Source organism: Paracoccus zhejiangensis, assembly GCF_002847445.1.
Lineage (GTDB): Bacteria > Pseudomonadota > Alphaproteobacteria > Rhodobacterales > Rhodobacteraceae > Paracoccus > Paracoccus zhejiangensis.
In genome coordinates this window covers 1,230,243-1,343,018 of sequence record NZ_CP025430.1, presented here as the reverse complement: position 1 = coordinate 1,343,018, position 112,776 = coordinate 1,230,243, and the positions used below count along the sequence as shown (strand labels likewise).

At 66.8% G+C, this 112,776-nt stretch carries 105 protein-coding genes, 1 tRNA gene and 1 pseudogene (2 of these 107 running past the window's edge); 57 read left to right on the top strand and 50 right to left on the bottom strand.

The features are described 5' to 3' along the window. Positions 1–43 carry the 3' end of a LysR family transcriptional regulator gene (locus tag CX676_RS06595; protein ID WP_101751909.1) on the top strand. The gene continues 890 nt to the left of window position 1, outside the view, so 43 of the gene's 933 nt are visible here — the last part of the coding sequence; its start codon lies beyond the left edge, outside the window; it ends in the stop codon at positions 41–43. A gap of 6 nt (positions 44–49) precedes the next feature. Here the strand turns inward: CX676_RS06595 and CX676_RS06590 are convergent, their stop codons facing one another. Next, a complete protein-coding gene (locus tag CX676_RS06590; RefSeq protein WP_198590298.1) occupies positions 50–754 on the bottom strand; it encodes a GntR family transcriptional regulator in 705 nt (234 codons plus the stop codon). Then, positions 751–2,115 (bottom strand): formimidoylglutamate deiminase, encoded by a 1,365-nt coding sequence (locus tag CX676_RS06585; protein WP_101751908.1) that lies wholly within the window; start codon positions 2,113–2,115, stop codon positions 751–753. The genes CX676_RS06590 and CX676_RS06585 overlap by 4 nt, the downstream gene beginning before the upstream one ends. Positions 2,116–2,211: 96 nt before the next feature. On the opposite strand from CX676_RS06585, the gene hutI reads away from it, so the two are divergent. The 8 genes from hutI to CX676_RS06545 are packed head-to-tail and all read left to right on the top strand — an operon-like array spanning position 2,212 to position 10,407. Next, positions 2,212–3,414 carry an imidazolonepropionase gene (gene hutI, locus CX676_RS06580; protein WP_101751907.1) on the top strand — a complete coding sequence of 401 codons (1,203 nt, stop codon included), beginning with the start codon at positions 2,212–2,214 and terminating at the stop codon, positions 3,412–3,414. Then, on the top strand, positions 3,383–4,948 hold the full coding sequence (hutH, locus tag CX676_RS06575) for a histidine ammonia-lyase (protein WP_198590297.1): 1,566 nt from the start codon (positions 3,383–3,385) through the stop codon (positions 4,946–4,948). Before hutI ends, hutH begins: the two co-directional genes overlap by 32 nt. Then, positions 4,945–5,736, top strand: coding sequence for an N-formylglutamate deformylase (hutG, locus tag CX676_RS06570; RefSeq protein WP_101751905.1), 792 nt, complete (start codon positions 4,945–4,947; stop codon positions 5,734–5,736). Before hutH ends, hutG begins: the two co-directional genes overlap by 4 nt. Before the next feature lie 4 nt (positions 5,737–5,740). Next, complete coding sequence (gene hutU / locus CX676_RS06565; protein ID WP_101751904.1) at positions 5,741–7,417, top strand: urocanate hydratase; 1,677 nt, start codon at positions 5,741–5,743, stop codon at positions 7,415–7,417. A 38-nt stretch (positions 7,418–7,455) separates the two neighbouring features. Next, positions 7,456–8,271, top strand: coding sequence for a transporter substrate-binding domain-containing protein (locus CX676_RS06560; protein WP_101754183.1), 816 nt, complete (start codon positions 7,456–7,458; stop codon positions 8,269–8,271). Between the two features lie 51 nt (positions 8,272–8,322). Then, on the top strand, positions 8,323–8,970 hold the full coding sequence (locus CX676_RS06555; protein ID WP_101751903.1) for an amino acid ABC transporter permease: 648 nt from the start codon (positions 8,323–8,325) through the stop codon (positions 8,968–8,970). Continuing rightward, the gene (locus CX676_RS06550) at positions 8,970–9,632 is read left to right on the top strand and encodes an amino acid ABC transporter permease (protein ID WP_101751902.1); all 663 of its coding nucleotides are present in this window, start codon (positions 8,970–8,972) and stop codon (positions 9,630–9,632) included. Before CX676_RS06555 ends, CX676_RS06550 begins: the two co-directional genes overlap by 1 nt. A gap of 1 nt (position 9,633) precedes the next feature. After that, complete coding sequence (locus CX676_RS06545; RefSeq protein WP_101751901.1) at positions 9,634–10,407, top strand: amino acid ABC transporter ATP-binding protein; 774 nt, start codon at positions 9,634–9,636, stop codon at positions 10,405–10,407. A gap of 22 nt (positions 10,408–10,429) precedes the next feature. Here CX676_RS06545 and CX676_RS06540 read toward each other — a convergent pair whose 3' ends face one another. After that, a complete protein-coding gene (locus CX676_RS06540; RefSeq protein WP_101751900.1) occupies positions 10,430–10,882 on the bottom strand; it encodes an Lrp/AsnC family transcriptional regulator in 453 nt (150 codons plus the stop codon). Between the two features lie 93 nt (positions 10,883–10,975). On the opposite strand from CX676_RS06540, the gene CX676_RS06535 reads away from it, so the two are divergent. Continuing rightward, positions 10,976–11,563, top strand: a complete 588-nt coding sequence (locus CX676_RS06535) for a LysE family translocator (RefSeq protein ID WP_101751899.1) — start codon at positions 10,976–10,978, stop codon at positions 11,561–11,563. Positions 11,564–11,575: 12 nt separating this feature from the next. On the opposite strand, the gene CX676_RS06530 is transcribed toward CX676_RS06535, so the two are convergent. Together CX676_RS06530 and hemE are read right to left on the bottom strand one after the other, a co-directional pair. Further along, positions 11,576–12,451: a DMT family transporter gene (locus tag CX676_RS06530; protein WP_101751898.1), complete on the bottom strand. Its 876-nt coding sequence runs from the start codon at positions 12,449–12,451 to the stop codon at positions 11,576–11,578. A gap of 1 nt (position 12,452) precedes the next feature. Beyond that, positions 12,453–13,481 (bottom strand): uroporphyrinogen decarboxylase, encoded by a 1,029-nt coding sequence (hemE, locus tag CX676_RS06525; RefSeq protein ID WP_408634480.1) that lies wholly within the window; start codon positions 13,479–13,481, stop codon positions 12,453–12,455. 76 nt (positions 13,482–13,557) lie between these two features. On the opposite strand from hemE, the gene hemC reads away from it, so the two are divergent. Continuing rightward, a complete protein-coding gene (hemC, locus tag CX676_RS06520; RefSeq protein WP_101751896.1) occupies positions 13,558–14,493 on the top strand; it encodes a hydroxymethylbilane synthase in 936 nt (311 codons plus the stop codon). Between the two features lie 39 nt (positions 14,494–14,532). On the opposite strand, the gene lexA is transcribed toward hemC, so the two are convergent. The 7 genes from lexA to CX676_RS06485 form a co-directional block, all read right to left on the bottom strand. Next, positions 14,533–15,258 (bottom strand): transcriptional repressor LexA, encoded by a 726-nt coding sequence (lexA, locus tag CX676_RS06515; protein WP_101751895.1) that lies wholly within the window; start codon positions 15,256–15,258, stop codon positions 14,533–14,535. Between the two features lie 112 nt (positions 15,259–15,370). Then, entirely contained in the window at positions 15,371–16,549 is a 1,179-nt protein-coding gene (locus CX676_RS06510) for a molybdopterin molybdotransferase MoeA (RefSeq protein WP_101751894.1), read from the bottom strand. After that, positions 16,546–17,019: a cyclic pyranopterin monophosphate synthase MoaC gene (gene moaC / locus CX676_RS06505; RefSeq protein ID WP_101751893.1), complete on the bottom strand. Its 474-nt coding sequence runs from the start codon at positions 17,017–17,019 to the stop codon at positions 16,546–16,548. Before moaC ends, CX676_RS06510 begins: the two co-directional genes overlap by 4 nt. Further along, positions 17,016–17,807 carry an indole-3-glycerol phosphate synthase TrpC gene (trpC, locus tag CX676_RS06500; RefSeq protein ID WP_101751892.1) on the bottom strand — a complete coding sequence of 264 codons (792 nt, stop codon included), beginning with the start codon at positions 17,805–17,807 and terminating at the stop codon, positions 17,016–17,018. The genes moaC and trpC overlap by 4 nt, the downstream gene beginning before the upstream one ends. Positions 17,808–17,902: 95 nt before the next feature. Continuing rightward, positions 17,903–18,541, bottom strand: coding sequence for a uracil-DNA glycosylase (locus CX676_RS06495; RefSeq protein WP_101751891.1), 639 nt, complete (start codon positions 18,539–18,541; stop codon positions 17,903–17,905). Further along, positions 18,538–19,563 (bottom strand): anthranilate phosphoribosyltransferase, encoded by a 1,026-nt coding sequence (trpD, locus tag CX676_RS06490; protein ID WP_101751890.1) that lies wholly within the window; start codon positions 19,561–19,563, stop codon positions 18,538–18,540. The genes CX676_RS06495 and trpD overlap by 4 nt, the downstream gene beginning before the upstream one ends. Beyond that, the gene (locus CX676_RS06485) at positions 19,560–20,162 is read right to left on the bottom strand and encodes an anthranilate synthase component II (RefSeq protein ID WP_101751889.1); all 603 of its coding nucleotides are present in this window, start codon (positions 20,160–20,162) and stop codon (positions 19,560–19,562) included. Before CX676_RS06485 ends, trpD begins: the two co-directional genes overlap by 4 nt. Before the next feature lie 113 nt (positions 20,163–20,275). Between CX676_RS06485 and CX676_RS06480 the strand changes: the two genes are divergently transcribed. The 4 genes from CX676_RS06480 to trpE all read left to right on the top strand — a co-directional run bounded on the left by CX676_RS06480 (position 20,276) and on the right by trpE (position 25,912). Next, the gene (locus tag CX676_RS06480; protein ID WP_101751888.1) at positions 20,276–21,187 is read left to right on the top strand and encodes a hypothetical protein; all 912 of its coding nucleotides are present in this window, start codon (positions 20,276–20,278) and stop codon (positions 21,185–21,187) included. A 1-nt stretch (position 21,188) separates the two neighbouring features. Then, positions 21,189–22,367, top strand: coding sequence for an aminotransferase (locus CX676_RS06475; RefSeq protein WP_101751887.1), 1,179 nt, complete (start codon positions 21,189–21,191; stop codon positions 22,365–22,367). 108 nt (positions 22,368–22,475) lie between these two features. Next, entirely contained in the window at positions 22,476–24,410 is a 1,935-nt protein-coding gene (locus CX676_RS06470) for a peptidylprolyl isomerase (RefSeq protein ID WP_232816603.1), read from the top strand. Then, positions 24,410–25,912, top strand: coding sequence for an anthranilate synthase component I (gene trpE, locus CX676_RS06465; protein ID WP_101751886.1), 1,503 nt, complete (start codon positions 24,410–24,412; stop codon positions 25,910–25,912). Before CX676_RS06470 ends, trpE begins: the two co-directional genes overlap by 1 nt. On the opposite strand, the gene CX676_RS06460 is transcribed toward trpE, so the two are convergent. From CX676_RS06460 to fabI, 4 genes are read right to left on the bottom strand one after another with little or no spacing between them, the layout of a single operon-like run. Next, positions 25,909–26,388 (bottom strand): DUF2127 domain-containing protein, encoded by a 480-nt coding sequence (locus tag CX676_RS06460; protein WP_157935862.1) that lies wholly within the window; start codon positions 26,386–26,388, stop codon positions 25,909–25,911. The two genes, trpE and CX676_RS06460, sit on opposite strands and share 4 nt — an antisense overlap. Then, the gene (gene gpt, locus CX676_RS06455) at positions 26,385–26,885 is read right to left on the bottom strand and encodes a xanthine phosphoribosyltransferase (protein WP_101754181.1); all 501 of its coding nucleotides are present in this window, start codon (positions 26,883–26,885) and stop codon (positions 26,385–26,387) included. Before gpt ends, CX676_RS06460 begins: the two co-directional genes overlap by 4 nt. An 11-nt stretch (positions 26,886–26,896) precedes the next feature. Beyond that, positions 26,897–27,508, bottom strand: coding sequence for a LysE family translocator (locus CX676_RS06450; protein WP_101751884.1), 612 nt, complete (start codon positions 27,506–27,508; stop codon positions 26,897–26,899). A gap of 52 nt (positions 27,509–27,560) precedes the next feature. After that, positions 27,561–28,391 carry an enoyl-ACP reductase FabI gene (gene fabI / locus CX676_RS06445; RefSeq protein WP_101751883.1) on the bottom strand — a complete coding sequence of 277 codons (831 nt, stop codon included), beginning with the start codon at positions 28,389–28,391 and terminating at the stop codon, positions 27,561–27,563. An 82-nt stretch (positions 28,392–28,473) separates the two neighbouring features. Here fabI and pdxH point away from each other — a divergent pair, with 82 nt between their 5' ends. From pdxH to CX676_RS06425, 4 genes are all read left to right on the top strand, one after another. Continuing rightward, positions 28,474–29,079 carry a pyridoxamine 5'-phosphate oxidase gene (pdxH, locus tag CX676_RS06440; protein WP_101751882.1) on the top strand — a complete coding sequence of 202 codons (606 nt, stop codon included), beginning with the start codon at positions 28,474–28,476 and terminating at the stop codon, positions 29,077–29,079. A gap of 176 nt (positions 29,080–29,255) precedes the next feature. Further along, complete coding sequence (locus tag CX676_RS06435; protein ID WP_101751881.1) at positions 29,256–29,885, top strand: cold-shock protein; 630 nt, start codon at positions 29,256–29,258, stop codon at positions 29,883–29,885. A gap of 15 nt (positions 29,886–29,900) precedes the next feature. After that, positions 29,901–30,434, top strand: coding sequence for a DUF192 domain-containing protein (locus tag CX676_RS06430; RefSeq protein ID WP_101751880.1), 534 nt, complete (start codon positions 29,901–29,903; stop codon positions 30,432–30,434). A 42-nt stretch (positions 30,435–30,476) separates the two neighbouring features. Then, positions 30,477–30,553, top strand: a tRNA-Pro gene (locus CX676_RS06425). A 58-nt stretch (positions 30,554–30,611) separates the two neighbouring features. On the opposite strand, the gene CX676_RS06420 is transcribed toward CX676_RS06425, so the two are convergent. From CX676_RS06420 to CX676_RS06405, 4 genes are all read right to left on the bottom strand, one after another. Then, a complete protein-coding gene (locus tag CX676_RS06420; protein WP_232816602.1) occupies positions 30,612–31,058 on the bottom strand; it encodes a DMT family transporter in 447 nt (148 codons plus the stop codon). After that, positions 31,058–31,585 (bottom strand): GNAT family N-acetyltransferase, encoded by a 528-nt coding sequence (locus CX676_RS06415; RefSeq protein WP_101751878.1) that lies wholly within the window; start codon positions 31,583–31,585, stop codon positions 31,058–31,060. The genes CX676_RS06420 and CX676_RS06415 overlap by 1 nt, the downstream gene beginning before the upstream one ends. A 72-nt stretch (positions 31,586–31,657) precedes the next feature. Next, complete coding sequence (locus CX676_RS06410) at positions 31,658–32,221, bottom strand: helix-turn-helix domain-containing protein (RefSeq protein ID WP_101751877.1); 564 nt, start codon at positions 32,219–32,221, stop codon at positions 31,658–31,660. A 54-nt stretch (positions 32,222–32,275) separates the two neighbouring features. Further along, complete coding sequence (locus tag CX676_RS06405; RefSeq protein WP_101751876.1) at positions 32,276–33,034, bottom strand: WecB/TagA/CpsF family glycosyltransferase; 759 nt, start codon at positions 33,032–33,034, stop codon at positions 32,276–32,278. A 180-nt stretch (positions 33,035–33,214) separates the two neighbouring features. Here CX676_RS06405 and CX676_RS06400 point away from each other — a divergent pair, with 180 nt between their 5' ends. From CX676_RS06400 to CX676_RS06375, 6 genes are all read left to right on the top strand, one after another. Beyond that, entirely contained in the window at positions 33,215–34,585 is a 1,371-nt protein-coding gene (locus CX676_RS06400; RefSeq protein WP_157935861.1) for a hypothetical protein, read from the top strand. Positions 34,586–34,674: 89 nt separating this feature from the next. Continuing rightward, on the top strand, positions 34,675–41,058 hold the full coding sequence (locus CX676_RS06395) for a type I polyketide synthase (RefSeq protein ID WP_101751874.1): 6,384 nt from the start codon (positions 34,675–34,677) through the stop codon (positions 41,056–41,058). Position 41,059: 1 nt separating this feature from the next. Then, positions 41,060–42,025, top strand: a complete 966-nt coding sequence (locus tag CX676_RS06390) for a glycosyltransferase family 2 protein (protein WP_101751873.1) — start codon at positions 41,060–41,062, stop codon at positions 42,023–42,025. Continuing rightward, entirely contained in the window at positions 42,022–46,611 is a 4,590-nt protein-coding gene (locus CX676_RS06385) for a MupA/Atu3671 family FMN-dependent luciferase-like monooxygenase (protein WP_101751872.1), read from the top strand. Before CX676_RS06390 ends, CX676_RS06385 begins: the two co-directional genes overlap by 4 nt. Further along, a complete protein-coding gene (locus tag CX676_RS06380) occupies positions 46,608–47,249 on the top strand; it encodes a 4'-phosphopantetheinyl transferase family protein (protein ID WP_101751871.1) in 642 nt (213 codons plus the stop codon). The genes CX676_RS06385 and CX676_RS06380 overlap by 4 nt, the downstream gene beginning before the upstream one ends. 429 nt (positions 47,250–47,678) lie before the next feature. Continuing rightward, entirely contained in the window at positions 47,679–47,888 is a 210-nt protein-coding gene (locus tag CX676_RS06375) for a hypothetical protein (RefSeq protein ID WP_101751870.1), read from the top strand. A 66-nt stretch (positions 47,889–47,954) separates the two neighbouring features. Here the strand turns inward: CX676_RS06375 and CX676_RS06370 are convergent, their stop codons facing one another. The 3 genes from CX676_RS06370 to CX676_RS06360 all read right to left on the bottom strand — a co-directional run bounded on the left by CX676_RS06370 (position 47,955) and on the right by CX676_RS06360 (position 51,179). Then, complete coding sequence (locus tag CX676_RS06370; RefSeq protein WP_232816601.1) at positions 47,955–48,602, bottom strand: sugar transferase; 648 nt, start codon at positions 48,600–48,602, stop codon at positions 47,955–47,957. 355 nt (positions 48,603–48,957) lie between these two features. Beyond that, complete coding sequence (locus CX676_RS06365; protein ID WP_101751869.1) at positions 48,958–49,785, bottom strand: glycosyltransferase family 2 protein; 828 nt, start codon at positions 49,783–49,785, stop codon at positions 48,958–48,960. Next, positions 49,782–51,179: a glycosyltransferase gene (locus CX676_RS06360; RefSeq protein WP_332872950.1), complete on the bottom strand. Its 1,398-nt coding sequence runs from the start codon at positions 51,177–51,179 to the stop codon at positions 49,782–49,784. The genes CX676_RS06365 and CX676_RS06360 overlap by 4 nt, the downstream gene beginning before the upstream one ends. Between CX676_RS06360 and CX676_RS06355 the strand changes: the two genes are divergently transcribed. Both CX676_RS06355 and CX676_RS06350 read left to right on the top strand, forming a co-directional pair. Continuing rightward, positions 51,153–51,596 (top strand): P-loop NTPase family protein, encoded by a 444-nt coding sequence (locus tag CX676_RS06355; protein ID WP_232816600.1) that lies wholly within the window; start codon positions 51,153–51,155, stop codon positions 51,594–51,596. The two genes, CX676_RS06360 and CX676_RS06355, sit on opposite strands and share 27 nt — an antisense overlap. Before the next feature lie 4 nt (positions 51,597–51,600). Next, positions 51,601–53,103 carry a GumC family protein gene (locus CX676_RS06350; RefSeq protein WP_101751866.1) on the top strand — a complete coding sequence of 501 codons (1,503 nt, stop codon included), beginning with the start codon at positions 51,601–51,603 and terminating at the stop codon, positions 53,101–53,103. A gap of 53 nt (positions 53,104–53,156) precedes the next feature. Here CX676_RS06350 and CX676_RS06345 read toward each other — a convergent pair whose 3' ends face one another. The 4 genes from CX676_RS06345 to CX676_RS06330 form a co-directional block, all read right to left on the bottom strand. Further along, positions 53,157–54,524, bottom strand: coding sequence for an oligosaccharide flippase family protein (locus CX676_RS06345; protein WP_101751865.1), 1,368 nt, complete (start codon positions 54,522–54,524; stop codon positions 53,157–53,159). A 161-nt stretch (positions 54,525–54,685) separates the two neighbouring features. After that, on the bottom strand, positions 54,686–55,438 hold the full coding sequence (tpiA, locus tag CX676_RS06340; protein ID WP_101751864.1) for a triose-phosphate isomerase: 753 nt from the start codon (positions 55,436–55,438) through the stop codon (positions 54,686–54,688). Between the two features lie 79 nt (positions 55,439–55,517). Then, entirely contained in the window at positions 55,518–55,892 is a 375-nt protein-coding gene (locus CX676_RS06335; RefSeq protein ID WP_101751863.1) for a HesB/IscA family protein, read from the bottom strand. Between the two features lie 74 nt (positions 55,893–55,966). Further along, positions 55,967–56,326, bottom strand: coding sequence for an SUF system Fe-S cluster assembly protein (locus CX676_RS06330; protein ID WP_101751862.1), 360 nt, complete (start codon positions 56,324–56,326; stop codon positions 55,967–55,969). A 155-nt stretch (positions 56,327–56,481) separates the two neighbouring features. Between CX676_RS06330 and tgt the strand changes: the two genes are divergently transcribed. From tgt to CX676_RS06315, 3 genes are all read left to right on the top strand, one after another. Beyond that, positions 56,482–57,612, top strand: a complete 1,131-nt coding sequence (gene tgt / locus CX676_RS06325; RefSeq protein ID WP_101754179.1) for a tRNA guanosine(34) transglycosylase Tgt — start codon at positions 56,482–56,484, stop codon at positions 57,610–57,612. A 114-nt stretch (positions 57,613–57,726) separates the two neighbouring features. Then, positions 57,727–58,896, top strand: coding sequence for a ribonuclease D (rnd, locus tag CX676_RS06320; protein ID WP_101754178.1), 1,170 nt, complete (start codon positions 57,727–57,729; stop codon positions 58,894–58,896). A 3-nt stretch (positions 58,897–58,899) separates the two neighbouring features. Beyond that, entirely contained in the window at positions 58,900–59,883 is a 984-nt protein-coding gene (locus CX676_RS06315; protein ID WP_101751861.1) for a GNAT family N-acetyltransferase, read from the top strand. A gap of 6 nt (positions 59,884–59,889) precedes the next feature. Here the strand turns inward: CX676_RS06315 and CX676_RS06310 are convergent, their stop codons facing one another. Beyond that, positions 59,890–60,669, bottom strand: coding sequence for a PAS domain-containing protein (locus CX676_RS06310; protein WP_232816599.1), 780 nt, complete (start codon positions 60,667–60,669; stop codon positions 59,890–59,892). 205 nt (positions 60,670–60,874) lie between these two features. Here CX676_RS06310 and gmk point away from each other — a divergent pair, with 205 nt between their 5' ends. The 5 genes from gmk (at position 60,875) to gorA (ending at position 65,382) form a co-directional block, all read left to right on the top strand. Continuing rightward, positions 60,875–61,504 carry a guanylate kinase gene (gene gmk / locus CX676_RS06305; RefSeq protein WP_101751859.1) on the top strand — a complete coding sequence of 210 codons (630 nt, stop codon included), beginning with the start codon at positions 60,875–60,877 and terminating at the stop codon, positions 61,502–61,504. Further along, complete coding sequence (locus CX676_RS06300; RefSeq protein WP_101751858.1) at positions 61,501–62,022, top strand: gamma carbonic anhydrase family protein; 522 nt, start codon at positions 61,501–61,503, stop codon at positions 62,020–62,022. Before gmk ends, CX676_RS06300 begins: the two co-directional genes overlap by 4 nt. Beyond that, positions 62,022–63,137: a sensor histidine kinase gene (locus CX676_RS06295; RefSeq protein WP_101751857.1), complete on the top strand. Its 1,116-nt coding sequence runs from the start codon at positions 62,022–62,024 to the stop codon at positions 63,135–63,137. The genes CX676_RS06300 and CX676_RS06295 overlap by 1 nt, the downstream gene beginning before the upstream one ends. Before the next feature lie 86 nt (positions 63,138–63,223). Continuing rightward, the gene (rpiA, locus tag CX676_RS06290) at positions 63,224–63,997 is read left to right on the top strand and encodes a ribose-5-phosphate isomerase RpiA (RefSeq protein WP_101751856.1); all 774 of its coding nucleotides are present in this window, start codon (positions 63,224–63,226) and stop codon (positions 63,995–63,997) included. After that, entirely contained in the window at positions 63,994–65,382 is a 1,389-nt protein-coding gene (gene gorA, locus CX676_RS06285) for a glutathione-disulfide reductase (RefSeq protein ID WP_101751855.1), read from the top strand. Before rpiA ends, gorA begins: the two co-directional genes overlap by 4 nt. A 21-nt stretch (positions 65,383–65,403) precedes the next feature. Here the strand turns inward: gorA and CX676_RS06280 are convergent, their stop codons facing one another. Beyond that, positions 65,404–66,033, bottom strand: a complete 630-nt coding sequence (locus CX676_RS06280) for a histidine phosphotransferase family protein (RefSeq protein WP_101751854.1) — start codon at positions 66,031–66,033, stop codon at positions 65,404–65,406. Positions 66,034–66,069: 36 nt separating this feature from the next. Here CX676_RS06280 and CX676_RS06275 point away from each other — a divergent pair, with 36 nt between their 5' ends. From CX676_RS06275 to CX676_RS06260, 4 genes are all read left to right on the top strand, one after another. Then, positions 66,070–66,249: a DUF3553 domain-containing protein gene (locus CX676_RS06275; RefSeq protein ID WP_101751853.1), complete on the top strand. Its 180-nt coding sequence runs from the start codon at positions 66,070–66,072 to the stop codon at positions 66,247–66,249. A 181-nt stretch (positions 66,250–66,430) separates the two neighbouring features. Continuing rightward, positions 66,431–67,216 (top strand): GNAT family N-acetyltransferase, encoded by a 786-nt coding sequence (locus tag CX676_RS06270; RefSeq protein WP_101751852.1) that lies wholly within the window; start codon positions 66,431–66,433, stop codon positions 67,214–67,216. Further along, positions 67,213–68,064 (top strand): lysophospholipid acyltransferase family protein, encoded by an 852-nt coding sequence (locus CX676_RS06265; protein WP_101751851.1) that lies wholly within the window; start codon positions 67,213–67,215, stop codon positions 68,062–68,064. Before CX676_RS06270 ends, CX676_RS06265 begins: the two co-directional genes overlap by 4 nt. A gap of 63 nt (positions 68,065–68,127) precedes the next feature. Further along, positions 68,128–70,392: an adenosylcobalamin-dependent ribonucleoside-diphosphate reductase gene (locus CX676_RS06260; protein ID WP_101751850.1), complete on the top strand. Its 2,265-nt coding sequence runs from the start codon at positions 68,128–68,130 to the stop codon at positions 70,390–70,392. Positions 70,393–70,445: 53 nt separating this feature from the next. Here CX676_RS06260 and CX676_RS06255 read toward each other — a convergent pair whose 3' ends face one another. Next, complete coding sequence (locus CX676_RS06255) at positions 70,446–71,243, bottom strand: HalD/BesD family halogenase (protein WP_101751849.1); 798 nt, start codon at positions 71,241–71,243, stop codon at positions 70,446–70,448. Positions 71,244–71,406: 163 nt separating this feature from the next. Here CX676_RS06255 and CX676_RS06250 point away from each other — a divergent pair, with 163 nt between their 5' ends. Beyond that, positions 71,407–72,315 carry a LysR family transcriptional regulator gene (locus tag CX676_RS06250; RefSeq protein ID WP_198590296.1) on the top strand — a complete coding sequence of 303 codons (909 nt, stop codon included), beginning with the start codon at positions 71,407–71,409 and terminating at the stop codon, positions 72,313–72,315. Here CX676_RS06250 and CX676_RS06245 read toward each other — a convergent pair. Beyond that, positions 72,297–74,189, bottom strand: coding sequence for a propionyl-CoA synthetase (locus tag CX676_RS06245; RefSeq protein ID WP_101751847.1), 1,893 nt, complete (start codon positions 74,187–74,189; stop codon positions 72,297–72,299). The genes CX676_RS06250 and CX676_RS06245 overlap by 19 nt on opposite strands. Before the next feature lie 170 nt (positions 74,190–74,359). On the opposite strand from CX676_RS06245, the gene CX676_RS06240 reads away from it, so the two are divergent. Further along, positions 74,360–75,067, top strand: coding sequence for an SDR family oxidoreductase (locus CX676_RS06240; RefSeq protein ID WP_101754177.1), 708 nt, complete (start codon positions 74,360–74,362; stop codon positions 75,065–75,067). Between the two features lie 7 nt (positions 75,068–75,074). On the opposite strand, the gene CX676_RS22745 is transcribed toward CX676_RS06240, so the two are convergent. Together CX676_RS22745 and CX676_RS06230 are read right to left on the bottom strand one after the other, a co-directional pair. Continuing rightward, positions 75,075–75,257 (bottom strand): hypothetical protein, encoded by a 183-nt coding sequence (locus tag CX676_RS22745; RefSeq protein ID WP_198590295.1) that lies wholly within the window; start codon positions 75,255–75,257, stop codon positions 75,075–75,077. 139 nt (positions 75,258–75,396) lie between these two features. Further along, positions 75,397–77,676: an NADP-dependent malic enzyme gene (locus CX676_RS06230; protein WP_101751845.1), complete on the bottom strand. Its 2,280-nt coding sequence runs from the start codon at positions 77,674–77,676 to the stop codon at positions 75,397–75,399. A gap of 172 nt (positions 77,677–77,848) precedes the next feature. On the opposite strand from CX676_RS06230, the gene CX676_RS06225 reads away from it, so the two are divergent. The 6 genes from CX676_RS06225 to CX676_RS06200 all read left to right on the top strand — a co-directional run bounded on the left by CX676_RS06225 (position 77,849) and on the right by CX676_RS06200 (position 83,401). Further along, a complete protein-coding gene (locus tag CX676_RS06225) occupies positions 77,849–78,244 on the top strand; it encodes a cytidine deaminase (RefSeq protein WP_101751844.1) in 396 nt (131 codons plus the stop codon). Beyond that, entirely contained in the window at positions 78,241–79,533 is a 1,293-nt protein-coding gene (locus CX676_RS06220; RefSeq protein WP_101751843.1) for a thymidine phosphorylase, read from the top strand. The genes CX676_RS06225 and CX676_RS06220 overlap by 4 nt, the downstream gene beginning before the upstream one ends. Next, positions 79,526–80,716: a phosphopentomutase gene (locus CX676_RS06215; protein WP_101751842.1), complete on the top strand. Its 1,191-nt coding sequence runs from the start codon at positions 79,526–79,528 to the stop codon at positions 80,714–80,716. The genes CX676_RS06220 and CX676_RS06215 overlap by 8 nt, the downstream gene beginning before the upstream one ends. Next, positions 80,713–81,681 (top strand): adenosine deaminase, encoded by a 969-nt coding sequence (locus tag CX676_RS06210; RefSeq protein ID WP_101751841.1) that lies wholly within the window; start codon positions 80,713–80,715, stop codon positions 81,679–81,681. The genes CX676_RS06215 and CX676_RS06210 overlap by 4 nt, the downstream gene beginning before the upstream one ends. Further along, the gene (gene upp, locus CX676_RS06205) at positions 81,678–82,325 is read left to right on the top strand and encodes a uracil phosphoribosyltransferase (protein WP_101751840.1); all 648 of its coding nucleotides are present in this window, start codon (positions 81,678–81,680) and stop codon (positions 82,323–82,325) included. Before CX676_RS06210 ends, upp begins: the two co-directional genes overlap by 4 nt. A 71-nt stretch (positions 82,326–82,396) precedes the next feature. Then, the gene (locus tag CX676_RS06200; RefSeq protein ID WP_101751839.1) at positions 82,397–83,401 is read left to right on the top strand and encodes an SPOR domain-containing protein; all 1,005 of its coding nucleotides are present in this window, start codon (positions 82,397–82,399) and stop codon (positions 83,399–83,401) included. A gap of 7 nt (positions 83,402–83,408) precedes the next feature. On the opposite strand, the gene CX676_RS06195 is transcribed toward CX676_RS06200, so the two are convergent. From CX676_RS06195 to CX676_RS06185, 3 genes are all read right to left on the bottom strand, one after another. Further along, a complete protein-coding gene (locus CX676_RS06195) occupies positions 83,409–84,431 on the bottom strand; it encodes a hypothetical protein (protein WP_101751838.1) in 1,023 nt (340 codons plus the stop codon). A 148-nt stretch (positions 84,432–84,579) separates the two neighbouring features. Beyond that, complete coding sequence (gene rpoH / locus CX676_RS06190; protein WP_101751837.1) at positions 84,580–85,488, bottom strand: RNA polymerase sigma factor RpoH; 909 nt, start codon at positions 85,486–85,488, stop codon at positions 84,580–84,582. A 186-nt stretch (positions 85,489–85,674) separates the two neighbouring features. Further along, entirely contained in the window at positions 85,675–86,694 is a 1,020-nt protein-coding gene (locus CX676_RS06185; RefSeq protein WP_101751836.1) for an RluA family pseudouridine synthase, read from the bottom strand. Between CX676_RS06185 and CX676_RS06180 the strand changes: the two genes are divergently transcribed. Continuing rightward, complete coding sequence (locus tag CX676_RS06180; RefSeq protein ID WP_232816598.1) at positions 86,693–87,028, top strand: DUF6476 family protein; 336 nt, start codon at positions 86,693–86,695, stop codon at positions 87,026–87,028. The two genes, CX676_RS06185 and CX676_RS06180, sit on opposite strands and share 2 nt — an antisense overlap. Before the next feature lie 2 nt (positions 87,029–87,030). Here the strand turns inward: CX676_RS06180 and CX676_RS06175 are convergent, their stop codons facing one another. Next, the gene (locus CX676_RS06175; RefSeq protein WP_101754176.1) at positions 87,031–87,279 is read right to left on the bottom strand and encodes an accessory factor UbiK family protein; all 249 of its coding nucleotides are present in this window, start codon (positions 87,277–87,279) and stop codon (positions 87,031–87,033) included. Between the two features lie 129 nt (positions 87,280–87,408). Between CX676_RS06175 and lgt the strand changes: the two genes are divergently transcribed. From lgt to pgeF, 3 genes are read left to right on the top strand one after another with little or no spacing between them, the layout of a single operon-like run. Beyond that, positions 87,409–88,257, top strand: a complete 849-nt coding sequence (gene lgt, locus CX676_RS06170; RefSeq protein ID WP_101754175.1) for a prolipoprotein diacylglyceryl transferase — start codon at positions 87,409–87,411, stop codon at positions 88,255–88,257. Next, complete coding sequence (locus CX676_RS06165; RefSeq protein WP_101751834.1) at positions 88,254–89,312, top strand: class I SAM-dependent methyltransferase; 1,059 nt, start codon at positions 88,254–88,256, stop codon at positions 89,310–89,312. Before lgt ends, CX676_RS06165 begins: the two co-directional genes overlap by 4 nt. Further along, positions 89,305–90,060, top strand: a complete 756-nt coding sequence (pgeF, locus tag CX676_RS06160) for a peptidoglycan editing factor PgeF (RefSeq protein WP_101754174.1) — start codon at positions 89,305–89,307, stop codon at positions 90,058–90,060. The genes CX676_RS06165 and pgeF overlap by 8 nt, the downstream gene beginning before the upstream one ends. A gap of 65 nt (positions 90,061–90,125) precedes the next feature. On the opposite strand, the gene CX676_RS06155 is transcribed toward pgeF, so the two are convergent. Both CX676_RS06155 and CX676_RS06150 read right to left on the bottom strand, forming a co-directional pair. Further along, positions 90,126–90,713 (bottom strand): sugar O-acetyltransferase, encoded by a 588-nt coding sequence (locus CX676_RS06155; RefSeq protein ID WP_101751833.1) that lies wholly within the window; start codon positions 90,711–90,713, stop codon positions 90,126–90,128. 11 nt (positions 90,714–90,724) lie between these two features. Further along, a complete protein-coding gene (locus CX676_RS06150) occupies positions 90,725–91,225 on the bottom strand; it encodes an Lrp/AsnC family transcriptional regulator (protein WP_101751832.1) in 501 nt (166 codons plus the stop codon). A 136-nt stretch (positions 91,226–91,361) separates the two neighbouring features. On the opposite strand from CX676_RS06150, the gene trxB reads away from it, so the two are divergent. Continuing rightward, on the top strand, positions 91,362–92,360 hold the full coding sequence (gene trxB, locus CX676_RS06145; RefSeq protein ID WP_101751831.1) for a thioredoxin-disulfide reductase: 999 nt from the start codon (positions 91,362–91,364) through the stop codon (positions 92,358–92,360). 313 nt (positions 92,361–92,673) lie between these two features. Further along, positions 92,674–92,862: a hypothetical protein gene (locus tag CX676_RS22480; protein ID WP_157935859.1), complete on the top strand. Its 189-nt coding sequence runs from the start codon at positions 92,674–92,676 to the stop codon at positions 92,860–92,862. On the opposite strand, the gene CX676_RS06140 is transcribed toward CX676_RS22480, so the two are convergent. Beyond that, a complete protein-coding gene (locus tag CX676_RS06140; RefSeq protein WP_101751830.1) occupies positions 92,853–93,710 on the bottom strand; it encodes an SDR family NAD(P)-dependent oxidoreductase in 858 nt (285 codons plus the stop codon). The two genes, CX676_RS22480 and CX676_RS06140, sit on opposite strands and share 10 nt — an antisense overlap. Before the next feature lie 285 nt (positions 93,711–93,995). Between CX676_RS06140 and CX676_RS06135 the strand changes: the two genes are divergently transcribed. Further along, on the top strand, positions 93,996–95,588 hold the full coding sequence (locus CX676_RS06135) for a solute:sodium symporter family transporter (protein WP_101751829.1): 1,593 nt from the start codon (positions 93,996–93,998) through the stop codon (positions 95,586–95,588). Positions 95,589–95,869: 281 nt separating this feature from the next. Here the strand turns inward: CX676_RS06135 and CX676_RS06130 are convergent, their stop codons facing one another. The 7 genes and pseudogenes from CX676_RS06130 to groES form a co-directional block, all read right to left on the bottom strand. Then, complete coding sequence (locus CX676_RS06130; protein ID WP_101751828.1) at positions 95,870–96,829, bottom strand: cation transporter; 960 nt, start codon at positions 96,827–96,829, stop codon at positions 95,870–95,872. An 84-nt stretch (positions 96,830–96,913) separates the two neighbouring features. Further along, positions 96,914–98,620 (bottom strand): cholesterol oxidase substrate-binding domain-containing protein, encoded by a 1,707-nt coding sequence (locus CX676_RS06125; RefSeq protein WP_198590293.1) that lies wholly within the window; start codon positions 98,618–98,620, stop codon positions 96,914–96,916. A gap of 90 nt (positions 98,621–98,710) precedes the next feature. After that, complete coding sequence (locus tag CX676_RS06120) at positions 98,711–99,010, bottom strand: hypothetical protein (protein WP_157935858.1); 300 nt, start codon at positions 99,008–99,010, stop codon at positions 98,711–98,713. 631 nt (positions 99,011–99,641) lie between these two features. Continuing rightward, positions 99,642–99,851, bottom strand: a pseudogene (gene groEL / locus CX676_RS06115) (chaperonin GroEL); the annotation flags it as partial. Positions 99,852–99,979: 128 nt separating this feature from the next. Beyond that, positions 99,980–101,038, bottom strand: coding sequence for a glycosyltransferase 61 family protein (locus CX676_RS06110; protein WP_101751825.1), 1,059 nt, complete (start codon positions 101,036–101,038; stop codon positions 99,980–99,982). Between the two features lie 197 nt (positions 101,039–101,235). Beyond that, a complete protein-coding gene (gene groL, locus CX676_RS06105; RefSeq protein ID WP_101751824.1) occupies positions 101,236–102,882 on the bottom strand; it encodes a chaperonin GroEL in 1,647 nt (548 codons plus the stop codon). Positions 102,883–102,941: 59 nt separating this feature from the next. Beyond that, entirely contained in the window at positions 102,942–103,229 is a 288-nt protein-coding gene (gene groES / locus CX676_RS06100) for a co-chaperone GroES (RefSeq protein ID WP_101751823.1), read from the bottom strand. Positions 103,230–103,523: 294 nt separating this feature from the next. Between groES and CX676_RS06095 the strand changes: the two genes are divergently transcribed. Then, the gene (locus CX676_RS06095) at positions 103,524–104,543 is read left to right on the top strand and encodes a TraB/GumN family protein (RefSeq protein ID WP_101751822.1); all 1,020 of its coding nucleotides are present in this window, start codon (positions 103,524–103,526) and stop codon (positions 104,541–104,543) included. 8 nt (positions 104,544–104,551) lie between these two features. Then, entirely contained in the window at positions 104,552–105,235 is a 684-nt protein-coding gene (locus tag CX676_RS06090) for a DUF1345 domain-containing protein (protein ID WP_232816597.1), read from the top strand. 12 nt (positions 105,236–105,247) lie between these two features. Here CX676_RS06090 and CX676_RS06085 read toward each other — a convergent pair whose 3' ends face one another. Together CX676_RS06085 and CX676_RS06080 are read right to left on the bottom strand one after the other, a co-directional pair. Continuing rightward, entirely contained in the window at positions 105,248–107,221 is a 1,974-nt protein-coding gene (locus CX676_RS06085; RefSeq protein WP_101751820.1) for a monovalent cation:proton antiporter-2 (CPA2) family protein, read from the bottom strand. Next, positions 107,221–110,310, bottom strand: coding sequence for a hypothetical protein (locus CX676_RS06080; RefSeq protein ID WP_157935857.1), 3,090 nt, complete (start codon positions 110,308–110,310; stop codon positions 107,221–107,223). The genes CX676_RS06085 and CX676_RS06080 overlap by 1 nt, the downstream gene beginning before the upstream one ends. A gap of 176 nt (positions 110,311–110,486) precedes the next feature. Here CX676_RS06080 and CX676_RS06075 point away from each other — a divergent pair, with 176 nt between their 5' ends. Continuing rightward, complete coding sequence (locus tag CX676_RS06075) at positions 110,487–111,485, top strand: SIMPL domain-containing protein (RefSeq protein ID WP_101751818.1); 999 nt, start codon at positions 110,487–110,489, stop codon at positions 111,483–111,485. A 65-nt stretch (positions 111,486–111,550) separates the two neighbouring features. On the opposite strand, the gene CX676_RS06070 is transcribed toward CX676_RS06075, so the two are convergent. Continuing rightward, a protein-coding gene (locus CX676_RS06070; protein WP_101751817.1) for an O-acetylhomoserine aminocarboxypropyltransferase/cysteine synthase family protein crosses the window boundary here: on the bottom strand, positions 111,551–112,776 show its 3' portion. It continues 55 nt past the right edge of the window; 1,226 of the gene's 1,281 nt are visible here — the last part of the coding sequence; its start codon lies off the right edge, out of view; its stop codon occupies positions 111,551–111,553.

The following is a 112,776-nucleotide window of genomic DNA, read 5'->3' as shown; positions in this document are numbered from 1 at the left end:
CGAGGATTTGGCCGGCAGCTACTTCCCACACCTCGCCGGTTAGACCCGATCAGCTGGCCGCGCTCATCACGTAGCCAGGATGGCAGGCCAGCCGGACGGTGGTGATCGGGCCGAGGTCGTTCCATGTCGTGCGGTGCAGGATCAAAAGCGCCTGACCGCGCCGGACCTGCAGCATCCGCGCATCGCGGGCATCGGCATTGGCGGCGGTAAACTCGACATCGGCATGAAGGTAGGGGGCGTTCTGCACCAGCCATTCATTGGCATTCAGCGCGCGGAAATCGGCGCCCGCCACCTGCGGCAGGGCGGCGCGGTTGATCCAGCGATCCTCGAACTGGAAGGGCTTGCCATCGCCGTAATGGACGGCGCGCAGATGGGTCAGGATGCTGCCTTCGGGCAGGCCGGTCCGGGCGGACACGTCCTCGGGGATCGGGCTGTCGCGTTGGGCGATGACCCGGTGGCTATAGACCATGCCCTCGGCCTCGATCTGCTCGCGCACGATGGGGATCGAGAAGGTGGCCTTGCGCACCGGGTTGACGGCGATGCGGGTGCCGGCCCGGCGCTTGCGATCCAGCAGGCCCTCATCGGCCAGCAGTTGCAGCGCCTTGTTCACCGTCGCCCGCGCCGCGCCGAATTCGACTGCCAGATCGGCCTCGTCGGGGATGCGGTCGCCCTGCAGCCATTCGCGCTCGACGATACGGCGGCGCACCTCGGCGGCGATCAGCTGCGCCTTGGGGGCTGTGGGACCCGCTGTCACATCCGCTCCGACAGGCTGGCCATAGTCTGCAGATAGGCCGAGGTGATGGCCTCGCGCCGGATATGACGGCCATCCCGGACCACGTGGCGGCCAGCGGCCCAGACATCGCGGATCAGCCCGTCGCCGCCGGCAAAGATCAGGCTGTCCAGCATCTGATCGCCCGCGCGCCCGGCCATGACCGGGTTCTGCAGCGAGACGGCGCAAAGGTCGGCCCAGAGGCCCGGGCGGATCGCACCGGTCTCGCGCCCCGCCGCCGTCGCCCCGCCGTCCAGCCCGGCCTCGTAAAGCACCCGCCCGGTCGATCGCTCGGGCGTGGCGAGGATCGCGCGTGCCCGGTCGCGCAGGCGCTGGCTGTATTCCAGCGTGCGCAATTCCTCGATCAGCGAGATGCGGATATTGCTGTCCGACCCGAACCCCAGCCGCCCGCCGGCCTCGCGCCAGATGGTGCCGTTGAAGATGCCATCGCCCAGGCTCGATTCGGTCAGCGGACACAGGCCGGCCACCGCGCCGGTCGCGGCAAGACGGCGGGTTTCGTCCTCGGTCATGTGGGTCAGGTGGATCAGCGTCCAGTTTTGGTCGGGGGTGTGGTTGTCCAGCAGCCACTCGACCGGGCGGCGGCCGTATGCGGCCTGAATTTCCTCGATCTCGGGGACCTGCTCGGCCAGGTGCATGTGCAGGGGCCGTCCGGGGCGCAGGGTCGTGCAGAGCGCCAGCGCCTCGGGGCTGACCGCGCGCAGCGAATGCGGCGCGACGCCGATGCCGGTATCGCCGGGCAGGGGGGCAAGAGCCGCCTCGGCGGCGTCCATCAGCCGGGCGAAGCCTTCTGGATCGGTGCCGAAGCGCGACTGACCGGGGCCGAGCGGGCGGCGGTCGACGCCGCCGAACTGGTAATGCACCGGCAGCAGGGTCAGCCCGATGCCGGTCTGATCCGCCGCTGCCGCGATGCGTTCGGACATTTCGCCCAGGTTGTCATAGGCGCCGCCGCCGGGGCGGTGATGCAGATAGTGGAACTCGACATTGGTGGCATAGCCGGCTTCCAGCATCTCCATCTGCACCAGCGCGGCGATCGCCTCGACATCCTCGGGCGTCAGATGGTCGAGAAAGCGGTACATGATCTGCCGCCAGGTCCAGAAGGTGTCGCGCGGCTCGGGCCCGCGCGCTTCGCTGAGACCCGCCATCGCCCGCTGGAAGGCATGGGAATGCAGGTTCGCCATGGCGGGCAGCAGCAGTTCGACCCGCTGGCCCTCGGGCGCCGCGCCGGGCGTGACCGCGCCGATGCGGCCCTCGAGGGTCAGCTCGACCCGCACCGCCTCTGCCCATCCCTCGGGCAAAAGCGCCCGTTCCGCCCATAGCACGACCATTTCGACCTCTATCCGCCATCCGGTGATTGACTGCGATTAAGTTTAGACATAGAACGGCAATAAGTCTAGACATAGAAAGTCATGAAAGGCGGCCCCATGCATCTTCTCAGCAATGTCCGGATTGCCGAACAGGACGCGGATACCGGGCAATATGGCCTCTCCGCCGCCACAGCGATTCTGCTCGAGGATGACCGGATCTCATGGATCGGCGACCCCGCTGAGTTGCCCGAGCGCTATGCCCATGCCGAACGCGAGGATCTGGCGGGGCGCGTAGTCACGCCGGGGCTGATCGATTGCCACACCCATATCGTCTTCGGCGGCGACCGTGCGCGCGAATTCGAAATGCGGCTGGAAGGCGCGAGCTACGAGGAGATCGCGCGGGCCGGAGGCGGCATCCTCTCCAGCGTGAACGCCACCCGTGAGGCCGACGAGGCGGTGCTGCTCAAGCAGGCCTTGCGCCGGGTCGATGCGCTGCTGGCCGAGGGTGTCACCACCATCGAGGTGAAATCCGGCTACGGGCTGGATGTCGAAAGCGAACTGAAGATGCTGCGCGTCGCCCGGCTGATCGAGGCGCGGCGCGAGGTTTCGGTGCGCACCACCTGGCTCGCCGCCCATGCGCTGCCGCCGGAATACAAGGACGACCGCGCCGGCTATCTGCGCGAGGTGGTCATTGCCGGGATGAAGCAGGGCCATGACGAGGACCTGATCGACGCGGTCGACGGGTTCTGCGAGGGCATCGCCTTTTCCCGCGACGAGATGGCAATGGTGTTCGACGCCGCCGCCGAGCTGGGCCTGCCGGTCAAGCTGCATGCCGAGCAGCTGTCGGATCTGGGTGGGGCGGCGATGGCGGCGGAACATGGCGCGATCTCGGCCGATCATCTGGAATATCTCGGTGCCGACGGCATCGCGGCGATGGCGAAATCCGGCACCGTTGCGGTGCTGTTGCCCGGTGCCTTCTATACCCTGCGCGAGACCAAGCTGCCGCCCATCCAGGCGCTGCGCGAGGCCGGCGTGCCGATGGCGCTGGCGACCGACTGCAACCCCGGCACCTCGCCGCTGACCTCGATCCTGCTGACGATGAACATGGGGGCGACGCTGTTTCGCATGACGCCCTCGGAATGCCTGGCGGGCGTCACCACCCATGCGGCCCGCGCGCTTGGTCTGAGCGATCGCGGCACCATCGCCGTCGGCCAGCGCGCCGATCTGGCCATCTGGGACATCAAAGATCTGGCCGAGCTCAGCTATCGCATCGGCTTCAACCCCCTTCATGCCCGCATCGTCGGAGGCGAATTTGTCTGAACTGATCCTTACCCCCGGCGAGACCACGCTGGCGCAGCTTGAACAGGTCTGGCGCGAGGGGCTGGCCGTGCGGCTGGCCGACAGCGCCCGGCCCGGCATCATCGCCGCCGCCGCCCGCATTCAGGCCGCGGTCGAGGGCGATGCCGCCGTCTATGGCGTCAATACCGGCTTTGGCAAGCTGGCCTCGATCAAGATCGCGGTGAAGGATACGGCGACGCTGCAGCGGAACCTGATCCTGTCGCATTGCTGCGGCGTGGGCGAGGCGGTCGAGCCGGAAACCGTGCGACTGATCATGGTGCTGAAACTGCTGTCGCTGGGGCGCGGGGCTTCGGGCGTGCGTCCCGAGGTGATCGCACTCATCGAGGACATGCTGGCCAGGGGCGTGCTGCCGGTCATTCCGGCGCAAGGCTCGGTCGGTGCCTCGGGCGATCTGGCGCCCCTGGCGCATATGGCGGCGACGCTGCTGGGCGAGGGGCGCGCGACCTTTGAGGGCCGCGAGATGGCGTCCTCCGAGGCGCTGGCGGCGGCGGGGCTGACCCCCGTCGTGCTGGCGGCCAAGGAGGGGCTGGCGCTGATCAACGGCACGCAGGTCTCGACCGCCTTCGCGCTGGCCGGGCTTTTCACCGCCTTCGCCTCGGCCCGTGCGGCGCTGGTCGTCTCGGCGCTGTCGACCGATGCGATCATGGGTTCGACCGCGCCCTTTCTCGCCGAGATCCACAGCTTGCGCGGCCATCGCGGCCAGATCGTCGCGGCGCGGGCGATCCGCGACCTGATGGCGGGATCGGAAATCCGCGAAAGCCATCGCGAGGGCGATACGCGGGTGCAGGATCCCTATTGCATCCGCTGCCAGCCGCAGGTGACGGGTGCCTGCATCGACCTCTTGTGGCAGGCGGGCCGGACGCTGGAGATCGAGGCCAATGCCGCGACCGACAATCCGCTGGTCTTGACCGAGGCCGACCAGATCGTCTCGGGCGGCAACTTCCATGCCGAGCCGGTGGCCTTTGCCGCCGACCAGATCGCGCTGGCCATTGCCGAGATCGGCGCCATCGCGCAGCGCCGCATCGCGCTGATGGTCGACCCGACGCTGAGCCATGACCTGCCGCCCTTCCTGACCCCCGATCCGGGTCTGAACAGCGGGCTGATGATCGCGGAAGTCACCAGCGCCGCGCTGATGAGCGAGAACAAGCATCTGGCAACGCCGTGCAGCACCGATTCCACCCCCACCAGCGCCAATCAGGAGGATCATGTCAGCATGGCCGCCCATGGCGCGCGGCGGCTGAAGCGGATGAACGCCAATCTGGGCCAGATCATCGGGATCGAGGCCATGTGCGCGGCGGCGGGCGTGGAATTCCGCGCGCCGCTGGCGACCTCGGCACCGTTGCAGGCGGTGATCGAGCGGCTGCGCGCGACGGTGCCAGCGGTGGTCGAGGATCGCTATCTCGCCCCCGATCTGGTGGAATCGGCCCGGCTGGTGGCCAGCGGGGCGCTGGTCGCCGCCGTGCCTGCCGATGCGCTGGCCGAGGTTCACCCGTGACCCCGGTCGAGGTCCACGAGGGCGACAGCCCGGTCATCCTCGGCCTGCCGCATACCGGCACCTTCCTGCCGGATGCGATCTTCGCCCGGTTGAACGCGCGGGGTCAGGAGCTGGCCGATACCGACTGGCATATCCACCGGCTCTATGACGGGCTTCTGCCCGGCGCGACGACGGTGCGGGCGACCTTTCACCGCTATGTCATCGACGCCAATCGCGGGCCGGACGATGCGAGCCTCTATCCCGGCCAGAACACTACCGGGCTGGTGCCGCTGACCGATTTCGACGGTGCGCCGATCTGGACCGAGGAGCCGGACGCCGAGGAGATTGCCGAACGCAAGGCAGGCTTCCACGCCCCCTATCACGCGGCGCTCGCCGCCCAGATCGAACGGGTGAAGGCGCGGCATGGGGTGGCGATCCTCTATGACTGCCACTCGATCCGAAGCCATATCCCCTTTCTCTTCGAGGGCACCCTGCCGGATTTCAACATCGGCACGAACAATGGCGCGACCTGCGATCCCCGGATCGAGGCGGCGACCTTCGACGCCTGCGCCGCCACCGGCCGGACCCATGTGCTGAACGGCCGCTTCAAGGGCGGCTGGACGACGCGGCATTACGGCCAGCCGGGGCAGGGTGTCCACGCCATCCAGATGGAACTGGCGCAGTCGACACACCTCGCCGCCGAGACCGCCCCCTTCGCCTATGACGAGGCCAAGGCCGCCATGCTGCGCCCCACCCTCGGCAAGATCCTCAACGACCTCGCGGCGCTGGCCGCCGAACTGAAGGCATGAAGCGATGAACAACCCCCGTCACAATACCCGCGACATCTATCCCGCCACCGGCAACACGCTGACCGCGAAAAGCTGGCTGACCGAGGCGCCGATGCGGATGCTGATGAACAACCTGCATCCCGACGTGGCCGAGAACCCGCATGAGCTGGTCGTCTATGGCGGCATCGGCCGGGCGGCGCGGACCTGGAAGGATTTCGACCTGATCGTCAAAAGCCTCACGGATCTCGAGGCCGATGAGACGCTGCTGGTGCAATCCGGCAAACCCGTGGGCGTCTTCAAGACCCACAAGGACGCGCCGCGCGTGCTGATCGCCAACTCGAACCTCGTGCCGCATTGGGCGACCTGGGACCATTTCAACGAATTGGATAAGAAGGGCCTGGCCATGTATGGCCAGATGACCGCCGGGTCGTGGATCTATATCGGCAGCCAGGGGATCGTGCAGGGCACCTACGAAACCTTCGTCGAGGCGGGCCGGCAGCATTTCGGCGGCAACCTCACCGGCAAATGGATCCTGACCGCGGGCCTTGGCGGCATGGGCGGCGCGCAGCCCTTGGCGGCAGTGATGGCCGGGGCCTGCTGCCTCGCCGTCGAATGCGACGAGACCCGCGCCGATTTCCGCCTGCGCACCCGCTATGTCGATGCCAAGACCCATGATCTGGACGAAGCCCTGGCGATGATCGATCAGTGGACCAAGGCGGGCGAGGCGAAATCGGTGGCACTGATCGGGAATGCGGCCGAGGTCTTCCCCGAACTCGTCCGCCGCATGAAGGCCGGCGGCGCGCGCCCCGACATCGTCACCGACCAGACCTCGGCCCATGATCCGGTGCATGGCTATCTGCCGCTTGGCTGGACCGTCGCGGAATGGCGCGCGAAACAGGAAAGCGAACCCAAGGCGGTCGAGGCCGCAGCCCGGGCGAGCATGAAGCAGCATGTGGCCGCCATGGTCGACTTCTGGAATGCCGGGGTGCCGACCCTGGATTACGGCAACAACATCCGTCAGGTGGCGCTGGAGGAGGGGCTGGAAAATGCCTTTGCCTTCCCCGGTTTCGTGCCCGCCTATATCCGCCCGCTCTTCTGCCGGGGCATCGGGCCGTTCCGTTGGGCGGCGCTGTCGGGCGACCCGGAAGACATCTACAAGACCGACCAGAAGGTGAAAGAGCTGATCGACGATCCGCATCTGCACAACTGGCTCGACATGGCGCGTGACCGCATCAGCTTCCAGGGCCTGCCGGCGCGGATCTGCTGGGTCGGGCTTGGCCTGCGTCACAAGCTGGGCCTCGCCTTCAACGAGATGGTGCGGAATGGCGAGCTTTCCGCCCCCATCGTCATCGGCCGCGACCATCTGGACAGCGGCAGCGTAGCCAGCCCCAACCGTGAGACCGAGGCGATGCAGGACGGCAGCGACGCGGTCAGCGACTGGCCGCTGCTGAATGCCCTCCTGAACACCGCCTCGGGCGCCACCTGGGTCAGCCTGCATCACGGCGGCGGGGTCGGCATGGGCTTCTCGCAGCATTCGGGTATGGTCATCTGCTGCGACGGGACGCAGGATGCCGATGCCCGGATCGCGCGGGTGCTGTGGAACGACCCAGCCACGGGCGTCATGCGCCATGCCGATGCCGGTTACGACATGGCGCTGGACTGCGCCCGCGAGCACCAGCTGAACCTGCCCGGCATCCTGTGATGCCGGTAAACCAAAAGACGACCAACAAGGAGAGACCCATGACATTGACCACCCTGAAAGGCGCCCTCCTGGGCATGACCATCCTTGGCCTTGCCACCCCTGCGCTGGCCGACCAGCTGGCCGACATCAAGGCGGCGGGCAAGATCGTCACCGCGACCGACATGCATTACGCGCCCTTCGACATGCTGAACAACGGCACCTACGAGGGCATGACCAAGGACCTGTTCGACGAGGTCTCGAAGGAACTGGGTGTCGAGCCGGTCTATCAGGACATCCCCTGGCCGGCCGAGCTGCCGGGCCTCGAAGTGGGCAAGTTCGACATCATCATCGCCCCGGTGACCGTCACGCCCGAACGGATCGAGCGTTACGCCTTTGGCCTGCCCATCGCCGATGCCACTGTGGGCCTTGTCCGCGCGGTCAGCAGCGATGCGGTGCAGAAGCCCGAGGATATCGCCGGCAAGACCGTCGGCGTCCAGCAGGGCACCGCGCAGTTCAAGCAGCTCGAGGCCTATGGCGCCAGCCTTGGCGAGGTGTCGATCAAGGAATACGGCACCACCGACGAGGCCTATGCCGACCTGGCCGCCGGGCGTCTGGACGCGGTGGCGGGTTCCTCGCCGAACCTCGCCTACCTGGTGAAGAACCGGCCCGAGACCTTCGTGCAGACCGATCCCGCGACCTTTGGCGAGCCGAAGTATTTCGCCTGGGCCATGCAGAAGGACGAGGATTCGGCCAGCCTCGTCGAGGCCGTCAATGCCGCGATCCTGAAGATGCATGACGATGGCCGCATGGCCGCGATCCAGGAGAAATGGCTGGGCGTCGCGCCCGACCTGCCGCGCGAAGTCCCGACCGAGTGATTGCATCGCGGGCGGGGGTGACCCCGTCCGCATCTGCCAGAGAAAGCGGCGATGTTTTCCATTCCGACCTTCCTTGAAAGCTTTGGCCCGCTGGCCATGGCCGCGCGCTTCACGCTGCTGGTGTCGGGCCTTGGCATTGCGCTGGGGCTGGTGATCGGCGCGCTGGTCTGTGCCTGCGCCCTGTCGAAATCGCGCGGGCTGCGCCGCTTTGCCGCCATCTGGGTCAGCTTCCTGCGCGGTGTGCCGCTGTTGGTGCAACTGCTGCTGATGTATTACCTGCTGCCCGTCGTCGGCATCAGCATTCCCGCACTGGCCGCCGCCGTCATCACCGTGGGCATCTGCGCCAGCGCCTATATCAGCGAGATCTGGCGCGGCGCGATCGGTGCGCTGCCCCCCGGTCAGTCCGAGGCGGCCGAGGCGATCGGCATGGCGCCGGGCACCATCTGGACCCGGATCGTGCTGCCGCAGGCCGTGGTCATGTCGCTGCCGGCGCTGGTCAACGAGCTGATCCTGCTGGTCAAGGCTTCGTCGCTGGTCTCGATGGTGGGCATCATGGAGGTGACGCGCGCCAGCCAGGCGCAGGCCGCCACCACCTTCCGCCCGCTCGAGGTCTATCTCGCCGCCGCCTGCATCTACCTGGCCATCAACCTCTGCCTCGCCGGGATCGGCCGCTGGCTGGAACACAAGGCGGCCGTCTGATGGAATGGAGCGTCTTTCAGCAATACGGCCCGATGCTGCTGCGCGGCTTCGGCATCACCATCTTCTGCTGGATCATGGGCACCATCCTCGGCATGGCGCTTGGCCTGATGATCGCGCTGGCGCAACGCTATGGCCCGCGCCCGCTGCGCTGGCTGTTGCAGGCCTATATCGAGGTGATCCGCGGCACGCCCTTCCTCGTGCAGCTCTTCGTTCTCTATTACGGTGGTCCGCTGGTCGGGTTGCGTCTGGACGCGCTGCCCGCCGGGCTTCTGGGCCTGACCATCTATGGCAGTCCCTATTTCGCCGAGATCTTCCGCTCAGGCTTCAACGCGGTGCCCAAGGGCCAGATCGAGGCCGCCCGCGCCATCGGCATGGCCGAAGTGTCGATCATCCGCCGCATCCTTCTGCCGCTGGGGCTGGTCTCGGCGCTCCCGGCGCTGGTCAATTTCTCGATCATCCTGACCAAGGAGACGGTGATCCTGTCGATCATCACCGTGCCGGAGTTGATGTATCAGGTCAGCCGGATGTCCACCGAAACCTTCCGCTTTCTGGAAGCGAATTTCGTGCTGGCGCTGTTCTTCTGGGGGCTGGTCGAGGCGATCTCGCGCCTTGGCCGCCGCTTCGAGACGCGCATCACCCAACATCTGATCGAGAGGGTCTGAGATGGTTCAGGCATCCAGCGTCGAGATCCGCAAGGTCAACAAGTTCTACGGTCCGTTCCAGGCGTTGACCGATATCGACTTGTCGATCCCGCCGGGCAAGGTCACCTGCCTGATCGGGCCGTCGGGCTCGGGCAAGTCAACCCTTCTGCGCTGCATCAACTTCCTCGAGGAATACGACTCGGGCGAGGTGCTGATCGACGGGCAGACCATCGGCTATGACGCGCCGGGCAAGAAGATGTCGGGCCGCAAGCTGCGCGAGATGCGGCGCGGGATCGGCATGGTGTTCCAGCAGTTCAATCTGTGGCCGCACATGACCGCGCAGGAGAACGTGGCCGAGGGGCTGATCCGCGTGCGCGGGTTGCCCAAGGCCGAGGCCGCGAGCCGCGCCGCCGAGGCTTTGCGCAAGGTCGGGCTGGCCGACCGGATGGCGAACCACCCGGCGCGGCTGTCAGGCGGGCAACAGCAGCGCGTCGCCATCGCCCGCGCCATCGCCATGGAACCCAAGCTGATGCTCTTTGACGAACCGACCAGCGCGCTGGACCCGGAACTGGTGGGCGAGGTGCTGACCGTGATGAAGGCGCTGGCCGGCGAGGGCATGACCATGGTGGTCGTCACCCACGAGATGGGCTTTGCCGCCCATGTCGCCGATCAGGTCGCCTTCATGGAGAAGGGCGAACTGGTCGCCGTCGATGCGCCCGCGCGCATCCTGCACCAGCCCGAGGATCCCCGCATCCAGTCCTTCCTGCGCACCTATCACGAGCGCAACGCCTTCTGAACCGCGCGTCCCGAGGGCTGGCTCACGCCCGCTCGTCCTTGGGGCTGCCCATGAGCACATGGGTGGTGATCGTGGCGATATGGGCGAAATCGCCCAGCACGTCAGTGTGGAACTGCTTGTAGGCGGCCAGATCGCGGCATTCCACACGCAGCAGATATTCGACGGAGCCGGTGATGTTATGGCATTCGCGCACCTGCGGCGCGGCGCGGCAAGTGCGCTCGAAGGCCTGCTGCGCCTCGGTCGAATGGCGCGAGAGACCGATCATCACATAGGCCACGAAGCCCACATCCCGCGCCTCGGCGCTGATGACGGCGCGATAGCCGGCGATGATCCCGCGCCGCTCCATCTCCTGCACCCGGCGCAGGCAGGCCGAGGGCGACAGCCCGACCTTGGCGGCCAGATCGATGTTCGAGATGCGGCCATCCGCCTGAAGGGCGCGCAATATCCGCTCGGAAATCTGATCAATATCATTCATGGATTGCAAGAATGGTAGATTGAGGACGCAAAAAGCAAGCCAATTGCGCGCGTGATGGCGCAAATATTGCGCAAGAAATCACAGAGGTCCGCCATGCAGCCCGATATCCTCATTGCCCTGATCGGCTTTGCCTTCATCACCTCGGTCACGCCGGGGCCGAACAACATGATGCTGATGGCTTCGGGCGCGAATTTCGGCCTGCGCCGCACGGTGCCGCATATGCTGGGCGTCTCGCTCGGCTTTGGCGCGATGGTCATGGTGCTGGGGTTGGGCTTCGACCGGTTGATCACCGGCACGCCGGCCTTGGCTGAGGCGCTGAAATGGATCAGCCTTGCCTATATGCTGTGGCTGGCATGGAAGATCGCCAGTTCCTCGCGCCCGTCCGAGGAGAAATCGACGGCGCGGCCGATGACCTTCCTGCAGGCGGCGGCGTTCCAATGGGTGAATCCCAAGGCCTGGGCGATGGCGCTTGGCGCGCTGTCGGCCTATGCGGCGGGCGTCGGCGGGGCGCTGGTGGTGGGGCTGGTCTTTGCGCTGGTGAACCTGCCCTCGGTCTCGCTCTGGGCGGCCATGGGGCAGGGGCTGCGGCGGTTGCTGGCGGCACCTGGGCGGCTGCGGGCCTTCAACTGGACCATGGCGGCGGGGCTGGTGCTGTCGATGCTGCCGGTGCTGTTCCACTGAGGCCGGAAGGCCTCAGATCGCCACCCACAAGAGCCAGCCGACCCCGGCGACGATCAGCCCCATCCCGGCCAGCTGGCGCGCCGAGGCGCGCTGGCGGAAGACCCGGCCCGAGACGAGTTGCGCAAAAGGCACCTCGATCAGCGCCAATGTGCGGACATTGGCGGCCGAGGTCAGGGCAAAGCCGGTGAACCAGAAAAGCGAGGCAAAGGCACCAAGCGCGCCAGCGGCCAGCGATCCGCGCCATTCGCGGATGATGCCCGACAGCGCCTTGCGGTCGAAAAGTGAAAGCCAGACCAGCGCCAGAACGGTCTGCACCGCCAGTGTCAGCGTCAGGATGGTCAGCGCCCGCAGGACAAAGCCGCCCTCCGGCAGCGCGAGGATCGCGCCGCGAAAGCCGATGGCCGAGAGGCCGAACAGCGCCCCGGCCATCACCCCGTCAAAGACGCTGCGCAGCCCGGCGCGGCTCCAGTCGGCGCCCGAAACCAGCAGCACACCCAGCACGGCCGTGGCAATGGCGCCGATGCGACCCCAGCCCAGAGGCTCGGCCAGCAGCATCGCGCCGATCAGCGCCAGCGTCACGGGTTCGGTCTTGCTGAGCGCGGTGGCGATACCGAAGCCCCGCCCCTGCATCGCGAGCAGCAGAAAGCCCGTGGCCAGCATCTGTGCCACCGCGCCCATGACCGCCCAGGCCAGCGAGGCTGTGCCGGGGGCGGGCAGAGTGTTCAGCAGGGCGGCAATCGCCAGCGCCAGCGCCGCGAAGGGCAGGCCGAAGATGAAGCGCACCGCCGTCGCGCCCGCCGTTCCGATGCGCCCGGTCAGGCCCGCCTGCGCGGCGTTCCTGCCGGTCTGGGCCAGCGCCGCGATCAGCGTGGTGGCGATCCACAGCATCTCAGGCGCTGCGCACCGCGTCGATCATCCGCGCCACATTGTCGGGATCGGCATCCGGGGTGATGCCATGGCCAAGATTGAAGACATGCGGCCCGCCGCGGAAGGCGCGGGTGATGCGCTGCGCCTCGGCCACCAGCTCCGGCCCGCCGGTGACCATGTGGCGCGGGTCCATGTTGCCCTGCACGCAACCATCGACCTGCACGTTCGCCGCCGCCCATTCGGCACTGACCGAATTGTCCAGCGCCACGCAATCGGCACCGACAGCCCGGCCAAAGCCGATATAGCGATCCCCCGCCTGACGCGGGAAGGCGATGACCGGCACGCCGGGATGACGCGCCTTCAGTGCGGCGATGATATCCCGCGCGGGGGCGAGGGCGAAATCGTCGAAATCGCGGCCTTTCAGGCTGCCGGCCCAGCTGTCGAAGAGTTTCACCACCTCGGCCCCGGCCTCGATCTGGGCCGAAAGGTAAAGGATCGTCGCCTCGGTGATGCGCTGGATCAGCGCGGTGAAGGCGGCACGGTCGGCGGCGATCATGGCATGGGCCGGACCCTGGTCCGGCGTGCCGCGACCGGCGACCATATAGGTCGCCACCGTCCAGGGCGCGCCGGCAAAACCGATCAGCGCCGTCTCGCGCGGCAATTCGCGGGCAAGGATGCGCACGGTTTCATAGACCGGGGCCAGCGTCTCGTGGATCTCCTCTGCCGGACGCAGCGCCGCCACGCCGGCGGCATCGGTCAGGGTCGAGAGACGCGGCCCCTCGCCGGTCACGAACCACAGATCGGCGCCAAGTGCCTGTGGCACCAGGAGGATATCGGCAAACAGGATCGCCGCGTCGAAGCCGAAACGGCGGATCGGTTGCAGCGTCACCTCGGCGGCCAGTTCGGGATTGTAGCAGAGCGACAGGAAATCGCCGGCCTCGGCGCGCGTGGCGCGGTATTCGGGCAGGTAGCGCCCGGCCTGGCGCATCATCCAGATCGGCGGGGTGGGCAGGGTCTCACCCGCGAGGGCGCGCAGCAGCAGCTTGGTCATGATGCCTCCAGTCCCGCCCCTTCAAGGGGTCCAGCGAGGCGTTGTCAAGCGCGCGACCCGACGCTATGGCAAGGGCATGATGGATATGCCCACTTCCCAATCGCCGCTTCGCATCGGCACCCGTGGCTCGGCACTGGCGCTGGCGCAGGCGCACGAGACCCGCGCCCGGCTGATGGCCGCCCATGACCTGCCCGCCCTGGCCTTCGAGATCGTGGTGATCAAGACCACCGGCGACCGGGTGACCGACCGGCCGCTGAAGGAGATCGGCGGCAAGGGCCTGTTCACCCGCGAGATCGAGGAGGCGCTGACCGAGGGCGCCATCGACATCGCCGTGCATTCGATGAAGGACATGCCGACGCTGCAGCCGGATGGGTTGCTGATCGACTGCTTCCTGCCGCGCGAGGATGTGCGCGACGCCTTTGTCAGCCCGCATTTCGCCTCGATCGCAAACCTGCCCGCCGGGACGGTGGTGGGGTCTTCGAGCCTGAGGCGGCGGGCGCAGCTGGCCCATCGCCGGCCCGATCTGCAACTGGTCGAGTTTCGCGGCAACGTGCAGACCCGTCTGAAAAAGCTCGACGAGGGCGTGGCCGCCGCGACCTTCCTCGCCATGGCGGGCCTGCGCCGGTTGGACATGGCGCATGTCGCCCGCAGCGCCATCGATCCCGAGGAGATGCTGCCCGCCGTGGCGCAGGGGGCCATCGGGGTCGAGCGGCGCGCGGCCGATGACCGCGCCGCCGCGCTGCTGCACCGCATCAATGATGTCGAGACCGGCCAGCGTATCGCTGCCGAGCGGGCCTTTCTGACGCGGCTGGATGGGTCGTGCCAGACACCGATTGCCGGGCTGGCCGAGCTGGACGGGACGAGGCTGGTCCTGCGCGGCGAGATCCTGTCGCCCGATGGGGCGGTGGTCATCGCGGGCCGCCGCGAGGGCAGCGTGGCCGAGGGCGCGGCGATGGGCCGCGATCTGGCCGAGGAACTGCTGGGGAAGGCGGGGCCGGGCTTCTTTGGCTGAGGGCGCGTTTCGCGCCGCCACCCCCGACCCGAGGGAAACTCAGTAGCTGCGGATCAGCCCGACCAGACGGCCCTGAACCCGCACGGCGGATTCGGGCAGCACCCGGGTCTCATAGGCCGGGTTCGCGGCCTCGAGCGCGATCATCGCGCCCCGGCGGCGATAGCGTTTCAACGTCGCCTCGTGCCCTTCAACCAGCGCCACGATGATATCGCCATTCTCGGCGGTCGCCTGTTCGCGGATCACCACGACATCGCCATCGTTGATCCCGGCCTCGATCATCGAATCGCCCCGCACCTCGAGCGCGTAATGGTTTTCGCGCCCGCGCAGCATGCTGCCCGGCACCGCGATGTGATGCGAAACCTCGGAAATCGCCTCGATCGGCACACCTGCGGCGATGCGGCCCATCAGCGGCAGTTCGACCGCCGGGCTGTCGGTGATGGTCATGGCGCCGCGCGGCTGCGGCGGGCGGTTGTTCGTGATGACGCGGGGCGAGAAGCCGGGTGCAGCGTCGGACGAGGCCGCGCCGGGAATCGCGGCGGCGCCGCCCATGCTGTCGGGCAGGCGGATGATCTCCAGCGCCCGTGCCCGGTGCGGCAGGCGGCGGATGAAGCCGCGTTCCTCCAGCGCCGTGACCAGCCGGTGAATGCCGGATTTCGAGCGCAGGTCCAGCGCATCCTTCATCTCGTCGAACGAGGGAGGCACGCCGTCCCGCGCCATGCGTTTCTGGATGAAGTCCAGCAGTTCGATCTGCTTTTTGGTCAGCATCTGCGTCGATCCCCGGCAAGGCCCGTTCGGGCAGTGTTCGATGAATGTTCTAACCTGATTGACGAATCACGTCAACAATCTGCACCGCCAGCCGTGAACAAAAGGTTAACCTTCAGGAACGCAGCGGGATGAACTCGACCACTTCGCCGGCCTTGCGGGCGGGATCGTTCGCGGGACGGATCATCAGCGCATCGGCCTGCGAGATCAGGGCAAGGCGCGCGGAATCCTGGTCGCCGAAGGCGGTGACGCGGGGCAGGTCCTCGCCCGGGCTCAGCGTCGCGCGCAGGTAATGCTGGCGCGGCCCCTCGGGGCGCAGGTCATTGGCCAGCCGGCCTTTCAGCGTGGGCACAAGGCCCGGTAGCCCCTGCATCCGCAGGATGAGAGGTTGCATGAAGATGATCGCGCAAACGATTGATGAAACAGGATTACCCGGCAGTCCCAGCATGGCGGTTTGGCCGATGGTTCCGGCCATCAGCGGCTTGCCCGGTCGCATGGCGATCTTGTAGAAGGCGCGGTCCATGCCCAGCTCGCCGGCGACCTTGCCGACCAGGTCGTGATCGCCGACCGAGGCGCCGCCGATGGTGACCAGAAGATCGGCCTCCGCCGCGCGGGCAAAGCTGTCGCGCAGGCTGGACTCGGTGTCGCGCGCGATGGGCAGGACCTCGGCCTCGGCGCCGACGGCGCGGGCCAGGGCCGCCACGGCGATGTCGTTCGAGCAGATGATCTGGCCCGGTCCGGGGATTTCGCCGGGGCGCAGCAACTCGTCGCCCGTGGCCAGCACCGCGACACGCGGGCGGCGGGCGACGGTGACACGGGGAATGTTCATCCCGGCCAAGAGGCCAATGTCCGAAGGGGTCAGCGGACGCTGCGGATCGAAGCGGTCGCCGTCCGAGAAATCATTGCCACGCGGGCGGATATGGCTGCCACCCGAGGCATCGGTGACAGTCAGAACATCGCCCTCGCGCGCGGTGTTTTCCTGCATGACCACGCGGTCATAGCCTTCCGGCACGGCGGCGCCGGTGAAAATGCGGATCGCGGTGCCGGGCAGGGCCTCGCCTTGCCACGGATGCCCGGCGGCGGATTCGCCGATCACCCGCAGCGGCTGCGCCAGATCGGCCTCGCGCAGGGCATAGCCATCCATCGCGGCGGCGTTGAAAGGGGGCTGGGTCAGGCGCGCGGCGACCGGGGCCAGGAGCGAGCGGCCCACGGCATCGGCAATCGCGATCTCTTCGCCCTCGGGCGCAGGGGCCAGTGCCAGAACCCTTGCAAGCGCCTCGTCGACGGAGATCATGCCCCGGCCTCGTAGGTGCCGGACTTGCCGCCGGATTTGCGCAGAAGCCGGATATTTTCGATCCGCATGCCCTTCTCGGCGGCTTTCAGCATGTCATAGATGGTCAGGCAGGCCACCGACACGGCGGTCAGCGCCTCCATCTCGACCCCGGTCTGGCCGGCGGTGCGCACCGTGGCAGTGACGCGGATGCCGGGCAGGCTGGCATCCGGGGTCAGGTCCAGCGCGACCTTGGTGATCGGCAGCGGATGGCAGAGCGGGATCAGATCGGCGGTGCGTTTGGCCCCCATGATCCCGGCCAGACGGGCAACGCCCATCACATCGCCCTTCTTCGCCCCGCCCTGCGCGAGGGCCAGCGTCTCGGGCGCCATCACCACGCAGCCCTCGGCCACAGCCTCGCGCGCGGTCGATTCCTTGTCCGAGACATCGACCATATGCGCCTGACCGGCGGCGTCGAAATGCGTCAGGCTCATGTAGCCACCTCAAGGATGTCGCGGGTGGCCGCGGTCACATCGGCCTGCCGCATCAGGCTTTCGCCGATGAGGAAGCGGCGGGCGCCGACGGCCATCATCGCGGCGAGGTCGGCGGGGGTGAACAATCCGCTTTCGCAGACCAGGTCCCGATCCGCCGGAACGCGCGGCGCAAGTTTGCGCGTTACATCAAGAGACAGGTCGAAGGTCTTGAGATTGCGGTTGTTTATACCAATCAGCGGCGATTTCAATCGCAACGCGCGATCCAGTTCCTCGCCGTCATGCACCTCGATCAGCGCATCCATGCCCCAGTGAATGGCCGCCTCCTCGAGTTCCGCAGCCAGCGCATCATCGACCGAGGCCATGATGATCAGGATGCAATCGGCACCCCAGCTGCGCGCCTCGGCCACCTGATAGGGGTCATAGAGGAAATCCTTGCGCAAGACCGGCAGGTCGCAGGCGGCGCGGGCGGCGGTCAGGAATTCGGGCGCGCCTTGGAAGCTCGGGCCATCGGTCAGCACCGACAGGCAGGCGGCGCCGCCGGCCTGATAGGCGCGCGCCAGTGCCGGCGGGTCGAAATCGGGCCGGATCAGCCCTTTCGAGGGGCTGGCCTTCTTGATTTCGGCAATCAGCGCCGGGCCTTGGGCGGCCTTGGCCGTCAGGCTGGCGGCAAAGCCGCGCGGGGCGTCGGCGGCGCGGGCGGCGGCCTCCACATCGGCCAGCGGACGCGCGGCCTTGGCGGCCGCGATCTCGTCCAGCTTGTAGGCCTTGATCTTGTCGAGAATATGCATGGTCTGGTTCTACCCTTGCTGCCGCGGCAAAGGAAGGGGGCGCTGCCCCCGTCCTCTGCCCGGACTCCCCCGGGGGTATTGGGGCGAGAAAGACGCTAGCGGGTCCAGTTGATCGCGGCGCGGTTCTGCGCCGTCAGCCAGTCATTGATCCGACTGAAGGGGCGCGAGCCGAAGAAGCCACGCCGGGCCGAGAGTGGGGAAGGATGGGCGGTTTCGATCAGCAGATCCTGCGGCCGAGGCAAGCCGGCCAGCGCCTTCTGCGCGTGGTTGCCCCAGAGGAGGAAGGCCAGCGGGGCATGGCGCTGCGCCTCGGCCACGGCCTGACGGGCGAGGCGGTCCCAGCCCCATTTCGCATGAACGCCCGCCTGACCGGGCAGGACCGAGAGCGAGGTGTTCAGCAGAAGCACGCCCTGTTCGGCCCAAGGGGTGAGGTCGCCAGTCTGCGGCGCGCTGCCGAGATCCTCGCGGAGTTCAGCAAAGATGTTCTTCAGCGACCGGGGCAGGGCGATGTCGGGGGCGACCGAGAAGGCAAGGCCATTGGCATGGCCGGGGGTCGGATAAGGGTCCTGACCCAGAATCACCACGCGCACCCGTTCGGGCGGGGTGGCGGCAAGCGCGGCGAAAAGGCGATCGGGGCCGGGCAGCCAGTCCGGGGCTGCGGCCAGCCGGTCGCGGATCGCGGGCCAGTCCTCGCGGAAGAAGGGCAGATGCGCCCAAGCGGCGGGCGGGATCATGCCTCGGGCGGGCCGGTGACCTCGGACAGGGCAACAAGCCGGGCCTTGGCGCCGCCGCTGTCGATCGACTCGCGGGCGATCTCGGCGCCTTGGCGCAGGTCGCTGGCGCGGTCGGCGATGACCAGCGCTGCGGCGGCGTTCAGCAGTACCGCATCGCGATAGGCGCTGGCCTCGCCGTCGAGCAGCGCGCGGAAGGCGGCGGCGTTATGCGCCGGTTCGCCGCCGATGATCGCCTCGAACGGGTGGCGGGTCAGGCCGGCATCCTCGGGCGTCACCTCGATCTCGGTGATCTGGCCGTCCTTCAGCGCCGCGACATAGCTGGGGCCGGCGATGCTGATCTCGTCGGTGCCATCGCCGCCATGGACCAGCCATGCGGCATCCGAACCCAGATCGCGCAGCACCTCGGCCATAGGCCGGATCCAGTCGCGCGAGAAGGCGCCGGTCAGCTGCCGCCGCACCGAGGCCGGGTTGGTCAGCGGACCCAGCAGGTTGAAGATCGTGCGCGTGCCAAGCTCCGTGCGCGGCGCGCCGACATGGCGCATCGCGGGATGGTGCATGGTCGCCATCATGAAGCAGATGCCGGCGCGGTCCAGGGCCTCCTGCGCCACCTTGGGGCCACCCAGCACGTTGATGCCCATCTGGCTCAGCGCATCGGCCGAACCGGATTTCGAGCTGAGATTGCGGTTGCCATGCTTGGCCACCGGCACGCCCGCACCGGCCACGACAAAAGCCGTGGCGGTCGAGATGTTCAGCGTGCCCTTGCCGTCGCCGCCGGTGCCGACGATGTCGATGGCGCCGTCGGGCGCATGGATGCGGTTCATCCGGGCGCGCATGGCGCGGGCGGCGGCGGCGATCTCGTCCACCGTCTCGCCGCGCACGCGCAGCGCCATCAGCAGGCCGCCGATCTGCGCCGGGGTGGCGCGGCCCTCGAACAGCGCGGAAAAGGCGGCCTCGGCCTCGGGGCCGGTCAGCGGGCGGCTGGCGGCAAGGCCGATCAGCGGGCGGATGTCATCGGTGATCATGCGGCCTCGCGTCGCGGGGTGCAGCGGCCAAGGAAGGTGCGGATCATCTCGTGCCCGTGCTCCGAGGCGATGGATTCGGGGTGGAACTGCACGCCCTCGATCGGCAGCGCCTCGTGGACCAGCCCCATGATCGTGTCGTCATCCGAGCGGGCGGTGACGCGCAGCGAGTTGGGCAGGCTTTCCGGCTCGACCGTCAGCGAATGGTAGCGGGTTGCCTTCAAGGGCGAGGGCAGGCCCTCGAAAACGCCGGTGCCGTCATGCAGGATCTCGTCGACCTTGCCGTGAAGGATGCGGTTGGCGCGGACGATCTTGCCGCCGAAAGCCTCGCCGATGGCCTGGTGGCCGAGGCAGACGCCCAGAAGCGGGATGCGCGTCTCGGCCACGGCGCGAATGAGCGGCAGGCAGATGCCCGCCTGTGCCGGATCGCAGGGGCCGGGCGAGATCACGATGCCGTCAGGGTTGAGTGCCAGCGCCTGTTCGACCGTCAGCACATCGTTGCGGTGAACGGTCACCTCGGCCCCGGCCTCGCCCAGATAATGCACGAGGTTCCAGGTAAAGCTGTCGTAATTGTCGATCAGCAGGATACGGGGGGCTGTCATGGCCGGACCTTCGCGCTTGGGGTCGGGGGCGGTTTCCCCCGGATTTCGGACCCGCTATAGATGGGCCAAAGCGCGCCGGGGGGTCAAGCCCGGCCAGCAGGGAAACGAGGCGGATGGCAAAGGGATTCGGGACCGGGCTGATCCATGGCGGGCTTGCCGGTGCGGCGGGGCTGCTGGCGCTGGCGCTGGCGGTGCCGGTGTCCGAACCTCAGCCGGAACAGCCGGCAGAGGCGCCGGTCGAGGCGCCGGCAGAGACCGCATCGCCGGTCGAACCCGTCGAGGCGGCACCCGAATCTGCGGTCGTGCCCGAGCCTGCCCCCGAACCCGCGCCCGAACCCGCGCCCGAACCTGCGCCCGAACCTGCGGCGCTGTCGCCCGCCGAGACCCCGGTTGACGGCCCTGCCGATCCTGCGCCGCAGGCCGGATCGGTCAACCTGCCGGTCGGATCGGAATTTGCCCGCAGCGCCGACCTGGCCCCGCCGGTTCCGGCCATTCCTGCCGCTCCCGCCGCCAGTGCTAGCCTGACCGAGGCCCCCGCCGTGGTCGCGCCCGCCGCCGAGCCTGCGCCGGTTTCCTCGGCCGCCCCGGTCCAGATGCCCGATCCTGCCGCCGACCGCATCTCGGTCAGCCGGTTGAGCGCGCCCGAGGCCGAGGAGGCGCCGGACCTGTCGGGCGTTCTGTCGCGCGGGGCGCCGTCGCTGGCGGCTGCTCCGGCGGGTCTGGCCGATGCCGCTGCACCCGATGACCTGCCTGATCCGGTCGCCCCGCTGCCCGAGGTGCAGGCCGAAGCCGCGCCGGTAGAGCCAGAGGTCGTCGAGCCAGCGCCGGTTGAGCCGGAACCGCAGCCGGAACCGGAACCCGCGTCCGAACTGGTGGCGGTCGAGCCCGCAGAGGAACCCGCACCGACACCCGTCGCGGAAGCCCCGACCGAAGCCCCGTCGCAAACCAGCGCCGCCCCCGCTCCTGCGCTCGACCTTTCGACGCCGCCCGACCTTACCGAACTCAATCTCCTTGAACGGAACTGACATGTCCGCACCGACCAATCCCGCCATTGCCGCCACCTTCAGCCCCCCGGTGATGGAGGCGCGGCGCTGGTTGAACGGTGTGACCTTCCCGCCCGACCGGCCGCTGATCAACGTCAGCCAGGCCGCCCCGGTCGATCCGCCCCCCGAGGGGCTGCGCCGTGCCATTGCCGAGGCCGCGCTGAACCGGCCGGACGCGCATCTTTACGGGCCGGTGCTGGGGAATGCCGATCTGCGGCAGGCGGTGGCCGAGGAGTTTTCGCAGAGCTATGGCGCAAGTGTCGCGCCCGAGCAGGTGGCGATCACGCAAGGATGCAACCAGGCCTTCTGCACCGCCATGACCATGCTGGCGGCGGCAGGCGACGAGGTGATCCTGCCTGTGCCGTGGTATTTCAACCACAAGATGTGGCTCGACATGATGGGCATTGTCACCCGTCCGCTGGCCTGCGACGCCGCCATGCTGCCCGACCCCGAGGCGGCAGCGGCGCTGATTACGCCCCGCACCCGCGCCATCGTGCTGGTCACGCCGAACAACCCGACCGGGGCGGAATATCCCGAGGGGCTGCTGACGCGCTTCTATGACCTTTGCCGTGCGCATGGCATCGCGCTGGTGCTGGACGAGACCTATCGCGATTTCGATGCGCGCGAGGGTGCGCCCCATGACCTGCTGACGCGCGAGGGGGCTGGGGAAACGCTGATCCAACTCTACTCCTTCTCCAAGGCCTATCGCCTGACCGGGCATCGTGTCGGCGCGATGATCGCGGGGCAGGCGCGGATGATCGAGGCCGAGAAGTTTCTGGACACCGTCGCCATCTCGACCTCGCAGTTGGGCCAGATCGGCGCGCTCTGGGGGATGCAGAACCTGCGCGACTGGCTGGCCGGAGAACGGGCCGAGATCCTGACCCGCCGCGCCGCCGCCACGCGGGTCCTGTCACAATTGCCGGGATGGGAGCTGCGCAGCTGCGGCGCCTATTTCGCCTGGCTGCGCCATCCCTTTGCCGCCACCTCGGCTGATCTGGCGCCGCGCCTGGTGCGCGAGGCGGGGGTGCTGGCGCTGCCCGGGACCATGTTCATGCCCGAGGGTGATGCCGAGGGCGCGGCGCATTTCCGTATTGCCTTCGCCAATGCCGATGCGGCGGGTATCGCCGAACTGGGGCAGCGGCTGGCAGCCTTTACGGCCTAGCCGGGGCTGACGATGCCGTGGGCGCGGGGTCGCAGGGCCTTGTCGTCCCGCCGGGTGGGGCCTAAAGACGCCCAGACAGCAGAAGTTTGACAGGATGAGACGCGCGTAATGGCTAATCTGCGGACCAAGGGCAAATCGACCATCGTCTGGGTGTTGATGGGGATGCTCGTGCTGGGGCTGGGCGGCTTTGGCGTCACCAATTTCGGCGGCGGCCAGACCGAGGTCGGCCGGGTCGGAGACACCAAGATCACCGCCGGCGAATATGCCCGCGCGCTGCAGAACCAGATCAACGCCTATAGCCAGCAGACCGGCCAGCCCTTCACCGTGCAGCAGGCGGAATCCATCGGCCTGACGCAGCAAGTGCAGTCGCAGCTGTTCACCGCCGCCGCCCTGTCGGAAGAGGCGCGCAAGATCGGCGTCTCGGTGGGCGACCAGAAGGTCGCCGACACCATCATGCAGGCCCCGAACTTCCGCGGCCCGAACGGCCAGTTCGACCGCACCGCCTATGGCGAGATGCTGCGCCGTCAGGGCATGGACGAGGGCGAGTTCGAGGGCCAGATCCGCGAAGACGAGGCGCGGCTGATCCTGCAGCGCGCCGTGGCAACGGGTGCCCCCGCGCCTCAGCCCGCCGTCGACCAGACCGTGCGCTGGATGCTGGAAAGCCGCGATGTCACCTGGCGCGAGATCACCGCCGACCAGCTGGCCGGGCCGGTCGAGCGTCCGAATGACGACACGCTGAAGGCCTGGCACCAGGCCAATGCCGACCGCTTCACCGCGCCGGAACTGCGCAAGATCACCTATGTCTGGCTGACCCCCGACATGCTCGAGGGCGAGGTCGAGCTGGACGAGACCGCGCTGCGCGCCGAATACGACCGCCGCATCGCCGAGTTCCAGCAGCCCGAGCGCCGCATGGTCGGCCGGCTGGTCTTCCCGACGATGGCGGATGCCGAGGCGGCCAAGACCCGGATCGACGCGGGCGAGGTGCCCTTCGCGGCGGTGGTTCTGGAACGCGGGCTGACGCTGGATGATATCGAACTGGGCGAATTGTCGCAGGAGGATCTGGGCGGCGAGACCGGCGAGGCCGTCTTTGCGCTGGAACAGCCCGGCGTGGTCGGTCCGTTCCAGTCGGATCTGGGCCCGGCACTCTTCTCGATGAACGCCATTCTGGACCCGGTGGATATTTCCTTTGACGCGGCGCAGGACGAATTGCGCGGCGAGGCGGCGGCGGATCGCGCCGCCCGGATGATCGAGGACCAGAGCGGCGATTTCGAGGACATGCTGGCCTCGGGCGCCTCGCTGGAAGACGTGGCCGAGGAAACCCCGATGGAACTGGGCCAGATCGATTTCGACGCGGCTGCCGCGCCCCAGCATACCGGGATCGATGGCTACCAGTCCTTCCGCGAACGCGCTGCCGCGATCACCGAGGGCGATTTCCCGCAGCTTTACCAGCTGGATGATGGCGGCGTCTTTGCCTTGCGCCTCGACGAGATCGTGCCGCCGACGCTGAAGCCCTTCGACGAGGTTGCCGATGCGGTGGCCGAAGACTGGATCGCCTCGGAAACGCACGGGATGCTTCTGGCGCTGGCCGAGGAAGAGGCCATGTCGACCGAGCCGGCTACGTCCCATGCGCCTGCCGCTGAGTCCGAGGCAGCCACCGAGGGCGAGGGGACCGAAGCTGCCGCACCCGAAGCCGTCCCAGAAGCCGCGGCGCCGGCGGGCCAGCAGGTCGAGGCGCTGACCCGCGACGGCTGGATCGACGGCACCCCGGCTGAGCTGGTGGCGCAGGCCTTTGCCATGACCGAACCGGGCCTGACTCATGTGGTCGATGCCAAGGACCGGGTGTTCCTGGTGACGCTCGACGCCATCCACGAGGCCGACATGACCGGCGAAGCCGCAACCGAAGTGGCCGATACCGTCCGCCAGCGGCTGGAACAGTCGCTGCAGAACGACCTGTTCGATTACTACGTCCGCAGCGTGCAGGCGGAAAGCGGCATCCAGCTGAACCAGTCGGCCATCAGCGCCGCCCAGACCATGGTCCAGTAATGGAGCTGTCGCCGGATTTCACCGCCTTCGAACAGGGCTGGGCCGAGGGCCGCAACCAGCTGGTGACCATCCGGCTGGCCGCCGATCTGGATACGCCGGTCAGCCTGATGCTGAAACTGGCCGAGGCCGCGCCGAACAGCTTCATGCTGGAATCGGTGACGGGCGGCGAGGTTCGTGGCCGCTTCTCGGTGGTCGGGATGAAGCCCGACCTGATCTGGGATTGCCGCGACGGCAAGGCCCGGATCAACCGTCAGGCGCGCTTCTCGACCGAGTTCGTGGCCGAGGATCGCCCGGCACTCGACAGCCTTCGCGCGCTCATCGAGGAAAGCCGGATCGAGATGCCTTCCGGCGTGCCGCCGGTGGCGGCGGGTCTCTTCGGTTATCTCGGCTATGACATGATCCGGCTGGTCGAGCGGCTGCCCGATGTGAACCCCGACCCGATGGGCCTGCCCGATGCGGTGCTTCTGCGCCCCTCGGTCGTCGCCGTTCTGGACGGGGTGAAGGGCGAGGTCACGCTTTGTGCCCCCGCATGGTATGATGGCGCCGTTCCGGCCCGCGCCGCCTATGCCCAGGCCGCCGAGCGGGTGATGGAGGCGCTGCGTTCGCTTGACCGCCAGCCGGCCGAACCGCGCGCCTTGGGTGAGGCCGCCGTGGTAGGCGAGCCGCGTTCGAACTTCACCAAAGCCGACTATCTGGCGGCGGTCGAGAAGGCCAAGGATTACATCCGCGCCGGTGACATCTTCCAGGTCGTGCCCAGCCAGCGCTGGTCGATGGATTTCCCGCTGCCGCCCTTCGCGCTGTACCGCAGCCTGCGCCGCACCAACCCGTCGCCCTTCATGTTCTACCTGAATTTCGGCGGCTTCCAGATCGTCGGCGCCAGCCCCGAGATCCTCGTGCGCCTGCGCGATGGCGAGGTGACCGTCCGCCCGATCGCCGGCACCCGCCCGCGTGGCGCCGACGAGGCCGAGGACCGGGCGCTCGAGGCCGATCTCCTGGGCGACAAGAAGGAACTGGCCGAGCATCTGATGCTGCTGGATCTCGGCCGCAACGACGTGGGCCGGGTGGCGAAGATCGGCACCGTGACGCCCACCGAGCAGTTCATCGTCGAACGCTACAGCCATGTCATGCACATCGTCTCGAACGTGGTGGGCGAGTTGCGCGAGGGCGAGGATGCGCTGTCGGCGCTGCTGGCCGGGATGCCCGCCGGCACCGTCTCGGGCGCGCCGAAGGTCCGGGCGATGGAGATCATCGACGAGTTGGAACCCGAAAAGCGCGGTGTCTATGCCGGCGCCGTCGGCTATTTCGCCGCCAATGGCGAAATGGACATGTGCATCGCGCTGCGCACCGGGGTCATCAAGGACCAGAAGCTCTATATCCAGGCCGGCGGCGGCGTGGTCTATGACAGCGATCCCGAGGCCGAGTTCATGGAAACGGTGAACAAGAGCCGGGCGTTGCAACGTGCCGCCGAGGATGCAGCGCGGTTCGTGCGGGGGAATGGCTAGGCCTTCCCCGCCCGCCATTCCCGCCATGTGAGAAAGATCACCAGCGCGTCGAACGCCGACAGCGCCAGCATCATCGGCGAGCCGGTCACGCTCCAGCGGTGCAGTTGGTATGCGACGAAGCCGGCAAAGACCGCCATCGCCAGCGGGTAGGCCATGGTGATCCGGCGTTGCAGCATCAGCACCACCACCAGCTTCACCAGCCCGTGGGTCAACAGGTAGATCGCATAGAAATGCTGGCTGTCGGCGCTGAAGCGATCCGCCAGCCGCACCGCGTGCGCGGCTAGCGGGTCCGAGGGGTCCTCGATCAGCTCGTTCCGGGTCAGCCAGTCCACGGCGCCAAGGATAGCGCCATGGGTGATGAACAGAAGCGCCGCCCCGGCCAGACTCTCCAGCGCCGCAAAGACCCCCTTCAGGGCAAGGCTGGCCTCGAAGAGATTGTGCAGCGGGCCGCGACGGGCCGCGAGATGCTGGATCAATCCTCGCCCCGGTAGGGCTGGACATATTGCAGCGCCATGTCCCAGGGGAAGAAGATCCAGGTGTCCTGGCTCACCTCGGTCACATAGGTCTCGACCATCGGCCGGCCCTTGGGCTTGGCATAGACGGTGGCGAAATGGGCCTTGGGATACATCTCGCGGATCAGCTCCAGCGTGCGGCCGGAATCGACCAGGTCATCGACGACCAGAATCCCCTCGCCATCGCCCATCAGCGCGTCATCGGGCTTTTTCAACACTTCCAGCTGGCCCTGGCCGGCCTCGGTTCCGACGCCCTTGTAGGAACGGATCGAGATCGTGTCGATGGTGCGGATGTCCAGCTCGCGGGCGACGATCATCGCCGGCACCAGCCCGCCCCGCGTCACCGCGACCACGGCGCGCCAGTCGGTGCCATCCAGCCGCCAGGACAAGGCGCGCGCATCGCGGTGCAGCTGTTCCCAGCTGACATGGAAACCCTTTTCGTGGGGCAGACGGTCCATCATGGTCTTCTCCTTCAATGGCGCAGGATCAGCGAGAGGCCCAACAGGCCGATCAGCCCCGCCGCCACCCGGTCGATCCAGAATTTCGCCGCATAATAGCGTCGCCGCAGCAAAGGCAAAGCCATCAGCGTCGCCAGCGCGGTATAAAAACCCAGTTCCACCGTCAATGCGGTGGCGTAGATGACGGCCTTGTCCGCCGCCGTGAGCGCCGCCGGGAAGATCGACAGCAACACGGCGGAATAGAACAGCGCCGGTTTCGGGTTCGAGAGGTTCAGGATCATGCCGCCCCAGAAGCCGGCACCATAGCGTTTCTCGGCCGGGTCGGGCAGGGGGTCGGCGGCATGGCGCCACATCTTCCAGGCGATCCAGACCAGGTAGGCCCCGCCCAGCACCTTCAGCGCCACGAAGGTCCAGGGGACAACCCGGAACAGGACCGTCAGCCCCAGCAGCGCGAAGAGGCACCAGAGCGAAGCGCCCACCGCCAAGCCCCAGCCATAGGGCAGGGCGCGGGCACGGCCCATGGCAAAGGCGCTCTGGCTGACGGCAATGACGCCGGGGCCGGGCGACAGGATCGCCACGGCCAGCGTGCCGACAAACACCGCCAGCTGCGCCAGGGTCACCACCATCGGGCTTCTTTCTCGCTCAAATATCCATGGGCCGGTGCCGCGGGGCGCGGCCTCAGTGATTCTTCACCACGGTGGCGATATCCGGCGCATCCACCGCCTTCATGCCGACGACATGGTAACCGGCATCGACATGGTGGGTCTCGCCGGTGACGCCGGAGCCGAGATCCGACAGCAGGTACAGCGCCGACTTGCCCACATCGGCCTGGGTCACGTTGCGGCGCAAGGGCGAATTCAGCTCGTTCCACTTCATGATATAGCGGAAGTCGCCGATGCCGCTGGCGGCCAGCGTCTTGATCGGGCCGGCCGAGATCGCGTTCACCCGGATGCCGTCCTTGCCCAAGTCCTCGGCCAGGTAGCGCACGCTTGCCTCCAGCGCCGCCTTGGCCACGCCCATCACGTTGTAATGCGGCATGACCCGCTCGGCGCCGTAATAGGTGAGCGTCAGCAGGCTGCCGCCCTCGGGCATCATCGCCGCCGCGCGCTGGCAGATGGCGGTGAAGGAGAAGACCGAGATATCCATGGTCATGGTGAAGTTGTCGCGCGTAGTATCGACATAGCGCCCGCGCAGCTGTTCCTTGTCGGAAAAGCCGATGGCGTGGACGACGAAATCGAGCGTGCCCCATTCGGCCTTCAGCGCCGCGAAAAGTGCATCGATCGAGGCCTCGTCGCCGACATCGCAGGGCAGGACCAGCGACGAGCCGACCTCGGCCGCCAGCGGGTCCACCCGCTTCTTCAGCGCATCGCCCTGGTAGGAGAATGCCAGCTGCGCGCCTTGGGCGGCCACGGCCTGGGCAATGCCCCAGGCGATCGACTTGTCATTGGCTAGGCCCATGATCAGACCGCGCTTGCCGGCCATCAATCCGGTGTTCTGCTCGCTTGACATGGGGGGGTTCCTCGCGCTTTCAACCTTTTGGGATGTGATTAGGCCAAAGGTTGGGGCGCATCAAGCGCCCGGGGGAGAGGTGATGGCAGGACGGGACGGCATCTTTGCGGGCGAGGACCCCTTCATCATCGCGCAGCGCTGGCTGGCCGAGGCCGAGGCGACCGAACCCAATGACCCCAGCGCCATGGCGCTGGCGACGGTCGATGGTGATGGGATGCCCGATGTGAGGATGGTGCTGCTGAAGGAAATCGAGGCGCAGGCGTTTGTTTTCTATACGAATTACGAAAGTGACAAGGGCCGACAACTAAATCTGACAGGCAAGGCCGCTTTCGTGATACACTGGAAATCGCTACGTCGTCAGATCCGCGTGCGGGGCCATGTCAGCCGGGAGGAAGGGCCGCAGGCAGATGCCTATTTCGCCAGCCGGGCGTTGCAAAGTCGCATCGGTGCCTGGTCCTCGCCGCAGTCGCGGCCCATCGCCAGCCGCGAGGCGCTGCTGGCCGAGGTGGCGCGGCAAGGTTTGCGGCACGGGCTCAGTCCGTCGCGGCCTCCGTTCTGGGGTGGTTACCGTATCCGGCCCGTGCAGATCGAGTTCTGGGCGGATGGTGCCTTCCGGTTGCACGACCGGTTCAGGTGGAATCGGGAGACTGACGAAAGGCCTTGGCAGATCGAGCGTTTGGCTCCATAAACTTGACGGACCGGTTCACTTATTGTTAATTGACTCCGTCAAGCTGCCGAAATGGTTAGGAATGCGTAGAAATTTACCCTACGGCAATCTTGCTGACGGATGTTGATGGTGGCCGCAGGTGGGCGTAGTTTCGTATGGACGCGTGTAGAAGGTGCGGCAAGGAAGAGTATCGCAGAATGACCGGGGACAACCCTGATGAGAAGACTGTCACGGGACTGATCAAGTGGTTCGACCCGGCCAAGGGCTATGGGTTCATCTACAATGACGAAGGTGGTCCCGACATCCTGCTGCACGCCAATGTGCTGCGCAATTTCGGCCAAGGGTCGGTTGCCGACAATTCCCAGGTGACGGTTCGTGTGCTGACCACGACGCGCGGCCTTCAGGCCGTCGAGGTTTACGCGATCAACCCGCCGGAAAGCCACGGTGTGCCGCCGATCGCGGATCTGCCGCAATCCGTCATCGACAATCTTCATGCCCTGCCGCTGCAGCCGGCCCGGGTCAAATGGTTCGACAAGGCCAAGGGCTTCGGCTTTGCCAATATCTTCGGTCGGGCCGATGACGTCTTTCTGCATATCGAGGTCCTGCGCCATTCCGGCCTTGCCGATCTGACCGTGGGCGAGGCGGTGTCGCTGCGCGTGGTCGAGGGGCCGCGGGGCCTGATGGCCGCGCAGGTCGCCAGTTGGGACGATGTCCTGCATCAGCATGACGCAGAGGTTGCGGCCGAGGGATCGGCCGCCGGTTCGGATCAACCGGCCTCGGGCGATGACACGCCGAGCGGTGTGACCTCGCATCTCGCGGTTGGCTGAGGGCCGGTCGCGCGGATGAACGATCGGGTGCGGATCACCGGCCTTGCCGCGATGCTGCTGGCCCTTGGCGGCACGCTCGTTCCGGAAGATGCCGTGGCGCTGTCGCCGAAGCTTGCTGCAGTCCAATGCGATCCGGGGCAGGCGATCCTTGTCAGCGACAAGGGGCAATTGCCGATCGCCGTTGAGATCGCCGATGACCCGGCCGAGCGCGCGCAGGGGCTGATGTTCCGGCGCGAACTGGAACCCCAGCACGGGATGCTGTTCATCTACGAAACCCCGCAGCCCGCCAGTTTCTGGATGCGCAACACCCTGATCCCGCTGGACATCATCTTCATGGATGCGACCGGCAAGGTGCGCCATATCCACCCGAATGCCCGTCCGCTGGACGAAACCCCGATCCCCGGCGCGGCGGTGGGCGATCCCGATCCGCTGCGTCTCTTCGTGCTGGAGATCGCCGGCGGCGAGGCCGAGAGGCTGGGCATCTATACCGGCCAGGTCATGGCGCATCCGGCGATCGATCCGGCGCAGGCGGCGATTTCCTGCGAGTGACCCCTTTCCCCGCGCCGCCCACCACGCTAGAAGGCGCAGGTTCGGGGCGTAGCGCAGCCTGGTAGCGCGACGGTTTTGGGTACCGTAGGCCGGAGGTTCGAATCCTCTCGCCCCGACCAGCACTTGGCTGAAATCCTGCACTCCCTTTCCTTGACGTTTTGATCCGGTTCCGGCCTGTCAGCGATAGAGCGACAGGATGATGACCACGCCGGCGACCAGAAGGCTTGCACCGAGGGCGGCGGTCAGAATGCCCTGAAGCGTCAGGTTGCCCGAGCGAGTCAGATCCCAGGCCAGCCCAATGACCAGTTGGCTGGCAACAAGGATGGCGATGGTCGGCGCCGCGCCGAGGCGCTGGTAGCCGGTGATGCTGGCAAAGACGAAATACGACCCCAGCAGGCCCGGGATCAGGAACCAGGGGCGGAAGGCGGTGACGATCTCGCCGATGCCGCCGATCCCGGCCTTGCGCAGCAGCAGTAGCGACAGCAGCACCAGCCCGACCGCCGAGTTCATCACCAGCGCGATCAGCACCGTCGAGACCGAGCCGGTGATTCGAGCCATCAGCAGGTTCTGCGCAACCAGTGCGGCACCTGCCGCGATGAGGAGGCCGAGGGTGACAAGCGGCATCATTCCCTCCGCACCGGGTCGGGCGTGGCACTCTGGTCGAGCACAAGCTGCAGGAAAGCCAGATCCAGCCAGCGACCGAATTTCGTGCCCACCTCGCGCAGCAAACCGGTTTGCACGAAGCCCAGCTTCTCGTGCAGCCGGATCGAGCCAGTATTCTCGGCCTCGATCCCGGCGACCATGACATGCTTGCCAAGCGCCCGGGCACGGGCAATCAGCGCCTCCATCAGTGCCTTTCCGATGCCTCTGCCGTGCTGACCGTCGCGGACATAGACCGAATGTTCGACCGTGTGGCGATAGCCGTCGAAGGCGCGCCAATCCCCGAACGAGGCATAGCCCAGAACCGTTCCGTCCGCGTCCACGGCGACCAGCACCGGATAGCCGGCGCGGTGCCGGTCGGCCAGCCAGGCGAGGCGGTTGGCCAGGTCGACCTTGCGGTCGTTCCAGATCGCCGTCGTGTGCTCGACCGCGTGGTTATAGATCGTCATCACCCCTTCGAGGTCGGCTTCCTCGGCGTCGCGAATCTGCATGATCGTTCCGTCCGCTATCATATTGCGCGGATAGTCCACTATGATGGACGAACTGTCAAGCGGTGGCAGGTGTCAGCTGTCGCGCAGCAGGATCACCGCATAGCTGCAGGCATGGGCACTCTCGTTGCGGAAGATGCAGTCACCTGGCGGCCCGAGCCGAAGGCAATCACCCTGCTGCAATTCGTGGCGGGTCGTGCCCTCGACGAAGGTCAGATCGCCCTCGAGCACCCAGATCATCTGGCGGATGAAGGCAAAGGCCGAGGCCGGCATGGGCACTTCCGCGCCGGCCGGCAGGCTGACTTCAACGATCTCGACTGGCAGATCCGTGCGGGGCGAGACCTGACGGCGCAGGTATCCGGTCTCGGGGTCGGTCCAGAGCGGTTGGTCCTCGCGGCGAAGAAGCTGCCCGCCGGCCGCCTCGGCCCGCGCCATCAGCGTCGACATGCTGAGACCGAAGGCGCCGGACAGCTTGCCCAGCAGGTTGGCGGTCGGGCTGCTGTCGCCGCGTTCGACCTTGTGAATCATCGCCCGCGAGACCGCCGCCCGTTCGGCCAGTTCGGTCAACGACCAGCCGCGGTTTTCGCGTTCGGCGCGGATGCGGGCGCCGATCCGGTTGTCGAGATCATCTTGCTGCATTCCGTCACTATAGTGGACGCAGAGGCCGGGCCGCAAGCCGATGCGTGGGCCGGTTCAGACCTTGCCGCGCTGCGCCAGGGCTCGCCGCACATGGCCGGGCAGGATCAGGAAGCCGCGGCCATAGCGGGCCGCCAGACGGCGCGGATTGGACAGCATCCGCCACAGCCATTCCATCTTGGCCTTGCGCATGAAGACCGGCGCGCGCTGCTGCTGCCCCGAGATGAAGTCGATGCCGGCGCCGATCGAGGCGAAACCGACGCCGGGCAGGGCGTCGCGGGCGCGGATGGCAAAGCGTTCCTGCCGGGGCGCCCCAAGGCCCAAAAGGCAAAGCTGCGCGCCGGAATTGGCGATCTGCCCGATCAGCCGCGCCGCCTCGGAGGCATCGGGATCGAAGGGAAAGCCGGGCACCGCCTGCATCACCACCTCGAGCCCCGGATGCGCGGCCATCAGTCGCTCGGCCGCGAGTCGAACAGAGGCCTCGCTGCCCCCGATCAGCGCCACCGGCGCCTCGTGACGGGCAGCCAGTTCGGCCAGCGGGTGCACCAGTTCCGAACCCGGCACCAGTTCAACCGGTTGACCCGCCAGCCGCGACAGCCAGACGATCGGATTGCCGTCGGCGCAGACCAGGTCATGGGCCGCATAGGCGCGGCGAAAGGCCTCGTCCCGCGCCAGCTGTTCCAGGTGGTCGACATTCAAGGTTGCCAGCGCGAATCCCCGGTTCGCCGCCATTCGCGCGGCGACTCCAGACAGCAGCGCCTCGCGGTCGGGGCAATTGACCCGAACCACTTGACCATCTGGATAGGTAAATAACATCTGAACGACCCGGTCGTTGGAACTCGTGATCTTTACTTGTATGGTCGGGCCGATATGCCTGCCAGCATATTCGGTAATTTGTTCCCAGTTGGTTAGCCGATGCACGCGAACCCCCTTGCCACGATGATGCTGCTCAGCTGGCCGCTTTTCGCGGCGCTGATCTTCATGCGCATGGAGCGGGTGAACGCGGCGATCTGGTCGCTTCTCCTGGGCTACATGTTCCTGCCGCCCTCGTTCGCGATCGACCTGCCTGTGGTTCCGGCCATGGGAAAATACGAGATCGCCTCGCTCTCGACGGCGGTGATGCTGTGGCTGGGGCTGGGTAGAAAGGTTGTCGAGCGTGACCCGATGGCGCATGACGCCCGGCCGGTCATGCCGTTCTCGACCAAGTTTCTGGTTTTCCTTCTGCTGATATCAGCTGTGTTCACCGTACTGAATAATAGCGACGCGCTGGTCAGCGGTATTTCTTATCGGCCAGGGATGCAAATTTCGGATGTGGTCGCCAATGCCATGTTGCAGCTGATCGAGCTGATCCCCTTCTTCATCGGCTTTTCGCTACTGTCGACACCCCATCAGACGCGCAAGTTGCTGGTCGCCCTTATGATTGCCGTGTTGATCTATTCGATGCCGATGTTGCTCGAGGTTCGGCTGAGCCCGCAGCTGAACACCTGGATCTATGGCTATTTTCAGCACGAATTTGCCCAGGTCATGCGCTATGGTGGATTTCGGCCCATCGTCTTCATGACCCATCCGATCTGGGTCGCGTCCTTCGCCACCATGGGATTCATCGCGACACTGTGCCTGACCCGCGCCTTCCAGACCAATGCGCGGATGATGCTGGTGATCTGCTATCTCATCATCCTGCTGATCCTGTGTAAGACCATGACCGCGATCCTGATGGCAGCTCTGGCCATGCCGCTGGTACTCATGGCCTCGCCAAGGGCGATCCTGTCGATCAGCGTCGTGGTTGCCATCGGCGTTTTTGTCTACCCGGTTCTGCGCTTGCTGGACTTTGTTCCGACCGAGGGTATCCTCGGCTTTATCGATCCTTCCCAGCCTGAACGAGCTGCATCGCTGAAGGTACGGTTCGACAACGAGTTTATCCTGCTGACACGTGCGCTCGAGCGGCCCTTTTTCGGCTGGGGATCCTGGGGGCGCAACTTTCCGGTGGACCCGGTTAGCGGGCGCTATGGCGCCATTGCAGACGGGGCTTGGGTTATTACCCTAGGGTCGCGCGGCATTCTGGGCTATGTCGCCCAGTTCGGCCTACTGATCAGCCCGATTATCATCATGTGGCAGCGCAGTTTTGCGCTGTTCCGCCGCTTCGACAAGTCGGACCTGTTGATGATCGCGACCCTGACGCTGATGCTGGCGGTCAACCTGATCGAGTTGATTCCAAATGCCACGCTGACCCCGCTGACCTGGCTGTTGAACGGAACGATCCTTGGCCATGCGGCGCGGCTGCAATACTCGCGCGCGCTGCGTCGGCGCTGGCAGCGCGAAGACAGCGACGCCCTGGCCAAGAAGGAAGGTTTGCGCCCCGCGCTTTGATGCAGAGACTGAAATGCTCCTAGGCACTCGGCGGAGTTTACGGATATGATCCGCTGATGCAGGCTGGATCGAATGGAAATGGTAACGGAATGAACGATCAACCTGACCTGCAAATCGGCCCGAACGATATCGCGGTCATCGGCATGGCGGCGCAATTGCCGGGTGCTGACGATGTCGCGTCCTTCTGGCGCAACCTTTGCGAGGGCGTCGAGTCCATCCAGCCGGTCAGCCGCGAAGACCTGCTGGCGCGGGGCGAATCTCCCTCGGTGCTGTCGGACCCGAATTACGTGCCGGCGGCAGCAATCCTTGACCAGTTCGACGGGTTCGACGCCGAGTTCTTCGGCCTCAGCCCGAAGGATGCGGCGATCATGGACCCGCAGCATCGCAAGTTCCTGGAAACCTGCTGGCACGGGCTGGAAGATGCCGGCCAGATGCCCGAACGCTTCGATGCGCCGATCGGGGTTTATGCCGGCTGCGGCATGGGCAGTTATTTCTATTTCAATATCTGCGCCAATCGGGAACTGGTCGAGAATGTCGGCCATTTTCTTTTGCGCCATACGGGGAATGACAAGGATTTTCTGTCCACCCGGGTCAGCCACATCTTCAACCTGACCGGGCCAAGCGTGAATGTGCAGACCGCCTGCTCGACCTCGCTGGTCGCGCTGCACATGGCCTGCCAGTCGCTGACCTCGGGCGAATGCGACATGGCGCTGGCCGGGGGCGTGACCATCGAGATGCCGCATGGCCGGGGCTATCTGTTCAAGGAAAACGAGATCCTCTCGCCCGATGGCCATTGCCACGCCTTCGACCACCGGGCCGAGGGCACGGTCTTCGGCAGCGGCTCGGCGGTGGTGGTGCTCAGGCGTCTGGCCGATGCGCTGGCCGATGGCGACAACATCCGGGCGATCATCCGGGGCAGCGCGATCAACAATGACGGCTCGTCCAAGGCGGGCTACCTGGCCCCCAGCGTCGAGGGGCAGGCGCAGGCGGTGGCCGAGGCGCTGGTCATGTCGGGCTGTGCGCCCGACAGCATCGGCTATATCGAATGCCACGGCACCGGCACCGCGCTTGGCGACCCGATCGAGATCGCCGCGCTGAACCAGGCATTCTCGCGCGTGCTGTCCGAGGGGAGCCGCGCCGCGCCCTGCTATGTCGGCTCGGTCAAGACCAATATCGGCCATCTGGATACGGCGGCTGGCGCGGCGGGGTTGATCAAGACCATCCGCGCGCTGGAGGAAGGGGTGATCCCGCCGACCCTCGGCTTCGAGGCGCCGAACCCGGCCATCGATTTCGACGCCGGCCCCTTCGCCGTTGCCGACCGGCTGATCGACTGGCGCCCCGTCCATGGCCCGCGTCGCGCCGGGATCAACTCTCTGGGGGTGGGTGGCACGAATGCGCATGTGGTGTTGGAACAGCCGCCCGCCGCCGCGCCCTCAGAAGAATCCGACTGGCCGTTCCAGATCTTTGCCGTCTCGGGCCGCAGCAAGGCGGCGCTGGATGGAAATGCCGAGAAGCTGGCGGGCTGGCTCAGTGCAAACCCCGATACCGACCCGGCCGATATCAGCCACACGCTGATCAACCGCCGCCGCGCCTTCGAGCGCCGTCGGGTGCTGGTCGCCAAGGACGCCAGCGAGGCGGCGCAGCTTCTCGCCAGCAGCGATCCCTATCGCGTCTTCGACCATCAGCCGCTTGGCGAGGCGCCCGGGGTGGTGTTCATGCTGCCCGGCGGCGGCTCGCAATATGCCCGGATGGCGCGCGACCTCTATCAGACCGAGCCGGTCTTCCGCGACTGGATGGATCGTGGGCTCGACCATCTGGCGACAATCTCGGACCATCCGATCCGCGACATCTGGCTGGCCGAGGATGGCGATGTCGCCGGGGCCGATGCGCGTCTGTTGCAGCCTTCGGTGCAATTGCCGCTGCTGATGATCACCGAATATGCGCTGGCCCAGCAGTGGATGGCCTGGGGCGTCACACCCTCGGCGCTGATCGGGCACAGCATGGGCGAAAATACCGCCGCCGCCGTCGCAGGTGTCATGCGCTTCGAGGATTGCATCGGGTTGGTACATCTGCGCGGGCGGCTGTTTGACAGCGTGCCCGAGGGCGGGATGCTGTCGGTGCCGATGCCGGCGGATCAGTTGCGGGCGATCCTGCCGGCGGAACTGGACCTTGGCGCGGTCAATGCCGGCGATCTCTGCGTCGTCTCGGGGCCGAAAGCGCCGCTGGAAGCCTTTGCCGCCACGCTGGCGGGGCAGGGAATCGAGGTGCAGGTGATCCCGATCAGCATCGCCGCGCATTCGCGGATGCTGGAACCGATCCTGCCCGATTTCGGCGCCTATCTGCGCTCGATCCCGCTTTCTGCGCCACAGATCCCGATCATCTCGAACCGCGACGGTCAGGTGCTGCCCGATGTCGATGCGATGGACCCCGATTACTGGGTGCGCCACCTGCGCGGCACGGTCGAATTCGCCGCCGGGATCGAGACCTTGGCCGGGGGCGATCCGAAGATCTTCCTCGAGGTCGGGCCGGGCCGGGCCATGTCGGCGCTGGCTCAGGCCAATCCGGGGGTGAAGGCGCAGCAGGTGATCTCGAGCCTGCGCCATCCGAAGCATCAGGTCGAGGATGACCTTTACTTCATGACCGCGCTGGCCCGGGTCTGGGCGGCGGGCGGCCAGATCGACTGGTCGCAGATCTGGGGCGATGCCCGCCGCAACGCCCTGTCGCTGCCTGGCTATGCCTTCCAGCGCAAACGCTATTTCGTCGAGCCGACGGCGGGAACGCAGGTGGCCGACACCGCGCTAATGCGGATCGAGGAACCCGAGGGCTGGGGCTGGCGGCCCGCGTGGCGGCTGTCCGCGCCGGATGTGGAACTGGCCGCAGGTGGCCTTCCGCAACCCGAGGTCGGGCAGGGCGTGCTGATCTTTGCCGATGAGGCGGGGCTTGCCGACCGCGTGGCCGATCTGTTGCGCAAGGCCGGTCAACCCGTCGCCACCGTCCGCAGTGGCGACCGGTTTGAGCGGGTGAAGCGGGGCGATTATCGCCTGCCGCCCGAGGAACAGCGCGACGGTTACGAGGTGCTGCTGGCGGCGCTGCAACAGGACGACATTCCAATCACCCGGATCGGCCATTTCTGGTCGGTGACCACCGGGGCCGAGGCACGGGCCGGGTCGAGCCGGTTCCAGGACCAGATGACCCGCGGCTTCTTCAGCCTGCTGCATCTGGCGCAGGCCCTTGGCGACGAGATGGCCGATCAGCCGCTGAGCCTGACCGCCTTCAGCAATGACGCGCTGCGGGTAGCGGATGAGCCGGCGCAGACGCCGGAAAAGGCCACGGTTCTGGGGCCGCTCAGGGTGATGCCGCGCGAATATCCCATGCTCTCGACCCGGCTGGTCGATCTGCGCCTGCCGCCACCCGCGCGGCGGGGACTTTTCGGCGGACGGGGCGATCAGACCGCACTGGACCAGCTGGCGCTGCACATGGCGCAGGAACTTCTGGCCGCGCCCGGCGCGGCGGGGACAGAGGTTGCCGCCTGGCGCGATGGCCGGCGCTTCGTGCAGCGGCTGGCCCCGGTCCGGCTGGAACCGCAGGACGGGGCACAGGCCGAGGGTGTCACCTTCATCACCGGCGGCTTTGGCGGGTTGGGTCAGGCCATCGCCCGTGATCTGGCGGCGCGGGGCGGGGCGAAACTGGCGCTGCTGTCGCGCGAGGCGCTGGGGCAGGACGGCACCGTGCCGTTTTCCGCCAAGGCCCGGCAGATGGCGGCTTTCCTGCGCGAATTGCAGGCGGCGGGCGCCGAGGTCATCGCTGTCACCGGCGATGTCACCAGCCCCGAGGATATGACCCGCGCCCTTGCCGAGGCCCGCGCCCGCTTCGGCTCGGTCGATACCGTCATCCATGCGGCAGGCATCATCAATGACGCGCTGATGGCCGGCAAGGCCGATGGCGAGGCCTGGGACGTGCTGGCGCCCAAGGTCCATGGCACCAAGGCGCTGATCGCGGCGCTTGAGGGGCATCCGCCGCGCCAGACCGTTCTTTTCGCCTCAACCAGCACCGCCTCGGCCCCGGCGGGGCAGGTGGATTACGTAGCCGCGAATGAATTCCTAAACGCCGTTGCCCGCGCCGCGCCGCCCGCGCTTGGCCGGGTGGTTGCGGTCAACTGGGGGGTCTGGGCCGATACCGGCATGGCGGCGCGGGCGATGGGAACCGAGGCTGCGCCCGGTCCCGCCCCGCAGGAGCCGGTACCCGAGGCCGATGGCGGCCCGATGCTGGGCCAAGAGGTTGCTGGCGGGCGCGGGGTGCGGGAATTCCACCGCCTCTTCTCGACCGCCGACTGGGTCATCGGCGGTCACCGCACCGCGCAGGGTCAGGCTCTGATGCCGGGCACGGGCAATCTGGAACTGTTCGCGCAGGCACTGGTCGCCACCGGCACGCCGCTGCCGCTGACCCTTACTGACGCGCTGTTCCTGCGCCCGCTCTATGTCTCGGACGCTGAGCCCACGGCGGTCTCGGTGCAGATCGAGACGGTCGAAGGGGCTTCACGCATCACCATCACCGATCCCGATGGCGGCGACAGCTATGCCACCGCCATGGCCGAGCGCGCCGCGCCGCAGGACCGGCGCATCACGCCGCCCACCGATTGGGACGAGCAGGCAACGGGCGAGGCCGCGCTGCCTTCCGCGCAGGACCGGGTGATGCGCTTTGGCCCGCGCTGGCGGGTGCTCAGGGCGGTGAAGCTGGGGCAGGGCGAGGGCTGGGCCGAGCTGCGCCTGCCCGAGGCCTTTGCGGGCGAAGCCGCGCAGCACCAGATGCACCCGGCGCTTCTCGACATCGCCACGGGTTGGGCGATGAAGCTGATCCCCGGCTGGGGCGGCGCGCGGCTGTGGGTGCCGGTCGGTTACGAACGTTTCACGCTGCTGCGCCCGCTGGGGCCGCATCTTCTCAGCCATATCCGCCTGCAGCCCAGCACCGCCGAGGGGTCGGCCCGCTTCGACGTGACGCTGGCCTTGCCCGATGGCACGGTCGCCGCCGAGATCGAGGGCTTTACCCTGCGCCGGATGGAGGCGGGGCTGAGCGCCGCGACGGCGGCGAAACCGGCTCGCGGGCAGGAAAGCCCCGGCGAAAAGCGGCTGCGCCATAACGTGTCGCAGGGCATTCCCGGCGCGCTTGGCCCCGATGTGCTGCGCCGCGCCGTGGCCCTTGGCCTGCCGCAGGTCTATGTCTCGTCGCTGGACCTGCCCGGTCTGGTGGCGGAAGCCGCCGCCCCGGCGGTCAGCGCGCCCAGCTCGGATGCCGCCTTCGAGCGGCCCGATCTCGATGCCGAATTCATCGCCCCGGCAGCGGGCACCGAAAGCGAACTGGCCTCGATCTGGTCCGAGCTTCTGGGCGTGCGCCAGATCGGCGCGGGTGACAGCTTCTTTGACCTGGGTGGGCATTCGCTGGTGGCGGTGCGGATGTTCGGGCAGGTGCGCAAGGTCTTCGGCGTCGATTTCCCGATCTCGACCCTCTTCGAGGCGCCGAATGTCGGCAAGCTGGCGGCGCTGATCGAGGCGCGGGTCGGCCCGCGCGCCGGCACACCGGCAACCGCAGGCGTCGAGGGCGGGGCGGCTTTGGCCGATCCCGGCCCCGCCCGGCGCTATGTCGTCGACATGGGCGGGCGCGAGGGCGGCACCCCCTTCTTCATCGTCGCCGGAATGTTCGGCAATGTGATGAACCTGCACCAAATGGCGCAGCGCGTGGGTCAGGATCGTCGCTTCTACGGGCTGCAGGCACGCGGCCTGTTCGGCGATGACAAGCCGCATGAGAGTTTCGCCGAGGCCGCGCAGGATTACCTCGCCGAGATCCGGCAGATCCAGCCCGAAGGCCCCTATCTTCTGGGCGGCTTCTCGGGCGGCGGGCTGATCGCGCTGGAAATGGCGCGGCTGCTGGTGGCGGAGGGCGAAGAGACGGCGATGCTCGTCATGCTCGACACGCCCTTGCCGATGCGCCCGGCGATCAGCCGCCGCGACAAGGTGCTGATCCGTGCGCAGGAGATGCGCGAACAGGGGCTCAGCTTCTGGTCGGACTGGGCCAGGAACAAGCTGGCCTATGAACTCTCTCGCCGCCGGAAAGAGCGTGATGCAGAACAGGAGACCGAAGAGGCCGAAGGCTTCCACGATCTGGCGATCGAATCGGCCTTCCGCGGTGCGCTGCCCAAGGTCGCGCTCGAGGTCTGGCCCGGCCCGGTCACGCTGTTCCGGCCGCCGCTGGATTATCGCTACAAGGTTTCGGATGGCCAGTTCGTCACCGCCGGGCGGGAATACCTGATCCCCGACAATGGCTGGGGCCGCTGGATGCCGCAGCTTCAGGTCCACGAGGTTCCGGGCGATCACGACAGCATGGTGCTGGAACCCAATGTCCGGCGGCTCGGGATGCTGCTGCGCGAGATCCTGCGCCGGCATGACCGGGGCGGTCAGCAATCGGCGGCGGCAGAGTAACATGGCAGTCCTGCAGATCGTCGTCCTGAACTTCCGCACGCCCGAGATGACGCTGGACTGCGTCGAGACCGCCTTGCGCGAAACCGAGGGGCTGGATGCCGGGATCACCATCGTCGAGAACGGCTCGGGCGATGGCTCCTATGCCCGGATCCGCGCCGAGGGCCTTGCGCGCGGATGGCTGGATGGACGCCGGGTTGCGCTGATCGACAGCGGCTGGAATGGCGGCTTCGGCGCCGGCAACAATGTCGGCATCCGCGCGGGCATGCCCGACGGGCGGCAGGCCGATCTGGTCTATCTGCTGAACTCAGACGCCTTTCCGCGACCGGGCGCCATCGCGCGGCTGATCGACCATCTGGACAGCCACCCGGAGGCGGGCATCGCCTGTTCACGCCTGCGCGGGTCCGATGACCTGCCGCACGAGACGGCCTTCCGCTTTCCCTCGGCCGGGGGCGAGTTCGAGAATGCCGCGCAGACCGGCCCGATCACCCGTCTGTTGAAGAACAAGGTTGTCGCCCTGCCGCAACCCGACCGCACCCTGCCGGTGGATTGGTCGGCCGGGGCCAGCATGATGATCCGGACCGAGGTTCTGGACCGGATCGGCCTCTTCGACGAGACGTTCTTTCTCTATTTCGAGGAAACCGATCTGTGCCGCCGTGCGGCACAGGCGGGTTGGCAGACGCATTACGTCTGGGACAGCGTGGTCACCCATATCGGCTCGGCCTCGACCGGGATGAAGACCTGGGCGAAAGTCCCTGATTACTGGTATGATTCCCGCCAGCATTATTTTCAGAAACATCACGGGCGCGCGGGTGCGCTGATGGCGACGCTGGCCAGCGTGGCGGGGAACGGGTTGTGGCGGCTGCGCTGCCTGATCCAGCGCCGCGACCACGGCACCCCGCCAGGCCATTACGGCCAGATGCTGCGCCGCGCGTTTGGCAAAAGACACGATCCGAAAGGCAGTACATGACCCGTTTCAGCGCCATCCTCGTCGGCAACGAAGCCTTGATGCGCCACGCGACCCAGACCCTGCTGGACCGGGGCCACGGCGTCGCCGCCATCGTCACCCGCAATCCCGACCTGCGGCACTGGGCCGAGGGTGAGGGGCTTCGGGTCGAGGATCAGGATGCGCCGATGCCGGCGGATGCGCCGGGCGCCGACTGGCTGTTCAGCGTGGCGAACCTGTCGATCCTGAAGCCCGAGATGCTGGCCCGCGCCGGACGCGGCGCGATCAATTTCCACGACGGCCCGCTGCCCGCCATGGCCGGGGTGAACGTGCCGGTCTGGGCGATCCTTGAGGGCAATCCCCGTCACGCCATCACCTGGCACCTGATCGATGGCGGCATCGATACGGGCGATGTGCTGGCGGTGCGGGACTTCGACATCGCGCCGGATGAGACCGCCCTGACGCTGAATGCAAAATGTTTTGCACATGGGGCCGAGAGCTTTGGCGAGATCGTTTCGGCGATTGAATCCGGCAGCCTGTCTCCGCAATCCCAGCCTGCCGGCGCGCGCAGCTATTTCGCCCGCGACCAGCGACCCGAGGCGGCGGCGGTGCTGGACCTGCGCCGGCCCGCCGCCGATCTGGCGCGACTGGTCCGGGCGCTGGATCACGGCGAATACTGGAACCCGCTCGAGGTGCCGAAACTGGCGCTGGGGCCGGATCGGTTGGCACTGGTGTCTTCGGCCGAGGCGGTCGAGGGCGCGGGCGCGGCGGGAACTGTTCTGGCGCGCGAGGGTGACAGTCTGACGCTGGCGACAGGTGCTGGCGCGCTGCGCGTGGCGCTGGTGCCGGGGCAGGGTGATCTGCCCGAGGTCGGGGCGGCGCTGCCGCTGCCCGACGATGCGGCGCGGGCGGCGCTGGGGGAGGTGGCCGGGTCAGCCGCCAAGCGGGACGGGTTCTGGCGCAAGCAATTGTCGCAGACGGCGTTGAGCCGGGGCGATGCCGCCAGCGGCGCCTGGTCGAGCCTGCCGGTCGCCGGCACCGCCTCGCCTGAAGCCGCCGCCGCGGCCCTTGCACTATTGGCGCGGCGCGGGGCGGGCGGGGCGATCTCGGTCGCGCTGCGGCCCGGGGGTCACCCCTCGACCGGCGGCGTTCTGGCCGACTGGCTGCCGTTGACCGTTACGCCCGAGGGGCGGCTGGGGGATTTTTCTGCCACGCTCTCGGGCGTCATCGCCGATTTGCAGAAGCGCGGCCCCTTCGCGGCAGACCTGCTGCACCGCGCGCCCGAATTGCGGGGCGCCAGCGCGCCCGAGACCGGGCTGGACCTTGCCGGTCGCGGCCCGATCCCCGGCACGGCGCTGACGCTGAGCCTCGGCGCGGACGGGATCACGCTGCATCATGACAGCGCCCGGATCGATGCCGAGGAGGCGCAGCGTCTGGCCGAGCGCCTGTCGCTTGCGTTGCAGGCTGGCCCGGACAGCCCGGTCGCGGCCATCGGCGCGCTGGATCCGGCGCGGCTGGACGAGCTTCTGCACAGCCGCAATGCCACGGCGACAGACTATCGCGACGCTTGCATCCATAGCCTGATCGCCGAGACGGCGGCGCAGGACGCTTCGGCCACGGCGCTGGTCTTCGAAGATCAGAGCCTGACCCGTGCGCAATTGGAATCCGCCGCCAATGCCTTGGCCCGCGATCTGGTGGCCCAGGGCGTCACCCCGGATCAGCCGGTCGGCCTTTTCGCCAAGCGTGGCCCGGAGCTGGTGATCGGTGCGCTGGCGATTCTCAAGGCAGGCGGCGCCTATCTGCCGCTCGATCCCGATTACCCGCAGGACCGGCTGAGCCATTACCTCGCCGACAGCGGCGCACGGATCGTGCTAACCCAACCGGGGCTGGCGGGTCTGCCCGAGGGTCACGGCGCCAGCCTGATGCCGATCCCCGCAAAACCCCCGGCAGAAGACCCGGGCGCGCCGGAAACCACGGTCGGACCCGAGCATCTGGCCTATCTGATCTACACCTCGGGCTCGACCGGCAAGCCCAAGGGGGTGATGGTCGAGCACCGCAATGTGGCGAACTTCTTCGCCGGCATGGATGCGGTGATCCCGCACCAGCCCGGCGATGCCTGGCTGGCGGTGACCAGTCTCAGCTTCGACATCTCGGTGCTCGAGATCTTCTGGACGCTGGCGCGCGGGCTGAAACTGGTCATCGCGGGCGAGGAATCGCGGCTGGCGGTGTCGGGCGGAACACCGGGCAAATCCCGCGCGGCGATGGATTTCAGCCTGTTCTACTGGGGCAATGACGATGGCGTCGGTCCGAAGAAATACGAGCTTCTGCTGGATGGCGCGCGCTTTGCCGATCAGAACGGCTTCACTGCGCTCTGGACGCCGGAACGCCATTTCCACGCCTTTGGCGGCCCCTATCCGAACCCCTCGGTGACCGGGGCGGCGGCGGCGGCGGTGACCACGCGGCTTGGCATCCGCGCTGGCAGCTGTGTCGTGCCGCTGCACCATCCGGCGCGGATTGCCGAGGAATGGGCGGTGATCGACAACCTGACCGGCGGGCGGGCGGCTATCGCGGTCGCCTCGGGCTGGCAGCCGGATGATTTCGTGCTGCGCCCGGAAAACGCCCCGCCGAAGAACAAGGATGCGATGATTGCCGCCGTCGACGTGCTGCGCCGTCTGTGGCGCGGCGAGGAGGTCGAGTTTCCCAAGGCCGATGGCACGCCCCACAAGGTCCGCACACAGCCCCGCCCGGTGCAGAAGGAACTGCCGATCTGGGTCACCGTCGCCGGCAACCCGGAAACCTGGCGCGAGGCCGGGCGGCTTGGCGCCAATGTGCTGACCCATCTGCTGGGCCAGTCCGTCGATGTGGTCGAGGAACGGATCAAGGATTACCACGCCGCCTTGCGCGAGGCCGGGCATGATCCGAGGGACTTCACCGTCACGCTGATGCTGCACAGCTATCTGGCCGCAGACCGCGAGACCGCGCGCGAGGTCGCCCGGGGTCCGATGAAGGATTACCTGCGGGCCGCCGCCGCGCTGGTCAAGCAATATGCCTGGGACTTCCCGGCTTTCAAGCGACCCGCCGGGCTGACCAATCCCATGGCCATCGATCTTGGCAGCCTCAGCGAAGAAGAACTCGACGGTATCCTCGAATTCGCCTTCCTGCGCTATTTCGAGGATTCGGGCCTGTTCGGCAGCGTTGAGGAAGCCGTGGCCCGTGTCGAGCATTTGCAGAAGATCGGCGTGGGCGAAATCGCCTGCCTGATCGATTACGGCATCGCGCCCGATGTGGTGAAGGGCTCTTTCCCGCTGCTCGGGCAGGTGGCGGCGGCCTTTGCCGGGGCCGAGGAACCCGATGCCGGGGACTTCTCGATCGCCGCGCAGATCCGCCGGCACCGGGTCACGCATCTGCAATGCACCCCCAGCATGGCCCGCATCCTCGTCACCGATCCGGCGGTGGCCGGGGCGCTCGCCAACCTGCGCTGCATCATGATCGGCGGCGAGGCATTGCCACCCTCGCTGGTGCGCGACCTGCGCGCGGTCAGCGGGGCCGAGATCCTGAACATGTATGGCCCGACCGAAACGACCATCTGGTCCTCGGTGGCGCGGCTCGCGCCCGACCAGGACTCGACGCCGCTGGGGCCGCCCATCGCCAACACCCAGCTTTACGTGCTGGACGAGGCGGGCCAGCCGCTGGACGACGGCGAGGAGGGGGAACTCTGGATCGGCGGTCACGGCGTCACCCGTGGCTATTGGAACCGGGCCGACCTGACCGGCGCGGCCTTCCGCCCCGATCCCTTCGTGCGGCCTGCTGATGCCGCGCCCTGGGGCGCGCGGATGTATCGCACCGGCGACCTGGTGCGCTGGCGCTCGGACGGGCAGATGGATTTCCTCGGCCGCGCCGATGGCCAGATCAAGTTGCGCGGTTTCCGCATCGAACTGGGCGAGATCGAGGCGCGGCTGGCGGACCTGCCGGGCGTGCGCGAAGCGGTGGTGATCCTGCGACCCGATGCCTCGGGGCAGGGGCGTTTGCTGGCCTATGTCACCGGCGAGGCCACGCTGGAAGAGGCGCATCTGCGCGCGGCGCTGCAGGAGCTGCTGCCCCAGCACATGCTGCCCGCCCGGATCACTCGGCTCGAGGCGATGCCGCTGACCCCCAACCGCAAGATCGACCGCAAGGCGCTGCCCGAACCGGCCGCGCCGGTGCAGGTGGCGGCCCCTGCGGTCAGTACCGCGCCGGTCGCGCCTGCCGGAAACGGGGCCGATCCCTCGCCGGTGATCGAACAGGTCTGGGCCGAGACGCTTGGCCTGCCCTCGGTCGGCGCGCGGGACAATTTCTTCGCCATTGGCGGCCATTCGCTCTTGGCGATCCAATTGCACCGCACGCTGCGCGACCGGCTGGGGCTGGCCTCGATCGGGGTGACGGATGTGTTCCGCTTCCCGGTGCTGGGCGATTATCAGCGCCATGTGGCGGGTCTTGCAGGCGCTGGCAAACCGGCGAAGCCGATTGAAGCCGCACCGCGCCCGGTGGTGGCGCCCACGGCTCAGGCAGCGGCGGACGATCCGATGGCCCGGCGGCGGGCGATGCGGGCGCAGTTGCGCAACAGCGAGTGAGCGCGGCCGAGCGGCTGTTGCACGCAGCGCGGGCGATTTTGCCCGCCGATGTGGGCTGCGCCGTGGTGCCGATCGGCGAGGGGCGGCTGCTGCCCGAGGAGGCGCAGGCACTGGCGCGCGCCGTGCCCCGCCGTCAGGCAGAGTTCGCCGCCGGCCGGCTGGCTTTGCGCCGCGCCATTGCCGAAGCAGGTTTCGACCTGCCCGAGGATCGCCCCGTCCTGCCGCGCCCGGATCGCCGGCCCGATCTGCCGGACGGGCTGGCGGTCAGCCTCGCCCATGCCGGCGACCTCTGCATCGCCCTGGCCAGCACCCGTCCGGGTCTGATGTTGGGAGTCGACATCGAACCGGTGGATGCGCCCCGTCCCGAGGGGTTTGCGGACACGATCCAGCCCTTTCGCTTCCGGGGGGCAGGGGATGCGCTGGCGGCCTTCTGCGCCAAGGAGGCGCTTTACAAACGGCAATATCCGGTCACCGGGCGGATGATGGAGTTTTCGGACCTCGCGCTGGTCCTCTCCACCGAAGGCCGGTTTCGCGCCTGCGTTGTCGGCGTCGGCTCGATGCAGGGGCAATGGCAGGAGGTCGCAGGATATTTTCTGGCCATCAGCCTTGGGCCGGTCGCTTGCAACCGGACCGTGTAAGGCCCGAATCGCGGCGGCCGGGGAAGAGGCCTTTTGCCTGAACTGCGCTGACCATCCGGAAAAATTCCGGTCGGGCTACCAGTCCCAAGACCAGAGTCTGAGTCATGGAAAACGGCCTCGCGCACCGGCAAAAGCACGGGTTTTTCTCGACCTTGCGTCACATTCGCCCGCTCCGAAAGTGACGCAGCGTCAGTGGGGTGGCAAAAAAACGTGAGAATCTGGCAAGAAAGTATGAACCAATTGGTTCGAGGTGCGTTACACTTCTGGGTGAGTACACGTGTTCAGTTTGGCAGTTTTTCGCCGAGCGTTAACGCTTCCTTAAGCAATTTTAGGGATAGCTAGGCGCAGAGATGTTCTTTTTTGTGGTGTGCATGGCAAAGCTGCTGCACGCTGCAATGACTGGGGAAGGAACTGGAACTGATACCACTCTTGGGCATAGGTGTGGCCTTTGGTGCCATCGCGGCTTTTGCCGTCGTCTACCTGTTCGGTGCGGGTCTGTTCGCAGGTCTGCTGGCATATTCGCTCGGCGGCGCGGCGTGTACGCTCGTCGCCGCATGGTTTCGCTTTCGCTGCGTCGAGGAGCGCGGCGAAGCTGCCGACAAGTCCGTGGTAGACAAAAAGCTTGTGGCGGCCCAATAAGCATCGGGCCGCCGGATCAGGTCTTGGGCTCACCCGCGCCGTAATAGTGGGCGGATGGGAAGTGGCTCAGTAGCCCGTGCAGCGCAGCACGACCCCGAAGGTCCGTGCGATAATGCTGGCATCACCCGACAGGGACAGCGTGCGTGCATATTCCGCGTCGAAGGTGGCGCGCTCCGCAAAGCTGCTGTCATTGCGATCGGTGATCTGCCAGAGGCCGGTAACGCCCGGGCGCATGTGGTAATAGTCGGCGCCGGGATAGTGGACGGCCTGGTCGACCATCATCGGCCGCGGACCGACGATGCTCATGTCACCGATCAGCACGTTCCACAGTTGCGGCAGTTCATCCAGCGAAGACTTGCGGATGAAACGCCCAAAGGACGTGATGCGGGGATCATGCTTCAGTTTCTGGCTGCGATCCCATTCTTCGCGGGCTGCGGGATTGGCATCCAGATAGTCGGCCAGCTGTTGGTCTGCGTTCCGGACCATGCTGCGGAACTTCCACATGCGGAAGCTGCGGCCGCTTTTGCCGAGACGCATCTGCGTATAGAAGGGCGATCCGCCCTCCTTTGCGATCATGACCAGAACGACAAGTGCGATCGGCAAGACAAGCGGCAAGGCCAGCAGGACAATCAGGATGTCGATGGGTCGCTTCATGAACCGAGAGTAGAACCCGGTGATGGATTCGGACGCGGCTGCCTGGGTGGCTTCGGACATGTCCAAAGCCGAGACTGTATCAAGACCGTACTTCATTCGTAAAAACACTCGAGGGGGGGGACAACACTCCTCAACTATACACTCCGCCCCCAAACTTAGAACAGATTTTATGAAAATCTTCACGATCTGCAGGCGAGGCGCCTCCAAACCTATCCAAAACATCAGGTTGACGTTTCGGCAGCATTAACGCCGAAGGGACTTGCATTCTCTGCAATCAACGTGAAGATGTGTTGCTGCATCCGCAAACATATTAGTTTAGATTAACACAACTATAAGTTGTGCAATTTCCCACCAACTGGCAAAGTGATTCTTCCTGAAAACCCTAAACCTTCGATCAAATTTTAAACCGAGGGGTTTAGCGGCCGCGCGTCCAGTTCGCCTCGCCCCGCTTCGCGCGCACGGCGAGCGCGACCGCTGCATAGGCTGCGAACCCCAGCGGATCGCGCAGTGCCAACCCGGCAAGCTGCCGGCGGTCCGGGCGGGTGTTGCCTTGCCGCGCCAGCAGTTCGGGATGCAGCCTGGCAATCTCCTGCACGCCGCGATCCTGTCGGCGGCGAACGCGCACCAGCCGGTCAAAGCCCTCGGCCAGTGGCCAGCTGTAATCCGAGGCGACCCGCAGACGTTCCGCCTCGGCAAATTGCAGGCGCACGAAGGTATCGTCCGAGATCAGCTGCGGAAAGCGGCCCCATCGCGCCCGGCCTGCCGCGTTCACCGCGAAGAGGCCGGCGCCGGTGACATTTCCGGTCATGAAGGGCAAGCGCGACCAGAAGCGGCCATAGGCGCGCGACACGGCGCTGTCTGCTGGGGCGACGACCAGCCGGCCGCCGGCATAGCGCGGCGTCGGGGCGGCCAGAGCCTCCACCAAAGCGCCCAGCATGTTCGGATCCATCACGATATCGGCGTCCAGATACAGGCGATCTTGATAAATCGCGTGATCGTCGCCGAGGTTCAGCGCCGGGATCTTGCCGCCCTCTGCGCGTTCGATCACCACGAGCGGCCAGCCGCGGGCGGTGAATGCGCCCTGGATGCGACGCGCCTGCGCGGCGGTATCGTCACGACAGCCATTTGCCACAACGACAATCTGAACCGGGCCATCATGGTCCTGATCCAGCACCGCCTGAAGACAGCGGTTGATGTAGCCGGCCTCGTTGCTGGCCGGGATGATGATGCTCAATCCGTTCATTTGTACTCGATCAGCCCGGCCTTGCGCCCCAAGAGGCGGCGCAGGTGAAATTCCGAGATGCCCATGGCCTCGGGAAACTTCGACAGCATCAGGAAAACGGCGCGCAGCCGGCTGTCATTATCGCTCTCCTCGCGCCGGGCCATCCGCGCCACCTGCAACGGATAGACCATCAGCGCGAGGAATGCCCAAGAACCGAACAGCTGCGCGGCAATCAGGATCAGCGCGGGGATCACCAGAGCCCAGATCAATGCGCGTCGGGTCTCGCGCCGCCAGAAGGGCTCGGCGTCGTTGCGATGCAGCCAGCTGCCCTCGGCGAAGGCGTGTCCCGCACGCCGGGCGCGGCGCCACCATTGCCCGAAGCGATGCATGTTGGCGTCGTGGATGGTCATCGGGGCGTCCAGACGGCGAACGGTCATGCCGCTCTGGCGCAGGCGCAGGCACATCTCGGGCTCTTCGCCGGCGATCATGTCGTCTCGATAGCCGCCGATCGCTGCCAGAGCCTCGATCCGGGCCATCATGTCGCCGCCCACCGCCGTCGCAGCGCCGACTGGTGTATTCCATTCGGCATCGCAAAGCCGGTTATAGACCGAGGCCTCGGGATGCCGCTCGCGCCGCCGCCCGGCGACAATGCCCAACTGCGGATCGTCAGTCAGGGCCGCTCGCGCGGTCTCGATCCAGCCTGGCTCAATCTGGCAATCACCATCGACGAATTGCACGAAACCCTGCTGCTGGCCCTGATCCAGCAAATGCCGCAATCCGGTATTACGCGCCCGCGCGGCGGTGAAGGGAATGGAGGTGTCCAACACCAGAACCTGCGCCCCCAGCCGCCTTGCCGCGTCAATGCTGCCATCGGTTGAACCCGAATCGACATAGATCACCGGGTCGGCAAGACCCTGCAACGAGGTCAGGCAGGCGACCAGGCGCTCGCCCTCGTTGCGGCCGATCACGATCGCCGCAACCATCGCGGGATTGTTGGTCGCACGCGGGATATTGATGGCTTTTTCGGCATTTGCAGTTGTGATTTTCATGTGCCAGACGTTAGCATGGGCTTCGGTGGGGCTGTACGGTTTTTCGCTTGCGCGTTTGGGAGAGTTTCGGATTTGACACAACGCCACCACTCTGGCCACCACACCGAGTCCGCCCCGTCCATCGCCCCGCCCCGCAGCCGCAAGGCCTTGGGCCGGGCCGAGCGTGAAGAGCTGGAAGTCGCGTCCCGTTTCGCGGTCCTGCGCACGCGGCTTCTTCAGGAAATGAACCGACAGCGCTGGCGCCGCCTTGGCGTCTGCCCGATTACCGATGGTGCTGGCGCCACCTATGTTGCCGCCAATCTGGCCCTTGCTGCCGCGCGTCTGCCGAATTCCAACGTGTTGCTGGTCGATCTGGCGCTTGGTCATCCGTCGCTGGCGATGCAGTTGGGCGTTCCCGGCGACTTTCGTCTTGTCAGCTATCTGCGCGGCGAGGACCTGCAGCCGGATGACTTTGTGAACCGGATCGAGGGTGAGACCAACCTGCGCTGCTTCACCTCGGGCCGGGCTATACCCGACGGCGCCGAACTGCTGCAGGACGAAGTGACCCGCGAGCGCATTGACCGGCTGGTGACGGACTCGGGCTGCGATCTGGCAATTTTTGATCTTTCCCCCGTCCTTGGCACCGATGAGGGGCTGGCCGGCCTGCCGGTGATGGATGCGGTTCTGCTGGTCGCCGATGGCCGCAGTGGAACCGGCCAGCAGATCACCGATTGCCAGCGCCTGTTGGCCGACATGCCGCCCCTTCTGGGCGTCGTCTTGAACAAGGCCGAGGACGTGAGGTAGCGCGATGGGACCGATTCAATCCATTGCCGACCTCGTTTCGCTGATCTGGCGGCGCCTTCCGCTGATCCTGACGGTCCTTCTGGCTGGGCTGCTGCTGTCACTCTATCTCGCGGTCACTTCACCGTCTGCCTTCGAAGCTCGGACGGTGATCCAGGTCGACGCGCCGGTGATCTTCGATCCGGTCACCCGGTCGGCCCCACCGGCGGCGTTAAGAGTTCAACAGATCGAACAGCGACTGATGTCACGCGAAAACTTGCTGCGCCTGATCGATCAGTACGGCCTGTTCGATGGTGCAGAACGGATGCCGGAAAGTGCCAAGCTCGAAGTGATGCGCGCGCAAACCCGGATCGAGAGCGTTGCCTCGTCGGCGGTGGGTCCGGAAAACACTGGGAATCTTGCCGCGCTTGTTATCTCGGCCCGTGCGGGCACCGCCCAGACAGCGGCTGACCTGACCAATGATCTGGCCAATGACGTGGTGACAAGCTATCGCCGCGAGCGCGAGGCACGGATCAATGAATCCCATGAATTCCTGACGACAGAATTGAAGCGGATCGAGGCCGATCTGGATGGCCGAGACCGTGCGATCGCCGCCTATGCTTCGGAGAACGAGGATTCTCTGCCCGAAGCACGGACTTTCCATCAACAGGAACTCGTCGGCCTGACGCAGCGCCAGACCCTGACCGAGCAATCGCTCATGCAGTTGCGCCGCGAGCGTCTGGCGCTCGAGCGGACCGAGATGACCGATGAAACCAGCAGTATCGTCCAGCAGCTGCGTGCGACTGAGGTCGCCTTGGCGCAGGCCCGCCGGACATTGCCCTCGGGTCATCCAGAGATCCGCCGCCTGGAAGAGACCGTTCGCGCAATCACCGACGGCAGGAGCGAAGACACCCCGGCGGGTCTGAGCCGTCAGCTCAGCATGATCGACGAGCAGGTGGCCAATATGGAGGCGGATCTGGATATGATCGCCGCGCGGCGTGATTCAATCGCAACCGCGCAAAACCGGATGCCGCAGGTGGCACAGATCTATGAGCAGATGCAGCGCTCGCGGCAGAATCTCAGTGATCAGTATACCGAGATGTCCCGCAGATTGGCCGAGATCGATGCCCTGCGCCTCCTGGCAGACAATGACCAAACCGAGAATATGGTGATCCTCGAGCCGGCAATCCCGCCCGAGTTTCCGGTTGCCTCGAACCGAAAGCGCAGTGCCATCCTGGGGACCTTCCTCAGCATTGCCGTATCCAGCGGCCTGGCGCTGCTTCTGGACCTGATGAACCCAGTGCTACGCAATGCCCGCCAGTTCGAGGCGGTGACGGGATTGCGGCCGCTGGTCGCGCTTGGCTATCGTCCGACCGCGCGCGACCGGACCTGGTTCGCTCTACGCATGGCCTATGTCGGGGTCCTTCTGCTGGCGGCTCTCGTCGCGGTCCTGTGGATGATCGACCTCATGCCCGAATGGCTGGCACAGATGCTGCCGCCCTCGGTACGGGTGGGTGTCCCGGCGACCTGAACCCGTCTTCGCACCAGCCGATCGGCGGGGCCAGTCGGCCGCTCTCATTCCGCTCAGCCGACCTGAGCCAATGCCCGGATCTCGTCGAGCCGCGGAAACAGGATGAGTGACAGCACGGTCACCGCAATCAGCGCGAAAACCCCGTCATGGAGTGGATCCCAAGCGTGGTGGCGTCGCGCCAATAGTGCAAGCGCGGGGTACGAAAGAATAGTGCCAACCGCCTGTCCGAGCAACGCACCAAGGAGGCCTCCAAAATGCGAGCCGATCCAGAAGCAGCTCAGAAACAGGACTGCGCGGACGGCTATTAGATAGAAGAACCCGCGAGAATCCCCGGCGGCAAGTGCCGGAAGGTCATTTCCTAGCAGGATGACTTGGGGAACCACGACACTGGCAATCAGTGTGACCATAATCCCCGACTGCTGATAGCGCTGGTCATAAAGCAACTCGACCAGCCAGGGTCCCAGGAAGGCGACCAGCAGCGTTGCGCTCAGAATTCCGCCGGTCAGGGCAAAGCGGATGCGGCGGATGCGACCGAACTCGTTCGGGCCGGCGCCGGGCGGAGATTCCCGGTAGAGCGGAATCATGATCCGCGCAACGATCGCGCTGCCCAGCATCTGCGGAAAGCTGGCGAGAAAGAAGCCGATATTATAGAGACCCAATTGAGTCAAAGTGAGATAACGGCCGAAGATCGCCTTGTCGCCCTGATTGATCAGAAACCCAAGGATGGTACTGGGAAAGATCCATTTGCCGAAACTGGTTAGTTCATGGACAGCTTCCCGGTCCCATTGCAGGCGGTCACGGTGGCCGGGGATCATCCAGAGCATGATCAGGATGCGGACAATGCCTCCGACGACCAGCATCACCACCAGAGCCCAGATCGAGGCGGTGACCCAGGCCAGGATGACAAGCATGACCGAGGTGATCACCTGCGAAAGAAGATCAGCCTTCGTCACCTGACGTAGCGACATGTGTCGCTCTGCCGTCAGAATCCGCATCGGTTGCAGCCCGTGAATGACCGAGCCGAAGCCGGCAACGACGAGATAGGCCGCAATCTCGGGTGCATCATAGAACCGCGCATATGGGACTGCCAGCGCACAGCAGACGAGCCACAGCGCCACCCCCCGCATGATCTCGATGGTCCAAGCGGTGTTGAGAAAATCGGGGTCGTCGCCGCGCGGGCTGCGCAGCACCGCCGGGCGGGTGCCGACATCGGAAAAGTTGTTCAGCCCCTGGATCAGCACCATGATCAGAGCCATGGTGCCGAAGGCGCTCGGAAACAGCAGGCGTGCCAGGGCGAGGTTCACCACCAGCCGCAGGGCCTGCCCGCCACCGAAGCCGGCAAGGGTCCACATGCCGCTGCGCAGGGCACGCCATGACAGGCCCTCGTCGTGATAAAGCCGGGAGGTCAGGCGTCGGATCATCTGGACAGTCGGTCCTCGTGTAACGAAAGCAACTCGGTCACCGACCACCCTGATCAGAGGCCGCGCGGGGAAACGGCTGCGAATCCCCGGCGACGCCCGAGGATGGCATGTATACCAAAGGATTTTCAATCATCCTTGCGGACACCGCCAGGCCAGGCCGGTTAAGCCGCGCCAAGCGCCGAGACGATCGGCCCAAAATCGCTGGCCTTCAGGCTGGCGCCGCCGACCAGCGCGCCGTTCACATGCGCGATGGCGAAGATCTCGGCCGCGTTGCCCGGCTTGACGCTGCCGCCATAGAGCAGGCTCATCTGGTCGCCATCGGCGAAACGGGCGGTCAGCCGGTCGCGCATCAACTGGTGAACCTCGGCGATCTGGTCGTTGGTGGGCGTGCGACCGGTGCCGATGGCCCAGATCGGCTCATAGGCGATGACGGTATTCCGGGCGGTGGCCCCTTCGGGGATCGAGCCGGCCAGTTGCGCGGCGATCACGTCCAGCGTCTCGCCGGCATCGCGCTGCGCCTCGCTTTCACCGACGCAGATGATCGCGACCAGCCCGGCCCGATGCGCCGCTGCCGCCTTGGCCGTAACTTCGGCATCGGTTTCGCCATGATCCGTGCGGCGCTCGGAATGGCCAAGGATCACATGGCTCGCGCCCGCATCCTTCAACTGAACTGCAGAGATGTCGCCGGTATGCGCGCCCGAGGCGGCGGCATGGCAATCCTGCCCTCCGACAGCGATGGTGTCAGCAAGGCCGGAGACACGGGCAGCCATCGGATGGATCAGCACCGCAGGCGGGCAGATCAGCACATCACAACCGGGCGCGGCGTGATCGCGGGCCAGCGCGTCGATCTGATCCAGCGCGGCCAGATCGCCGTTCATCTTCCAGTTTCCGGCGGCAAGTTTACGCGGTGCCATGATTATCCCTCCTGCGATCTATCGAGGACGGGATTAAGCTCCCCCCGCGCAAGGATCAAGGCGGGGCGCGATTTGTCGCTCAGGCGCCCGGTGCGCGCGCACCTTCCAGCGGCTCGAAGCGGATGGATTCGCCGCAGCCGCAGGTATCGGTGACATTCGGGTTGCGGAACTTGAAGCCGGATTCCAAGAGGCCGGTCTCGTAATCGATCACGGTCCCGAACAGGAACATCTGCGCCATCGGCGCGATCAGCACCCGCGCCTCGCCCTGCTCGACCACCTCGTCGGCCTTGTCGGCGGTCTGGGCCAGTTCCATCGTGTATTCCATGCCGGCGCAGCCGCCCTTTTTCAGGCCGATGCGCAGGCCGACAGCCTGCTTGCCCGACATCAGCCGGGCAATCTGCCGCTCTGCGGCTTGGGTGATGGTGACGGGGCTTTTCCCCGGAATTCCGAACATGGCTGGGCCTTTCGATCCTAGAGGCCATAGATAGGGTCACGGCCCGACCGGCTCAAGTCCCGGCGGCGCGCCGCTTACATGAAGCCCAGTTCCAGCCGGGCCTCGTCGGACATCATGTCCATGCCCCATTGCGGATCGAAGGTCATGGCGACATCGACCTGTTTCACCCCGGGCAGGGGTTCGATGGCATCGGCGACCCAGCCCGGCATCTCTCCGGCGACGGGACAGCCGGGGGCGGTCAGGGTCATGACCACGTTCACCGCGTTCTCGGCATCGATCTCGATGGTGTAGATCAGGCCCAGGTCGAAGATGTTCACCGGGATCTCCGGGTCATAGACGGTCTTGCACGCCTCGACCACCTGCTCGTAGAGCGGGTGCTCGGTCGTCGACGGCCGGATCAGCGGCGCGCCTTCCATCAGGGGCTCAGAGCTCATGTCATGTCCTCGGCAATTCCGACAGTTTATATAGGCCTCGATCTGCTTCGGGTCCAGAGGGCGAGGCGGCTCAAAGGCAGCCGTGTTTTGCGCCCGCGTTGCGCCAGCCGCGCAAAGCCGGTAAGGACACCCGGTTGCAGATCCCGGACCCCGCCATGACCGACCGCTTTTCCTTTGCCCTCAACGCCACCGATGGCCGCGCCCGCACCGGCGCCATCCAGACCCCGAGGGGCGAGGTGCGTACCCCGGCCTTCATGCCGGTGGGCACCGCCGCCACGGTCAAGGCGATGCTGCCCGAGAGCGTGCGCCAGACCGGGGCCGATATCCTGCTGGGCAACACCTATCACCTGATGCTGCGGCCGGGGGCCGAGCGGATCGCGAGGCTGGGCGGGCTGCACCAGTTCATGAACTGGCAGCGCCCGATCCTGACCGACAGCGGCGGCTTCCAGGTGATGAGCCTTGCCGGCCTGCGCAAGCTGACCGAGGAGGGTGTGACCTTCTCAAGCCATGTCGACGGTTCGAAGCATTTCCTCTCGCCCGAGACCAGCATGGAGATCCAGCGGCTTCTGGGCAGCGATATCGTCATGGCCTTCGACGAATGCCCAGCCCTGCCGGCGGCGGAAGAGGATGTGGCGAAATCCATGCGCCTGTCGATGCGGTGGGCGCAGCGGTCACGCGACGCCTTCGGCGACCGTCCAGGCCATGCCCTCTTCGGCATCATGCAGGGCGGCGTTACCCGCGAACTGCGCGAGGAAAGTGCCGAGGCGCTGAAAGCCATCGGTTTCGAGGGCTATGCCATCGGCGGTCTTGCCGTGGGCGAGGGGCAGGAGGCGATGCTGGGTGTGCTCGACTATGCCCCCGGCCTCTTGCCCGAGGATCGGCCGCGCTACCTGATGGGGGTGGGCAAGCCCGATGACATCGTCGGCGCCGTCCAGCGCGGCATCGACATGATGGATTGCGTGTTGCCCTCGCGCTCGGGCCGGACCGGGCAGGCCTGGACCCGGCGCGGGCAGGTGAACATCAAGAATGCCCGCCATGCCGACGATCCGCGCCCGCTGGACGAGGCCTGCAGCTGCCCGGCCTGCACCGGCTATAGCCGCGCCTATCTGCACCATGTCTTCCGCTCGGGCGAGATGATCTCGGGCATGTTGTTGACCTGGCACAACCTGCATTATTATCAGGAATTGATGGCAGGGCTGCGCGAGGCGATTGCGGCGCAGCGTCTGGATGATTTCGTCGCGGAATTTCACGCGATGCGCGAAGGCGGCGATATTCCGCCGCTGTAAGGGCGGCCGCTTCGTGCGGCGCGCTTTTCTTTTCACGGGCAAGCGCCTATGGGATTGCGATCCCGGCGGACGAACCGCCCTATTTACAATTGTATGGGCCGCATGAGCGACAAGATCACCACCATCACCACGACCGAAGAACTGGCCAAATTCTGCGAGGCCGCCAAGGCCGAGGCCTATGTCACGCTCGATACCGAATTCCTGCGCGAGCGGACCTATTATTCCAAGCTCTGCCTGATCCAGATGGCCCTGCCACCCGCCTCGACCGCCAAGATCGCGGGCGGGCAGGCGGTGCTGGTCGATCCGATGGTGAAGGGCCTGTCGCTGGAGCCGCTTTATGACCTCTTCCGCCACAAGGCGACGGTCAAGGTGTTCCACGCCGCGCGGCAGGATCTGGAGATCTTCTTCCACGATGCCGGCATCTTCCCCGAACCGCTGTTCGACACGCAGGTTGCGGCCATGGTCTGCGGCTTTGGCGAGCAGGTCGGCTACGAGACGCTGGTGCGCAAGATCGTCAAGGCCGATCTGGACAAGTCCTCGCGCTTCACCGACTGGTCGCGCCGGCCCCTGTCGGATGCGCAAAAGGCCTATGCGCTGGCGGATGTGACCCATCTGCGCCAGATCTATGAACATCTGTCGGCGCAGCTGAAGAAATCCGGGCGCGAAAGCTGGCTGGCCGAGGAGATCGGCGTGCTGGAAGACCCCGAGACCTACATCACCCGGCCCGAGGATGCCTGGCAGCGGGTGCGCACGCGCTCGAACTCGCCGCGCTTCCTTGCCATCCTGCGCGAACTGGCCCGCTTCCGCGAGACCTATGCGCAGGAACGCGACGTGCCGCGCTCGCGCGTCTACAAGGACGATGCGATGATCGAGCTGGCCTCGACCAAGCCGGCGGACGAGGGCGATCTGGGCAAGTCGCGTCTGCTGCTGCGCGAGGCGCGGCGGGGCGAGATCGCGGCAGGTATCCTCGCGGCGGTGAAGGCCGGGCAGGAGGCGCGCGATCTGCCCGAGCCGGAGAAGACCGAGCCGGGCCGTCCGGGCAATCCGGCGCTGGCCGATCTGCTGCGGGTGCTGTTGAAGGCCAAGTCGGACGAGACCGGAGTGGCCTCGAAGCTGATCGCCTCGGCCGCCGATCTGGATGCCATCGCCAGCGGGGCGCGGGACGTGCCGGCGCTGTCGGGCTGGCGCGCCGAGGTCTTCGGCGCCGACGCGCTGCGTCTGGCCGGGGGGCAGATCGCGCTCTCGGCCGAGGGCGGCATGGTGCGCGTGGTCCCGATCGGCTGAGCCATGGCGGACGGGATCGTGCTGGACAGGCTGGGTGAGGCCGATGCGCCCCTGATCGCCGGGGCGCTGGCCGATCTCGACACGACGCAATGGCTGAGCAGCGTGCCCTTTCCCTATGGGCTGGCCGATGCACGGAGATTCATCGCCGAGGCGGGGCCGGATGACCATGCCATCCGGGTGAATGGTGCGCTGGCCGGCGGGGTGCGCTCGGGCGGTGACCTGGGCTACTGGGTGCTGCCCGCCTTTCGCCGGCAGGGCGTAGCGCGCCGCGCCGCCGTGCTGGCATTGACCCGCAGTTTTGCGGCAGGACACCAGCAGGTGACGGCCAGCTACCTTCAGGGCAACACTGCCTCGGCGGCGTTGCTGGATGAGCTGGGTTTCGGTGACCCGCATCCGGGGACCGTCTTTTCCGTCCGGCTGGGGCGGGACGTTCCGGCGACCCGGGTGGTGCTGACCCGCGCCGCCTTCGCGGCCCGACACGGCGTCTCGATTGACACCGGGCGGCTCGTGATCAACCGGGCAGAACCTGCCGATCTGCCGGCGCTCTATGACATCGCCACCCGGCCCGATGTGGCGCAGATGCTGTTCATCTTCCGGCCGGGGATGAAGATGGTCGATTTCGCCCCGATCTTCCCCGCTGAATCGCTGGTGCCGCCCTATCGTCTGGCAATCCGCCACGCGGGCAGGGTCATCGGCTCGATCGGCGTCGGTCGGCTGGACGGCAAGAACGCCCCGCCGATCTATTACTTCCTCTCGCCCGACAGCTGGGGTCAGGGCTTTGGCCGCGAGATCCTGCAGGCCTTTCTGGCCGAGATCGACGCCCGCTATGCCCCGCCGCATCTCGAGGCCGAGGTCTTTACCGACAACCCGGCTTCGGCGCGGATGCTGGAGGGCGTCGGCTTTCGCCGCACCGGCGAGGTCATGCTGTGGTCGGCAGGGCGTGGCGGCAAGGCGCCGGGCTGGGCCTATCGGCGCGACCGGGGCTGAGCGGCGCTAGTCGTTGCGGACCACCACCCGGAAACGGGCGCGGCGATCCTCGGGCGTCTCGGGCAGGGCGGTGGCAGCGGCCGAGGGTGCCGGGGCAGCCGGTGCTGCTGCTGGCGTCGCAGGTTCGGCCGGGGCGGGCAGCCGGGTCCGGCGCCAGTCGGCCGGCGGCTCGGCGAAGCCGGGTGCCGAGGCCGAGGGGGCGACGATCTCGGCCCCTTCGAAGATCGGCAGGATACGTTCGCGCACTAGGTCGAAGCGCCGCGGCAGGCTGCCCGGCTCGCCCTCGCTGATCAGGCAGCCAAGCGCGCGGGTGACATCGCCGAGATCGGAGCGCAGCGGCATCAGCAGCATCCGCGCCGCCAGCGCCGGGCGGGCGTATTCCGCCTTGGCCACCAGCGTCAGCTCGGCCAGCTGCGGGGCGTGGAACACGGTTTCCAGCACGTCCGACAGCCGCCCCCGCGATCCGGGATTGAGGAAGGCGCAAAGCGGCATCCCCCGCACCTCCATCCCCATCAGGTCGATCAGGTGCCGTCCGGCCAGCCTGAAGCGCGCGGCGCCCGGCGCCACCCGCTCGAGGATGAAGGCGTAATCCAGCGCCCCGCGAATGCCCTTGGGTTCGATCTCCGAGCGCAGCGGGATGGCGCGGCCCCGACGCAGGCTCTGCCAATAATCGCGCAGATCGGCGAGGATGCGCGCCGGGTTGTTCGCATCGAACTCGGCCAGATGCAGCACCCGGCCGCCGGCCCCCGGTGGGAGATCCCCTGATTTCTGATTGTCATCGGGCAAAGGCTGATTCCCTGAAAAAGCGGGCGACAAACACAACAGTACCACAGCCAGAATAGCCGCTGTATCGGTCTCATCCGAGTCCTTTGTTAACAGATGGTTAACCAATCCGCTTCGGCAACGCGCCCGACCGCCGCGGCAAGCCGCGGGGTTGACCGGGACCGGGGGCTTTGCCATCAGGGGCCAGCTTGAGGCGCCAGAGGATCGCATGGAACGAACCGGACTGCTGATCATCCTGTCCTCGCCTTCGGGCGCGGGCAAATCCACGCTGGCGCGGCGGCTGATGGACTGGGACGACAGTCTCAGCTTCTCGGTCTCGGCCACCACCCGATCGCCGCGCCCGGGCGAGGTGGACGGCCAGCATTACCATTTCACCAGCGCCGATGACTTCCGCGAACTGGTCCGCACCGACCAGATGCTGGAACATGCCGAGGTCTTCGGCAATCTCTATGGCAGTCCGCGCGCGCCGGTCGAGGCGGCGATGCGGGCCGGGCGCGATACGCTGTTCGACGTGGATTGGCAGGGCGGGCAGCAGATCCGTGCCTCGGCCCTTGGCGGGCATGTCGTGTCGATCTTCGTCCTGCCGCCCTCGCTGCCGGAACTGGAACGGCGGCTGCGCACACGCGGGCAGGACAGCGACGAGGTGATTGCCGGCCGGATGGCGAAAAGCCGGGGCGAGATCAGCCATTGGGCCGAATATGACTATGTTCTGGTCAATGACGACCTGGACCGGACCGAGGCCGATCTGCGCGCCATCCTGTCGGCCGAACGTCTGCGCCGCAACCGCCGCGCCGGTCTGGGCAATTTCGTGAAGCAGTTGATGGAGGGGGACGAATGATCTGGGAACTGGACGGGATCGCACCCGAGCTGGCCGGGGATGCCTGGGTTGCGGCGGATGCGCAGCTGATGGGCCGCGTGGTGCTGGAAGCCGGCGCCAGCGTCTGGTGGGGCGCGGTGCTGCGCGGCGATAACGAGGAGATCCGAGTGGGCACCGGCAGCAATGTGCAGGACCTCTGCGTCTTTCACACCGATCCGGGCTATCCGCTGACCATCGGCGCGAATTGCACCATCGGCCACCGGGCGATCCTGCATGGCTGCACCATCGGCGAGGGCGTTCTGGTCGGCATGGGCGCCACCATCCTCAACGGCGCCAAGATCGGCGCCGGCTCGCTGATCGGGGCGGGCGCGCTTATCGGCGAGGGCAAGGAGATCCCGCCGGGCTCGCTGGTGATGGGCGTGCCGGGCAAGATCGTGCGCCAGCTGGACGAGGCGGCGCAACAGGGCCTGCTGGAATCCGCCGCGCGCTATCGCCGCAATGCCGCGCGTTTCCGGGCCGGGCTGAAACAGATCGGCTGATGCAGCAAAGCACCCGCCAGCTTGGCCAGATCGCCCAGTTTCTCGAGGCGGTGCCACTGGCCATGCTGGCGGTGGACCGGCGGATGCGGGTCATCGCCGCCAATGCGGCAGCGGAGGCCATGTTCGGCCCCGACCTGACCGACCGTCCCTTTGTCACCGTGCTACGTCATCCGGGCGTCATCCAGTCGCTCGACTGGGTGATCGATCCCACCGGCCATGCCGCCCCGCCGGTCGATCCGCAACTGCCCGCGCCGCCCCCCGGCGGTCATGCGCTGCGCGCCAGCATCACGGCCAAGGGCCGGCAGATCCCTTGCGACATCACCACCAGCCCGCTGCCGCCGGCTATGGGCGAGGGCGCGCTGATCGCGCTGGCCGATGGTTCGGGGATCGAGCAGGCCGATCAGATGCGCCGCGATTTCGTTGCCAATGTCAGCCACGAGCTGCGCACGCCGCTGACCGCGCTGATCGGTTTCATCGAGACCCTGCGCGGCCCCGCCCGCGACGATGCCGGCGCGCGCTCGCGGTTCCTGGGGATCATGGAGGCCGAGGCCGGGCGGATGAACCGCCTTGTCGCCGATCTCCTGTCGCTCAGCCGGGTGGAATCGGATGAACGCCGCCGTCCCTCGGGCCGGGTCGAGTTGACCGGCCTGTTGCGCGGGGTGGTCGATACGCTGGTGCAGCGGGCCGAGGCGGCCGGGGTCAAGCTGGACCTGACCCTGCCGCCCGGCGAGGTGCGGGTGACGGGCGATGCCGACCAGCTGGTGCAGGTGTTCCAGAACCTCGTCGAGAACGCGGTGAAATACGGCGGCAGCGGTGGCTGGGTCGGGGTCTCCCTGGCCCATGTAGCGCATGAGCCGCGCCTCCGCGGGCCGGGCTGGTCGGTCCTGGTCGAGGATCGCGGCGACGGCATCGAGGCCTTGCACCTGCCGCGCCTGACCGAACGTTTCTACCGCGTCGATGCCCATCGCTCGCGCGCCGAGGGCGGCACCGGTCTGGGCCTTGCCATCGTCAAGCACATCATCAACCGCCATCGCGGGCAGCTGCGGATCGAAAGCGTGAAGGGCAAGGGCAGCCGCTTCACCGTGATCCTGCCCGATCGCGGCACCGGCGGCTGACGCCCCATCCCGCCCACGCAATCGGCACTCGCACCCCGGCGGGCATCGGCCTATAAGATTTCCGACCGATTGCCAGCGAGGATGCCATGAGCGAACCGACCGATCTTTCCCCCTCTGACGCCGCCAAGCTGGCCGCCTCGCGCGCCGCCATCGCGCTGGTCGAGGATGGCATGAAACTGGGCCTCGGCACCGGCTCGACCGCCGTCATCATGGTGCGCGAACTGGCCGCGCGGGCCAGGGCCGAGGGGCTGAGCCTGCGCTGCGCCGCGACCTCGCAGGCGACTGCCGACCTGGCGTCGAGCCTTGGCCTCAGGGTGGAACCGCTGGACCAGATCGGCTGGCTCGACCTGACCATCGACGGGGCCGACGAGGTGGACCCGGACCTGAACCTGATCAAGGGTGGCGGCGGGGCGCATTTGCGCGAGAAGATCGTCGCTCGCGCCAGCGACCGCATGGTGGTCATCGCCGACCCCGGCAAGGTGGTCGAGACGCTTGGCGCCTTTCACCTGCCGGTCGAGGTGATCCAGTTCGGCTGGCAGATCACCGAACGGCTGATCCGCGAGATGCTGGAGGCACAGGGTCTGGGCCAGCGCCCGATCCTCTTGCGCAAGCGCGACGGCCAGCCCTTCCTGACCGACGAGGGCAACCTGATCCTTGATCTTTCGCTGGAGGCGATCCCCGACCCGGCGCGGCTGGCGCGTGGCTTTGCCGATATTCCGGGCGTGGTCGAACATGGGCTGTTCCTCGGCATCTGCGATCTGGCGATCATCGGCAAGCCCGATGGCAGCGTGGTCGAACTGACCCGCGACGACCTGTCCGACGAGGTTGATCCGCTCTTTGCCGAGGAGGACGAGGCATGAGTTTCGACTATGATCTCTTCGTCATCGGTGGCGGTTCGGGCGGGGTGCGCGCCGCGCGCATTGCCGCCGGACAGCATGGCGCCCGCGTGGCGCTGGCCGAGGAAAGCCGCATGGGCGGCACCTGTGTCATCCGCGGCTGCGTGCCGAAGAAGCTGATGGTCTTCGCCTCTTCCGCCCGCGGACTTGCCGAAGAGGCGCATGGCTATGGCTGGCTCGAGGCCTCGGCGGGGGCGTTCAGCTGGCCCGATTTCCACGGCAAGCTGAACCTTGAACTGGACCGGCTCGAGCGCGCCTATACCGCCGGGCTGGACCAGGCCGGGGTCGATATCTTCCTGCAGCGCGCCCGCGTCGCCGATGCTCATACGGTCGAGCTGGCCGATGGCAGCCGCAAAAGCGCCAAGCACATCCTGATCGCCGCAGGCGGCCGGCCACAGCGCCCCGATATTCCGGGGGCGGAACTGGGGATGGTCTCGGATGACCTGTTCCTGATGGACAGCCTGCCGCGCCGCGCCCTGATCATCGGCGGCGGCTTCATCGCCTGCGAATTTGCCTGCATCCTGCAGGGGCTGGGGGTCGAGACCACGCTCAACTATCGCGGCAATGCGGTGCTGCGCGGCTTTGACGGCGAGACCCGCGATCTGATGACCCGGCAACTTGGCAGCAACGGCATCGACCTGCGCCTTGGCCTCTCGCCCACAGGGCTCGCGCGGGACGGCGATGGCCGCATCCGCGTCAGCTTCGACGATGACAGCCATGATGAGTTTGATGCGGTGATCTTTGCGACCGGCCGCGCGCCCTATACCGGCGGGCTGGGGCTGGCCGAGGCGGGCGTGCGTCTGCAGCCCAATGGTGCGGTCGAGGTCGATGACTGGTCGCAGACATCCGTGCCCTCGATCTTTGCCGTGGGTGATGTGACGAACCGGGTGAACCTGACGCCGGTGGCGATCCGCGAGGGTCACAGCTTTGCCGATACCGTCTTCGGCGGCATCCCCCGCAAGATGGATCACAGCCTTGTCGCCCATGCCGTCTATACCCGCCCGCACGAGCTGGGCGGTGTCGGCATGACCGAGGACGAGGCGAAGAAGCGCGGCGGCGTGGACATCTATGCCACCACCTTCCGGCCGATGCGCTCGGCCTTTGCTGGCTCGCCGGCGCAGGTGATGATGAAGCTGATCGTCTGCAGCGAGACCGACCGGGTGCTCGGCTGCCACATCTTCGGCCCCGAGGCGGGCGAGATGATCCAGCTGGTCGCCATCCCGATCACCATGGGCGCGACCAAGGCCGATTTCGACGCCACCATCGCCGTGCATCCGACCATGGCCGAGGAAATGGTGACCATGCGCCAGCCGACCCGGCGCCATCACCATGCCGAGGCGGCGGAGTAACTTGCCGGGGCAGGGGTCAGCCTAGAAGCTGATCTCGGCCCCGCGCTCGTCCAATTCCCATGTCAGGCTGCGGCCCGAGGCGCGGATGGCTTCGGCCAGCAGCGCGAAATGCACCTTGGCCGATGGCGGATGCGGCAGGTCGGGTGCGCTGCCATCCAGCCAGGACCACAGCTCGGGCTCGGGCTTGGTCCGGTCGGCCTCGCCGACCAGCCTCCAGCCGGTGCCGCTGCGCACCACCAGCACCCGCCCGCCCCAGGGCATCGCGCTTTCGAGGCACATCAGCGCCAGAAGCAGCATCTGCACCTCGCGGCGCGGCTGGTCGCCATCGCTGTCCAGTTCGATCTTCAGCCGCCCCTGCGCGCCCATGTCGCGGATCAGCCGTGCCAGTTCCGGGCCAGAGATCCGCTGTTCCTCGCCCGAGCGGCCGAAGGCCATGCGGAAGGTCTGGATGCGCGCCCGCGCCGCCTCGACCGCATCGGCCACCAACTGCATCTCGGGGCCCTGCGCCACGGCCATCGGTGCGCCGCCCATCTGCATCAGCTCTACTCCGTTCGAGATGGCGCCAAGCGGCGAGACGAGGTCGTGGCACAGCCGCGATCCGAGGAGAAGCGCGAGATCCAGCGGCTCGATCCGCGTTGAACTGTCGGTCATGGCATCCTAGTTTGGCTGAAAGGCAGGGGAGTGGTGATGAACGAGCTTCTGGAACCCGGCATGATCGTCCGCCACCCCGGCGCGCCCGACTGGGGCGAGGGGCAGGTGCAGTCGCGCATCGGCGACAGGATCACGGTGAATTTCGCCCATGCGGGCAAGCAGGTCATCGACGGTCGTCGGATCGCGCTGCAACTGGTGCGGCCCGACGGGGCCTGACGGTGAGGTTCCATGCCCATGGTTTTGCAATCAATACGCGATTTTCGCAAGGAAAACTCGACCCTTGGGCAGTGTCGCTTTGCCGCAGGGTTGCCGCGATGAGGGCGCTCTACGCTTGCAATGCTGGGTTCCCCCGCCTAGAGAACAGCCCCGAGCGCAGGAAAAGGCCCGACCCCTCGGCATGACCCCCGATACCAACTATTTCCAGATCCGCATCGCCACCAGCGAGCGTGACCTCAAGGCGGCGCAGCGCCTGCGCTATCGCGTCTTCGTCGAGGAACTGGGCGGCGATGGCCCGCTGGTCGATCACGAGAACCGGCTGGAACGCGACGAGTTCGACCCGGTGGTCGATCACCTCTGCCTGATCGATTCGCGCCGCAGCGCCGAGGAGTTGGACCATGTGGTCGGCGTCTATCGCCTGCTGCCCGGCTCGCGCGCGGCCGAGTTCGGGCGCTTCTATTGCGACGCCGAATATGACCTGAGCGTTTTGCGTGACTGCGGTCGCAGCCTGCTGGAACTGGGCCGCTCCTGCGTCGATCCCGAATATCGCGGCGGCTCGGGCATGTTCCTGCTGTGGAACGCGCTGGCCGATTACGTGCTGGATCTGGATATCGAGGTGCTGTTCGGCGTTGCCAGCTTCCACGGCACCGATATCGACGTGCTGGCGCCCTCGCTTTCGTGGCTGCACCAGAACCATCTTGCGCCCTCCGAGCTGCGGCCGACCGCGAAGCCCGAGGGCTATCAGGACATGGACCTGATCCCCGCCGAACGCATCGACCGGCGCGAGGCGATGGTGAACATGCCGGCGCTCATCAAGGCCTATCTGCGGCTTGGCGGGCAGGTCGGGCAGGGCGCCTATCTCGACCGGGCCTTCAACACCACCGATGTATTCCTGCTGATGGACACCGCCGCCATGTCCGACAAGCACCGCAAGTTCTACGAATCCCGCTGGCAGCAGCAGCAATGAGCGACCAGGGCCGGGGTCCTGCGACATGGCGCGATAACAGCGGCTATGCGCTTGGCCGCCCGTTGAGCCTGCGCGACTGGCTGCGCGTGGTCCGGCGCGGGGTGCCGGTCATCCTCGTGCTGGCGATCGGGGTGCTGCTGATCCTGCCCTTGCGCGCCGTCGAGCGGCTGTTCCACGGCCCCCGCCGCCCCTGGACCGGCCCACATGTGCAGATGGTCTGCCGGCTGTGCCTGTTCTTCTTGGGCATCGGCTGGCGCCGCGTTGGCAAGCCCCTGCGCGGCCCCGGTGCGGTGGTCGCCAACCATTCCAGCTGGCTCGACATCTTCGTGCTGAACGCCGCCATGCCGGTCTTCTTCGTCAGCAAGGCCGAGGTCTCGGGCTGGCCGGGCATCAATATCCTGACCCGCGTGACCAATACCCATTTCGTCATCCGCGACCCGAAGCTCGCGCGCCAGCAGGCGCATGAATTTGCCGAGCGTGTCCGCGCTGGTCATCGCCTGCTGTTCTTCCCCGAAGGCACCTCGTCCGATGGCCGCCGGGTGCTGCCCTTCAAGCCGACGCTGTTCCAGGGCTTTCTCGACCCGGAACTGCCGCTCGACCTGGCGATCCAGCCGATCATCGCCGATTACCACGCCCCGCGCGGCGAGGACGCGCGCTTCTATGGCTGGTGGGGGGATATGGACCTTGGCCCGCATCTGATGCATGTGCTGTCGGTGCGCCGTCAGGGCAGCGTGACGGTGACGCTTCATCCACCAATCGCGGTTGCGGGCGAGACGCGGAAATCGTTGTCGGCCAAGGCCGAACAAGCCGTGCGTTCCGCGCTCGAAAATGATATGATTGCGCCTTGAGGCTGCCTCGCCAACACCATATATAGTATTTTCTCCTCGATGACATACCAAGGATTGCCCCTGATGAGCCGCTTTGCCGCCCCGATTGCCGAACAAATCTGGGACATGAAATACCGGATGAAGGATGCCGAGGGGCAGCCGGTCGATGGTACGGTCGAGGACAGCTGGCGGCGGGTGGCGCGTGATCTGGCTTCGGTCGAGAGCAAGCCGGCCGAGTGGGAAGACCGCTTCTATGCCGCGCTCGAGGATTTCAAGTTCCTGCCAGCGGGACGGATTCTGGCGGGTGCTGGCACCGGCCGCACGGTGACGTTGTTCAACTGTTTCGTCATGGGCACCATTCCCGACAGCATGGGCGGGATCTTCGACATGCTGAAGGAAGCCGCGCTGACCATGCAGCAGGGCGGCGGTATCGGCTATGACTTCTCGACCATCCGGCCGCGCGGGGCGGCGGTGCATGGGGTGGCGGCGGATGCCTCGGGTCCGCTGTCGTTCATGGATGTCTGGGACGCGATGTGCCGCACCATCATGTCGGCAGGCTCGCGCCGGGGCGCGATGATGGCGACGATGCGCTGTGACCATCCCGATATCGAGGCCTTCATCGAGGCCAAGCAGGACAGCGCCCGGCTGCGCATGTTCAACCTGTCGGTGCTGATCACCGATCCCTTCATGCAGGCGGTGAAGGACGGCAAGAGCTGGGACCTGCAATTCGAGGGCAAGGTCTATCGCACCGTCGATGCCCGCGACCTGTGGAACCGCATCATGCGCGCGACCTATGATTTCGCCGAGCCGGGCGTGATCTTCATCGACCGCATCAACCAGCAGAACAACCTGCATTACGCCGAGACCATCGCCGCCACCAATCCCTGCGGCGAGCAGCCCTTGCCGCCCTATGGCGCCTGCCTGCTGGGCTCGATCAACCTCGCGCGGCTGGTGACGGACCCGTTTACCGCCGAGGCGCATCTGGATGCCGAGGCGCTGGACGATCTGGTCCGCACCGCCGTGCGGATGATGGACAACGTGGTCGACGCGAGCCGCTTTCCGCTGCCGCAGCAACTGGCCGAGGCGCAGGCCAAGCGCCGGATCGGTCTGGGCGTCACCGGGCTGGCCGATGCGCTCTTGATGCTGGGCCTGCGCTATGGCGCCAAGGACGCGGTGGAGCAGACGCGCAAATGGATGAAGGCCATCGCCCGCTCGGCCTATCTGGCGAGTGCCGATCTGGCGAAGGAAAAGGGCGCATTCCCGCTGTTTGACGCCGACGAATATCTGAAATCCGGCTTCATGCAGCGGATGGATGACGATGTGCGCGCCGCGATCGCTGCGAATGGCATCCGCAATGCGCTGCTGACCTCGATCGCGCCGACCGGGACCATCAGCCTCTATGCCGGCAACGTGTCCTCGGGGATCGAACCGGTCTTTGCCTATGCCTATACCCGCAAGGTGCTGCAGAAGGACGGCTCGCGTACCGAGGAAGAGGTGGTGGATTACGCCGTGCAGATGTGGCGCGACCTCAAGGGCGATGCGCCGCTGCCCGACTATTTCGCCAATGCGCAGACGCTGGCGCCCAAGGATCACGTTGCCATGCAGGCGGCGGCGCAGGAATGGGTCGACAGTTCCATCTCGAAGACCATCAACTGCCCCGAGGATATTTCCTTCGAAGAGTTCAAGGATGTCTATCTCTCGGCCTGGGACCTGGGCTGCAAGGGCTGCACCACCTATCGCCCGAATGACGTGACCGGCTCGGTGCTGTCGGTCAGCGAAACATCCGAGGCCGCGCCCGAGGCCGATCGCGGCGCCGATGTGGTCTACCTGACCGAGCCGCTGGACCGCCCGGCGGCGCTGGAAGGCTCCACTTACAAGCTGAAATGGCCGGGCAGCGAGCACGCCATCTACATCACCGTGAACGACATCGTGCAGGCCGGCCACCGTCGCCCCTTCGAGGTCTTCATCAACTCGAAGAACATGGAGCATTTCGCCTGGACCGTGGCGCTGACGCGGATGATCTCGGCCGTGTTCCGGCGTGGCGGCGATGTATCCTTCGTGGTCGAGGAACTGAAAGCCGTCTTCGACCCGCGTGGCGGCGCCTGGATGGCTGGCAAATACGTCCCCTCGATCCTCGCGGCCATCGGCGGGGTGATCGAGCGGCACATGATCTCCACCGGCTTCCTCGAGGGCGAGGGTATGGGGCTGAAGACCGACCCGCAGGCCGAGGTGATGGCCGTGGGCGAACGCCCGCGCGGCCCGGCCTGCCCGAGCTGCGGCCAATACGGCATGCGCATGGTCGAGGGCTGCATGACCTGCCCGAGCTGCGGCCATTCGAAATGCGGCTGACCCGCGAGGGCTGAACTGACCGGAAGGCCGCGGATCATCCGCGGCCTTTCTCGTTACGCGGAAGCGGTGGCACGGCCATAGAAGCCCTGCTGCTCGCGCGCCGTCATCGCCACGCCGGGGCGGTCGAAATAGGCAAAGATCGCCACCATCCGCTCGGTCGCGCCCCGGACCGGCACCACCCGGTGCAGCGTGTTCACGCCTTGGAAGACGTTCAGCGCGCCGGGTTTCAGCGCGATCCGCCGCACCTGCGGGTCTTCACCCCTCAGCACCGCCGCGACCCCGTCGTAATTCGGCTGGTCCGGCGCGCGCAGGTCCTTGCGGTATTCCAGTTCACCGCCCGCGTCGGGCGCTTGCAACAGGATCGTGGTGGTGAATTCCGAGCGGTCGAAATGCCAGTTCAGCGCCTCGCCGTCGCGGCTCGCTTGGATGTTCACCCGCGCCATCGGATCCTCCATCGGGTAAAGCGCGGCTTTGCCCATGATGGCGGCGAGGAAGGCGACGAAGGGTGGCCATTCGTACAGCGCGATGACCGGATTGCCCTGCAATTGATCCGCGCAAAGCGTGTGGTTCACCGTCTCGACCTTGACCATGGCCGGGTGATTCTCGGTCAGCCCCTCGACCTCGTCGCGGAAATAGATGTTGTGGCGGCGGGCATGGCGGAAGCCCTCGCGCGCCATGGTCGGCGCGGCGGCGCGGGCGGCGGCCTCGGTCGCCTCGGGGCGCAGGAAGCCGGGCAGGTCGAACATGCCATCTTCGGCCAGCCGCGCCCGGCAGCTTTCGACAAGCGCAAGGCAGGCCGGGCTGTCGGGCCGGTCGATGGGATAGGTGTCGAGATCAAGCAGATGGTTCATGGCTGGTCACTCCGTCATGCTGTCAGGGAGACCCTGCGCTTCGGCGCGGCGTCTGCACAGGCGGGGAAAACTTGGTGAGGGCAAGATTTTCTTGGGCTTGGTGGAAGATCTAAGGCAAGATGCCACTCAGCCCCTGATTTTCTTCGGCCAGATCGAACCCCACATGCCCGAACGCCTGCCCCTGAACGCGCTACAAGCCTTTGACCACGCCGCCCGCTGCGGCAGTTTCGCCGGTGCCGCCGAGGAACTGGGCGTCTCGGCCACGGCGATCAGCCAGCATGTCCGCCAACTCGAGGCGCGGTTCGGCAAGGAGCTGTTCCTGCGCCGCGCCAATGGCGTCGATCTGACCGATGCCGGGCGAGAGCTGTTCCAGCGCGTCTCGGGCGCCTTTGCCGAGCTGACCGAGGCGACGGCGCATCTGCGCCATGCCAGTTCGCGGCCCCGGCTGGTGATCTCGGTCATCGCTTCGGTGGGCGAATTGTGGCTTCTGCCGGTGCTGGCGCGGCTGGAGGGGCGCGCGGGCGTGCGGATCATCGAGGAGAGCCGCGATCCGGTCGATTTCACCGCCGAGGGCATCGATATCCGCATCACATATGGCGCGACTGCCTATCCCCAGCACGCGGTCGAGACGCTGTTTCAGGATCGGATGCTGCCGGTGGCCGCGCCTGCGCTGGCAGCGCAATGGATCGGCGGGGTCGAAGGGGTTCCCGACGAGTTGCTGATCCATACCGGCTGGGGCCCGTCTTATGGCAGCGCCCAGTCTTGGGCCGATTGGCATGAGGCCATGGGCAGCGGGCGGCGGCCGGATCTTGGCCGGGGCATGGTGCTGGATCGGCTGGCCGGCGCGGCGGCGGCGGCGCGCAGCGGTCTCGGGGTGGCGCTGCTGCCGGAGACGCTGGCGGCGGCCGACCTGGCGCGCGGGTCATTGGTCGCAGCGGGTCCGGCGGCGGCACGGATGCCCTTGCCCTATGTCATGATCGGCCGGCCCGCGCCGCGCCCCCGCCCGGCGGCGGCAGTCTGGCAGCATCTTCTGGCGGAGGCGCGGGGCGTCGCTCAGGCCTTGCCCGGATAGCCCACGCCCTTCAGCGCCACCGCGATCTCGTCCAGCGTCGCCGGGTCGTCGATGGTGGCGGGCAGCTTGAACTCTTCGCCATCGGCGATCTTGGCCATGGTGGCGCGCAGGATCTTGCCCGAGCGGGTCTTGGGCAGGCGGTCGACCACCACGGCGGTCTTGAAGGCGGCGACCGGGCCGATCTGGTCGCGGACGCGGGCCACGACCTCCTTGACTACCTGCGCATCGGGCGTCTCGACGCCTTTCTTGAGGCAGAGGAACCCCAAGGGCATCTGCCCCTTCAGGCTGTCGGCCACGCCGATCACCGCGCATTCGGCGACGGCGGGATGACCGGCCAGAACCTCCTCCATCGCGCCGGTCGACAGGCGGTGGCCGGCGACGTTGATCACATCATCGGTGCGCGCCATGATGTAGAGATAGCCGTCCTCATCGACATAGCCCGCATCGCCGGTTTCGTAATAGCCGGGGAAATGGTCGAGATAGGATTTGCGGAAGCGACCTTCCGCGTTCCACAGCGTCGGCAGGGTGCCGGGCGGCAGCGGCAGTTTCACCGCGATGGCGCCAAGGGTGCTCGCGGGCAGGGGATGGCCGGCCTCGTCGAGGATCTGCACGTCATAGCCGGGCATCGGATGGGTCGGGCTGCCCTTCCTGACCGTCAGAAGCTCGATCCCCAAGGGGTTCGCGGCGATGGCCCAGCCCGTCTCGGTCTGCCACCAGTGATCGATCACCGGCACCTTCAGGTGATCCTCGGCCCATTGGATGGTGTCCGGGTCTGCGCGCTCGCCCGCCAGGAACAGGGCCTGAAGCGAGGACAGGTCATAATCGCCGATCAGCGCACCATTCGGATCCTCGCGCTTCACCGCGCGGATGGCGGTGGGGGCGGTGAAGAAGCTCTTGACGCCATGGTCCTGAATCACCCGCCAGAAGGTACCGGCATCGGGCGTGCCGACGGGCTTGCCCTCGAAGACGATGGTGGTGGCCCCGGCGATCAGCGGCGCATAGCAGATATAGCTGTGACCGACGACCCAGCCCACGTCCGAGGCCGCCCAGAACACGTCGCCGGCATCGATGCCATAGATGTTCTTCATCGACCAGTTCAGCGCCACCAGATGCCCGGCGGTGGCGCGGACCACGCCCTTCGGCTGGCCTGTCGTGCCGCTGGTATAGAGGATATAGGCCGGGTGGTTGCCGGCGACCGGCACGCAATCGGCCGGGGTCGCGTCATCCTGGAAGGCGATCCAGTCGACATCGCGGCCCTCGACCAGTGTGGCCGCGTGTTCCGGGCGCTGGAAGATGACGGTGAAATCGGGCTTGTGGGCGGCCTGCTCGATCGCCTTGTCGATCAGCGGCTTGTACTCGACCACGCGCCCCGGCTCGAGCCCGCAGGAGGCGGCCAGAATGGCCTTGGGCTGGGCGTCGTCGATGCGCACGGCCAGCTCATGCGCGGCGAAGCCACCGAAGACGACCGAATGGATCGCGCCGATGCGCGAACAGGCGAGCATCGCGACCAGCGCCTCGGGGATCATCGGCATGTAGATGATGACCCGGTCGCCCAGGCCCACGCCGCGCGCCGAGAGCGCCCCGGCCAGCCGCGCGGTCTGGTCCTGCAACTCGGCAAAGCTGACGCTCTGCTGCGTGCCGGTGATCGGGCTGTCATGGATGATCGCCGCCTGATCGCCGCGCCCGGCCTCCACATGGCGGTCGACGGCGTTCCAGCAGGTGTTGACCATCGCATCGGCGAACCATTCCCCCGCCGGTCCCTGGTCGAAATAGGCGCGAGTGGGCGCGCGGTCCCAGTCAATGGCGCGGGCCTGCTCCATCCAGAACGCCTCGGGGTCGGCCTTCCAGCCCTCGTAAACCTCGCGATAGCCCATGCCCGATCCTCCCTGACGCGCCGCTGCTTTGTAGCGCCGAGGTGGGTGGTCGCGCAACAACCCGGCCTATCGACCTTGGTCGCGGCGACAATGGGCCGCGGCGGGCGGATGGACATTCACTGGCCGGCGCGACAGTGTGCCTGTCCGGTTTGACAGCGAAGGGGATGATCATGGCGGAACAGAAGAAGCTGGCACTGGTCACGGCGGGCGGTTCGGGCATGGGGGCGGCGGCGGCCCGCCGGCTGGCGGCGGACGGGTTTGCCGTCGGCATCCTGTCCTCCTCGGGCAGGGGCGAGGCGCTGGCGGCGGAACTGGGCGGGTTTGGCGTCACCGGTTCGAACCAGTCGAACGACGACCTGGCGCGGCTGGTCGATGGCGCGGTGGAGCGCTGGGGCCGGATCGACGTCTTGGTGAACAGTGCCGGTCATGGACCGCGCGCGCCGATCCTCGATCTGACCGACGAGGACTGGCATCGCGGGATGGAGGTCTATTTCCTCAATGCCGTGCGCCCCTCGCGGCTGGTCACGCCGCATATGGTCGCCGGCGGCGGCGGGGCGATCATCAATATCTCGACCTTCGCCGCCTTCGAGCCGGACCCGGTCTTCCCGACCTCGGGCGTGTTCCGTGCCGGGCTGGCGGCCTTCTGCAAGCTCTTTTCGGATCGCTATGCCGCCGAGAACGTGCGGATGAACAATGTCCTGCCGGGCTTCATCGACTCGCTGCCCGAGAAAGAGGAATTCCGCGCCCGCATCCCCATGGGCCGCTATGGCCGCGAAGACGAAATCGCCGCCACCATCGCCTTCCTCGCCTCGCAGGGCGGCGCCTATATCACCGGGCAGAACCTGCGAGTGGATGGCGGGATCACTCGGTCGGTGTGACCGCCTGCTACTCCCAAGGCGGAAATCGGCCGGGCCGGCAGGCGCCGAGGATGATCTGCTCCCAGCTTTTCCCGGCAGCGCGCAGATCGTCGATGCCGGGGCCGTCGGGATTGCCATAGGTGGCGCGGGTGCGGGCCTCGATCTGCGCCCGGATCGCCTGGGGCGTCAGCGCCTTGAACCGGGCTGACAAGGCGAGGCGTTCGGCGTGAAGCAGGCGGGCGATGGCCTCGGGGTCTTTCCCCTCGGCCCGCAGCGCCTCGGCCCGATCGGTCAGCGCCCGGACCTGCGCCTCGTAATCGCGGCGCAGGGCGGGCAGGGCGGTTTCACCCTCAGCTGTAATGCGACACCGGCGTGCCGGCCAAGGCCGACATGTTGAGCAGCCCGCGCGGGGTGATCGAGGGGGTGACGATATGGGCGCGGTTGCCCATGCCCATCAGGATCGGCCCGACCTCCAGCCCGCCGGCGCGCTGCTTCAGCACGTTGCGCACGCCCGAGGCGGCATCGCTGCCGGCGAAGATCAGCACATTGGCCGAGCCCTCCAGTCGCGAATTGGGGAAGATGCGCTCGCGCAACCCGGCATCCAGTGCCGAATCCACCTGCATCTCGCCGTCGAACATGAAATCGACCTCGTGACCTTCCAGAAGCGCCATCGCCTCGCGCATCTTCTGCCCGCCCGGGGTGTTCAGGTTGCCGAACTGCGAATGGCTGCACAAAGCCACACGCGGGGTCACGCCAAAGCGGCGGACATGGCGGGCGGCGCCGATGGCGGTCTCCATCACCTCCAAGGGCGAGGGGTCGTGATGCACCTGTGTATCTGCGATGAACAGCGGCCCGTCCTCGAGGATGATCATCGACAGCGCGCCGACCGGGTGCAGCCCGCCACGGGCGAGGATCTGGCTGACATATTGCAGGTGCCAGCTGTATTGCCCGAAGGTGCCGCAGATCAGGCTGTCGGCCTCGCCGCGATGGACCATGGTGGCGGCGATGGCGGTGGTGTTGGTGCGCATGATCGCGCGGGCAATGTCGGGCGAGACGCCGCGCCGTTCCATCAACTGGTGATAGGTTTCCCAGTAGTCGCGGTAACGCGGATCGTTTTCCGGGTTCACGATCTGGAAATCCTTCTCGGGCCGGATCGGCAGACCGCAGCGCTCGGCCCGCATCTCGATCACCTCGGGACGGCCGATCAGGATCGGCACGTCATTGGTTTCCTCGATCATGGCATTGGCGGCGCGCAGCACCCGCTCGTCCTCGCCCTCGGCAAAGACGATATTCCGTGCGGCCAGTTCCGAGGCCTCGAAGACCGGGCGCATGATCAGCGCCGAACGGAAGACCGAGCCGTCGAGCTTGCGCTTGTAAGCGTCGATGTCCGCGAGCGGACGGGTGGCCACGCCCGTTTCCATCGCGGCGCGGGCCACGGCGGTCGAGACGACGCCGATCAGGCGCGGATCAAAGGGTTTCGGGATCAGGTATTCAGGACCGAAGGTCAGCGTCTCGCCGCGATAGGCGGCTGCAGCCTCGGCGGCGGTGGTGGTACGGGCCAGCGCGGCGATGCCCTCGACGCAGGCGACCTCCATCTCGTCATTGATGGTGGTCGCGCCCACATCCAGCGCGCCCCGGAAGATGAAGGGGAAGCAGAGGACGTTGTTCACCTGGTTGGGAAAATCGCTGCGCCCGGTGGCGATGATCGCATCGGGGGCAACGGCGCGGGCATCATCGGGCAGAATCTCGGGCGTCGGGTTCGCCAGCGCAAAGATGATCGGCGCCTTGGTCATCTTCGCGACCATCTCAGGCTTCAGCACGCCCGGACCCGAAAGGCCCAGGAACATGTCGGCGCCGTCGATCACCTCACCCAGAGTCCTCAGATCGCTGGCCTGCGCAAACTCGGCCTTCTGCGGGTTCATGTCCTCGGCCCGGCCCTCGTAGACCAGCCCGTGAATGTCGCAGAGCCAGACATTCTCGCGCTTCACGCCCAGCTTCAGCAGCATGTTCAGGCAGGCGATGCCCGCCGCGCCGCCGCCGGTCGAGACGATCTTGATATCCTCGAACTTCTTGCCCGCGACGCGCAGCGCGTTGGTCGCCGCCGCGCCGACGACGATGGCGGTGCCATGCTGGTCATCGTGAAAGACCGGGATGTTCATCCGCTCGCGGCACAGCCGCTCGACGATGAAGCATTCGGGGGCCTTGATATCCTCGAGGTTGATGGCGCCGAAGGTCGGTTCCAGCGCGCAGACGATCTCGGCCAGCTTTTCCGGGTCGGGCTCGTTCACCTCGATGTCGAAGCAGTCGATATTGGCGAATTTCTTGAACAGGACCGCCTTGCCCTCCATCACCGGCTTCGAGGCCAGCGCGCCGATATTGCCAAGGCCCAGCACCGCCGTGCCATTGCTGACCACGGCGACCAGATTGCCCCGTGCGGTATAGCGCGCGGCATTGGCCGGGTCGGCCTTGATCTCCAGACAGGCTTCGGCCACGCCGGGGGAATAGGCGCGGCTTAGGTCGCGGCCATTGGCCAGCGGCTTTGTGGCGCGGACCTCGAGTTTGCCGGGACGCGGGAATTCGTGATAGTCGAGCGCCGATTGCCGGGCATTATCCTGTCTGCGGTCTTCCATCCCCCGTCCCCCCTTACCTGTGACTTGTCGTGCCGGGTCTGTTCGCTGCCGGGCACTTCAATCGAAGATTGACCCATGGTTAGCGCGATTCAAAGGCCGGGAACAAGCGGCCCCGGCTTGCATTGACCTCGCGCCCCGGCGAAACTGTGTTTGCAAAATCAGGAGAGTGCGCATGTCACTTGTCGAAGCGGCGCGCGAGGTGCGCGAACTGGCCTATGCGCCCTATTCCCAGTTCAAGGTCGGCGCGGCGATCCGTGGCGCCTCGGGCACGATCTATCGCGGCTGCAATGTCGAGAACGTCGCCTATCCCGAAGGCACCTGTGCCGAGGCCGGGGCGATTGCCGCGATGGTGGCTGCGGGCGAGACCCGGCTGGCCGAGGTCGCGGTCATCGCCGACAGCCCCAGCCCTGTGCCGCCCTGCGGCGGTTGCCGGCAGAAGCTGGCCGAGTTCGGCGGGGGCGAGGTGCCGGTGACGCTGGCCACCACCGATGGCGCGATCTTCGAGACGACCATTGGCGAGCTGCTGCCCGGCCGCTTTGACCTCTCGCATATGAGCCGCACGGAATGAGCGATCCGCGCCCGGTCATTGCCGCGCTGCGTGACGGTCGCGGGCTGGATGCCGCCGGTGCGGCGCTGGTCGCCAATGGTCTGGCCGATGGCTCGGTCAGCGATGCGCAGGCGGCGGCCTTCGCCATGGCGGTGCTGTTGCGCGGGGCCGGTCCGGGTGGCAAGGCGCGGTTGACGCAGGCGATGCGGGATTCGGGGCATGTGATGGCCTGGGACCTGCCCGGGCCGGTGGTCGACAAGCATTCGACCGGCGGCATCGGTGATACGGTCAGCCTGATCCTCGCGCCGGTGCTGGCGGCTTGCGGAGCCTATGTGCCGATGATCTCGGGCCGGGGGCTGGGTCATACCGGCGGCACGCTGGACAAGCTGGAGGCCATTCCCGGCTATCGCTGCGATGTCTCCGAGGCCGAGTTCCGCCGCGTGGTCGGCGAGGTCGGCTGTGCCATCGTCTCGGCCAGCGGCGAGATGGCCCCGGCGGACCGCCGGCTCTATGCCATCCGCGACGAATCCGGCACGGTGGAGAGCCTCGATCTCATCACCGCCTCGATCCTGTCGAAGAAGCTGGCGGCGGGGCTGCAGGGGCTGGTGATGGACGTGAAGCTGGGCTCGGGCGCCTTCTCGAAGACCGGCGAACAGGCCGAGGCACTGGCCCGCGCGCTGGTCGAAACCGGCGGGGAACTGGGCTGCCCGACCGTGGCGCTGATCACCGACATGGACCAGCCGCTGGCCGATGCTGCCGGCAATGCGCTGGAACTGCGTGCCGCGATCCGCGCGCTCGGGGGCGAGGGCGGGCGGCTACTTGACCTGTCGCTGGCGCTATCCGAGGCTTGCCTGAAGATTGTCGGGCTGGAGCCCTCACTGGCCCGGCATGCGCTGGCGAGCGGCACCGCCGCCGAACGATTTTCCCGCATGGTGGCCGCGCTTGGCGGGCCTTCGGACCTGCTCGAGAACCCTGACCGGCATTTGCCGCCTGCGCCGGTCATCCGTCCTGCCCCCGCACCGCAGGCTGGCGCGGTTGCCGCCATCGAAACCGAGGCTCTCGGCCATGCCGTCGTCGCGCTTGGCGGCGGCCGCGTGCAGGCATCCGACCGGATCGATCCGCGCGTGGGCCTTGCCGAACTGGCGCGGATCGGGCAAGAGGTCGAACCCGGCCAGCCGCTGGCCATGGTCCATGCCGCCGACGAGGCGGCGGCGGATCGTGCCATTGCCGCCGTGCAGGCCGCTTACCATCTTGGCACCGCGCCTGCCCCCCGCCCGCTGATCCTGAAGGAAATCACCCCCGATGACTGACGCCCGTGCCTTCCTGATCGTCTTGGACAGTGTGGGGATCGGCGGCGCGCCCGATGCCGACCGCTTCTTCAACGACGGCCGCCCCGATACCGGCGCCAATACCGTCGGCCATATCGCGCAGGCGCAGCCGCTGAACATGCCCCATCTCGACCGTCTGGGTCTGGGCGCGGCCGTCCGCCTTGCCTCGGGCCTCGAGGCGCCGGGGCTTGGGGCCGAGCCGCAAGGCCTCTGGGGTGCGGCGACCGAGGTCTCGAACGGCAAGGACACGCCCTCGGGTCATTGGGAGATCGCCGGGGTTCCGGTGCCCTGGGACTGGCATTACTTCCCCGAAACCTTCCCCAGCTTTCCACCCGAGGTGACCGCGCGGATTTGCGAACTGGCCGGGACCGACGGCATTCTCGGCAATTGCCACGGCTCGGGCACGGCGATCATCGAGGAGATGGGCGAGGAGCATCTGCGGACCGGCTGGCCGATCTGCTATACCTCGGCCGACAGCGTGTTGCAGATCGCCGCGCATGAAGAGGCCTTCGGGCTGGAGCGTCTGCTGGATCTCTGCCGCGACCTCGCGCCGATGCTGCACGAGATGCGGGTGGGCCGGGTCATCGCGCGGCCCTTTCTCGGTACGGCCAAGGCGAATTTCAAGCGCACCCCCAACCGCCGCGATTTCGCCATCGCCCCGCCTTCGGACACCATTCTGGACATTGCCACGGCCGAGGGCCGCGTGACCCATGCCATCGGCAAGATCGGCGACATCTTCAGCCATCGCGGCATTACCCATCTGCACAAGGGCAAATCGGACGCCGATCTGGCCGAGCATCTGATCCGCCTTGGCCACGAGGCCGAGCCGGGCAGCCTGACCTTTGCCAATTTCGTCGAGTTCGACAGCAATTTCGGCCATCGCCGCGACATTCCCGGCTATGCTGCGCAGCTGGAATGGTTCGACACGGTGGCCGGGCGCTTCCTCGCCACGCTGCGCCCCGGCGATCTGGCCATCTTCACCGCCGACCATGGCAACGACCCCAGCTGGACCGGCACCGATCACACCCGCGAGCGGGTGCCGGTGCTTGGCTGGGGCCGGGGCGCGCAGCCGGTGGGGCAGGTGGCCTACAGCGATATCGGCGCCTCGCTGCTCGAGGTGCTGGAGCTTCCCATAACAACAAGAAAAGGCACAAGCTTCCTATGAAGGACGTGAAAAAGACCGAGCTGCATCTGCACCTGGAAGGCGCAGCGCAGCCGGCATTCATCCGTGGCATCGCTGCGGAAAAGGGCGTGAACCTGACCGGCGTTTTCGACGAGCAGGGGCATTACGCCTACAAGGATTTCAGCGAGTTCCTCAGCGTCTACGAGGCCGCGACCAGCGTGCTGCAGACGCCGCGCGACTATGCACGGCTGCTGCAATCGGTGCTGGAAGAATGCGCCGAGCAGGGGGTGATCTATACCGAGCTTTTCGTCTCGCCGGAGTTCTGCGGCGGTGGCGACCTGACCGCATGGCGGGAATACCTGCACGCGATGAGCGAGACCGCCGAGGCGATGCGGAAGCAGGGCATCGACAGTCGCGGCATCGTCACCCTGATCCGCCATTTCGGCGCCGATCGCGGCAAGAAGACCGCGATCTGTGCCGCCGAGACCGCCGGCGGCTGGATCACCGGCTTTGGCATGGGCGGGGCCGAGGCCATGGGCAAGGCCACCGATTTCGCCTGGAGCTATGACGCCGCGCGCGAGGCCGGACTGGGCCTGACCTGCCATGCCGGTGAATGGGGCGGCCCGGCCAGCATCCGCAACGCGCTGGAACTGGGCGTGACCCGGATCGGCCATGGCGTGCAGGCCATCGACGACCCGGCCCTGGTCGAGGAACTGGCCGAGCGTGGCGTGACGCTCGAGGTCTGCCCCGGCTCGAACGTCGCGCTGGGGGTCTACCCGGACTGGCCGTCGCATCCGATCGCAAGGCTGCGCGATCAGGGCGTGAAGGTGACGGTCTCGACCGACGATCCGCCCTTCTTCCACACCACCATGAGCCATGAATATGACCGCCTCGCCGATGTCTTCCGCTGGGGCGAAGCTGAGTTCAACCAGATCAACCAATGGGCCGTCGATGCCGCCTTCTGCGATGCGGCCACCAAGGACCGCCTGAGGAGGGAATTCGCATGAGCCAGTCGTCCGGCACCCCGCATCTGACGGTGGTTACCCACCCGCTGATCCAGCACAAGCTGTCGATCATGCGCGACAAGACCACCTCGACCGCCAGCTTCCGGCGGCTGTTGCGCGAAATCAGCCTGCTGTTGGCCTACGAGGTCACACGCGAGCTGGACCTGACGACCGAGCGGATCGAGACCCCGCTGGGGCCCATGGACGCGCCGCGTCTGGAGGGGAAGAAGCTCGCGCTGATCTCGATCCTGCGCGCAGGCAACGGGCTGATGGACGGGATTCTGGAACTGATCCCGGCGGCGCGGGTGGGCTTTATCGGGCTCTATCGCGACCCCGAGACGCTGCAGCCGGTCAAGTATTACTCGAAGGTGCCGGCGCAGCTGGATGCGCGCATGACCATCGCGGTCGACCCGATGCTGGCCACCGGCAACAGCTCGGCGGCCGCGATCCAGATGCTGAAGGACGAGGGGGCGAAGAATATCCGCTTCCTCTGCCTGCTGGCCGCACCGGAGGGCGTGGCGCGGATGCGCGAGGCCCATCCCGACGTGCCGATCTTCACCGCCGCGCTGGACGAGAAGCTGGACGATCACGGCTATATCGTCCCGGGTCTGGGCGATGCCGGAGACCGCATGTTCGGCACGAAATAGGCCCGTCTTAACCCATGGTTAGCCCGCATGGCCTAGAAAGGGGCCATGCGGGTTGATTCGGTGTGGCGGTCATGCGGTTCTGGGTTTTGGTGGTGCTGGTCTGGCCGGCGACGTCCTCGGCGGAAGCGATGGGGCCACTGGAACAGCCGCCCGAGGATTTCACCGCCGTGCAATATATCGACAGCGCCGGCTGCGTCTACCTGCGGCAGGGATCGGTCTGGGCGCCGCGTCTGGACCGCGACGGCACGGTGATCTGCGGTTACCCGCCCTCGCTGCCGGGTCTGGCGGCAGGGCATCAGGACGCACCGGGCGAGGCGGCCCTGCGGCTTTCGATGACCTTGGCGCAGGGGTTGCGGGATGCCGATGTGCTGGCCGACCCGCCCGACCTGTTGAAACGCGACCACGCCGAGACGCCCCGCCCGCAATCCGGCCCGCTGGCAGATCTCGATGGCGCGCTGCGTGGTGTCTCGGCGATGCGTGTGGCAGCGGCCGAGCAACCGGCGGGGCGGCAATCGCCGCTTTGCGATCTTCTGGGCTATGCGGCACCCGGCTCGGGCGAGGCAAGCACGGGGCAGGTCATGGGCTTCTGCGGCGGCGGTGCGCCGAACCTGCAACCATGGGTCGCGGCGGATGCGAGGGCGGCAGGGGTCACGTCGCCGGAACCGGAAACTGTTGCGGATGCACGCACCACGACTGTCCCCACGAGGGCTGCACGGGACCCGTCGGGATCGAAGCAGCCTGCGCCCGGGGCTGCGGGGAAGCCCGGGGGCGGCGCGCAGGCGCCCAAGGAGAATGCACCACCAGCAGGTGGACCTGTGGCAGACGAGGGCGGACCCGAACTGATCCCGGCCGGGGCGCGCTATGTGGTGATCGGGCGTTTCCCGGTTCCGGCCGAGGCCGAGGCGGCGATGCTGCGGCTGGTCGGGCTCGGCTATCCGGTGGCGCGAGGGCGCAAGGCCGATGCCGAGGCCGGCGGGCGGCTGGTTCTGGTCGGGCCGTTCCGGGAACGGCAGGCGCTGGTTTCGGCGCTGAACCAGTTGCGCCGTGGCGGCTATCCCAAGGCGGTTGTGCGGTAGGGACGGATCAGCCGGCGCAGATCTGCTGCAGCGCCAGCCATTGCCGGTCGGTCAGCAGCGCGGCGGGCGGGGCCTGCAGGCGGTAAGGATCGGCCTCGATCAGCCCCAGGACCGATTCCCCCGTGGGGTCCAGCGAGCGGGCATAGGGTTCGGCCGGCACGCCCTTCTGCGCCATCGCCTCCAAAAGCACCCCATCATCGGGCCGGGGCAGGGGCTGGGACAGCCGCGCTTCGCCATAGCCCGTCAACGCGCCGGCGGGCAGCTTGCCCGAGGTCAGGAGCTGGATCGCCGCGCGCGGGCCGGCATGGTCCAGCGCCTCCTGCAGCACGGAACCGGGCGGGCTGGCCAGCGAGGCCGCCAAGAGATGACCGGCGACGGTTTCGGGGCTGGAGGTCTCGGCCAGAAGATCGGTGCCGATGAGATAGAGATCCCCCGGCAGCCGCCTTGCCCCCCGCAGATCCGCAGGCAGCACGACGATCCGCGCGCCGGGGTCCAGAAGCCGGGTGGCCAGATGTTGCAGCACCCCGTCGCCCGCGACCCGGTGGCAGGCCGCCCCGGTCGAGCGGGCGATCTCGGCCTGGACCGCATCGCCGATCTGCGCCGCCTGCGCCGGGGGCGCGATGCGCCCGGCATAGCGCACCAGCGCGCCGGGCAGCCAGAAGACCAGCCCCACGACCATCGCCAGCGCCGCCGCCAGCGTCAGCCCGCCGCGCAGCCGGCCCGGATGGGCGCGGCGCGATTCGATGGCGCGATGAACCCGCTCGATCGCGTCGATCATCAACTCTTCGGTGATCTCCAGCTGCTCGTCGGGCGCATCGGCCGTCGGCGAATAAAGCGCCGGCATCTGCCCGGGATTGAGCCGGGTGACGGCGGGCAGCGACCAATGCGCCAAGGGCCGGTCCGAGCGGGGATCGGTCAGAATCAGCGTCGCATCGCCGACCGAGACGACGACCTCCTGCAAGCGCTGATCCGGCCCGGCGCGCCAGGCGCCCGGGGATTCCAGCCGTATGAACTCGGTCAGCGCCGTCATGGATGCCTGCCTGCCTCGGGCGGAATGCGCTCACTCCGCCGCCTTGCAATGACCATAGCCGCCCGGCACGGCGGGTCAATCGGCGCGGCAGGGAAACCGCGCCGCAGCCCGTTCATCTGGCAGCAGCCCAAGGGTTGGGCGGGGGCGATCACACCGCCTGTTCGGGAACGCTCATGCCCTTGTCGCGGGCCAGAACCCGCATCCGGTCCTGCAGCTTCTCGAAGGCGCGTACCTCGATCTGGCGGATCCGCTCGCGCGAGACATCGTAACGCGCCGAAAGGTCTTCCAGCGTCATCGGCTCGTCGCGCAGGCGGCGTTCCATCAGGATGTCCTTCTCGCGGTCGTTCAGCACATCCATCGCCTGGATCAGCATGTTGCGCCGGGTGTCCAACTCGTCGGCCTCGGCAAAGGCCTCGGCCTGGTTGGCATCCTCGTCTTCCAGCCAATCCTGCCATTGCGCCGTGCTGTCGCCATCCGAGGACCCCACCTGCGCGTTCAGCGAGGCATCACCGCCCGACATGCGGCGGTTCATGTCGATCACTTCCTGCTCGGTGACGTTCAGGTCATGGGCGATCTGGGCGACGTTTTCCGGGCGCAGATCGCCCTCTTCCAGCGCACCGATCTTGTTCTTGGCCTTGCGCAGGTTGAAGAACAGCTTTTTCTGCGCGCTGGTCGTGCCCATCTTCACCAAGGACCAGGACCGCAGGATATATTCCTGGATCGAGGCGCGGATCCACCACATCGCATAGGTGGCAAGGCGGAAACCCTTTTCCGGGTCAAAGCGTTTTACCGCCTGCATCAGCCCGACATTGGCTTCCGAGATCACCTCGGCCTGCGGCAGGCCATAGCCGCGATAGCCCATGGCGATCTTGGCGGCCAGGCGCAGGTGGCTGGTCACCATCTTGTGGGCGGCCTCGCTGTCCTCGTGGTCGGCCCAGGCCTTGGCCAGCATGTATTCCTCTTCCGGTTCCAGCAGAGGGAACTTGCGGATTTCCTGAAGATAGCGGTTCAGACCCTGTTCAGGGCTGGGGGCGGGAAGACCGGTGTAATTCGCCATGTGGATGCACTTTCAGGTCAGGAAGGAAACGCCGCCGCCGCGATCATCGTTCCGCAGGGGCGGGCTTGGCTGCACCGCGCCGATGGCGCGGTCGTGGCTCGGCAAAATAGTGCCGCAGCGCGCGGGAGATGCAATCTAGGTAGCGGTAACGTTTCCGTCAAGGGCGATCTGATTGGGGCGGAACGCTCACACCGCGCGCAGCCGGGCCAGCAGATCGGCCATGTCCGGGGGCAGCGGGCTGTCGAACCCCAGCGCCTCGCCGGTGACCGGGTGGTCAAAGCCCAGATGCGCGGCATGCAGCGCCTGGCGCGGGAAGGCGGCGACCTCCGCCGCCACATCCCCCAGTGCCTTGGCCGAGGCCTTGCGCGAGCCTCCATAGACCGGATCGCCGATAAGCCCCAGCCCGGCATGGGCCATATGGACGCGGATCTGGTGGGTGCGCCCGGTCTCCAGCCGGCATTCGACCAGCATCGCGACGGGCGGCTTGCCGAAGGCTTCCAGCAGCCGCGCGCGGGTGACCGCGTGGCGGCCCTTGTCGAAATAGACCGCCTGCTTCTGCCGGTCGGTCGGGTGGCGGGCAAGCCGGGTGGTGATCTTCAAGAGGCCCGGTTCCTCGAACCCCACGCCCGGCACGCCGCGCAGGCGCGGATCGGCGGCGTCGATCACCCCATGGGCCAGCGCCAGGTAGCGGCGCTGCGCCGAATGCGCCTCGAATTGCGCGGCAAGTCCGTGATGGGCGCGGTCGGATTTCGCCACCACCAGAAGACCCGAGGTGTCCTTGTCGATCCGGTGGACAATGCCCGGCCGCTTCTCGCCGCCGATGCCCGACAGCGTCTCGCCGCAATGGGCCAGCAGGGCATTGACCAGCGTGTCACGGGGCGAGCCGGGGGCCGGGTGGACGACCATGCCGGCGGGCTTGTCGATGACGATCAGGTCGTCATCCTCGTAGGCGATGACCAGCGGGATCGCCTGCGGCAGGGTCTCGACAGGCTCGGGGTCGGGGATGGTGATGCGGTACTCCTGCCCCTCGGCCACCCGCGCCTTGCCGTCGCGCATCACGCCCGCAGGTCCGCTGACCGCGCCATCGGCGATCAGCCGGGCAAGGCGCGAGCGCGACAGGGCCGCTGCCTCTGGCACTGCGGCGGCAAGGGCCTTATCAAGCCGGTCGGGCGGATTGGCCGGGATGGTCACAAGAAGGTCGGACATGGGTCAGGGCAATAGGGGTCAGGGCAATATGGATCAGGACGACAGGGACTGGAAGGCGGCGGCGGACGCGGTGCCGGAACTGCGCTGGCTGAAGATGCTGGTCACCGGGCTCGCCGTGGTAATGGGGCTGGGGATCATCGCCATCGTGGTGCTGCTGTGGATGCGCCTCAGCCAGCCGATGCTGCCCGACCTGCCCGCCTCTATCAGCCTGCCCGAGGGTGCAACCGCCGAGGCAGTCACCTTCGCCCGCGAGTTCATCGTCGTGGTGACGGATGCGGGCGAGGTGCTGCTCTACGACCGATCAGGCGCGCTGAAGGACCGGCTGGCGCCCTGAGCTCAGGCGTTGAGCTTTTTCTCGAGCGCGTCGAGCCGTGTTTTCAGCTCGGCATTCTCGGTGCGGGCCTTGATCGCCATGTCGCGCACCGCCTCGAATTCCTCGCGGGTGACGAAATCGCGGTCGGCCAGCCAGCGGTCGACCCAGGATTTCATCGCGTTCTCGGCCTCGCTGCGCGCGCCCTGCGCCACGCCCATCGCATTGGTCATGAGCTTCGACATGTCGTCGAAGAAGCGGTTATTCGTGCTCATCGGGGCGTCCTTCCTGACTGAATTGTCATCCATATGGGCCAGAAGCGGGCGGGGTTCAATGTTGACAGCGCGGGTCTGGCCGCTAAGCCTGCCGCGCGAAACGTCACCCGCTGGAAGACCCGAGGCCCCATGATCCCCTTTCCCGATATCAGCCCCGAGATCTTCACCATCAATCTTGGCGGGCTGTCGCTGTCCTTGCGCTGGTATGCGCTGGCCTACCTAGCGGGGCTGGTCATCGGCTGGCGGCTGGTGGTCATGCTGATGCGCCGCCCCGCGCTCTGGGGCGGGACTTCGCCGATGCGGCCCGAACTGGTCGATGACCTGCTGACCTCGATCATCCTTGGCGTGATCGTCGGCGGGCGGTTGGGCTTCGTCCTCTTCTATGAACCCGCCTATTACCTCGCCAATCCGCTGGACATTCCCAAGGTCTGGCTGGGCGGCATGAGCTTTCACGGCGGTTTTGCCGGGGTGATCGTCGCGGCCTATCTTTATGCCCGCCGCCACGCGATTCCGCCGCTGCGGCTGGCCGATGCCTTGGCCGTGGTGGCGCCGGTTGGATTGTTCTTTGGCCGTATCGCCAATTTCATCAATGCCGAGCTGTGGGGCCGGCCGACCGATCTGCCCTGGGGGGTGATCTTCCCCGGCGATTCCTTCGCCCGCCATCCGAGCCAGCTTTACGAAGCGGGGCTGGAAGGGCTGGCCCTCGGCCTGATCCTCTGGGCACTGGTGCGCGCAGGCGGGCTGATGCGTCCGGGGCTGGCCTTCGGTGTGTTCCTTCTGGGCTACGGCCTGTCGCGCATGTTCGTCGAGCTGTTCCGGGTGGCCGATGCGCAGTTCATCACCCCCGACAACCCGCTTGGCCATGTCATCGGCGGGCCGGTCTGGGGCCTCAGCATGGGCCAGCTGCTGTCGCTGCCGATGGTGCTGATCGGCCTCTTCTTCATCCTGCGCGCCCGCAGGGCTGCCGCCCCGGCATGACGCCGCTGGCCGCGATCATCGCCCGGCAGATCCGTGCCAGCGGCCCGATCACGCTGGCCGAGTACATGGAAACCTGCCTGCTGCATCCGGCGCATGGCTATTATTCTACGCGCGATCCCTTTGGCGCGGCGGGCGATTTCACCACCGCGCCCGAGATCAGCCAGATGTTCGGAGAGCTGTGCGGCCTTGCCCTGGCGCAGTCCTGGCTGGATCAGGGCAGCCCCGCCCCCTTCACGCTGGCCGAGCCGGGGCCGGGGCGCGGCACGCTGATGGCGGATATGCGGCGCGCGATCCGGGTCGCGCCGGGCATGGGCAAGGCCGCCGAGGTGGCGCTGATCGAGGCCTCGCCGCATCTGCGGGGCGTCCAGCGCGAGCGCCTGGGGCAGGTGCGACATCTCGATACGGTCGAGGATTTGCCGCAGAAGCCCTTGTTCCTGATGGCGAACGAGTTTTTCGACGCGCTGCCGATCCGGCAATTCCAGCGGGTCGAGACAGGCTGGTCCGAGCGCGTCGTGGGGCTGGAGGGAGAGCAGTTGACCCTTGGCCTCGCCCCGCCGGTCGATCTGCCGCGCGCGGGCGAATTGGGCGAGATCTACGAGATTTGCCCGCAGGCACCCGCCATCATCGAGGCCATCGCCAGCCGCATCGCCACCCATGGCGGGGCGGCGATCATTGCGGATTACGGCGGCTGGAATGGCAGCGGCGACACCTTTCAGGCGCTGCGAAACCACGCCTTCGACGACCCGCTGGCCCATCCCGGCGAGGCCGACCTGACCGCGCATGTCGATTTCGCCCCGCTGGCGGCGGCGGCGATCCGGGCGGGAGCCGTCGCTTCGAAACCGGTTCATCAGGGCGACTGGCTCAGATCCATGGGGATCGAGGCGCGGGCGGCGCGACTGGAGGCCGCAGGCGATGCGGGGGCGATGGCGGCGCTTCACCGCTTGACCCACGCGGATGAAATGGGTCACCTGTTCAAGATGCTGGCCATCTGGCCGGAGACCGCCCCTCCCGTTCCCGGTTTTGTCGCGCTGAACCCCGATGCAGACCATGCTTGAGATATTGACCCACCCGCTGCTGGAGCCCGTCCGGCACGGCTTCTTCACCCGCAAGGGCGGGGCAAGCTCGGGCCTGTTCGCCGGGCTGAATTGCGGTCGCGGCTCGTCGGACCAGACCGAGGCGGTCGAGGTCAATCGCGGCCGCGTGGCCCATGCGATGGGCGTCGCGCCAGCTGATCTCGCCACGGTGCATCAGGTCCATTCGCCCGATGTGGTGGTGATCGACGAGGCGATGCTGCCGGCGGATTGCCAGCAGATCCGCGCCGATGCGCTGGTGACGGCGCGGCCCGGCATCGCGCTGGGGGTGCTGACCGCCGATTGCCAGCCGGTGCTGTTCGCCGACCCCGAGGCCGGGGTAATCGGCGCGGCCCATGCCGGCTGGAAGGGCGCGCTGAACGGCGTGCTGGAGGCGACGGTTTCGGCCATGCGCGCATCGGGGGCGGAAAACATCCGCGCCGTGATCGGCCCGACGATCAGCCAGCGCGCCTATGAGGTCGGCCCGGATTTCATGGAAACCTTCACCGACGAGGACGCGGAGAACGCCCGCTTCTTCGCCGGTGGCCCGAACGGTCGCCCGATGTTCGACCTGCCCGGCTATGGGTTGATGCGCCTGCGCGCGGCGGGGGTCGAGGCCGAATGGTCGCGCCATTGCACCTATTCCGACCCCGAGCGCTTCTTCAGCTATCGCCGCACCACCCATGCGGGCGAGGTGGATTACGGACGGCTGATCTCGGCGATTTCGCTGTAGGGTGGGGTTCCACCCCACCATGTAACACCCCGCAATATCGACGGTTGGTGGGGTGAAACCCCACCCTACGCCTGCCCATCAGCTGCAGCCCGCCCCATCAGCCGCGCCGGGTTGCCCGCCACCATTGCGCCGGCGGCGACATCGCGGGTGACCACGCTGCCCGCGCCGATGATCGCGCCATCGCCGATGGTCACGCCGCCCAGGATGACCGCGCCACCGCCGATCCAGACATCCTCGCCGATCAGGACCGGCAGCGCGATCTCCAGCCCCTGTGAGCGCAAGGCCCGGTCCTTGTGATGCTCGGCGCAATAGATCTGCACGTTCGGGCCCAGCATGGTCCGCGACCCGATGCGGATCGGAGCACAGTCCAAGAGGGTCGCACCGGCATTCAGGTAGACCGCATCGCCAAGGCTGATGTTGAAGCCGTAGGTGCAATGGAACGGCGCCTCGAGAAAGGCGCCCACTCCGATGCCGGCAAAGAGTGCATGCAACTCGGGCGCCATCGAACCGCGTTGATCGGGCGGCAGGCTGTTATGGCTGTGAACCGCCCGGCGGGCCTGCCAGCGCAGCGCGTCAAGTTCGTCATCGATGCAGCGATACCACTCGCCCGCAGCCATTTTCTGCCGCTCGCTGCGGCCTGTCGGTCCCGTCATCGGGGTTCCTCTCACCCCGCTTCGCGCACCCGTTCCTCAACCACCTCGAAGGGCACGCCGGGTTCGTCCTTGGCGCAGCGGATGACCAACGAGGTCTTGACGCTGGCGACGTTCGGGGCGGCGGTCAGGCTGTCGGTCAGGAAGCGCTGGAAGGTCGAGAGATCAGGCGAGACGCATTTCAGGATGAAGTCGATCTCGCCGTTCAGCATGTGGCATTCGCGGACCAGGGGCCAGTCGCGGCACAGCGTCTCGAAGGCCGAAAGATCGCGCTCGGACTGCGAGGCCAGCCGCACCATGGCAAAGACCTGCACCTCGAATCCCAGCTCGCGCGGGTCGATATCGGCGTGGTAGCCACGGATATAGCCCAGTTCCTCCAGCGCGCGGACGCGGCGCAGGCAGGGCGGGGCCGAGATGCCGACGCGGCGGGCCAGTTCGACATTGGTCATGCGGCCGTCGGCCTGCAGCTCGGCCAGAATGTGACGGTCGATTTCGTCCAGCTTTGCCCCTGCCATGCTGCCCTCTTGTGTCTGAAGCTTGCCGGAAACTATCCTGCAGGGCCGACCTGCGCAATATTATTTCTCGATTTTCGGTGCATTGCGAACAGCGCCTCGGGACATTACCTAGGGCCAAAGCGAGATGAGGCGAGACATGTCCGAGACCACGCATACCCAGCTTTTGATCGTCGGCTCCGGCCCGGCGGGCTATACTGCGGCCGTCTATGGCGCGCGCGCGATGCTGAAGCCGCTCTTGATCCAGGGGATGCAGCCGGGCGGTCAGCTGACCATCACCACCGAGGTCGAGAACTGGCCCAGCCTGATCGAGATCCAGGGCCCCGAGCTGATGGTGAAGATGGAGGAGCACGCCCGCGCCATGGGGGCCGAGATCGTCACCGACATCGTGACGAAACTCGACCTGTCGCAGCGGCCTTTCCGGGCGGAATGCGACAGCGGCAACGTGGTGACGGCGGATGCGGTGATCCTTGCAACGGGCGCGCAGGCGCGCTGGCTGGGTCTACCCTCGGAAGAGAAGTTCAAGGGTTTCGGCGTCTCGGCCTGTGCCACCTGTGACGGCTTCTTTTATCGCGGCCGCGAGGTGCTGGTGATCGGCGGCGGCAATACCGCGGTCGAGGAGGCGCTGTTCCTGACCAAGTTCGCCTCGAAGGTGACGCTGGTCCATCGCCGCGACAGCCTGCGGGCCGAGAAGATCCTGCAGGAACGCCTGTTCAAGAATCCCAAGGTCGAGGTGATTTGGGATCACGAGCTGCTGCAGGTGAAGGGCAGCGAAAGCCCGCTTGGTGTGACCGGGGCGATCCTGCGCTCGACCAAGGACGGCTCGACCCGCGAAATCGGCGGCGACGGCATCTTCATCGCCATCGGCCATGCCCCGGCCAGCGAACTGGTCAAGGACCAGCTGGAACTGCACAATGGCGGCTATGTGAAGGTCGAGCCGGGTTCGACCCGCACCTCGATCCCCGGCGTCTTTGCTGCTGGCGACCTGACCGACCATATCTATCGTCAGGCCGTGACCAGCGCCGGCATGGGCTGCATGGCGGCCCTGGATGCCGAGGAGTTCCTGGCCGAGCATGGGCAGGCGGGTGCGCCCGATCCCACGGCCTCGGAACTGCCCGAACACGCCCCGGCCGAATGAGGTGAGTCGCGCCCGAAGGCGCGACCACACCCGTCATTTCTCTCTATTCCCGGGCGATTCTTCGCTTGCGCGACTGGGTGCGGCGGCAACCACCGGCTGAAACCGGCTGCGGAACTGTCTTTTTGGTCAGGATTTGCCTGCAGCGAATGCATTGCTTTTGGTCCGGCGGCCCGGCGGGCGCAATATCATTCCAGTAACGGTGCCAAGTCCCCCCACCAGGTTGTTGAAGAGTTTTCCGGGATCAAGGCTTCTGACGTTTCGGCCCGAAGCCCGGACTGGTCGGTACCGCGTAACCAGTAGGAGTGTGAACAAAATGGCGAGAGTCGATAAAGACAGCATTCGGAGCGGGCAGCAGGATGGTTCGGATCACATGCCGAGTTTCCTGCGCTACCCCGCGGATCAGATCGATTTCGGCTATGAGATCGTTGCATCCAGTCTGACCAGTAACGGTCATCGGCGCGGCCCGGAAGGGTTGTCGCTGACGGCGCGGGTTTACGAGTAACTTACCGCCCGGGCGGGTGGCTGACGACCCGCCCGGGCAGTTTCCCCCTTCGACATTCTAACCGGCCGCGGCACGATCACTTGCTTGCGGCGGTTGCGCAAGGCCGGCAGGCCGACCCCCGATGCTTCGAACCCCCCATCGACAGCAACGGTCTGGCCGGTCACATAGCTGGCCTTGCGGCTGCACAAGAACAGGATCACCTCGCCGATCTCGGCCTCGCTGCCATAGCGGTTCAGCGGGATGGCGTCGTGATAGGCGGCGATGATCTCGGGGCTGTGGACAGCCATGGCGAGCTTGGTCCGGACCGGGCCGGGGGCGACGCAATTGGCGCGAATCCCGTGTTCCCCCAGTTCCACCGCCTGCTGCCGGGTCAGTTGCATGACCGCCGCCTTCGAGGTGCCATAGGCCACCCGCAGGGTCGAGCCGCGCAGGCCCGAGATCGAGGCGATGTTGCAGATCGCGCCGCCCTGACGCTTCAGCAGCGGAATGGCCGCCTGGCTGACCAGGAACACCCCGTCCAGATTGGTCTGCATGACCCTGCGCCAGCGCTGGAAGCCGGTGTCCTCGATCGGGCCGAAATCGGCAACTCCGGCATTGTTGACCAGCGCATCCAGCCGGCCCGCCCAGTTGGCGACCTCATCCATCATCTGGGCAACCTGCGCCTCGTCCGAGACATCGCAGGCAAAGGTCCGGGCAGCGGGGTCGGCCAGTTCAGCCTCGGCCACCGCCAGCTCCGGCACGTCGCGATCGACCAGCGCCACCCGCCAGCCCTCGGCCAGGAACAGCCGCGCGGTAGCAAGCCCGATGCCGCGCGCGGCGCCGGTGATCAGGGCTGTGGGCTGGCTCATCGGATTCTCCTCGTGTGATCGCTGTCGCGCAGGCGGCGAGTGTCAGGTCGGCAGCGGCGGCGGTCAAGGGGCGGTCAGGACCGGGCCAATGGCCTTGCATGCCGCAGCGTTGAAACGGCCGGGGGCAGCTGTGGGACGCCGCAACCCGCCGGAATGAACCGGATAGTGTGAAAACGATACAACCTTATATTTGCAACGTTACACTTTTTTCTATGCCCGGGCGACTCAACGTGATAGTAACACAGCTGTGAGCGCTATCAGAGTATCTTGATCTGGGAGGATAGGATGGGAGTATTCAACATTGTCATGTTCATCGGATTCACCGCCCTCGTGGCGGTGTTGTCCTATTATTGGACCAAGGGAACCGATGAGCATCATTCCGAGGGCTATTTCCTCGGGGGTCGCTCGCTGACCGCGCCGGTGATCGCCGGCTCGCTGCTGCTGACCAACCTGTCGACGGAGCAGATCGTCGGCCTGACCGGTCAAGCCTATACCGAGGGCATTCTGGTCATGGCCTGGGAAACGCTGGCGGCCATCGCCATGGTGGTGACGGCGCTGGTGCTGCTGCCGAAATACCTGCGCTCGGGCATCTCGACCATTCCGGGATTTCTCGAGGAGCGCTATGACGCGCAGACCAAGACGATCACCTCGCTTCTGTTCCTGTCGGGCTATGTGATCGTGCTGCTGCCGATCGTGCTCTATTCGGGTGCGCTGGCCATGTCGACGATGTTCGACGTGCCGGGTCTCTTCGGGGTCAGCGAGACGGCGGCGCTGTGGATCACGGTCTGGGCCATCGGCATCATCGGCTCGATCTACGCGATCTTCGGCGGGTTGAAGGCGGTTGCGGTCTCGGACACGATCAACGCCGTCGGCCTGTTCCTCGGCGGCCTGCTGGTTCCGGTCTTCGGCCTGATGGCCATTGGCGGCGGCAGCATCTTCGAGGGTCTGAACGTCCTCTGGACCGAGAACCCCGAAAAATTCAACGCCATCGGCGGGTCGGACGCCTCGGTGCCCTTCGCCACCATCTTCACCGGCATGATGCTGGTGCAGCTGTTCTACTGGGGCACCAACCAGGCGATCATCCAGCGCGCCCTTGGTGCCAAGAACCTGGTCGAGGGGCAGAAGGGCCTGCTATACGCGGGCGTGATGAAGATCCTCGGCCCGATCATCGTCGTGCTGCCGGGGATCATCGCCTACCACTATTTCGAGGGCGGGCTGGACGTGGCCGATCAGGCCTATCCGAGCCTTGTCAGCGAGGTGCTGCCCTTCCCGCTGCGCGGCTTCTTTGCCGCGGTGCTGTTCGGGGCGATCCTCAGTTCCTTCAACTCGGCACTGAACAGCTCGGTCACGCTTTTCGGGGTGGACATCTACCGCCAGTATTTCAAGCCCGAGGCCAGCGACGAGCAGGTGGTGAACGCGGGCAAGAATTTCGGCTGGGTCCTGGCCATTGCCTCAATGACCATCGCGCCCTTCATCGCCAACGCGCCGCAGGGCCTGTTCGGCTACCTGCAAGAGGTGAACGGCTGCTACTCGATCCCGATCCTGACGATCATCCTTGTCGGCATCTTCACCCGCAACGTGCCGCCGGTCGCGGCTAAGATCGGGCTGGCTTCGGGTGTGGGTCTCTACATCATCAGCCAGTTCGTTCTGAAGCCGATGGTCGGGGCCGAGAACTACCCGCACTTCCTGCATGTCATGGCGATCCTGTTCGTGCTGAACGTCTGCATCATGCTGTGGATCGGCAAGACCCGCCCGATGGTGCCGGAATACCAGCCGCGCGACAGCCATGCGGTGGACATGACGCCCTGGGCCTATGCAAAGCCCTTCGGCGCGGCGATCGTGATCGTGGTGATCTCGACCTATTTCATTTTCACCTGAGCGGTCGCTTCCGACCACCCGAACTTGCGATCCGCCTTAGCCCCGGCTTTGGCGGATCGTGTTTTCCAGACGCGGCGCGTCAGCGGCTGCGGCATGGGCCAGACCGGCGAAGAAGCCGCGCAGGCCGGCATAGAGGTTACGGATGGTCATGATGATCTCCTTTCGATCCGTGTTCCGATAGCGGTAACGTAAGGGATCTAGAGGGGTCGTAAAACGGCTGCGGGCGCAAAGCCGCTATGCGTCCGAAGGGATGCCGGGGTTGGGCCTGCTGCCGCGGCAGATCAGAACGGGCTGATGTCCTCGGGCCAGCGGCGGGGATAGCCCGTGACCAGCAACAGCACATCGCTGCCGGGCAGCGCCTCGCGCATGTCGCGGATCAGCCGCAGGTTCAGCGCATCGATCTCGGCCGCCGTCACCGAGCGCAAGGGGTCGTAATAGGCGGTGACCAGGAAGCTGCGGCCGGTTTTCATCACCGAAAGATCGTGCAGCCGCCCGCCATCCTCGGACAGTGCCGGGCGCAGGCTGCGCCGCGCCAGCGCCACCCGGTCGGGCGGGGCGGTGACGCCGGCCAGTTCCCCCAGTCCGGCGCGAAAGCCGCTGAAATACTGGCCGATGACGGTGAGGCAGAGGAAGAGGACGATGATCGAGTCGCCGACCGGGGCAATCACCGCCAGCGGCCCGTCGCGAAGCAGGTAGATCAGCGCCAGCCCGACCCCGGCCGAGGCGGTGATGATGCCGTCAAAGGCCGAGGCCCGCGCCTCGAGCCGCAGGATATCGCTGGTCCGCCCGGTCTTCTGCCAGGCGCGGCGATGGCTGAGCCAGAGGCCAAGGCAGGTGCCGCCGATGATGACGAAATAGCCGATCATCGGGCCGAAGATCAGCGGCTCGGGCGGGGTGCCCATGGCATAGTCGAAGATGTTCTTGGCCGCGTTGGTGACGGCGAAAAGCACCAGCCCCAGCAGCGACAGCGAGCGGAAGGTGATGAAGATCGCCTCGTCGGCGGCATAGCCGAAGGGCCTGAGCCGGTCCGGCCCGGCCTCGACCCGGCGGCTGATCCGCCGTCCCAGTAGCGCCGAGGCAAAGCCGATCAGCGAGAAGAGCCCATCCATCATGATGGCGTTCGAGTTCGACAGGAACCCGGCGGCAAGCCCTGCCACGGCCATGAACAGGTTGCCCCACATGGCCAGCGTCAGCGCGCGGGCCTCCAGCGGGCGCAGGTCGGGGGTGGTCGGCTCGGACATTCGGGCGCCTCGTCAGGTCATGGCGGGGTGTCCGATCTGGGTAGCCGCTGGGGCAGGGTTGGGCAAGGGCAGGGGCTTGCGCGATCAGGAACTGCCAGTCGTGAACAGCTGATCGAGGAAGGGATTGGTGAACAGGTTCGCGGCATCGTAGGATTGCAGGGTTGCAACCTGCCAGGCCCAGGTTGCATCGGCGGGGCGGCCGGTGGTGCAGGTGTCGCGAATGGACTGGATCACCGCCGCATCGGTCCAGGCCCCGCCGGGCACGCTATAGGCCCAGCCCTTCGACCATTCGACATTGGCGCGGAACCCGGTGTCGAAATGCGCATAGAACCAGGTCTCGAGCTCGGTATAGAACTGGTAGGCCTGTTGCGGGTCGCCCTCGGGGATGATGGTCAGGACATCGAACCAGCAGGCAACGTCCCAGCCATTCTGCTGGACAATCGGGTCGGTGCCGAGCGACGAGATCACCGGGCTTTCCGCCACTTGCCCCGGCGGCAGGCCCAGATGCGCGGTATCGTCCAGTCCGGTCACTCGGATCTCGAGCGGCGAATTGATCGGCCAGAGGCCGTTCTTCTGATAGGACAGCAGCATGTCGGTGAATTTCGTCGTGGCATCTGCAATCGCCTGCTGCACCTGGTCGCGCTTCATCAGCACCGCATAGCCATTCGCCGTCACCCGCAAGGTCTCGTCCTTGACATAGAGCAGCGTGTTCTTGGACTTGCCCCAGAGGTCCGCAACAGAGGTCAGCTGCCCGGCGGTGTATTGCGCCACTGTCGAGCAGAAGGTGGGGGTGATCTCGGGTGCCGAGGTGACCATCTGCCGCAACAGGGCGGTGATGAAACTGGGCAGATCGTCCGAGAACGGATAGTTATAGGGCCCCGTCGCGATCTTGGCATAGGTTGGCTTCTTCGGCGACACCGTCCAGACCTTGAACCAGGGAAAGCTGGGCTGCGCCGGATCGAAGGCCGGGAACCAAATCACCTCGATGCGGCCGGACTGCTGCAGGAAGTCACCAACGCTGCGCGCCGGATCCTTGCCACCGACGGGTTGGGCAAACAGCGTCGTGGCCGGAATGTTCATGAAGCTCTGGCATCTGAGCATGTAATTGTCGGTCACCTGCAGCGTCACCTCGGTCAGCAGCGCCCGCCCGCAATGGGTCAGGAAGGCTTTGGCATCGGGATCGCCGCGACTGAAGCGGCGGGCGGCATAGGTGCCGGTTACGGGTCGGGTGACGATGGCGGTGAAGCCAAGAATCTGATTGCTGAGCGAGCCATAGGGCAGGTTCATGTCATCACGGGGCGGCGTCCGCACCCCCGTTCCATGGCCGTTGATCGCCAGCACTCCGCCGACGGTCAGATTGCCCGGCGCCGGGATATGGGCGAAGCTGAAACCGACATCGGGATCCGGGCCGACCCGCGAGGTCTCGAGCGCGGTCATCAGGTCCAGCATGGTGCAGCCGGTCTGAACCGTGACCTGTGCTGGACTGCCGGCCGAGGCAGGGCTGATCGACAGGACCTTGTTCAGGTTGGTCCGCAGGTCGACCAGCATGACATTGTCGGTTGTCTCGCCCTCGGTCACGGTCAGCGGCGACCAGCCATGGGCGACCCCGCGTGCGCGAACGGTAAATTTTGCCTGCGCCGCCCAGTTGCAGACGGCGACGACATCGGCTTCGGTCGCGGGGATGCAGGTCCAGACGTTCGGGACAGAGATCATCTGGGCCCAATTCTCGTAGGTCTGGAGGGACACTGGAATGTTCGCGGGAAAGCCGGCAGGCGCGCTGGTTGTGGCCACGACGATGATCCTTGTTGCGGGTGGGCGATCGATCTGCCGGCACGGCGACATGCCATGTCGGCCCGGCAGACCGGTTGTCGCATGCGGAGGCTATTGCACCGAGACGAGGACCAGGTCGTTGTTCAAAGTCGTGCCGCTGATGGCGTAATTGGCCGTGACCGTGCTGCTGGAGTCATAGTAGAAGATCTGGTTTGCGGTATTGTCGCTACCCCAGACGACAAAGGCATAAAGCGAAACCAGCGCCCCATCCGGCACGCCCGACTGGTCGGGTGACCGGCACTCGGTCTGCAGCACCGGATAGCCGGCCGTTCCGTCGGTATGGACCTTGTTGCCATTCTCGTCCCAGAAGACGAACTGCAGTTTCACGACGAAACCGCCATCATTTTTCAAGCAGAAATTCCCGACCTTTTGTACCATTTTATTCCCTCCGATTTATGAATGAGACGAGGAATTGGATTGCCGGACGCTTGGTTGCGCCAGGTCGCGGGTCTTTCCTGTCCTTGCGTGATGAGATCAAGAAAATACCACGTCACTCGGCACATCTAACTTGGTATCTTCAACTGAAATGCTGAAATAACCCCAAGTTGCATTGTATGATCCAAGAGGGCCACGCTTGGGAATATTTTTTGGTTTTTACCTAGCTTACGGAGCGGTCAAGGCGCCAATAAGTTGAGTAGTCAGATATTTGATTTAATTTTGCCAGGCTGTCAAGATTCGTTTTGAGCGCCGAACTGACGAGGTTGTCAAGGGAAAATATAAATATCAATTTTCGTTACGGCAACGTGTCTTCGCGGAAAAACAAATTTCCGCGAGAAACGCGAACACCCTCGCAAGGAAGTTCCTTCAAACGCTATCGTTGGATCTGAAGGGTAAAAACCTCGACCAGGGATCAACTTGATTCCCGGAGGACAGGCTGGCGGCGGGCTCGAGTCCCGGGAAACGCCCGATCCAGGCAGACGCCCACGAAAAAGGCCGCCCCATCGGGACGGCCTTTCCGTTCTGCCAGAGGGCAGGGGGATGATTACATCATCCCGCCCATGCCGCCCGTACCGCCCATGTCGGGCATGCCGCCAGCGGCGCCCTTCGGTTCGGGCTTCTCGGCGACCATGGCTTCGGTGGTGATCAGCAGACCAGCAACCGAGGCTGCATCTTCCAGCGCGGTGCGAACCACCTTGGCCGGGTCGATGACGCCGAACTTGAACATGTCGCCATATTCTTCGGTCTGGGCGTTGCAAGGCTGGCCGATGCCGAGCCCATTCGCGCGATGATCGTGCTGGTCGTGGTTTCGACCTATTTCATCTACACCTAAGGCGGTGACTTGCTGCACTCCGCCGGGTGTTGGCTGCGGCGGATCGCGTTTCAGCCTAAGATCAGGTCGATGGTGCGTAGAACATCGGCAATATCGACGCGAAAGCTGTCCCGACCGCCTTCGCCCAGGACAAAGCCATAGCGCATACCTAGAAGATCGGTGAAATCCTTCCAGACATTGTCGAATCGCCAGGGCGGCTGGATCGCAATCATCGCGCCACGGTCCTGCATGGTAAGATAGGCATGCGTCAGTGCACTGCCTTCGACTGAAACGGCCAACGCCGAACCCGACAGGCGCTGGACCAGGTCGGCTGCGGTTTCCTGCATCGGGTCGACGATCTCGAAGCCCCGGCGTGCCAGTTCATCGGCCAGTTCTGTCTCATTTTCCAGATGCCGCATCACCTGACCGGAACGGGCGCGGATGATGAAAACGCCGTGCCCGCTGCGGGTCGAATGCTTGGGACGCAGACGTTCGCGTAACTGCTGCATCCGCTGGCGGCGGTTACTGTTCATGCCGATATCGTCAAACAGCCAGACTTGGCCAAGCGCGGTATCGCCGAGCTCTGGCACATTGATATCCATCATCCGGCGATAGTCATGGGCATGGGTCCAGCCGCTGCGCCGACGGCCAAAGGGCGCGCGGACGGTGCCGAATTCCTGTGCCAGCAAGGCGGTGGCGGAATCGTCCATCAGATAGTGCCCGAAATAAATGTCGCTGACCGGCGTCCCGATCAGTGCCACATCGCCGCTGACATCGCCTTGCAGGGCGCGGGGGTGCCGCGGGCCGAACGGGGCGCGATCCATTATCATCTGATGACGCGCGCCCCCGGCGAAGACATAGCCACCCAGCAGCGCCGCGCGATCCAGCCGATAGGCCATGGTCGCGCCATGGGTAACCTCGCCCTCGCTGATACGGATACGCTGCGCCTCGGGGTCGCTCATCGCGGGATAGCCGCGCACGTGGTCCAGCTGGCCGGGCAAAAACCAGGCGGGTGGCCGCGGCACGGTTTCGGCCGGGCAGACCGTGACGGTTTCAGCGGCCACCTGTTGCGGCGTTGGTGGTGTGCCAAAACGCTGATGCAGGCGATAGAGGATTGGGGAAAGGGTCATGATGATGCCTGCTGGTTTCGTCTTTGCTCAGGATGCAGCCGGGCATTTCGGGGCGCAAAGGAAAACTGGCATATCGGTCGATTCTGCCCGGCTGCTTTACACTGATCGTGAAAGGCGAGAGGCATTCGTGAGGCTGCCAAGAAAAAAGGCCGCCCCGAGGGGCGGCCTTTTCGTTCTGCCAGAGGGCAGGGGGATGATTACATCATCCCGCCCATGCCGCCCATGCCGCCCATGTCGGGCATGCCGCCAGCGGCGCCCTTCGGTTCGGGCTTCTCGGCGACCATGGCTTCGGTGGTGATCAGCAGGCCAGCAACCGAGGCTGCATCTTCCAGCGCGGTGCGAACCACCTTGGCCGGGTCGATGACGCCGAACTTGAACATGTCGCCATATTCTTCGGTCTGGGCGTTGAAGCCGAAGGTCTTGTCGGTCGACTCGCGGACCTTGCCGGCCACGACGGCACCGTCAACGCCGGCGTTCTCGGCGATCTGGCGCATCGGGGCTTCCAGCGCGCGGCGCACGATGGCGATGCCGGCTTCCTGGTCGGCATTGCTGCCTTTCAGATCGCCAAGGGCCTTGCCACCCTGAACCAGGGCCACGCCGCCACCGACGACAACGCCTTCCTGCACGGCCGCACGGGTCGCGTTCAGGGCGTCATCGACGCGGTCCTTGCGCTCTTTCACTTCGATCTCGGTCATGCCGCCGACGCGGATCACGGCAACACCGCCGGCCAGCTTGGCCACGCGCTCTTGCAGTTTTTCCTTGTCGTAATCCGAGGTGGTTTCCTCGATCTGCTGGCGGATCTGGCCGACGCGGGCTTCGATCTCGGCTTTCTCACCAGCGCCATCAACGATGGTGGTGTTGTCCTTGTTGATCGAGACCTTCTTGGCGCGGCCCAGCATGTCGATGCCGACATTCTCCAGCTTCATGCCCAAATCTTCGCTGATCACCTGACCGCCGGTCAGGATGGCGATGTCCTGCAGCATGGCCTTGCGGCGATCGCCGAAGCCCGGAGCCTTCACGGCCGCGATCTTCAGACCGCCGCGCAGCTTGTTGACGACCAGCGTGGCCAGGGCCTCGCCTTCGACGTCTTCAGCGATGATCAGCAGCGGCTTGCCCGACTGGATGACGGCTTCCAGCAGCGGAACCATCGGCTGCAGCGACGAGAGCTTCTTCTCGTGCAGCAGGATGTAGGCGTCTTCCAGATCCGCGACCATCTTCTCGGGGTTGGTCACGAAATAGGGCGACAGGTAGCCACGGTCGAACTGCATGCCCTCGACGACTTCAACGTCGGTGTCCATGCCCTTGTTCTCTTCGACGGTGATGACACCCTCGTTGCCGACCTTCTGCATCGCGTCGGCGATGAAGCGGCCGATCTGGGTCTCGCCATTGGCCGAGATGGTGCCGACCTGCGCGACTTCGTCGCTGTCGTTCACCGGGCGGGCGGCGGATTTGATCGAGTCGACGACCTTGGCGGTGGCCAGGTCGATGCCGCGCTTCAGATCCATCGGGTTCATGCCGGCGGCGACGGCTTTCATGCCTTCGCGGACGATGGCCTGGGCCAGAACGGTCGCGGTGGTGGTGCCGTCGCCGGCCTCGTCATTGGTGCGCGAAGCGACTTCGCGGACCATCTGGGCGCCCATGTTCTCGAACTTGTCCGACAGTTCGATTTCCTTGGCGACGGTAACGCCGTCCTTGGTGATGCGCGGGGCGCCGAAGGATTTGTCGATGACCACGTTGCGGCCTTTGGGCCCAAGCGTGACTTTGACCGCATCGGCGAGAATGTTCACGCCTTTCAGCATACGGTCGCGGGCGTCGGTGCTGAACTTAACGTCCTTACCAGCCATGGTGTCTCTCCTAGAATATCGTGTGAAATGAAGCGTCTGTCAGGGATCTGATCGGCAAATCAGCCGATGATGCCCATGATGTCGCTTTCCTTCATGATCAGCAGCTCTTCGCCATCCAGCGTGACCTCGGTGCCCGACCATTTGCCGAACAGGATGCGGTCGCCGGCCTTGACGGCGGGTGCGATCAGCTCGCCCGAATCCTTGCGGGCGCCCTCGCCGACGGCGACGACTTCGCCTTCAGCGGGTTTCTCTTTCGCGCTGTCGGGGATGATCAGGCCGCCCTTGGTTTTTTCGTCCGACTGGACGCGCTTGACCAGAACGCGGTCGTGCAGCGGTTTGAATGCCATAATGAACACTCCTGTGTTTCAGGTTGCAGTGCCGGTTGTTGGCACTCACCTGATGCGAGTGCCAATGGCGGATGATCTAGGGCCGTGGTTCCAACCTGTCAACGGGCGGGAAAGGAAAAATCCGACGCGGGCCCGGCGCTTCGGGCTTTACCCAGATCGCCACCCGCACTGGCCTGTCCCGGCGCGCTGTGCCATCCTCGCCGCCCGAGATGCCCGCCCGAGATGCCCGCCCGAGATGCCCGCCCGTGATGCCCGCCCGTGATTACCGACCGTGATTACCGACCGGAGTTGCCCATGCCCCGCCTTGCCGTCCTGCTGACCCTTGCCCTTCTGGCCGCGCCCCCGCCGGCGCTGGCGCAGGATTGCGTGGGCCGGAACCTGATCGACGCAATGCCCTCCGAGACCCGGACGCGGCTGGATCAGGCAGTCGGGGGCGTGCCCTATCATCGCGGCCTTTTGTGGCGGGCGACCAAGGGTGACCAGCACATCACCATGGTCGGCACCTATCACTTCCAGGACCCGCGCCACGCGGCGATGATGGAACGGCTGGAACCCGATCTGGCCGATGCCGCGCTGTTGCTCGTCGAGGCCGGACCCGAGGAAGAGGCGCAGCTGTCGCAGGCGCTGACCCGCGATCCCTCGCTGACCGTGACGACCGACGGCCCGACCCTGCCCGAGCGGCTGACGCCCGAGGAATGGCAGGTGCTGTCCGAGGCGATGGCCGAACGCGGCACGCCCGCCGTCATCACCGCCAAGCTGCGGCCCTGGTATGTCTCGATGATGCTGGGCATCTCGCCCTGCATGCTCAAAGGCATCGCCAAGGATGGCCAGGTGCAGGGGCTTGATCACCTGCTGGTGGCGCGGGCCGAGGCGATGGACCTGCCGGTCCGCGCGCTCGAGCCATGGGATACCGTCTTCACCCTCTTCGCCGATCTGACCCCGGACGAGGAAGAGGACATGATCCGCGCCACCCTGCCGGCGGCGGGCTATGCCGATGACTATGCCGTCACCATGACCGATGCCTATTTCGGTGCCGATGTCTGGACCATCTGGGAATTCGGCCGCTTCGATGCCTATGACAAGTCGGGCCTCAGCCGGGCCGAGGTCGATGCGCAGATGCGCCTTGCCCAGAGCAAGCTGATGGACGCCCGCAATGCCAGCTGGATCGCGCCGCTGACCAAGGCCGCGGCCGAGGCGGCGGCGCAGGGCAAGGGCGTGGTCGCGGGTTTCGGCGCGCTGCATCTGCCGGGCGAGCAGGGGGTGCTGCGGCTTCTGGAGAAGGACGGCTGGACCGTCGAGCGGCTGGACGGATGAGCGGGGCGGTGAAGCCCCGACTGCACGTGCTGCGCGCCACATGGCGGCGGCATACGCGCATCATCCTTGCCGCCGCGCTTGGCCTGCTGGCGGCGCTGATCGCGCCCCTCGATCTGGGCAGCCGGGCGCTGGTCGGGGCCGATCTCTTCTTCCTGACCTACCTGCTGATGACCGCGCGCGTTATCCGTCACCTGACGCCCGAGGACCTGCGCCGCCATCATGGCGAGGATACCGACGAGGGCGCGCGGCTGATCCTGCTGCTGGCCTTTGCCGGCGTGGCGGTCAGCCTGCTGGCGGTGCTGGCTGCGCTTCTGGGCCATGGCGCGCGGGGGCCATGGCAGCCGGTGCTGGCGGTGGCCTCGGTCCCGCTTGGCTGGGCCACGCTGCACACGGTCATGGCCTTCCACTATGCCGGGCTTTACTACGCCACCAGCGGCGACGGGCGCGATGCCGGCGGACTGGGTTTCGCCAGCCGCAAGGGTGATGCCGACAAGGATCCCGGCGTGTGGGAGTTCCTGTATTTCAGCCTGACCCTTGGCATGTGCGGCCAGACTTCGGACGTGACGGTCGAAACCAGCGACCTGCGCCGGATCGTGGCGCTGCATTCGGTGCTGTCCTATTTCTACAATACGGTGATCCTGGCGCTGGCGGTCAATGCCGCGCTGGCCATCGGCGGCGCGGGCGGCAGCTGATCCCCCACGGGATCAGTCCTGGCGCGCATCCTCGGTGATCGGGCGCACCTTGCGACCGCCCGGACGCGAGGGCATCTTCAGCCCGTGCTCGGGGTCCTCGTCGGCACCTTCGTCTTCCTCCTCGATCGGCGCCGCCGAGGGGCCATGGGCGAAGCGCTCCATCAGCGCGTTTTCCAGCACCTTGTTCAGATCGCGCGAGCGTTGGACGTAATCTTCATTCTGGTCCAGCGGCAGGTCGGGCTTCCAGACCTCGGCTAGTTCGCGCAGGTTGGCGCGGTCGAGCTTGTAGAAGATCTTTTCCAGCTCGGCCGCCTCGTATTCCGACAGGCCTGCATTTTCAAGCACATAGCGCCCGACCCTCAGGCTGGAATCGAAGAGTTCGCGGACGATGTGATCGGCCCCGGCGGCGTAAAGCTGGTAGACCACCACCCGGTCGCGCGCGCGGGCGATGATGACCAGGTCGGGCCGCTTCTCGCGGGCGTAGCGCACCAGCTTGATGTTCGAGGCCGGGTCATCCAGCGCGGCGACAAGGATCTGCGCCTTCTCCAGCCCGGCGGCGGCGAGGATCTCGGGCCGGGTGGGATCGCCGAAATAGCCCTTGAAGCCAAAGCTGCGCATCAGCTGGATCAGCTTCAGGTCATGGTCCAGCACCGTGGTCTGGAAGCCCGACATGGTGACCAGCCGGTTCACCACCTGCCCGAAGCGACCGACACCCGCGATGATGATCGGCTGCTGCTCGTCGATCTCGTCGGGGTCGTGATGTTCCGACCCGTCGCCAAGCCGCTTGGCCACCTGGTCGTAGAGGATGAACAGCAAGGGCGTCGCCAGCATCGACAGCGCGATGACCAGCAGGAACCCCTGGGCCATGCTGCGCGTCAGGATCGCCAGAGAGGCGGCATAGGAAATAAGGACAAAGCCGAACTCGCCGGCCTGCGCCAGCGACAGCGTGAACAGCGAGCGGTCGCGGTCGGCCATGCCGGCCTGCCGGGCGATCAGGTACAGAACCCCGGCCTTGGCGGCGATCAAGAGCGCGGTTGCCGACAGGATCGGCACCGGGTCGGCGGCCAGCATGTCGAAATTCATGCCCGCGCCGACGGTGATGAAGAAGAGGCCGAGCAGCAGGCCCTTGAAGGGTTCGATCTGGCTTTCCAGCTCGTGCCGGAACTCGGACCCGGCCAGCATCACCCCGGCGAGGAAGGTGCCAAGCGCCGGCGAGAGGCCGACGAGGATCATCATCGAGGCGATGCCCACCACGATCAGCAGGGCAAAGGCCGTGTCCATCTCGCGCAGGCGGGCGGAATGGACATAGCGGAAGACCGGCCGGATCAGGTATTGCCCGATCACGATCACCCCGGCCACGGCGGCCAGCGTCGCCAGCGCCGCGGCCCAGCCCGGCAGGCTGGCCATGATCGCCTGCGCGACGAATTCCTCGCCGCCATGACCGCCGTTCTCGGCCGGGTGGCTGGCGCTGCGCTGGAAGGCCAGCAGCGGCATCAGCGCCAGCATCGGGATGACGGCAATATCCTGCGTCAGCAGCACGGCAAAGGCCGAGCGCCCGCCGCCGGTCTGCATCAGGCTTTTCTCGGACAGGGTTTGCAGCACGATGGCGGTCGAGCTGAGCGACAGGATCATGCCGAGGACCAGCGAGACCTGCCAGGTTTGACCGGCCAGCATGGCGACAGCAAAGATCAGCGCGATGGTGCCGAGGATCTGCGCGCCGCCAAGACCCATCAGCCTGCGGCGCATGTTCCACAGGTTGCGCGGTTCAAGTTCCAGCCCGATGAGGAACAGCATCATCACCACGCCGAATTCGGCGATGTGCTGCAGTTCCGACATCTCGCTGCCGGCCAGCCCAAGAACCGGGCCGATGAGGATGCCGGCGATCAGGTAGCCCAGCACCGAGCCCAGCCCCAACCGCGCCGAGAGCGGCACGGCAATGACCATCGTAACAAGGAAAATCGTTGAAAGTAGAAGGAAATTTTCCATTAACGGCCGTCGAGCACCGCCAGATCGCTGCTGCGCCCACCCTTGACATAGGTGACGCGGCTATTGCCGATCGCGGTGATCGTACCGCCATTGATGCGGTCGCCAAGCCGCAGCGTGATGACCCGGCCATTCGACAGCCTGACCAGCGCCCGGCTGCCCTTGCCGGCGCCGATCGTGCCGATGATCTGGGTGCGGTTGATGGTGATACCGTCCTTGACCGTGGCATTGGCGGCGACCCCTGCGGCAGTGGTGCCGCGCGGGACATTGGTGGCGACCTCGGGCTCGTTCTCGGCCTCGGGCGGGGTATAGGCTTGGTTTCTCTGCGCGGCGGCGCGGGCCTCGGCCTCGGCCTGGGCGCGGGCGCGGGCTTCGGCGGCGGCGCGGGCCTGCGCTTCGGCCCGGGCATCAGCCGCGGCACGGTCGCGGGCTCGGGCCTCGGCCTGGGCCTGCAACTGGGCATCCTCGCGGCGTTGGGCCTCGATCGCGGCGGCCTCGTTGGCGCTTGGCTGCTGCGGGATCGGCGCGGCAGCGGCGACAGCCGTTGCGGCGGCGGCGGCAGGCGCGACCAGCGCCACCACGCCGCGATTGCCACTCCGACGCGGCGGCAGCGGCGACGAGGAAAGGGCGGTCAGCGCCCTGGCGCCGGGGGCGAGAGGACCCGAGGCGACGGCGGCGGCGATGGCCTTGTCGACCGCCGCGCCCGAGACACTGCTGCCACCCGCGCGGGCCGACAGCGAACCGGGGCGATGCGAAGGACGGGCCGAACGCGAAAGACCGCCGGTCGCGGTGGGCGAGCCGGCGGTGCGCTGCGGTTCAGATTGTGGCTTCTGTGCCGGTGGTGGCGATTCCCCCATCGCCGCCGCCACCGCGTTGTTCACCGCCTTTTGCGTGCCGGCGCGCACATCGACTGGCCGCCGCAAGGGCCGGGCATCGGCCAGCCGGATCACCGCGTCACGCTCGGCCTTGCTCAGGCTGTCATTGCCGGCCTGCGCGGTGCGCAGGTACTTCAGGATATCCTCGTAATAGCGGATTTCTTCCGGCGTCAGCGCCGCCTGCCTGGGTTCCTCGGCTCCGCGCGGTAGCAGGTTCATCGACTGCCGGTCAGGTCGCGAGGGTGGCCGGGTCGAGCGTTGCAAGGCATCGGTCGGGCGCTGCGCGGCGGGTGCGGGCGCGGGGCCGGCTGCCGGCTGCGCCACCGGCTCGGCGGCAGCGCGCTGGGTCGAAGCCGGACGCGAGGGCGGGCGGATCGCCGTCACCCGCGACGGCGCGGCTTGCGTGCGCTCGGCAAAGGGGCGGGGATTGGCGGGGACCACCGGGGTCGCGTCGTTCGTTTCCGGCGCGGCGGCACGGCGCGGCGGCGCGGCGGGCCGGGTCGAGCGGGTCAGGGCCAGCGTGCGCAAGGGTGCGGGCTGGGTCGCGCGGGGGGCCGGAGCAGCCGCCTTGGGCGCCGCAGCTTGCGGGGCCGCAGCCTTGGGGGCAGGGGCCGCAGCCACCGGTGCCGGGGTCGGCGCGGGCGCGGGCGTAGCTGCCGGGACCTCGGCCGCGGGGGCTTCGGCAACGGCCTCGGCCTCGGCCTCGGGTTCCGCTGCGGGTTCAGCCTGCGCCTCGGTCAACGCGGCCTGCACGGCGCTTTCGCGCGCGGCCAGCGCTTCGTCGGCGGCAGCTTCCGGCTCGGGCGCGACAGCCGCTTCGGTCAGCGGTGCCGGGGTCTCGGCCGGCAGGGTGGCTGCAGTGACCGGCTCTGCCTCGGTGACGGGCGCGGTCACGGGGTCGGTTGCCGCGAGTTCCGCATCCGTCGGCACATCCGGTTCCTCGGCCATCTCGGCCTCGTCCACCGGCTCGGTCGTATCCTCGACCAGCGCCTCGTCCGAGACCGGCGCTGCGGCGGGTTCCGCGACTTCTGTGGCCGGGGCGGTCGCGGCGATCTGATCGGCTGCGGGCGTCTCGGTCTTGCCGCCGAAGAACAGCAGCACCACGACCAGCGCCAGCATCAGGAGGCCCATCATCACCGTAAACGTGCTGGGCGCGCGGCTGTTCATCGCACGCGCCGCGCCGATCAGCGAAGCCATCGCTCCGGGCGTGGCCGGCTCGGCCTCCTCGACCGCACGCCGGCTGCGGGCCTCGGCGGCGCGGCTGTGGAAGGCCTGCGCCCGGGGCGGCATGGTCTTGCCGGGGGTGGTCAGTTCGACCTGCGGGGCAAGGTGACGGATCACCTGGGCGTCAGTCTCGGCGGCCTCGGTCTCGGGCGTCTCGACCGGTGCCTCGGCAGGGGGGGCGGCGGGGGCCTCGGCGGGCAGCGCCGGGCCAACCCGCAGGTTCTGGGGCGCGGGGCTGGCCGCCGCACCACGTTCCGCCGCCACGGCGAATTCCGACATGACGGCACGCTTGGCCTTGGGCGTCGCTGCCGCAGCCGGCTCGGCGGCGGGATAGACATGCGCGGTCACCCGCGAGATGACCGGATCGGGCGCGGCGATCTTGGCGGGCGTCTCGACCGGCGCCTCGGCCATGCCGGCAATGCTGGCCGAGGTGACGCCGGCGCGGCGCAGATCGGGTTCGGTGACGGTGCTGCGACGGGTCAGGTCGCGAACCGTGGCCGAGGGGCCGAAATCGGGCTGGCCGGGAAAGCGGTCGTCACCCGGGCGGGCGATGAAGCCGGTCGGGCGGAACCCCTGGCTCAGCGCGAATTGCTCGGCCTCTTCCAGCGTGCGGCGGGCGACGGCGGCGATGTGCAGGCTGTCGGCCTGATCCTCGCCCGCGGGCGCCCAGGCAAAGGCCAGATCGGCGACCTCGTATGGGGTCAGCCCCTCCAGCGCGCGGGCCACGGCCAGCGCCGGTTCCGGCCCCGGCGGAACGGTCAGCGTGGTATAGAGGATCTGGTCATCGGGAATGACCAGCAGCGTGTCGGGGCCGCCGGCCTGATCGGCCTCTGTCCCGTCGCGCTCGCGCAGGCTGCCCAGCTGCTGGCCCAGGTCGCCGCGGGTGAAGCGCACGGACCCCAGCCGTCGCCAGCCCTCGGGGTCGCGCTTTTCCAGCACGACCTCCTCATGGGTAAAGCTCATTGCGAATGCAGCGGTAAAATGCTTGGTCATGACTGTCTGCTAAGCCTCGGCGCGCGGGTTTGTCCCGATCTGGTGTTGTCTTCATGATTTACCTCAATTCCTTGTGTGGGGAAAGGGAAACTGGCGAAGCTGTGAACGCAAATCGATGAACAAATCCCTATGATCGGCGTTCAGCGGGACAGACATCCCCCAACAGGAGCTACCAAATGAAAACACGAGACACCGCCGCCGCCACGAGGCCCGTTCTGACCCGCAAGGCGCGCGGGCGGGGGATGCTGTCCGGGCTGCTGGCCGGCGCGGCGCTGATGGCTGCCGCCCCGGCGATGGCGGCGCCCGGCGACAAGCCCGGCATGGGCGGGCATCACGCCTGCCACGGCAAGGGCATGGGTCACCATGGCGCCCGCATCTCGGTCACCGGCGAGGGGCAGGCATTGGGCCAGCCCGACATGGCGACGATCAATCTTGGCGTCACCACCCAGGCCGAGACGGCGGCTGCGGCGATGACGCAGAATTCCGAACAGCAGACGGCGGTGATCGCGGCGCTGACCGGATCGGGCGTCGAAGAACGCGACATCCAGACCTCGGGTCTGAACCTGACGCCGATGATGGACTATTCGCGCGAGGGCCAGCCGCCGCGCGTTACCGGCTACCAGGCGCAGAACATGGTGACGGTGCGGGTGCGCGACCTGGCGGGTCTCGGCGGCACGCTGGACGGGCTGGTCACGGCGGGTGCGAACGAGATTAACGGCATCACCTTCGGCCGCGACAATTCCGACGAGATGCAGGACGAGGCGCGCCGCGACGCGGTGGCCGATGCCCAGCACCGCGCCGAGGTGATCGCCGAGGCTGCCGGCCTGACGCTCGGCCCGGTCCTGACCATGCGCGATGTGGTCTATACGCAGGGGGGACCCGAGCCGATGATGATGCGGCAGGCGATGGATGCCGGGGCCAGCAAGGCGGTGCCGGTGCAGGGTGGCGAGTTGACCATGATGGCGCAGGTCGAGATGCAGTTCGCGCTGCGCGACGAGGCGGCGATGGCGGAATGTGCCGGGATGGGCGGCGGCCATGGCGATCATGGCGCCGCGCCCGAGGCTGAACCCGAGGCCGAAGCCGCGCCCGAGGGTGAAATGCCGGCGGGCGAGATGCCCGAGGGCGAAGCGCCCGAAGGCGAGGCGCCTGGCGCAGAAGCGGCCCCCTCGAACTGAGGTTAGGCGGCAATCGGAAAGGCCCGGGGAACATCTCCCCGGGCCTATTCACTTCACTGGCAGTCTCAGGCCGTCGCCTTGGCCAGCGCCTGGTCCAGATCGGCGATCAGGTCGCCCACATCCTCCAACCCGATCGACAGACGCACCACCTCCGGCCCGGCACCGGCCGCGCGCTGCTGATCCTCGTTCAGCTGCCGGTGCGTGGTCGAGGCGGAATGGATCACCAGCGAGCGCGCATCGCCCAGGTTCGCCACATGGCTGAAGAGTTGCAGCGCATCGACCAGTTTGACCGCCGCCGCATAGCCGCCCTTGATCTCGAAGGTGAAGATCGCGCCCGCGCCCTTGGGATAGACGCGCTTCGCCGTCGCGTTCCAGGGCGAGGAGGCGAGGCCCGCATAGGTGACAAGGTTCACTCGCGGGTCTTTCTCCAGCCATTCGGCGACCTTTTGGGCATTCTCGACATGGCGCGGCATACGAAGGCCAAGCGTCTCGATCCCCATCAGCGTGTAATGCGCGCCTTGCGGGTTCATGGTCATGCCCAGATCGCGCAGGCCGATGGCGATGCCGTGGAAGGTGAAGGCGAGGTTGCCGAAGGTCTCGTGGAATTTCAGCCCGTGATAGGCGGGTTCCGGGGCCGAGAGGCTAGGGAACTTGTCGCTGGCCGACCAGTCGAACGTGCCGCTGTCCACCACCACGCCGCCGGTCACGGTGCCATTGCCGGTCATGTACTTGGTCAGGCTGTGCACGACCAGCGTCGCGCCCATCTCGATCGGCTTGCAGAGATAGGGGGTCGCCAGCGTGTTGTCGACGATCAGCGGGATGCCGGCCTCGTTGGCGATCCCGGCAACGGCGGGGATGTCGGTGACATAGCCGCCCGGATTGCTGATCGATTCACAGAAGATCGCGCGGGTGTCACCGTCGATGGCGGCCTTCACCGCCTCGAGATCGTCGAGATCGACGAATTTCGCTGACCAGCCGAAACGGCGGATGGTCTGGCTGAACTGCGTCACGGTGCCGCCGTAAAGCCGGGTTGAGGCGATGATGTTCAGCCCCGGTCCCATCAGCGGGAACAGCGCCATGATCTGCGCCGCGTGGCCCGAGGAACAGCAGACCGCCCCGGCCCCGCCCTCCAGCGCCGCGATGCGGTTCTGCAGCGCCGCCACGGTCGGGTTGGTCAGCCGCGAATAGATATAGCCGACTTCCTGCAGGTTGAAGAGTTTGGCCGCGTGATCGGCGTCGCGGAAGGCATAGGCGGTCGTCTGATAGATCGGCACCTGCCGCGCGCCGGTGG

What these genes read in the sequence shown, in the direction of transcription:
- CX676_RS06585 (WP_101751908.1), bottom strand. Translation starts at nt 2,115, where the DNA reads ATGGTCGTGCTATGGGCGGAACGGGCGCTTTTGCCCGAGGGATGGGCA.
- hutI (WP_101751907.1), top strand. Translation starts at nt 2,212, where the DNA reads ATGCATCTTCTCAGCAATGTCCGGATTGCCGAACAGGACGCGGATACC.
- hutH (WP_198590297.1), top strand. Translation starts at nt 3,383, where the DNA reads ATGCCCGCATCGTCGGAGGCGAATTTGTCTGAACTGATCCTTACCCCC.
- hutU (WP_101751904.1), top strand. Translation starts at nt 5,741, where the DNA reads ATGAACAACCCCCGTCACAATACCCGCGACATCTATCCCGCCACCGGC.
- CX676_RS06560 (WP_101754183.1), top strand. Translation starts at nt 7,456, where the DNA reads ATGACATTGACCACCCTGAAAGGCGCCCTCCTGGGCATGACCATCCTT.
- CX676_RS06555 (WP_101751903.1), top strand. Translation starts at nt 8,323, where the DNA reads ATGTTTTCCATTCCGACCTTCCTTGAAAGCTTTGGCCCGCTGGCCATG.
- CX676_RS06550 (WP_101751902.1), top strand. Translation starts at nt 8,970, where the DNA reads ATGGAATGGAGCGTCTTTCAGCAATACGGCCCGATGCTGCTGCGCGGC.
- CX676_RS06545 (WP_101751901.1), top strand. Translation starts at nt 9,634, where the DNA reads ATGGTTCAGGCATCCAGCGTCGAGATCCGCAAGGTCAACAAGTTCTAC.
- CX676_RS06540 (WP_101751900.1), bottom strand. Translation starts at nt 10,882, where the DNA reads ATGAATGATATTGATCAGATTTCCGAGCGGATATTGCGCGCCCTTCAG.
- CX676_RS06535 (WP_101751899.1), top strand. Translation starts at nt 10,976, where the DNA reads ATGCAGCCCGATATCCTCATTGCCCTGATCGGCTTTGCCTTCATCACC.
- CX676_RS06530 (WP_101751898.1), bottom strand. Translation starts at nt 12,451, where the DNA reads ATGCTGTGGATCGCCACCACGCTGATCGCGGCGCTGGCCCAGACCGGC.
- hemE (WP_408634480.1), bottom strand. Translation starts at nt 13,481, where the DNA reads ATGACCAAGCTGCTGCTGCGCGCCCTCGCGGGTGAGACCCTGCCCACC.
- hemC (WP_101751896.1), top strand. Translation starts at nt 13,558, where the DNA reads ATGATGGATATGCCCACTTCCCAATCGCCGCTTCGCATCGGCACCCGT.
- lexA (WP_101751895.1), bottom strand. Translation starts at nt 15,258, where the DNA reads ATGCTGACCAAAAAGCAGATCGAACTGCTGGACTTCATCCAGAAACGC.
- CX676_RS06510 (WP_101751894.1), bottom strand. Translation starts at nt 16,549, where the DNA reads ATGATCTCCGTCGACGAGGCGCTTGCAAGGGTTCTGGCACTGGCCCCT.
- moaC (WP_101751893.1), bottom strand. Translation starts at nt 17,019, where the DNA reads ATGAGCCTGACGCATTTCGACGCCGCCGGTCAGGCGCATATGGTCGAT.
- trpC (WP_101751892.1), bottom strand. Translation starts at nt 17,807, where the DNA reads ATGCATATTCTCGACAAGATCAAGGCCTACAAGCTGGACGAGATCGCG.
- CX676_RS06495 (WP_101751891.1), bottom strand. Translation starts at nt 18,541, where the DNA reads ATGATCCCGCCCGCCGCTTGGGCGCATCTGCCCTTCTTCCGCGAGGAC.
- trpD (WP_101751890.1), bottom strand. Translation starts at nt 19,563, where the DNA reads ATGATCACCGATGACATCCGCCCGCTGATCGGCCTTGCCGCCAGCCGC.
- CX676_RS06485 (WP_101751889.1), bottom strand. Translation starts at nt 20,162, where the DNA reads ATGACAGCCCCCCGTATCCTGCTGATCGACAATTACGACAGCTTTACC.
- CX676_RS06480 (WP_101751888.1), top strand. Translation starts at nt 20,276, where the DNA reads ATGGCAAAGGGATTCGGGACCGGGCTGATCCATGGCGGGCTTGCCGGT.
- CX676_RS06475 (WP_101751887.1), top strand. Translation starts at nt 21,189, where the DNA reads ATGTCCGCACCGACCAATCCCGCCATTGCCGCCACCTTCAGCCCCCCG.
- CX676_RS06470 (WP_232816603.1), top strand. Translation starts at nt 22,476, where the DNA reads ATGGCTAATCTGCGGACCAAGGGCAAATCGACCATCGTCTGGGTGTTG.
- trpE (WP_101751886.1), top strand. Translation starts at nt 24,410, where the DNA reads ATGGAGCTGTCGCCGGATTTCACCGCCTTCGAACAGGGCTGGGCCGAG.
- gpt (WP_101754181.1), bottom strand. Translation starts at nt 26,885, where the DNA reads ATGATGGACCGTCTGCCCCACGAAAAGGGTTTCCATGTCAGCTGGGAA.
- CX676_RS06450 (WP_101751884.1), bottom strand. Translation starts at nt 27,508, where the DNA reads ATGGTGGTGACCCTGGCGCAGCTGGCGGTGTTTGTCGGCACGCTGGCC.
- fabI (WP_101751883.1), bottom strand. Translation starts at nt 28,391, where the DNA reads ATGTCAAGCGAGCAGAACACCGGATTGATGGCCGGCAAGCGCGGTCTG.
- pdxH (WP_101751882.1), top strand. Translation starts at nt 28,474, where the DNA reads ATGGCAGGACGGGACGGCATCTTTGCGGGCGAGGACCCCTTCATCATC.
- CX676_RS06435 (WP_101751881.1), top strand. Translation starts at nt 29,256, where the DNA reads ATGACCGGGGACAACCCTGATGAGAAGACTGTCACGGGACTGATCAAG.
- CX676_RS06430 (WP_101751880.1), top strand. Translation starts at nt 29,901, where the DNA reads ATGAACGATCGGGTGCGGATCACCGGCCTTGCCGCGATGCTGCTGGCC.
- CX676_RS06420 (WP_232816602.1), bottom strand. Translation starts at nt 31,058, where the DNA reads ATGCCGCTTGTCACCCTCGGCCTCCTCATCGCGGCAGGTGCCGCACTG.
- CX676_RS06415 (WP_101751878.1), bottom strand. Translation starts at nt 31,585, where the DNA reads ATGCAGATTCGCGACGCCGAGGAAGCCGACCTCGAAGGGGTGATGACG.
- CX676_RS06410 (WP_101751877.1), bottom strand. Translation starts at nt 32,221, where the DNA reads ATGCAGCAAGATGATCTCGACAACCGGATCGGCGCCCGCATCCGCGCC.
- CX676_RS06405 (WP_101751876.1), bottom strand. Translation starts at nt 33,034, where the DNA reads ATGTTATTTACCTATCCAGATGGTCAAGTGGTTCGGGTCAATTGCCCC.
- CX676_RS06395 (WP_101751874.1), top strand. Translation starts at nt 34,675, where the DNA reads ATGAACGATCAACCTGACCTGCAAATCGGCCCGAACGATATCGCGGTC.
- CX676_RS06390 (WP_101751873.1), top strand. Translation starts at nt 41,060, where the DNA reads ATGGCAGTCCTGCAGATCGTCGTCCTGAACTTCCGCACGCCCGAGATG.
- CX676_RS06385 (WP_101751872.1), top strand. Translation starts at nt 42,022, where the DNA reads ATGACCCGTTTCAGCGCCATCCTCGTCGGCAACGAAGCCTTGATGCGC.
- CX676_RS06370 (WP_232816601.1), bottom strand. Translation starts at nt 48,602, where the DNA reads ATGTCCGAAGCCACCCAGGCAGCCGCGTCCGAATCCATCACCGGGTTC.
- CX676_RS06365 (WP_101751869.1), bottom strand. Translation starts at nt 49,785, where the DNA reads ATGAACGGATTGAGCATCATCATCCCGGCCAGCAACGAGGCCGGCTAC.
- CX676_RS06360 (WP_332872950.1), bottom strand. Translation starts at nt 51,179, where the DNA reads ATGACCAAGCGCCAGATCGACCAGCAACACGTTGGAATTCGGCAGACG.
- CX676_RS06350 (WP_101751866.1), top strand. Translation starts at nt 51,601, where the DNA reads ATGGGACCGATTCAATCCATTGCCGACCTCGTTTCGCTGATCTGGCGG.
- CX676_RS06345 (WP_101751865.1), bottom strand. Translation starts at nt 54,524, where the DNA reads ATGATCCGACGCCTGACCTCCCGGCTTTATCACGACGAGGGCCTGTCA.
- tpiA (WP_101751864.1), bottom strand. Translation starts at nt 55,438, where the DNA reads ATGGCACCGCGTAAACTTGCCGCCGGAAACTGGAAGATGAACGGCGAT.
- CX676_RS06335 (WP_101751863.1), bottom strand. Translation starts at nt 55,892, where the DNA reads ATGTTCGGAATTCCGGGGAAAAGCCCCGTCACCATCACCCAAGCCGCA.
- CX676_RS06330 (WP_101751862.1), bottom strand. Translation starts at nt 56,326, where the DNA reads ATGAGCTCTGAGCCCCTGATGGAAGGCGCGCCGCTGATCCGGCCGTCG.
- tgt (WP_101754179.1), top strand. Translation starts at nt 56,482, where the DNA reads ATGACCGACCGCTTTTCCTTTGCCCTCAACGCCACCGATGGCCGCGCC.
- CX676_RS06315 (WP_101751861.1), top strand. Translation starts at nt 58,900, where the DNA reads ATGGCGGACGGGATCGTGCTGGACAGGCTGGGTGAGGCCGATGCGCCC.
- gmk (WP_101751859.1), top strand. Translation starts at nt 60,875, where the DNA reads ATGGAACGAACCGGACTGCTGATCATCCTGTCCTCGCCTTCGGGCGCG.
- CX676_RS06300 (WP_101751858.1), top strand. Translation starts at nt 61,501, where the DNA reads ATGATCTGGGAACTGGACGGGATCGCACCCGAGCTGGCCGGGGATGCC.
- CX676_RS06295 (WP_101751857.1), top strand. Translation starts at nt 62,022, where the DNA reads ATGCAGCAAAGCACCCGCCAGCTTGGCCAGATCGCCCAGTTTCTCGAG.
- rpiA (WP_101751856.1), top strand. Translation starts at nt 63,224, where the DNA reads ATGAGCGAACCGACCGATCTTTCCCCCTCTGACGCCGCCAAGCTGGCC.
- gorA (WP_101751855.1), top strand. Translation starts at nt 63,994, where the DNA reads ATGAGTTTCGACTATGATCTCTTCGTCATCGGTGGCGGTTCGGGCGGG.
- CX676_RS06280 (WP_101751854.1), bottom strand. Translation starts at nt 66,033, where the DNA reads ATGACCGACAGTTCAACGCGGATCGAGCCGCTGGATCTCGCGCTTCTC.
- CX676_RS06275 (WP_101751853.1), top strand. Translation starts at nt 66,070, where the DNA reads ATGAACGAGCTTCTGGAACCCGGCATGATCGTCCGCCACCCCGGCGCG.
- CX676_RS06270 (WP_101751852.1), top strand. Translation starts at nt 66,431, where the DNA reads ATGACCCCCGATACCAACTATTTCCAGATCCGCATCGCCACCAGCGAG.
- CX676_RS06265 (WP_101751851.1), top strand. Translation starts at nt 67,213, where the DNA reads ATGAGCGACCAGGGCCGGGGTCCTGCGACATGGCGCGATAACAGCGGC.
- CX676_RS06260 (WP_101751850.1), top strand. Translation starts at nt 68,128, where the DNA reads ATGAGCCGCTTTGCCGCCCCGATTGCCGAACAAATCTGGGACATGAAA.
- CX676_RS06255 (WP_101751849.1), bottom strand. Translation starts at nt 71,243, where the DNA reads ATGAACCATCTGCTTGATCTCGACACCTATCCCATCGACCGGCCCGAC.
- CX676_RS06250 (WP_198590296.1), top strand. Translation starts at nt 71,407, where the DNA reads ATGCCCGAACGCCTGCCCCTGAACGCGCTACAAGCCTTTGACCACGCC.
- CX676_RS06245 (WP_101751847.1), bottom strand. Translation starts at nt 74,189, where the DNA reads ATGGGCTATCGCGAGGTTTACGAGGGCTGGAAGGCCGACCCCGAGGCG.
- CX676_RS06240 (WP_101754177.1), top strand. Translation starts at nt 74,360, where the DNA reads ATGGCGGAACAGAAGAAGCTGGCACTGGTCACGGCGGGCGGTTCGGGC.
- CX676_RS06230 (WP_101751845.1), bottom strand. Translation starts at nt 77,676, where the DNA reads ATGGAAGACCGCAGACAGGATAATGCCCGGCAATCGGCGCTCGACTAT.
- CX676_RS06225 (WP_101751844.1), top strand. Translation starts at nt 77,849, where the DNA reads ATGTCACTTGTCGAAGCGGCGCGCGAGGTGCGCGAACTGGCCTATGCG.
- CX676_RS06220 (WP_101751843.1), top strand. Translation starts at nt 78,241, where the DNA reads ATGAGCGATCCGCGCCCGGTCATTGCCGCGCTGCGTGACGGTCGCGGG.
- CX676_RS06215 (WP_101751842.1), top strand. Translation starts at nt 79,526, where the DNA reads ATGACTGACGCCCGTGCCTTCCTGATCGTCTTGGACAGTGTGGGGATC.
- CX676_RS06210 (WP_101751841.1), top strand. Translation starts at nt 80,713, where the DNA reads ATGAAGGACGTGAAAAAGACCGAGCTGCATCTGCACCTGGAAGGCGCA.
- upp (WP_101751840.1), top strand. Translation starts at nt 81,678, where the DNA reads ATGAGCCAGTCGTCCGGCACCCCGCATCTGACGGTGGTTACCCACCCG.
- CX676_RS06200 (WP_101751839.1), top strand. Translation starts at nt 82,397, where the DNA reads ATGCGGTTCTGGGTTTTGGTGGTGCTGGTCTGGCCGGCGACGTCCTCG.
- CX676_RS06195 (WP_101751838.1), bottom strand. Translation starts at nt 84,431, where the DNA reads ATGACGGCGCTGACCGAGTTCATACGGCTGGAATCCCCGGGCGCCTGG.
- rpoH (WP_101751837.1), bottom strand. Translation starts at nt 85,488, where the DNA reads ATGGCGAATTACACCGGTCTTCCCGCCCCCAGCCCTGAACAGGGTCTG.
- CX676_RS06180 (WP_232816598.1), top strand. Translation starts at nt 86,693, where the DNA reads ATGGGTCAGGGCAATAGGGGTCAGGGCAATATGGATCAGGACGACAGG.
- CX676_RS06185 (WP_101751836.1), bottom strand. Translation starts at nt 86,694, where the DNA reads ATGTCCGACCTTCTTGTGACCATCCCGGCCAATCCGCCCGACCGGCTT.
- CX676_RS06175 (WP_101754176.1), bottom strand. Translation starts at nt 87,279, where the DNA reads ATGAGCACGAATAACCGCTTCTTCGACGACATGTCGAAGCTCATGACC.
- lgt (WP_101754175.1), top strand. Translation starts at nt 87,409, where the DNA reads ATGATCCCCTTTCCCGATATCAGCCCCGAGATCTTCACCATCAATCTT.
- CX676_RS06165 (WP_101751834.1), top strand. Translation starts at nt 88,254, where the DNA reads ATGACGCCGCTGGCCGCGATCATCGCCCGGCAGATCCGTGCCAGCGGC.
- pgeF (WP_101754174.1), top strand. Translation starts at nt 89,305, where the DNA reads ATGCTTGAGATATTGACCCACCCGCTGCTGGAGCCCGTCCGGCACGGC.
- CX676_RS06155 (WP_101751833.1), bottom strand. Translation starts at nt 90,713, where the DNA reads ATGACGGGACCGACAGGCCGCAGCGAGCGGCAGAAAATGGCTGCGGGC.
- CX676_RS06150 (WP_101751832.1), bottom strand. Translation starts at nt 91,225, where the DNA reads ATGGCAGGGGCAAAGCTGGACGAAATCGACCGTCACATTCTGGCCGAG.
- trxB (WP_101751831.1), top strand. Translation starts at nt 91,362, where the DNA reads ATGTCCGAGACCACGCATACCCAGCTTTTGATCGTCGGCTCCGGCCCG.
- CX676_RS22480 (WP_157935859.1), top strand. Translation starts at nt 92,674, where the DNA reads ATGGCGAGAGTCGATAAAGACAGCATTCGGAGCGGGCAGCAGGATGGT.
- CX676_RS06140 (WP_101751830.1), bottom strand. Translation starts at nt 93,710, where the DNA reads ATGAGCCAGCCCACAGCCCTGATCACCGGCGCCGCGCGCGGCATCGGG.
- CX676_RS06135 (WP_101751829.1), top strand. Translation starts at nt 93,996, where the DNA reads ATGGGAGTATTCAACATTGTCATGTTCATCGGATTCACCGCCCTCGTG.
- CX676_RS06130 (WP_101751828.1), bottom strand. Translation starts at nt 96,829, where the DNA reads ATGTCCGAGCCGACCACCCCCGACCTGCGCCCGCTGGAGGCCCGCGCG.
- CX676_RS06110 (WP_101751825.1), bottom strand. Translation starts at nt 101,038, where the DNA reads ATGACCCTTTCCCCAATCCTCTATCGCCTGCATCAGCGTTTTGGCACA.
- groL (WP_101751824.1), bottom strand. Translation starts at nt 102,882, where the DNA reads ATGGCTGGTAAGGACGTTAAGTTCAGCACCGACGCCCGCGACCGTATG.
- groES (WP_101751823.1), bottom strand. Translation starts at nt 103,229, where the DNA reads ATGGCATTCAAACCGCTGCACGACCGCGTTCTGGTCAAGCGCGTCCAG.
- CX676_RS06095 (WP_101751822.1), top strand. Translation starts at nt 103,524, where the DNA reads ATGCCCCGCCTTGCCGTCCTGCTGACCCTTGCCCTTCTGGCCGCGCCC.
- CX676_RS06085 (WP_101751820.1), bottom strand. Translation starts at nt 107,221, where the DNA reads ATGGAAAATTTCCTTCTACTTTCAACGATTTTCCTTGTTACGATGGTC.
- CX676_RS06080 (WP_157935857.1), bottom strand. Translation starts at nt 110,310, where the DNA reads ATGACCAAGCATTTTACCGCTGCATTCGCAATGAGCTTTACCCATGAG.
- CX676_RS06075 (WP_101751818.1), top strand. Translation starts at nt 110,487, where the DNA reads ATGAAAACACGAGACACCGCCGCCGCCACGAGGCCCGTTCTGACCCGC.